Here is a 115343-nt window from a genome sequence, read left to right on the forward strand (position 1 = left end):
AATTTTTTAACTATTTGTTAATGAAAAAATCATATTTTTAAGAAAATAATCCTATAAATTAGATGTATAAAAAAATCGGGAAATGCTGTCACATTCCCCGATGGTAATTAAAATGACTAAAAACGGATGTCTAACCACCTTAACATTTACAAAAATATGAAAAAACTTCAGTAACTTTTTGGGTTTGCCACCCTTTTTTATGGTTTAATTTATTTAGAAAACGCCCTCATCAAATTTCAATTGATAAATTTTGATAGTGATTTTGCTCATGAGTATTTGTAAATATGAGCATTATAGGGAAAAGGCAACAATCGATAACTTTTTATAAAATATCATTACGTTTTTGGCGGATGGTAAAATCAGGTCTAATTTATTAAGTTCTACACAGTTATTTCTTAATATTTCACAGAAAATTTTATTTCTACATCATTTAGCCTATAAACAATAAGGATAAGAATTAAAACGCCTTACTTGCTTAAACGTTAAAATTCCCGCCACCGAGAATAATCAGTATTAAGAAATAACCAAATTAAAAATTATTATGAAAATGAAATTTAAAATCAATTTAAGACAGATGCCAAGGGCTGGAAGTTTTTTCCTGTTGGCATTAGTGTATGCCTCCGGAATGCAAATTATGTATGCCAATAAGATCGAGGTAAAAACAATTTTAGAAGTTAACAATCAAACAACTACAGTCACCGGTGTTGTCAGTGACGACAACGGTACCCCTTTACCTGGTGCCAGTGTGGTCGTTAAGGGAACTACCACGGGAACAGTCACCGATTTTGACGGCAATTATTCCATTGAAGTGGGTACGGGCGGAACATTGGTTTTCAGCTATATAGGTTACAAAACTGTTGAGGTAGCGGTTGACGGAAAGTCCATAGTTAATGCAACCCTCACCATAGATGCAACTCAGCTGGATGATGTGGTAGTAGTGGGTTATGGTACCCAGAAAAAAAGTGAGGTAACTTCATCAATATCCCAAATAAGCGGAAAGGATTTTCAAACATCCACCGCTTCCAATGCTGCCATGGCATTACAGGGAAGGGCCTCAGGTGTTGAATTTGTTAACTCCGGGACACCGGGTAGTACACCTAGCATAAGAATCAGGGGAATTGGAACAATAAACAATTCACAACCACTCATTGTTTTGGATGGGGTACCCGTATCCTCTGATGTTTTTGCCCAACTGGCTTCTTCGGAAATACAATCTGTGGAGATATTAAAAGATGCTGCTTCCGGTGCCATATATGGTACCCGTGCTGCCAACGGTGTTGTTTTAATTACGACGAACAATGCCAGGTTCAACGAGAAGACAACGGTCAGGCTCAATGCTTCCACTGGTTTTAACAGCGTCATAAAAAAGTATCCGGTTACCAATGCCGAACAGCTTTACGAATTAAAACGGGAAAGATACGTAATGGACGGTCTTCCCATTGACCCAAATTCACCTTGGGCCGATGAGTATTACAATCAGACCAGGACCGATTGGCAGGAGGAAATGTTCAGGGACGGTATTTTTCAAGATTATAATATGAACATAAGCGGTGGTTCGGAAAAATCTACCGTTAACGCCAATATCTTTTATAGGGACGAGGAAGGAACCCAGATAAATACCTACTTCAAACGATTGGGGATTTCTTTACGAAGCACTCAGAAAATATCGGATCGTTTTAGAATTGAAGAAAATATTAGGATAACCAATAATCATAGCCTACTAACCCAGGACGATGGAGCTACCGGAACTTCGCAAACTATTTATTCCTCCTATAGATTTATGCCCGCCATCCCTGTAAAATATGAAGATGGCAGCTATGGTTCTGGAAAAGCATCCACCCAATTGGGCGATATGTGGAACCCTGTTTATAAGGCAAAGGAGGAATGGAGGCATCGATATAAATTTAATACGCTTATAAGTATGAAAGCGGATTATGATTTTACGGATGAATTAACGCTTACGGCCAGGGCCTCTTATCAAAAATCCACTTCTAAATATGAGGCCTTTCAAGACATCACCCCGGATCAGTCAAGAACAGAGAACCTACCCATTTTAAGGGTCAACACGGATGAAACCACTGTCACCTTGGGAGAATTGTTTACCAGCTATAAAAAGTCTTGGGGACTGCATAATATAGGAGCGGTCCTTGGGATATCCGGACAAGTGGATAAAGGAAATTTTATTAATATGTCCGGGGAGGGTTTCGCCTCCGTAGACAAAAACCAATTGGTAATGGACAATGCTTCCATCATTAAAGGCGGCGGTAATGATTATTTGGCCACTGGGTTGGCCTCCGCATTTGTACGTGGAACATATGGTTACAATGACAAGTATTATTTGTCCGCTATTTTTAGAGCAGATGGTTCTTCTAGATTTGCAGATGGAAATCGTTGGGGCTATTTTCCTTCAATTTCTGGGGGATGGAGAATTTCCAATGAAAGCTTTTTGAAAGATGACCCCACCATTTCCAATATGAAACTTAATATAGGATGGGGTCAGCTCGGAAATCAAAACGTAAGGGCCTTTCAATATCTAAATGTTTACAGTAAGGATACCGAATATGTTCTGAACGATACCAACTTAACGGGCACAAGATTGGCCTCTTTTGCCAATCCGGATATTACATGGGAAACTACAAGTGCTCTAAACGTCCTATTGGAGTTGGGGCTGTTCAATAATAAATTCAATTTGGACGTCGCCTACTTTGATAGGTTGACCACCGATATGTTGATTCCCTTACCTGGTCTGAATACTGCCGGTTTGGTAGCCATTCCCGATTCCAATATTGGGGAAATGCACAATTCCGGATTTGAAATTGAACCGTCCTATATTGGACAAGTGGGGGATTTGAATTTTGAATTGGGGGTAAACGCCACTATAATAAAAAATGAAGTTACCAAGCTTTATGGATCTAGTAAATTTATTTCTGGAGGAGATCAGACCAGAACCTATGAAGGGGAACCAATTAGCTCGTTCTATGGCTGGAAAACAGATGGCATTTATCAAAACCAAGCTGAAATCGACAATGATGCCAATATCACTAGCGACCCACGAAGAGCCGATATTACCCCAGGTGATGTTCGCTTTGTGGACACCAATGGGGATAATATAGTTGATGAACAGGATAGGGTACATATTGGTGATGCCAATCCAAAACTTCTCCTAGGATTTCATGGGGACCTAAAGTATAAGGGATTCGACTTTTCGGCCGTGTTCAGTGGAGCATTCGGACATGACTTGTACGATGCCATGATGATGCGCGGAATTGACCCTACCCAGAGCGCCAACATGGATGCCGTGGCATACCAAAGATGGACGGGCGAAGGAACTTCCAATACCTATCCAAGAATGTCCACCATAATCGCAAATAACAATTACAGAGTTTCCGAATTGGGCATTAAGAACGGTAACTATCTTAGAATGAAAGATGTTGTTTTTGGCTATACCATTCCGGAAAGCCTAACGGAACAAATAGGGGTAAGCAATATGAAATTTTACATTTCCGGACGTAACTTATTGACCTTTACTAACTTTGATGGAGTTGACCCTGAAGAAAGTGGGACAAATAATCTGACACGTGGGGTAATATTCAATAATTATCCACAGTCCAAAAGTGTTGTTCTCGGAGCCAATATTACATTTTAATTTTAAAGCTACATAATGATGAAAAACTATATAATTATATTAATTGCAATTGTCATGGCAACTTCATGTGATGATATTTTAGAGCAAGATTTAGTTGGAAAACGGACCGATCAAGATTATTGGACCACCGAAGCCGACATGGTGGATGCTTTGGCGGGAGCCTATGGGCAATGGGCCACAAGAGCTTTGGGTATGCACGACCTATTTTTCGACAATCAAGGTGACGACCATTGGAGGGCCGGAGATCACGCCCAGGATGAGGAGATCGAAACTTTTAACACCGATCCTTCCAACTATAAACTGAGGGATACTTATAAATATAAATACGAGGTAATTAGCAGTGCCAATGGTATTTTGATCAATGGCCCAAAAGTTAAGGAATTGGGGGCTATAGGTGATGCTTCATATAATTCCATTATGGGGCAGGCCCATTTTTTGCGGGCTTACGCCTATTATCGCTTATATCTTATACATGGACAGGTACCAATAATTACGGAAGAAAATGTTCTGGCCAACGAATACAATATTCCAAAATGCGAGTCTCCTGAAGTATTGAGCGATTTTATTCTGGCCGATTTGGAAAAGGCCGTTGGTCTTCTTCCTATGGACAACGTTCCCGGAAGCGTTGGCAAGGGCGCTGCATGGGCGGTGATGACGTCCGTATATATGCATAGGGCCACGGAATACAACAATGCCGAATTTTTGAACAAGGCAATTGCCGCTGGCCAAAATGTTGTGGACAATTACCCCTTGGCAGAGGATTATCTTTCCCTTTTCCGTGAAGGCAATCAATATTTAAAGGAGAACCTTTTTATTATGATGAACGATATGGATTGGATCAACCAAAGCATCATGTCAAAGCATAGAGGGCCTAGGCCATGGGGAATGTACGGGTTCCAGGAGCCTTTGGATGATTTGGTAAACGAATATGAAGCTGGGGACGTTCGGAAGAGCGTAACCATCATTTCCGATGGCGAATTTTCACTTCAAGGTTCTTTGGGACTGGTAGAACATACTTCAGATCTAACTAATACAGGGCATAGCTATTTTAAATATATGGACTGGACGGAATCAGGGAATTTTAATCATGGTCTAAATATTCCATTTTTAAGAGCGGCAGATACCTATCTATTGGTAGCAGAGGCGCAAATTAGGTTGAATGGTCCTGGTGCGGCAGACGATTTGATAAACGCAGTGCGGGAAAGAACTGGTTTAGGTCCAGTATTCGGAGCAGATATAGATGCTTTGATCCACGAAACTCGGGTAGAACTGGCCGGAGAAAATTTCCGATACCAGAATTTGCTCAGATGGGACAAGGCAGGGATATATGATTTGGAAGAATTCCTGGCCAGACCTGAAAAAATGATTCCCAGTGATGTGGGAAGGAAAGTTTGGAACGGCCCTAAAAATTATTATCAGCCGCTTTATCAAACGGACATTGATAATTCGGATGGTATACTCGTACAGAATCCGGAGTGGGTAAATTAACAATGTAGGTTTTGGTCAAGGATGAAAGGTACAACCAATTATTCTTGACCAATTACAATATAATTTCTTAAATAATTGGTATTCCGATTATTATGTCATGTAAATTCCATTATAAAAGGGTATTCCCGTTATATTTGGAATTAATTTAAAGTTGGGGTTTCAAGATTAAAACTTACAACTTTAATTAATGATGAATTAATTCCCTAAACAATATTAAAGTCAGCCGTTTAAACGGTTAAGAACTTAAATATCATTTGGGGAATTATTTTATACTATTTTTAAGGGAAAAGCTAAAGGAATCTTATATTCGATTAGGACCCATAAATAAATATCTAAAAATTATTTCAATGAAACCCAAGAACCTAAAAATTATTACAATAGCATGCATTTCTATTTGCGTTATTCTGGTATTTTCATTCAGTAAAGATTCATATCAAAAGGAAAATTCAACGATGGTCAATCAAATTGAATTGAAGGTCGCGGCCTATAATGTGGAGTTTAGTGATAAAGGTAATGCAGAGGAAATAGGAGAAGCGTTAAAGCCCTATAATTTCGATGTAGTGAGTTTTTCCGAAGCCCCTGGTGGAGACTGGACCAAAAAGGTTGGGGCCGTACTGGGCCTAAATCACGTAATTGTCGGTAAATATTCAACAGCCGGCCATAAAGACAAATACAAAACTATCGCCAGCCGAACGCCACTGGCAGATTACGAAGAGGTTCTCATGGCAGATACGTTGCATACGGTAACTAGAGCAACTACCATAGTTAATGGTAAAGAAATTGCCTTGTATTCAGTTCACTTTCCTTTTGGGTGGAGAGATCAGGCACATATAGACGAAACAACGGGCAAAGTAACTGCCTTTGTGGATTACCTAAAAGAAAGACAAACAAAAGAGGTTTCAATCCTCATGGGCGATTTCAACTTTGTCCTATCTACCGAGGACTATAGAAGTCCATATTATGAAATGTTCGTAGACCTGGGAATGGTGGCCACTTGGCGCGATTTAAATATAGATGTTACCTCCTTGGGGTCTATGGTAAAGTTCAAAAGTGGGCAAAGAAGCACGGGAGCTGTCATAGACCACATACTGTATAACACTAAAAAAGCAAAAGCCTTGGATGGACAAATCATTGAAATGGAAAAACCTTTATCTGACCACAAACCGGTCTGGGCACTATTGCAAATAAAGTAACCCAATAATAAATTGATTAAATAAATGTATCTCCCTAAAATTGGTGTTATGTATTTATATTAACAGCTTAAGCTTGAACAATATAAGGTAATCCTTTTAGGTATACCTAATATAAATCCTTTTGGATTTGTCAATTACACTTTCTTTTTTTGTAACACTATTTCAGGACTAGACACCCTCTTGACACAAAAACCCATAACTAATGTTGTGGGTTTTTTGTATAGTAGTAGGAATTGCAAAGGGTTTCATCCTGCACCATTCCTTTACCTATCATTCCTTGGTCAATTCCCTCAGGACAAGCCCATGAGGCAATGTTTGGAAACTACTGATAACATTTCTACTCCCGCCTGAATGCAATGGACTGGCCCGCCCGAACAAAACGGGTGGGCAAGGGTCGGAGTATTCAAATCCCACTTAGTGAGTAAACGTGTCCCAAAGCTGTTAGACTCGAAGCAAAGTGAGCAATCATATGGTATAGCCTCAAAACCATTTGTTATACAACATAAGTGTGAAATTTTCTAATTTTGAAATATTGAACCCTCATTTATAGATTTGACACTTTGGGATAAGTTTAAAAACAGATTTAATTACTAGTTTCAGATTATTAATTTTTGAATGTTATTGGTGTGATATGATTTATGTGGATTGGTCTAACCAATTAAATCATTAGTTTTTTATAGGAATTCCCAAAGAAATCGTAGTTTACTTGTATGAGTTTTAAGATAGATTCCAAAGTTGGTTACAAACGCATATGGGGAGTTGTTTTTCTCCTTAGTTCATTATTTGGGGTAAGTCAGGATATGATTAATTTTGAACATATCACTACGGATAATGGACTTTCCCAAAGTGACATCAATGCCATATACCAGGACAAAAAGGGATTTATGTGGTTTGCCACCCATGATGGACTTAATAAATACGACGGATACGATTTCACCATTTATAAGCCTCAGATAAATCAACCACAGAGTATCAGCAGCAATTTAATCTTCGACATTGTTGGTGACAAAGACGATAATTTATGGATCGGAACTACTGGGAAAGGGCTGAATTATTTTAACAGGTCAACCGAAAAGTTTACCAGATTTCTACACGATGAGGATAATATAGGAAGCCTAAGTAGCGACCACGTCATCAACGTTTTATTGGACAGTAGGAACCAATTATGGGTGGGCACCAGAAAAGGCCTCAATATGTTGGATTTAACGAAAATGAAGGACAGTGCCGTTTTTGAACATTACTATCCGGAAATAAGCTCCAAGGAAATTTTATCCAGAGCCAATTCTATAAATTCATTATTCGAAGATGATAAAGGACAAATTTGGGTCGGCACTTCACAGGAACTATTTAAATTATCAAGAGATAAAAATGGAGATCAATACCTACAATCCGTAAACGACGCTATTGGATTACCAAAGACAAGAGTGGAATGTATTGGCACTGACGGTTTTGGTAGATTATTGATTGGTACTGGAAAAGGGGTTTATGTACATATAGAAGAATCCGTTTCTGCCAAAGTTCAAAAATTCCACGAAGGGGATTTCAATACACTTCTAGTTGACAATAATAATCATATATGGTTTGGGACCAATGAGGGCCTTTTATATTTTAAAAACCCCAACAAGGACGATGTTCCTAAATTGGAGAATCATTTCAAATACGACTCTCGAAATAAATTCACGCTCAGTAAAAATATCGTTAAATCCCTTTTTTTGGATAAGACCGGAATTATTTGGGTTGGAACCAATGGGGGAGGGGTAAATAAATACGACCCTGAAAGAAAGCAATTTCGCCATATACGTAAGACCTTGGATCCCAACAGTCTTAGTTATGACAAGATCAGATCCATGTACGAAGATAGTAATGGGTCGTTGTGGATCGGGACCGAGGGTGGTGGGTTAAATATGCTCAAAAAGGAGTTTGATGACGGGACTTACAATAATTTTCACGTCTTTGCCGATATCCAAAGAACCTTTGCACTGACCGAGGCATTTCATAATAACCGGAAAATTTTATTCGTAGGTGCTGAAAACGAACAGGGATTATACATTTTGGATATAACAAACCCCCATAACATTAAGGAAGAAAATATTATTGAGGCAGAGGATGTGGATACAAGTGTATTTTCCCTGCTGACCGATTCCCAGAACAATATTTGGATAGGTACTTATGGGAGCGGAGTTCAACGTTGGGTACCTACCAAAAATTCAATGCAGTACACCAAGGAAATTTTTGTTAACAGTCCCTCCAATCCCTCATCACTACCCAGTAATATTGTTAGAAATATCTATGAGGACAGTAAGGGTAATATATGGTTCGGAACGGGTGATGGCCTGTGCAAACTATCTTTTGATCAAAAAGGGAAAAATCAACCAAATTTTACGGTATATAAGAACAGCCCAAAAAATAAGGGGTCTATTAGTCACAATTATATCTTGGCCATTAGAGAAAGTTCGGAAGGTGATTTATGGATAGGAACTTTTGGGGGTGGACTCAATAAATTGGTGCAGTCCGACAGCAATGAATTTGATAGTTTTATTTCCTATTCCGAGGAAGACGGACTTCCCAATAATGTAATCAAAGGAATATTAGAGGATAATATGGGCCATCTATGGTTGTCTACCAACCAAGGCTTATCCAAATTTAATCCAAAAGAAGTCACTTTTAAGAATTATGATGTGAATGATGGGCTCCAGAACAATGAATTCCAGGAATTGGCCGCTCTAAAGAGAAAGGATGGAGAAATGCTTTTCGGAGGTATTAATGGTTTTAATTCCTTTTATCCTGAAAAAATTACGAAAAATGGATTTGAAGCTGAAACAGTAATCACCAATTTTTCAATTTCCAATAAGCCAATTAGAATCGATGAAGAAATTAACGGAAGAATCATTTTGAACAAAAGTATTGCGGAAACAAAGGAATTACAACTGAAATACAGAGAGAATAATTTTGCTTTTGAATTCGCATCCATACATTATGCAGCTCCTGAAAAGAATGTATTTGCCTATATGCTGGAAGGTTTTGACAAGGATTGGATACAAACTTCTTCTGAAAAACGATTTGCAACCTATACCAACATTGAGCCTGGATGGTACACTTTAAAGGTCAAGGCTTCCAACAATGACGGAATATGGGATTCCACGCCTTCGGAAGTACGTATAAGGGTAATTCCACCATGGTGGAGGACCAATTCGGCATATGTTCTATATACCCTACTATTTCTAGGGATGTTATGGCTTTTTTGGAGGTATACTTTTATTAGTACCACAAAGAAACATCAATTGGAATTGGAGTATTTGGAGAAAGAAAAGGCTGAAGAGCTACAAAGGATAAAGCTGGAATTTTTTACAAATATTTCCCACGAGTTTAAAACACCATTAACCCTGATCAAAGGTCCTTTGGAATATCTGCAGAAAAACGTGGGAAAGCTTGAGAAGAAAACTGTTTTGGAGCAATATGGGTTAATGTATAAAAATACAAACTACCTAATGCGTTTAATAAACCAATTGTTGGATTTTAGAAAAATAAATCAGGGCAAAATGCATTTAGTGGTAAGGCATGGTAATATATTGGATTTTGTAAAGGTGGTCGCCGAACCCTTTCAGTTTTTGGCACGAAAACAATCCATCGATTTTAAGATAATTGCTGACAAGGACACGATTATGTCCTGGTTTGATCAAGACGCACTCGAAAAAATTTTAAATAATCTATTGTCCAACGCTTTTAAATTTACCCCTGAAAATGGGATTATAAGCATAAAAATTTCAGAGGAAAGCAAATTGGATATCCATGGCATATTAAATGCACAAACACTTAATCTGGGTACCCTAATAATTCAGGTCCAAGATTCCGGAATTGGTATTACACCTGACAGGTTGGACAGTATTTTTAAGAGGTTTTATGTTGAGAAAGATGATAAAAAACTTAATCCGGAAGGCGCTGGAATTGGGCTTTCTTTTACAAAAAGTCTTGTTGAACTACACCAAGGAAAAATAGATATTTTCAGTGAACCCAACGAAGGGACCAATTTCATAGTTCGCCTACCCATTGCAAAAGTAGCTTATGAAGACAATCCGGAAATTACTTGCAAAGAAGTTGATGATAGCGATTACTTAATGCGCTCAACAGAGGCAGAATATTTTGCTATTGGTATAAACGATGAAATGGAAGATTCCAATATATCCAAATCCAGATCAAAATTACCAGTACTATTAATAGTTGATGATAATGCTGATATTAGGGCTTTTATTATACAGACCTTGGGTGATAGCTACACTGTTTTTGAAGCTGAAAACGGAGCAGTGGGCTTACAAATGGCCAATAGATTAATTCCAAATATAATATTAACAGATGTTATTATGCCTGTAATGGATGGAATTGAGTTATGTGGAATTTTAAAATCAAAAAAAGAAACCAGTCATATTCCAATTGTAATGCTTACTGCAAAATCGTCGGAAGAAAGTGAGATTGAAGGACTTATCAAAGGTGCGGACGACTATATTTCCAAACCTTTTTCCATAGATTCCTTGCGTCTCAAATTAACAAATATCATTAAGACCAGGGAAGAGCTGAGAAAACGATTCAATAGGGATATCAATCTTAATCCCACAGACGTTACCGTAACCTCCGCCGATGAGACCTTTCTGCAATTGGCAATAGACACGGTAGAAAAACATATGATGAACACAGATTTCAGTGTCGAAATGTTGGTCAAGGAAATGGGAATTAGCCGAAGTAACCTCTACCTTAAATTCAAAGAGCTCACAGGTTTATCCTCCAGCGAATTTATTCGTAACATTCGTTTAAAAAGAGCGGTGCAATTATTGGAAAAGAGCGATATGTCCGTAAAGGAGATTATGTATATGACCGGCTTTAATACAGCCTCCTACTTTTCCAAATGTTTTAAAAAGCAGTTTGGGGTTATTCCAAGTGAATATTTAAATCAACAAAGTTTACAATCAAAATAAAAAGGATGCATTACAAAAAGTAACACTAAAAACCATAAGTGGTATTTATTAAAACATATGTGGACCAACGAAAGCTTGAAATCCATTAATTTTATAAACAGAACCAAAAATTTGTATTTTGAAAAAACCCAATACTCCAACCGCATTTTTATTTGTATTAGTTGCCATATCCCTTTTCTCCTGTGGAGATAAAACGGCGAATCAGGAAACTACTAGACCCAATATAATATTCATCATGTCCGATGACCATACTACCCAGGGCTTCGGTATTTATGGAAGTAGGCTGGCGGAACTGAATCCGACCCCAAACCTGGACAAAATTGCCATGGAGGGAATAATATTTGACAATTGCTTTGTAAATAATGCAATTTGTACACCCAGTAGAGCGGCTATTATTTCCGGACAGAATTCACAGGCCAACGGAGTGATTGATCTAGAGGGTGCCATTGGCTTGGAAAAACAATATTTGCCAAAAGAGATGAAAAAATTGGGGTATCAAACGGCCATAGTGGGAAAGTGGCACTTGCATGATGAGCCTGCAGCTTTTGATTATTATAAGGTTTTACCGGGCCAGGGAAATTATTTTGATCCGGAATTTCTTGTTAGAGGTGAAAAGTCATGGCCCCAAAATGTAGTTCAGACCAAGGGTCATTCTTCGGACAACATCATGGATATCACCCTGGATTATTTAAAAAACGAAAGAGACCCCAACAAACCGTTCTTCCTAATGCATCACTTTAAGGCTCCGCATGATGATTTTGAATATGCGCCCAGATATGAGGACTATTTGGCCGACACTTTTATTCCTGAGCCGGAAAGTTTATATAACAACGGTAACAACGGTTCAGTTGCTACCAGAGGTAAGAACGATTCCCTTACGAGAATCATTGGGTCCTCGGTTTCACACCGCAATCTAATACGCCATCAGGCGAACAATATATATTGGAATGATACCACGGTATATAAAAAATATAGAAATGCAAGGGACATAGCCCCATCGGAATATGTAAAGTGGGAAATGGCAAGTGATGAAAAAGAGTACACCAGCAAAGTCTACCAAGATTATTTAAAGAAATACCTGCGATGTGTCAAGGGCGTGGATGATAACGTAAAGCGACTATTGGATTATTTGGAGCAGGAAGGGTTATTGGAAAATACCATTATTGTATATACCGGGGACCAAGGATTTATGTTGGGCGAGCACGATTATATAGACAAAAGATGGATGTATGAAGAATCTATGCGTATGCCATTTTTTGTAAGATATCCTAAATCCATTGAAGCTAGAACCCGCACCGATGCAATTATCAACAATACAGATTTTGCGCCAACATTAATTGAAATGGCAGGGGGGAAGACCCCCGATTATATGCAAGGGCATAGTTTTAAAACCATTTTGGAAACCGGTAAGGAACCAGATAATTGGCAAAAATCTACCTACTATCGCTATTGGATGCATATGGCACACCGCCACCAAAATCCGGCCCACTTTGGAATAAGGACAAAAGATTATAAGTTAATATTTTTCTATGGGAAGTATTGGGTGGATACCGATGATCCAACTGCCACATGGAACAAGGATAGCTGGGGCAACGATTTTGCCAATCACACCCCTCCGGCCTGGGAGTTCTATGACCTTAAAAAAGACCCCAAGGAAATGAACAATGCCTATGGGGAAGTTGCGTATAAGGATGTCATTGCCGATTTAAAGCAACAGTTAGCTAAACAAAGGGAAGATTTAAACGAGACCGATGTCAATTATCCGCACATTCAAAAAGTAATCGACGCGCATTGGAATGATTAAAAGTAACAAACCCATCCCTTAATCAAACTAAATAAGATAAATACAACAGCTTAATATTATACGACCTTATTTTTTATGGGTCCCTTTAAGGGTATGGGCCGCACGTCAATAAAATTAGGTCTAAAACTCGCTAATAACAACAAACAAGATGCAACCAAAACCACTTCTTTTTTTTGGCATTATCTATGTCAATGTTTTCAAGCGGGCTTATCGCCCAGAACAATATATTTGTACCCAGACAGGACAATGAATTCGTAAGGATTTACAAACCGGATGGAGACTGCTTTTTTGGACCAGACACTCCCAACCTAAGGGAGGGTAAATGGTATGATGAATGGGTGCCCAATGACCATACTTTCGTAAAGGCCGATGACGGCAAGTGGCATATTTTTGGCATAACCCACCCCCTTGTTGAAACCAAACCACTGAACAAAGGTATTCATGAAGGGGAATATGCTTCCTTTCATGCAGTGTCGGCAGCAACGAGTTTTAAAGAATCAATTAAAGAACACCACTATAATGATTTGCCAAAGATATTGGCACCAAAGGATCGGCCAAGTGAAATACCTGCAAATCATGCACCATACATTATAAGAAAAGACAGTCTATATCAGATGGTCTACGGTCACAGTCCAATTCGCTTGGCGGTTTCATCCAATTTATAGGATTGGGAGCCAAAAGGCGAACTCTTTTCCGACCCTGATGGAGCCCGTGACCCTAATATACTACTCTATAAAGGAACGTATTATTTAACCTACTGTTCCATTAAAAGTGTCCGAATGGTCACATCCAATGACTTGATACATTGGAGCAAACCCAAAACAATTCTTAAAACCAATAAGTTTGACCCAGAATCGCCTTCATTGATTTTTTACAAGAACACCTTTTACCTATTTGTTTGTGCATGGGAAGATGATTGGGATGGTACCGATATTCAAGGAGCATATACCCATAAAGCTTACGTATATAATTCAAATGATTTGTCCGATTTTGGTACTGATAATGAAAAAGAAATTACGGTTCTAAATTCTCATGCCCCGGAAATCTTTCAAGGAGAAGATGGCCAATGGTACATTTCCAGTGTGGAATGGCCTTATAGAGGGGTCAGTATTGATAAATTGACTTGGGAAGTTCAGAGATAATATATAGAGCCAATTGAAAAATATGGCTGCTAATTTCAACCGTAGTCCAGTTTTGCTATTATTGAATCTTAAAGACAAAGGCATGGGAACCTACCTTCTGTTTGGGCAGTTTTATTCTTAAGCCATCTATATCAATTGTATAATCCAAAATCCCTTTATTCCCTAGCAGTTTTATGCTCTTAATAGTTTTTGTGTAAAGCGTATTTCCTTTTTTAAGGGAACTAATGATCAATTCACCGTGCTCTGGCCAATCAAGCGCTATGGCGTACAGGATTTCGCCCTTAGTGGTAAACCTAATATCCTTGGCCGTATTGTCGGGATTCTTTTCCTCACTTAAATGTCCTTCTGTAACTTCGGCTTCTCCTTCCCCATAAATTTTAAACGTTCTGGTGCCATATATGGCCTCACCGTTTATCTTTAGCCATTGGCCCATCTCCAAAAGTCGTTCTTTTACGGGCAGCGGTATTTCTCCATTGGCCTTGGGAGTAATGTTCAGGAGAACGGCCCCATTTTTGCTAACCACATCCACTAAAAAATCAATTAATCTGTTGGTGGTTTTGTAATTCGGATTCTTGATATGGCTCCAGGAATTCCAATCTATGGAATCGTCTGTCAACCATGGATAGTCCCTCATCTCACTCATACGTGAACGTTCTAGGTCAAGTATGGCGGAACCTTTTGCGAAATCGTAGAATTTATAAGTAGAAACTACTTCTTGTTCGTTCTTAGCAGCGTGATTGTAATAGTATTTCAGGAATTCTTTTCGGTATTGCTCCCCAATAACGTCCATTTTATTATCAAACCATACCAAATCTGGATTGTACTTGTCAATGATTTCTTTCAAACGTGCCAACCATTCGGAATTGAAAGCATCATCGGCCATAGGATAATATCGCATAACCCCTTCGTCGATTTCATGTGGATTGGGTGGGTATTGAAAATCACCTTTTTTTAGTTTTGGACCGTAGAGTCCAGCATATTCCGGGTTGGAGGCATCGGTGGTTTTGTCCCAAGTGGGGAACCACCCCAGCAACCAATGGCGGTGGAAAGTAGCAATAAATTTCATATCCCGTTTGCGGATCTCCACCGACAATTCACCCATGATGTCCCTTTTTGGCCCCATTTCCTTCGCATCCCAGTGTGTAAGATCACTGTCCCACATGGCAAAACCATCGGCGTGTTCGGAAACAGGTCCTGCAAATTTTGCCCCGGCCTTTTGAAAAAGATCTGCCCATTCGGCAGCATTGAACTTTTCGGCTGTGAACAAAGGAATAAAATCTTTATAGCCAAACTTATCCAACGGACCATAAGTATTCACATGATGATCATAGTATTCACTTGCCTTTCCGTTTTTAGCCTCTGGATTGTCTTTATTAACATACATCCAATGTGAGTACCATTCATTTTTAAATTCGGGAACCGAGTAGGGTCCCCAATGACAATATATCCCAAATTTAGCGTCCAGAAACCATTCTGGATTTTCATGTTTGGTCAGGGATTCCCAATCCGCTTGGTAAGGGGTATTTTGTCCTTTACCAACAAGGCAAAAAAATAGCAGAAATATAGCCAAGTTACATCTGCCTTTTGTTATCTGTTCAAAAGAATTCTTGCTTTCCATTTTCGGTAATTAAATAAATGATTTAATAGATATATTGCTTTGTCTCTGAATGTTACCCTTACAACCCAAATCCAGGTCTAAGTGTAAATTTGTCCCGCGATTATTCAGAAAACAACTTTATAAAGAACTATAAATTTAATTTAATGGAGGATAGGTAATGGTTAAAAAGACAATACAAATGGTTAAAATTAAGGGCAGACCTCTAATTTTACGTGCGCTGGATGGCCGACAACTCGACTAGCTAATTTGGTCCAGCTTTTTGTGAACAGATCCGCCCGTTTATAGGTACGCAATTTTTGGTTTATAATGAGTCAAAAAAAATGAAAACCATATTTCAACTTTGAATTTTCATTACAACTAATTTTTGTTAATGTGGATTATACCAATTGGAAAACCTGTTCCATGGGCACCCATTTTTCACCATCTTTTGCCCAAGGAAGTGCTTTTTGATATTTCCACATCAGTTCTTCCCATTCTTGTACTTTGGGGTTAGCGACATCCAGTCTTGCCTTTTTAATGGGGTCAAAGGTGTCGTCCACGTCCATGATCATGAACATTCTATTTCCTGTAAGATAAATCTGGAGATCTATAATGCCCCCATCTTTGATGCTTTTGGTTATTTCGGGCCAAGCATTCCCTTTGGCGTGGTACTGCTTATATTCTTCAATTAGTCTAGGATTGTCCTTGAGGTCGCAGGAAAAGCATAGTCTCTGGATTTTCATTGGGCGTTTTTTTGAGGTTTGTAACTATTATAACCGTACCAGGCCACCACCGCCAAGCAGATCATTGGCAGTAAAAAAGAAAATTTAACCTCGGGAATAAAACCCAGCACCTGTACATCGGCAAAACCGTCACCGCCCCAATCCAGGATACTGCCCTGTAGTACGGGCATCAATGCGCCGCCAACAATGGCCATGACCAGGCCTGCAGAACCAATTTTGGCCTCATCGCCCATATCCTTAAGCGCTATACCGTAAATAGTCGGGAACATTATAGACATAAATATGGATATAGCTACAAGAGAAATCAGCCCTACCATTCCGGGCAAAAAGATTGCTCCGGCGGACATAATAACCCCGCCAATGCCGAACAACATCAAGAGTTTTGCCGGATCAATTTTCTTCATAAGCAAGGTGCCGATCCACCTACCTATTAAAAAGATGACCATAGCGGCAACATTGAACCAAGTGGCGGTAAGCTTATCATCCTCGGGAAGATTCTCGTTCATATGATCCACATACTGAAAAATATAGGTCCAGCACATAATTTGGGCACCAACGTAAAATGCCTGGGCCAAAACACCCTGTTTATATCGTTTGTTCTGTAACAAAGTTTTAAAGGAATCCTTCAGATTAATTTTTTCAGATTCTGAGGTCTTCGGAATTTTGGTAAATATGATAATGCCCATAATAACCAAAACCACTATTCCCAAGGCGATATAGGGAACACTTATTATCCCCAGGTCATTTTCCCTGATTACCGCAAGTTCATCGGAAGTCATTGCATTGAACGCCTCGGCCGAATAATCGTCCGATCGAAGTGCCGAAATTACAAAGACCTGCGCGATGATCATCCCTGTTAGGGAACCCATAGGATTAAAGGCTTGTGCAAGGTTCAATCGCTGAGTGGCCGTCTCGCTGGCTCCCAATGAAAGTACCAGTGGGTTGGAGGTGGTCTCCAAAAATGCCAGGCCACAGGTCAATACCCAAAGTGATATCAAAAAAAAGGTATACTCCTCAAAGGCCGCCGCAGGATAGAACAAAAAGGCCCCGGTAGCATATAACAACAAACCAACCACTATACCGGACTTATAACTGTATTTCCTTATGAACAATGCCGCTGGAAGGGCCATAAAGAAATAGCCGAAATAAAAAGCGAACTGTACCAAAGATGCCTGCACATTGGTAAGTTCCGGCATTACCTTTTTAAAGGCAGAGACCATTGGATTGGTAAGATCATTGGCAATCCCCCATAAGGCAAATAGCGAAGTGATGATGATAAAGGGGAACAATAGTTCTTTACTAACAACAGGTATTTTCTTGGTCATTTTAATAGTCGGTTTTTTTATTGGTTTTAATTACTCCGTTAATAGGGAACGGTCCAGGTGAACATAACCTCCATCCACTGTAATAAACTGCCCAGTGGTATGTGAGGATTTGTTGGATATGGCAAAAAGACAGGTGTCCGCAATTTCCTGAGGGGTGGTCATCCTGTTTTCGAACGGAATTTTCTTTACGATCGATTTTAATTTTTCCTCCCCGTTCTCCAAGGTCTTGATCCAATTGTCATAGGCCGGGGTCCAACTCTCAGCAATAATAATGGCGTTTACCCTTATTCCATCCTTAATCAGGTCAACTGCCCATTCCCTGGTAAGCCCCAATACCCCGCCTTTGGAGGCCGCATAGCCGGAAGTACCTCCCTGTCCTGTCAGTCCTACCTTGGAACCAATATTAAGAATATTTCCCTTGGCTTTTCTTATATAGGGCAAACAATATTTGGTCATGGCAAAGAAACTTACGAGATTAAGTTTCAAGGACCACATAAAGTCCTCAATGGAGGAGTCAAGTCCTGCGCCGTCGTTTACACCTACATTATTTATTAGGACGTCTATTCTACCGTATTTGGCCCCAATTTCCGCTACGGCCATTTCAATTTGTAGAGGATCGGAAAGATCGGTTTTGACAAAAATGGAATCTATTCCGCGTTCCCGTAATTCTTGGGCATATCCATATCCACGGTCGTTCCTACAAACAATAACGGGTATTGCCCCTTCATCGGCCAGGGTCTGTACTATGGTTTCCCCTATACTTCCCTTTATCCCAGCTGCCCCCGTGACCACTACAATTTTGTCCTTTAATTCTAAATCCATTCCTATATTTTATAAAATTTGCCCTTCCTAAATTAAAAATAATCCAAGTATATTATTTATAAAGATCTGGTAAGCTCAATATCAAGATTACAGTATTTATAATAAGTATTACAATTATTCCATAATTGTACATTTTAATATGAGTAGGAGAGGACCTAACTAAATATTAAAATTCTACGGTGGCCTTGATCACTCCTGTGGCGGGTTTCAACCAGCTGTCGAAATTCTCCTTCATCTCCGAGAAATGCACGTTGTGGGTAATGAACGAATCGGTAGGGAACTGGTCCAGGATGTCTATGACCCGTTCAAAATCGGCCACCGTGGCATTCCTGCTGCACATCAGGGTGGTCTCCTTGGCGTGTATGGCCGGATGGGCAAAGGTAAGCTCCCCTTTGGAGAGTCCCACCAAGATGTACCTTCCTCCGTGCGACATATAGTTGGGTCCCTGTTCCAGGGCTCCCTTGTGGCCCGAGGCATCGAATACCGCTGTCGCCATATCGCCCTTGGTAATCTCCGAAATCTGTTTTACGGGGTCTTCGGCCACATTTACAATATGGTCCACCCCGATCTTTTCCTTGGCGTACTGCAGTCGGTCCTGGTTCATGTCCAGGGCGATGACCTTGGCCCCTTCTATCTGGGCCAGTTTCATAATGCCGATTCCTATGGGACCACAGCCTACGACCACAATGGTTTCACCAGGGACCAACCGTGCCCTGCGGATGGAATGTGCCGCTATGGCCAAAGGCTCCACTATGGCCATCTGTTCGTTGGTCAGCTGCTTGGCGGGCAACAATATATCCACCGGTACGGTGATCTGTTCCTGCATGCCGCCGTCCGTGTGTATGCCCAAGACCTGGATCTGGGTGCAGCAATTGGTCTTCCCTTTCCTACAGGCAACACAATGGCCACAGCTCAGGTAGGGCATGATCACAACATTGTCCCCGGCTTCAATGCCCTTGTCGTTTTCGCCGATCTCCAGCACGGTGGTGGCCAGCTCATGGCCAAGGATCCTGGGATAGGTGAAAAAGGCCTGGTTGCCGGTATAGGCGTGAAGGTCGGTACCGCAGATGCCCACCTTGTTCACTTTTAACAGGGCTTCCCCTTTTTTCCGTATTGGGGCCTCTTTTTCCTTTAATTGAAAGTCTCCAGGTTCCTCACAAACTATGTATTTCATAATGCTGTTAAAATTTAAAACTAAAGGGACATATTAAAAATATGCCCCCAACATCCAACTAAGCTAACTCAATTTTTTTTATAACGATAATTCAAGCGTATAGGCAAAATCACCAGGTCTGTTCTTAGGCATAGTTACCGTTAATCCGTTTTTATCTTGTCTCCAGACAATTTTTTCCTTGCTTCCCAACATGCGTATTTCCTTAATCTTTTCATCATTGGAATTAATGGATTTAATAACAACATTATCGCCTTCCGGCCAGGCCATCATAATGGCATACACTTTTCCTTCCTTCTGTGTAAAACGAATATCCTGCCCGGTAAAATCCTTATTCTGACCTTCTGAGTGATGTCCTTTTTTGACTTCCGTAGGTCCTTCCCCAAATGTTCTCCAATATTTCGTGTCGTAAATGGCCTCTCCGTTATCCGCGAGCCAGTCCCCTATCTGCAGAAGTATTTCCTTTTGATCATCAGGAATGGTTCCATCTGCCTTTGGGCCAACATTCAATAATAAATTTCCATTTTTTGAAACAATATCAACCAGATCATCAATTAATTGATTGGCTGTCTTTGAATCCCAGTCGGTAACATGGGACCAAGAATTTTTACCAATGGAAGTATCCGTCTGCCATGGAAGTTTACGTATTCCAGGAAGTTTACCGCGTTCCAAATCATAGATAACGGTTCCTTCCGGAAAAGCTTCATGGTCAAAATTTTTATCATTTATAACCACTTCCTTACCCCATTCCAAACCTTTGTTGTAATAGTAAGCAGCAAGTTTTGGTCGTAAATCAGCAAAATCAGGCGTATCCAAATAGAAATCGAACCAAAGTATGTCCGGTTGGTAGTTATCTATAAGATCTAAAGTCCTATCCCACCATTTTTGTTTGAATTCAGCAGAAACGGGCTCTTCCAAATTTTTACCTTTAGTTGAGTATAAGTCTGAAAATTCAGGATCGGTAGTATCAAATTTATCTTTCTTATTATAAAAAGACCAGTTGAAGGCATAATGGGATGAGGCTCCCATAATTAAACCTTGTTGGCGGCCTTCCTTGAACAACTCTCCCAAAACATCCCGTTTTGGTCCCATATCATAAGCATTCCAACGAGTGGTATTGGATTTGTACATGGCAAAACCATCATGATGGTCGGCCACAGGTATAACATACTTAGCACCCGATTTTTTAAACAGGTCGATCCATTCCTTAGCATTAAATTTTTCTGCCTTGAACATGGGAATAAAATCTTTATAACCAAATTCCTTTTGATCGCCCCATTTTTTCTTATGGTGTAAATAGGTGTCATTAGGTCCTTCTTTTCCCAATTTCAATTGCGCAGCGGCCTCTTTCTTATTCTCCGTTTTACATGACATCAATACTAAAATTGAACCTAGTATTACAATTTGTTTCGTTATACCCACCATTCTATATTTTATTGAAAGGACGTTTTAACCGCCCTCCTTATTCTAATGGACAAATATCATTTATATGGTATATTTCCAAGATACCGTATGTCCTAAATTCTGCAACAAATGGTTTTTAAGACTGTTTTAGTGGAATTACTGGATGTTGACAATCAACCCAATGGGTTATTGTGAGTAATTTATTATGGGATCTTGGATAAAAAAAGACTTACAATATTATAGATGATGGAAGGTATCCTTACCATGTTTATTACTTATTTTTTTAGCCTTGGGCAACGTAATTTTTTCTATACTTAGCCGGAGAAACTTTATAAATATCTTTAAATTTTTTAAAAAAGAAGGGTGGCGATTCATACCCACAAGAAAAGCTAATTTGGGAAACTGAATCTTCTGTATCCAATAACATTCTTGCCGCCACATTAATACGATATTCGTTTAAAAAAGTAAAGAAAGAACGGCCCATCATATTTGTGAAAAATCTCGAAAAGGATTGCTCGGTCATATTGACAAGGTCAGCCAATTCCTTTAAATATATTTTTCGATTATACTGTGCACCCACAAAATCATGGATTTTTATCATACGTGTGCCATATTCGGTTGGCAAGTCCTCAACGAAGCTTGATGCCGATAAGGTCTTAAATGTAGTTGTAGATAAGGTTATAAGCACCGTCAACAATTCCAAATACAAGCTCTGACCTTTTAATTGCATCATATTTTTCAATTGGGGAATAATAGGCGCTATTTCCCTTCGGTTAAAAATAATTCCCTTGGAAGCCATTTTCAGCATTTCAAAAACGGGAGAAAGTTCTGGCGCTTTAGCAAAAACACCCCTGTTCCATTGAATAACGAGCGACTTGGAATCTGAAACTTGCTGTTGGTGATTACGCCAGCAATGAGGCACATTGGATCGAATTAACACCAACTCCCCTGGCTCATACGGTCCAACATAATCCCCAATAAACTTAGTGCCTACACTAGCTTCTATGTAGGTCAATTCATGTTGAGGATGAAAATGCCATGGAGTTTCAAAGTCTTTTTTAACATGATGAAACCCTTTTATGGTCTGTTGTTCCCCTAAGGGAATGGGTTCTAAAATTGGCTTCATTATTTAAATAAAATTAAGATAGACAACATATTGCAGGATACGGAATTCAGGGAAATAGGTTAAAACAATAATTTATTTTACCCCAAAATACTGATAATTATCATATAATGAACAGAATAGTTTATTTATTGGTTAAAAACGGTTACTTATCGGAAAAAAATTATATCCAATTTTGTAGAACTATTGGAGAAATACCATTCAATAAAATATCGAATCAAGATTATCATATGAAAAAAAGTGAACTTCCAGATCCGTTCGAAAAAGCCAGATTGGATAAAGGTTATGGCAAAATGAACGATCAAAATGATCCCGTTACGATGCTTTTACGCTTAAAAGATGTCCGTAAAAGTGCGCATGATTACAAAACTTTTCAATCCGCGGCCAAACCCGGTAGGATCGTTGTGCCATCTGAGGTGAATATTCGTGATACCCGACAAATACCTTTCGAAGTGGACCCTCCTCAACATGGGGAGTATAGGGCCATAGTTGAACCTTGGTTCAAGCGTCCATTGCTACCAGAATATCAAGAGAAATTAACAGCCCAAATTTCAACTTTGGTTGATGGGATACTAAACAAAGATAATTTGGAAGTTATTAACGAATTTGCATTACCGCTGCAATCCAGGGCCCTGACCCTTCTACTAAATGCACCTTATTCAGAGGCCGAAACATGGATTTCTTGGGGAACACACGTTTTTCGTAGTGAAGGGGAAGCACTTGATAGTGACAAGGCCAACATACTTTACAATTATATAGATGACCAGATAGACAGAGCTGTAAAAAATCCGGGGGAAGATATGTATTCCTTACTGCTATCTTCGGAATTTCAAGGAAAAAAACTCACCAAAGAAGAAGTAAAAGGGGTAATGGTTTTGACCTTTGCCGGTGGCCGTGATACCGTTATTAACGCCGTAACAAACTCAATATCTTACTTGGCGGAACATCCGGAAGCACTTGAACGTTTTCGTAAAGAACCAGAGATAATTGGAAAAGCTGTAGAAGAATTTATTCGATATTTTTCTCCTTTGACTCAGATGGGCAGAGTGGTCACCGAGGACACTCAGGTATGCGAACATGCTATAAAAGCTGATAGTCGAATTTCCTTGTGTTGGGCTTCCGCCAATAGGGATGCTTCGGTATTTGAGAGCCCTAACGAAATTGTGCTGGACCGTAAAATTAATCCCCATGTTGGGTTTGGTTTCAGTCATCATAACTGTCTTGGCGCCACCCATGCTAGACAAATACTGAAAATTTTACTTAATACCTTGGCAGAAAAGGTTGAATCTATTGAAATAATGGATTGTAAAGAAAATATTGAGCACCTGGATGAGTTTGAGCGTAAAGTGGGCTTTAATAGTATCCATGTGAAATTTAAAAGTTTAACCTAAATATATAATCGACAATGGCAAAAATCACATTTATTACAAGTGACAATGAAACTATTACATTGGAAGGAACTTCTGGATCCGTAATGGCGTTGGCCGTTGATAACGGAATAAAGGGCATAGACGGAGATTGTGGGGGTGTTTGTTCCTGTGCTACTTGTCACGTTCACGTTGCTGCGGAAGACATGGACAAAACGGGATCAGCCAGCGAAATTGAAGCGGATATGTTGGAGCTGGATGATAATGTAGATGAATTTAGTCGTTTATGTTGTCAATTGGAAATTAGCGATTCCATTGACGGAATTGTACTAAAAGTTGCCAAGTAATTAAATCTCTTTACAAATGTCCATCAGTTTGATCAAAAACAAAACTTGCATTGTTATAGGGGCCAGTCATGCGGGGGTAAATTTTGCTTTTTCCCTAAGACGTGAAGGGTGGGAAGGCGATATCATCTTATATGATGCCGATCCTTTTCTGCCATATCATCGTCCACCCTTATCCAAAGCATATCTTACCAGTGAAGATGGCATTGATAAAAACTTACTAAAATCAGAAGAAAGTTATGCTAAAGAAGGTATAACTTTAAATTTAGGTGTTTATGTAAAGAGCATGGACCGAAAGCTTAAGCATATCATTTTGGGGGATGGCAGCATTCAATCCTATGACAAACTTATTATTGCCACTGGTGCCAGGCCAATTATGCCGTCTATTCAGGGCTTGGCCAATTCCAATAATGTATTTCCACTTCGCACAGCTACCGATGTTTCTAACATCCGCTCTGCCGTAAAGAATAGCGCTAATAAAGAAGTTGTAGTTATTGGGGGCGGTTATATAGGACTTGAAACCGCGGCCTCATTAAAAAAACTCGGCGCCAAGGTGACGGTTCTGGAGCGCGAAGAGCGAATTTTGGCCAGGGTAACTGCTCCTGAAATGTCCACATTCTTTCAAAATTTACATTTAGAAAACGGGGTGGACATATTGACCAGTAAAAATGTAATCGCATTAGAGTCAAACAATGAGGCAAAAATAGTACGTTGTGATGATGGTACATCGTATCGTGCGGATTTAATCATTATAGGAGTTGGTATATTTGTGAATAAAGAATTGGCTGCTGCTGCCGGATTGGATATAGAAAACGGTATAAAAGTGGATGAAACAGCCAAGACCAATGATGAAGATATATATGCCATTGGCGACTGCACTTTCCATTATAATCCACATTATGATCGTTACATCCGATTAGAATCGGTGCAGAATGCAGTTGATCAAGCCAAGGTAGCAGCTACCTCCATATGTGGCAAAGAAACACAATATGATACCGTTCCTTGGTTCTGGTCGGACCAATACGATGTAAAGTTGCAAATGGTGGGTTTATCCCAAGGGTATGATCAAGTTATTGTTAGAAGGGAAAATAATGATAATAAGTGTCTGTCTTTTTGGTATTTTAAGGGCGAAATCCTGTTGGCAGTGGATGCAGTCAACAATGCCAAGGCTTATGTTTATGGCACCAAATTGATTAAACGTGGGGAAATAATCAATAAAGAAAACCTGATGGATTGTGAAGAAGATTTGAAAATTGCACACCTTATTAGTCCTATAATTGGCTAGAATGCCCTCTCTTAAAAAGCAAAAAATAAAAAATATGTCCATAACATCCAAGAGTGCCATTGCTACCGGCGATGGCAAATTTATTATTGATCAGGTTACCCTCAGCGATCCATTGGAAAATGAGGTATTGGTGAAAATAAAAGCTGCCGGTCTCTGCCATACCGATTATGATTCCCTTAGTTGGGGAAAACCAGTACTCATTGGCCACGAAGGAGCTGGAATAGTGGAGAAAACAGGTTCGGCTGTGAAAAATTTCAAGCAAGGGGACCAGGTCATCTTAAATTGGGCCACACCCTGTATGAGGTGTTTCCAGTGTCAAGAAGGCAATCAGCATATTTGTGAGATTAATTCGCCTGTTGTAGCGGGTGGAAATGGATATACTCCAAGCCATGCCCATTTGGAAGGTACCCTTTGGAAAGGCAAGCCTATAGAGCGGTCATTCAACTTAGGCACTCTTAGTGAGTACGCCTTGGTCAAGGAATCCGCACTGGTCAAGGTGGACCAGGACAACCTAAATTTCTCGGCGGCAAGTATTATTAGCTGTGGGGTGATGACGGGTTATGGTTCCGTGGTAAATGCCGCAAAATTAAAGGCTGGTAGTTCAGTAGTAGTACTAGGTTGTGGAGGAGTTGGATTAAATGTCATCAACGCTTGCGCAATTTCCGGTGCAGGAAGTATTGTGGCTGTGGATATTAATCCCCAAAAGTTGGAATTGGCAAAACAATTTGGGGCTACGAATGTTATGTTGGCCGACAAGTCGGACAAGGGTCTAAACCAATTGGCCATAAAAGTTAAACAATTATTTGATGGACGTGGTGCCGATTACGCTTTTGAATGTACTGCAATTCCTGCCTTGGGAGCTGCTCCTTTGGCTATGATCAGGAACGCAGGAACAGCGGTTCAGGTGAGTGGGATTGAAGAAGAAATAACTGTTGATATGCGCCTCTTTGAATGGGACAAGATTTACATCAATCCCTTATATGGAAAATGTCGGCCTGAAATAGATTTCCCAAAATTGATGCGATTATACAAAAAGGGCGATTTAAAATTGGATCAGATGATTACCCGGGAATATCAACTTGAAGATTTACAGCAGGCACTGGATGATATGCTTGAGGGTAAAAATGCCAAGGGTGTAATAGTTTTCAATTAAATTTACATCATGAGCAAGTTTAGGACCGTTGAACTTTCGGACGAGGCGTTTGAAAATGCTGGACTAAGGTTTTTAACCATCAAAACCAACAATTTAAAGGGTAGGGGAGACATCTGTCTGTTTATACCCGAGCTGGAAATAGAATTAACCGATCTTCCCATCTATATCCTTTTACATGGCGTTTACGGTAGCTCTTGGGCCTGGGCCATGAAAGGAGGGGCGCATATTACCGCCAAACGATTAATGGATAAGGGCGATATTCGTCCCGCGATTATTGCCATGCCTTCGGACGGACTTTGGGGTGATGGTTCTGGCTACTTATCCCATAAGGAAAAAGACTTTGCCCAATGGATCGTATCCGATGTTGCAGAGGCCATAATTGAAACTATAGCCGGAGCAACCAAAAACTCTCCATTATGTATTGGGGGATTGTCTATGGGCGGATATGGTGCATTGATGCTTGGGGGACAATTCCCCCATAAATTTAAGGCTATTTCGGCCCACAGTGCCATTACCAAGTTTATGCAGATGACCAATTTTGTTGAAGAACCATTAGAGAAATATGCTATTCAAAATACGAATATCAATGTTATTGATGTTCTTCAAAAGAACAAAAAAATCTTACCGGCAATAAGGTTCGATTGCGGAGTTAATGATAATCTCCTGGAAGCCAATAGAATTTTACACCAGGAAATGTCAGCATTGAATATTACCCACGTCTACGAAGAATTTGAAGGTGGTCACGAATGGCCGTATTGGCAAAAGCATTTGGAACAAACCTTAAGGTTCTTTGATAAACAAAGGGATTAATGTAATAATGAAGTTCTGTTTTGTCTTCCATTACCAAGATTATAACAACACCAATGCATTTTTTGTAAGGATTTTGAATGCTAAAGTCAGCACATTAGGTTATGGCATTTTGATTAATCTTATGTTAATATGGCCTAATCTTATTATTTTTTGATAATTTTGCATTAGATGAAAAAAGTCTTCCATAAGGTACTGGCGGTTTCCATGGCATTTGTAGTTATGTTTACTACAATGTCGTTTACCATGGACATGCATTATTGTGGATCGTCTTTGGTAGATCTTTCTTTCTATAGTAGTGCCGATAGCTGTGGCATGGAAATAGAACAGCCCCTACAAGATTGCGAAACCAATATTACCTCAAAATCTTGCTGTACTGAACACCAATTGGTCAAGGAAGCAAATCAAGACCTTAAGATATCATTGGATAAACTTACTTTTGAGCAGCAGACTTTTGTTGCTACTTTCCTTTACTCTTATATTAATCTTTTTGAGAGCTTTGATGAAAACATCCAATCTTTCAAGGATTATTCACCGCCCTTTCTCAAACGGGACGTGCAGGTTTTGTACGAGTTATATTTAATTTGATTTTTGGACAGTTCCCGATAACCATCGGGATATAGCCCAACGGTATTTCCGTTATGGGCAACTTTTGTTGCGTTCAATATTCTGTACGCCCATCAATACACAAATGTATAACTGTCTAATTACCAGAATCCATGCTGAACAAAGGCATAAAATTTCTAATAGAAAACAAACTCGTTGCAGTTCTAATGCTTACTCTTTTTGTAGGCTGGGGCATTGTGAACGCACCTTTTAATTGGGATACAGGCTTTTTACCCACTGATCCGGTAGCCGTAGATGCAATACCTGATATAGGTGAAAATCAACAAATAGTTTTTACCAAATGGGAAGGACGCTCCCCGCAGGATATAGAGGATCAAATTACCTATCCACTTACCTCCTCGCTCCTGGGAATCCCGGGTGTAAAGACTATCCGTAGCTCCTCCATGTTCGGTTTTTCCAGTATCTACATCATTTTTGAAGAAGACATCGAATTCTATTGGTCGCGCAGTCGGATCTTGGAAAAACTAAATTCCTTACCTAGCGGACTTTTGCCGGACAATGTAAATCCAGCTCTAGGTCCGGATGCCACTGGCCTGGGGCAGATTTTTTGGTATACCCTTGAAGGTCGGGACAAAGATGGTAATGTTACCGGGGGGTGGGATCTTCAGGAATTGCGAAGTATTCAGGACTATTTCGTAAAGTATGCACTTTCTTCTGCATCCGGTGTTTCGGAAGTGGCATCCATTGGTGGATATGTCAAGGAATATCAGGTGGACGTAAATCCTGAAATTATGCGACAGTACAATATAAGCCTTAGCGATATTGTAAACGCCGTTAAAAAATCCAATCAGGACATTGGTGCACAAACCTTGGAAATTAATCAGGCCGAATACTTGGTACGGGGTCTCGGCTACGTAGAGTCAATTGAGGATATAGAAAATGCTGTGGTTTCCTCTGAAAACTTCACATCCCTTCGCATTAAAGACTTGGGAAAGGTTCATATGGGGCCGGCCCCTCGTCGTGGCATATTGGACAAGGAGGGGGCCGAGGTCGTTGGTGGGGTAGTAGTAGCAAGGTATGGCTCAAACCCCATGGAAGTCATTAACAATGTTAAAAAGCAAATCGAGGAATTGGCTACTGGATTACCTTCCAAGCAATTGAAAGATGGCAGAATTTCACAAGTGACCATTGTACCCTTCTACGATAGAACGGAATTGATACATGAAACCTTGGGGACACTGAATGAAGCGTTGACCTTGGAAATTCTGATTACTATCCTGGTCATTGTTGTAATGATATTCAACTTAAGGGCTTCCATTCTTATTTCCGGTTTATTGCCAGTAGCCGTTTTAATGGTTTTTGTTAGCATGAAACTTTTTAACGTGGACGCCAACATTGTTGCCCTTTCGGGTATTGCCATAGCGATCGGGACTATGGTTGATGTAGGGGTGATTCTCGCGGAAAATATGATAAGACATTTGGAAGATGAGAAATTGCGATATAGCGAGAATGGAAAAGAATACACGATCAACGAAATTGTTTATAATGCTACATCGGAGGTTTCAGGTGCCATTTTAACCGCTGTACTTACCACTATTATTAGTTTTTTGCCCGTCTTTACAATGATAGGTGCGGAAGGGAAACTTTTCCGTCCCTTGGCTTTCACTAAAACCATGGCGCTTACTGCCTCACTGATTATAGCTCTGTTTTTAATTCCCCCTTTTGCGGCAGTAATCTTTAAGAAAAACAACCTCAAAATAAATTCAAAATATTTTCTTAATGCCGTCATGGTTGCATTAGGTATCACAGCAATTTTTTACGGATATTGGCTGGGACTTATTCTTATAGCTTTTGCTGCAACCGCGTTTTTGAGTATTCAAGGGAAAATTTCAACCAAAAGGGCAAATTTGATTAATATTATTATATCGGTTGTTGCAATTATACTCCTACTTGCGGTCTATTGGAGGCCTCTGGGCTTTGACCGAAGCATCCCAATGAACCTGATTTTCGTTAGTATTATCTGTTTTGGTCTTTTGGGTACTTTTACAATTTTTAGAAATTATTATTCCCGTATTCTACAATGGGCTTTGGCTAATAAATTAATCTTCCTGATCATTCCAACAACGGTTTTGACATTTGGATTTATTATTATGAAAAATACGGGCAAGGAATTTATGCCCGCCTTAAACGAAGGTTCATTTTTATTAATGCCTACCTCCTTGCCTCATGCAGGGGTAGAAGAGAATAAGCGCGTACTGCAGCAGCTGGATATGGCCGTTGCCAGTATCCCGGAAATTGAAACCGTCGTGGGTAAATCCGGACGCACAGATTCTGCCTTGGACCCCGCACCGCTTTCCATGTACGAAAATGTAATTCAGTACAAATCGGAATACATGCGCAATTCAGCTGGTGACCGACAGCGTTACCAAATGAACAAGGATGGCCTGTTTGTACTAAAAAATGGCAATTTTATTATTAATCCCAATAATGAAGTGAAGGATGACATACAATATGCAGCGTCCCAATTGCAAACAACGGCGACAAGAGATGATCTTGTTCCCGACAATAATGGCGAATATTATAGAAACTGGCGACCAAAAATAAATTCGCCAGACGATATCTGGAATGAAATTGTTTTCGTAACAAAACTTCCAGGTGTTACTTCCGCACCAAAACTACAACCTATAGAAACACGTTTGGTGATGTTGCAAACGGGAATGCGGGCACCAATGGGAATCAAAGTGAAGGGTCAAGATTTACAGGCTATTGAAGCCTTTGGACTGGAGTTGGAAAAGATTCTTAAACAGGTGGATGGTGTAAAAGAACAGGCCGTTTTTGCAGACCGTATTGTTGGTAAGCCCTATTTACTAATAGACATTGACCGTAATCAGCTTGCTCGTTATGGCATATCTATAATGGATGTACAGGAAATTTTGCAGGTAGCCGTGGGCGGAATGCCCTTAACCCAGACTGTGGAAGGCAGGGAACGTTACGCTATAAGGGTACGTTATCCAAGGGAATTACGGAACAATCCAACAGACCTTGAAAACATCTATGTCCCAGTTGAAAAGGGAAGTCCAGTTCCCTTGGGCCAATTGGTAAATATTAGATATGAACAAGGGCCACAAGTCATCAAAAGTGAGGATATTTTTTTGGTAGGGTATGTATTGTTCGACAAACTTGATGGCTTTGCTGAGGTAAACGTTGTGGAAAATGCACAGGCCATAATCAAGGGAAAAATAGATAGCGGTGAACTAGTGGTTCCAAAGGGAATTAATTATCAATTTACAGGAACTTACGAAAACCAATTACGGGCAGAAAAAACACTTTCCATTGTAGTTCCTATGGCATTATTGATCATCTTTTTAATCCTCTATTTTCAGTTTAGATCTGTAGCAACCTCCCTAATGGTATTTACAGGAATTGCGGTGGCTTTTGCTGGCGGATTCATCATGATATGGCTCTATGGGCAAGACTGGTTTTTAAACTTTAGTTTTCTAGGAGAAAATCTAAGGGATCTGTTCAACATGAAAACCATCAATTTAAGTGTGGCTGTATGGGTAGGATTTATTGCACTCTTTGGTATAGCCACAGATGATGGGGTAGTCATGGCCACCTACCTAACACAAACTTTTGAACGTGAAAATCCAACGGATAAAAACGGAATTCGAATGGCCGCTATAGGGGCGGCCGAGAAGCGCATTAGACCCTGTTTAATGACAACAGTCACTACAATCCTTGCCCTCTTACCTGTGATGACCTCGACTGGAAAGGGCAGTGACATTATGATCCCTATGGCAATCCCCATTTTCGGTGGGATGGTCATAGATATCACATCCTATTTTATTGTGCCGGTATTGTACAGCTGGAAAAAGGAATTTCAATTAAAACGAGCAAACAAATGAAAAATATAATATTCATCATCTGTCTTTTAATGGTCTTCACAGGGGTCCCAGCACAGGATCTACAATCCTATATTCAGGAGGCAGAGATAAATAATCCACAGATACAGGCCTTTGATCTTAAATACAGTATTGCCCAAGAGAAGGTAAACGAGGTAAATACCCTTCCCAACACCACAGTGAGTGCAGGCTATTTTATAAGTGAACCAGAAACTCGCACAGGCGCACAGCGTGCCAGGTTTTCAATAACACAGATGTTGCCTTGGTTCGGGACCATAACGGCCCGACAAAATTATGCTGTGTCCATGTCCAATGTAGATTATGTAGAAATGGCTATCGCCAAACGTAAATTGGCATTGGCTGTAGCCCAATCTTATTACCAATTGTATGTCATTGAAGCTAGGCAAAAGGTGCTGGACAAGAACATCCAATTACTGAAGACCTATGAGCAATTGGCATTGACCTCGGTGGAAGTTGGCAAGGCCACGGCCGTTGATGTATTGAAATTACAAATACGGCAAAATGAAATGAGACAACAAAGGGCAATTTTGGATCAGGATTATTTTGCCGAAAAAACTATCTTCAATAATCTTTTGAATAGAAAGGATACCATATATATTGATGTTGTTCCTGAAATGACCCTTCCCTTGGAGGACCCTATTTACTTAGGGAATGGATTGGAACTTAACCCTGAAATCTTGAAGTATGATGAATTGCTTGAATCCATAGTCCAATCAGAATTGCTCAATAAAAAGGATGGGGCTCCCAATATTGGTTTTGGACTGGATTACATTCCCATTCAGGAAAGACCGGACATGAGTTTTGACGATAATGGGAAAGATATTGTGATGCCCATGGTAACTTTCTCTATCCCTATTTTCAACAATCGTATTAAATCGGTGTCCAAGCAAAATGAAATGCGCATAAAGGAAACAGAATTGCTAAAAAACGAGCGCATTAATCTGCTCCAATCCGCATTGGCAAAGGCAGAGTCGGGCCGCAATGAGGCGCGTATTAAATTTAATACCCAACGGATTAATTTACAACAGGCCAAGAATGCCGAAGAAATCCTAATGAAAAATTATGGGACGGGTACCATCGATTTTAATGATGTACTGGACATTCAGGAATTACAGCTGAATTTTCAGATAAACGAAATAGAGGCCGTTAAAGCCTATTTTGGGCAAATGGCCGTAATAAATTATCTAACAAATCAATAAAAATACTGTATCAATCAATTGATTATCAATTACTAAATTAATTTTAATACTGAAACTTTTAAAACCAAAAGCAATGAAAAGAAATGTAAATATTACCCTAACAATTGCAGCGATTTTAATAATATCCCTTTCTTCCTGTAAGGACGAAAACAAAAAAGAATCGACCGCGCCAATAAGTAATGAAATAAACCAAGAGGCTGCCACCTCACAAGATATTACAAAAAATATTGCGAAGGATGAAAAAGCAATTGCTGTGGTAAATGGATATTTATCCCTCAAGGAGGCACTTGTAGCCGATGATACGGACTCAGCTGCCAGTACAAGTAAAAAGTTACTTGCCATATTGGACAATTTTGATACCTCCACCTATTCCGATACGGAACAAGTAGAATTACAGGACATCATAGAAGAGGCCATGGAACACGCTGATCAAATTGCAGAAAGCCCCATAGAACTTCAACGAGAGCATTTCAAAGTTTTGAGCAAGGACGTTACAGAAATGGTAGCCATCACAGGAGCAAATACAAAATTGTATGAGCAGTTCTGCCCCATGTACGATAAGGGTACAGCTTGGCTGAGTGCCAGTAAAGAGATAAAGAATCCTTATTATGGCAGTAAAATGTTGTCTTGTGGAAAAGTGCAGAAAGAGCTAAATTAAGATAAGGCCATTAATGAACTGTCTAAAAAATGAAGGAAGTTATACACATAAAAAACATGGTTTGTAACCGTTGTATTGCTTCGGTTTTGACCATTTTAAATGCCGAAAATTACATCGTAGAGTCAGTGGAATTAGGAAAGGTAGTTGCTACTAAAGGGAAAAATAGCAATATTGAAAATCTAAATAGGGCACTGGCCAAGGTAGGTTTTGAAATAATAAAAAATGAAGCGGATACATTGGTGGAATTAATAAAAGTTAAGCTTATTCATAAAATTGAATTAGGAGAAACAGAGGATTTGTTTAAAATTTTAGCTGAAGATATTGGTAAAACGGAAACAGCCTTAAGTAAACTATTTAGTAGACATGAAGGAGTAACATTGGAAAAATATACCATCAGTCTAAAAATGGAAAAAGTGAAGGAACTTATTCAATTAGGCCAACTAAATTTTTCTGAAATAGCGTATAGTCTCAATTATAAAAACAGCAGCCATTTGGCCAAACAGTTTAAAAGTAGCACAGGCATGTCCATGTCTGATTATAAAAGCCTACAAGATTGGGATAGAAAGTCGTTGGACCAAATTGTATAAATAAGAATCAGAATTGTGAAAAAGAAACATACGACCGTTGTTTAATTTTGATTTATAATATTAAATAATTATGAAACACACCTATCACATACATGGAATGACCTGTAACGGATGTAAAAGTCACGTAGAAGAAACACTTTCTAAAATTGCAGGTGTTTCAAAAGTAAAGGTCGATTTAGAAAGGGCGGAAGCTATCATTGAAATGGAGACACATATTACTATTGATACCTTTCAAGCTACTTTAAAAAATGATGGTGGGCGATACAGCATCCATAAACTAGGAGAGCATCACCATCACGAAGAAAAAAAGCAAGAAAAACCAAAAGGAAAGGGCACGGGAACGTTTTACTGTCCAATGCACTGCGAGGGTGATAAGACCTATGACCAACCTGGCGACTGCCCTGTATGTGGCATGGACCTAGTAGAGGAGCGGAAACTAACTACAAGTTCAGCAACTCAATTTACTTGTCCCATGCATCCAGAAATAATTAGTGACCAACCTGGAAGTTGCCCAATTTGTGGAATGGACTTGGTACCTATGGAAGCTGATCTATCCGCAGAGGAAAAATCCTATAAAAAATTACTTAAGAAATTTTGGATCGCAACCGCATTTACGCTTCCCATTTTCATAATTGCCATGGGCGAGATGTGGCACAATAATCCATTATATGATATTCTGGATTTGAAATACTGGAATTGGGTACAGTTCGCGTTATCCCTACCAGTAGTTTTCTATGCCACTTGGATGTTTTTTGAAAGGGCGTATAGAAGCATAAAGACTTGGAATCTAAATATGTTTACCCTTATTGGCATAGGTGCCGGTGTAGCGTGGTTGTTCAGTGTATTCGGAATGCTGGTTCCCGACTTTTTCCCGGAACAATTTAAGACAGGGGCGGGTACGGTACATGTTTATTTTGAAGCTGCTACAGTTATCCTTACCCTTGTGCTAATGGGACAAATGTTGGAAGCACGTGCCCATAGTAAGACCAATTCGGCCGTAAAGGAGCTCCTAAAGCTTGCTCCCAACAAGGCCATTAAAGTTGTTGATGGGAAAGAGCAGGAAGTTTCCATAGATAATATACAAATAGGAGACATCCTTAGGGTAAGACCAGGGGATAAAATTCCTGTGGATGGTGTAATTGACGAAGGTCAAACCTCCATTGATGAATCTATGATTACAGGGGAGCCTATTCCAGTAAATAAAGTTCTAGGGGATAGGATAAGTAGTGGCACCATAAACGGCAATCAATCCTTTCTAATGAAAGCTGAAAAAGTGGGTTCGGATACTTTATTGGCACAGATCATACAAATGGTGAACAATGCCAGTAGAAGCCGTGCACCTATTCAAAAATTGGCCGATACCGTTTCGGGGTATTTTGTTCCTATTGTCGTAATTATAGCCGTTATCACTTTTGGAGTATGGGCCTTATGGGGTCCTGAACCCGCCTATGTTTATGCTTTAGTAAATGCAATTGCAGTATTGATCATTGCCTGTCCCTGTGCTTTGGGCTTGGCCACACCAATGTCCGTAATGGTAGGGGTAGGTAAAGGCGCCCAGAACGGAGTGCTCATAAAGAATGCCGAGGCCCTGGAAAAGATGGACAAGGTTGATGTTCTTATTGTAGACAAAACAGGAACCCTCACAGAAGGAAAGCCTACCGTAGAAAAAGTAGGTGCCTTTGGAGATTCTCATTCCGAGCAGGAAGTGCTTCAATACATCGTTTCCCTTAACAGTCTTAGCGAACACCCACTCGCCGAAGCCACAATAAAGTATGGTAAGGAGCAGAAAACTAAATTTTTGAAAGCGGATAGTTTCATTGCCATAACCGGTAAAGGTGTGGAAGGAAATGTAAACGGCAAAAATACAGCTCTGGGCAATGCCAAAATGATGGAAAAAGCCAATGCCCAACTGTCGACTGAAATGGTGAATGAAATACAGACCTATCAAAAACAGGGCAAAACAGTATCTTATTTATCCATAGAAGGTGCAACAGTGGGGTTCGTAGTAATAAGCGATAGAATTAAAGCAACAACTGCCAAAGCTATAAAGGAATTACAGTATAGGGGCATTAAGGTTATAATGCTTACTGGAGATAACCACGATACCGCCCAAGCGGTAGCCAGAGAACTTAATTTGGCCGATTTTAAGGCTGGGATGCTTCCTGAAAATAAACTGCATGAAGTAGAGAAATTACAGAAACAAGGTAAGGTGGTTGCCATGGCGGGCGATGGTATCAACGATGCACCGGCATTGGCCAAAAGTGATGTGGGTATTGCTATGGGAACAGGAACTGACGTGGCCATTGAAAGTGCGGCCATTACATTGGTAAAAGGCGATCTGCACGGAATTGTAAAGGCCCGTAACCTAAGTGATGGCGTAATGAAGAATATAAAACAAAACTTATTCTTTGCACTTATTTATAACACTTTGGGTATCCCTATTGCCGCAGGAGTGCTATATCCATTCTTTGGAATTCTGCTTTCTCCCATGATTGCGGCATTGGCCATGAGTTTTAGCTCTGTTTCCGTTATCGCGAATGCACTACGGTTAAGAACTAAATCTATTTCTTAAATAATTCTGAATTTTCCAAAAAAAATTGGAACCAAAATGCAAGATGATAAACAGATCGGAAAGCTATAAATAATACCTGAATTAAATATCATGAATAAAAACGTTTTATATATTGGGATAGCCCTGATTGCAGGTGTACTTGTAGGTTATCTCATTTTTGGTGGATCAACGGGAAATTCCCAAACAGCCCCGGAGAACACCAACATTTCGGATGGGCACGACCATACCGAAGAATCCCTTTCACAAACATGGACTTGCTCTATGCACCCACAGATTATGCAACCGGAACCTGGGGACTGTCCAATTTGTGGTATGGAATTGATCCCTGTGGATACAAGTGCTGACGGACTTGCCCTGAACGAAATAAAAATGACCAAGAATGCAATGGCCTTGGCCAATATTCAAACAACATTGGTTGGTGGATCACGTATGGAAGACAATACCCTACTTCTTTCTGGTAAAATAATGCAAAATGAGGAAGAAACCTCCACCTTACCTGCCCACTATAGTGGGAGGATAGAAAATTTATACGTCACTTATCCTGGAGAGCTGGTTAAAAAAGGGCAAGCGGTTGCTAAAGTTTATTCACCAGCCTTGGTGAGCGCTCAACAGGAGTTAATAACGGCTTACAAAATGAGGGGTACTCAACCCAGATTATATGAAGCGGTTAGAAATAAATTTAAAAATTGGAAGATTCACGCTGCTCAATTGGATGAAGTCTTGAAAACGGGTGAAATTATAACAGAATTTACTATTTATTCACACGTATCTGGCGTAGTAACAGACATAAATATTAAAGTAGGCGATCACATTACAGATGGTCATCCCATATTTAAAGCCGCCAATTTAAATACTGTCTGGGCAGTTTTTGATGCCTATGAAAGCCAGATTTCGGACCTTAAGGAAGGACAAGAAGTCAAAATTTCTGTAAATGCCTATCCTAATAAGGAATTTACCGCTAAAATATCCTTTATAGATCCCATCTTAAATATGGCATCACGAACGATAGTGATTCGTGCCGTACTGCCAAATAAAGAGAACCTATTTAAGCCCGGGATGTTTGTTCAAGGAAAGGTAAACGGGATTACCAATGATGGAAATGAAACTATAGTTGTTCCACAAAGTGCCGTCCTTTGGACAGGCGAGCGTTCATTGGTTTACATTAAGACCAATCCCAATGAACCTGTATTTGAAATGAGGGAAATTACTCTTGGCAATAGAAATGGAGATGATTTTATGGTTGTTTCCGGTTTGGAGATTGGCGATGAAATCGTAACCAATGGTACATTTACCGTCGATGCAGCAGCACAGTTACAAGGTAAAAAATCCATGATGAATAAGGACAAGATAACAACTGAAACGGAAGCAACTGTAATGAAAATGGTATTGCCCCAACCATTTCAGGAAAGTTTTAAGGCTGCTATTGATCATTATCTTAATATGAAGGACGCCTTTGTAGAAAGTAATTCAAAGCAGGTTGCTGTTTATGCAAAATCTACTTCCCAAAAACTAAAAACGATAAACTTGAATGGACTGGGCAAAATGGAAAAAACTCATCTAACCAAGAGTATACAAATGCTAGATGCCATAGGCGATAACCCCAACTTGGATAACCAACGCTCACACTTTGTTATACTAAATCAAAATTTCGTCCCTCTGGCCAAAAATACGGAAGGGTTTTCATTAAAATTATATATTCAAAAATGTCCAATGGCAGATAATAATAAGGGGGCATTTTGGCTTAGCAACCAAAAAGAAATTCGCAACCCTTATTATGGTGAGCAAATGATGAGCTGTGGAAGTATTATAGATTCGATTCGGTAAGTGAAAAAATGAGGGAAACCTGTTGATATGGTATCCTTCTACTGACTTAACTCATCCAATTAAAACTCTATTATATATTAATTTATGGTACAGTTCAGGACAGCGATATATAATATTTATTTTAAGGTGTGTTTTGCTAAAAAATATTGGCGCTGTGAAACATGTTATGAAACAATTGAAAAAACTACTTTTATAAGGTGGAATAATTAGATTAATCTTTTACATGTTGACTGACCAGTACAGGTAAATTAATTTGAATTGATTATAGGTTTGGTTTAGATAAGTATCAAAAAAACAGTTGAAATAAAACTTAATCTTATGACGAAATTTGTGACAATTAAAAGTAAAAGGATTTTAATTTTATCCAAAAAATTGATTTTTCACTTATTAACTGTGTTACTGTTCCTGAGTAGTCATAGCTCGTATGCACAGGTATACACAACCACTGAGGGTCAAGCCAATTTCAAGGCTAAAATGCCATTTAATTCCTATATCGGCAAGTCGGACCGGTTAAACGGGATCATTAATTTTGAAACGGGAAAAGTAATATTTAAAGTTCCTGTGAAATCCATTAAGACCGATAAAGATAAGCGTGATGAACACATGTACGAGCTGCTTGAAGCGGAAAAAAATTCCGAAGTTGTTTTTGATGGAAAACTTATCGATGATTTTGATTTTAATAAAAAGACTAATCAGACAGTACGGGTTAAGGGCGATTTTACCTTAGCTGGAACTACTAGACAAATTACCATTCCCATAAATTTAGAACTTGTTTCGGAAGGTACAATTCAATTAACTGCTTCCTGGTCACTGTTAATTACCGACTACGGTTTAGAGCGCCCAAGCATCGTATTTATCCAAGTTGATGACAAACATGACTTGAGTGTGGTTACTGTGCTCAAAGAAAATTAGAATTCAAAATAATGTGGTTCCTATTCATTTTCATCATCCAATTAAAAATAGTGTTTACAAGGGTGAGTTTAGGTGGGCATTATCCTTCCGATGTTATAATTGGGAGTATTCTAGCTTATATAACAGCGCTTTAAAGCATTTCTATCGAAAGAAAATTTAAGCTGTTGACCTGGTTAACAAACGAAAAACATTATTATGTTTCTATATTTTTGTTTTCTATTTGGGCCGTTACTTTAATTAAAAAATTGTTGCTTTAAATTTATCGATATTTCATTTTTCCATAGCCAGCTTGGTCTCAACACTATTTATAATTACCAATATTTATGTTAAAAAGCAATATTAAATTATCGCATTTTGTAATAGCAGCAAGCTTTATCAATTTAATATTGTTTCATTTTCCTTTTTTTAAATTCGGTCTTAACAACTTAGACTATAAAAGTTTAAACGGAATTACACTCATTGTTAGTTTGGTAATTATAATGTTGGTAGTCAATGCTTTTGTATTATACCTGTTATTTTTTCTTTCTCGATTTCTTGGAAAATTTTTATTGGTGTTCTTTTTCATCATCAATTCAATTGCTATTTATTTTATTAATACCTACAATGTTATAATCGACATAACAATGATTGGTAACATTCTAAATACCAACTATGAAGAGTCCAGTAGTTTCTTTTCCTTTCGATTGATCATATATTTAATTTTGTTTGGTATAATTCCTGTCATTTTGGTTATCAAGGCTAAAATAATTAAAGAAACCCCAAAAAGATTTTTGATTAATGGCTCATTGACATTGCTTTTTATTCTGGTCTTGGTTTATGCCAACGGGGGCAATTGGCGATGGATAGATAAAAATTCAACCAAATTAGGTGCATTGGCAATGCCTTGGTCTTATATGGTAAATACCTCAAGATTTTTCATCTATAAAAGTAAAGCAAATCAAAAAGAAATTTTATTGCCCAATGCGACAATAAAAGATACTAAAAAATCTATAGCCGTTTTGGTCATTGGAGAATCGGCAAGAAGCGAAAACTTTTCACTTTATGGTTATGATAAACTCACTAATCCATTATTGTCCAAGACAGAAAATGTTCACAGTTTTAATGCAACTTCTTGTGCTACGTATACAACCGCAGGGGTAAAGTGCATATTAGAACATGAAAATACCAGTAAGTTATATGAAATATTACCAAATTATTTATATAGAAATAATGTGGAAGTTATATGGAGAACTACAAATTGGGGAGAACCTCCTGTCCATATTAAAAACTTTTTAAATAAAGATGATTTAAGAGAGGGATGTGAAGGAGAAGAATGTACTTATGATGAAATTCTATTAAAAGGATTAAAAGAACAAATTTTAGCAAGTAAAAAAAATAAAATTCTAATAATTTTACACACAAGTACAAGCCACGGGCCATCGTACAACACCAAGTATCCACCTAAATTTGAAAAGTTCAAACCAGTTTGCAACAGTGTTGAACTGGGCGAATGTACTTCAGAAGAACTTATCAATGCTTATGACAATACCATTGTTTATACAGATTATATACTTTCTAGTTTAATTGATAATCTAAAGGAATTAAAAGAATACAATAGTACAATGCTATTCGTTTCAGATCATGGTGAATCTTTAGGGGAAAATAATTTATACATGCATGGAATACCAGCAGCTTTTGCCCCTAAAGAACAACTGGAGATACCTTTTATTGTATGGTTATCAGATGGTTCTAAAAAACTCAAGCCTAACGACAAATTATCACAAAATCATGTTTTTCATAGTGTCTTAAATTTTTTAGCAATTGAAAGTCCTATTTATGATGAGAATATGAACATATTTGAATAACCCTTTGGGCATTTTGATTAATAGTGATTTTTATATTGTTGATTTTCCTGTCGATAATAAACTTCTCAAATGCACAACTTCTTTTAAGGAATTAAACCTTTGGCGGAATATTCGTATTTGCAGCAATAATCTTGAAATCTCAATAGGTCCTTTAATGATAATCGTTTCCGATTCCAATGTTTAGTCAAAAAGGTTTATGTTGGAAAAATTGAAGAATATTGAATAACCTATAGAAATCGGATTCATTCCTTTAAAAGGATTTACTGCGTGCATCCCAAAGGGAAATCCCGGGCAAGCATGGAAACCATAACAAGCTAGCGCTTGTTGGTTTTTTGTTTTCATCCTATAAAGGGATTCACTGCGTGCATCCCAATGGGAAATCCCGGGCAAACATGGAAACCATAACAAGCTAGCGCTTGTTGTTTTTTAGTTTCCATCCCAAAAAAGGATTCACTGCGTGCATCCCAATGGGAAATCCCGGGCAAACATGGAAACCATAACAAGCTAGCGCTTGTTGTTTTTTTGTTTCCATCCTAAAAAAGGATTCACTACGTGCATCCCAAAAAGTTATCCCGGGCAAGCATGGAAACCATAACAAGCTAGCGCTTGTTGTTTTTTTGTTTTCTTTCGCCTCTTTGAAGTAAACTTCAGAGGCTACAAAAAACAAAAAACCCACAACTTTCGTTGTGGGTTTCCTTTTGCGGAGAAAGAGGAAATTGAACCTTTTATATCCCAATATGACTTAACCGTAATAGAATAGGGGTTTAAGTCAATATACATGGATAAAATATATCCTAATTATACCTCCAAAACATATTTAAATATATCTTTACTGTCACCAAAACTGTCACCTATAAATAAATTGGTAACGATGAGATATACTTTTAACTTAAAAAACCCCAAAGACAATAAACCTACATTAATTTACTTTTCCACTTACTTTAAAATGGAAAACAAAAAATTTGTGTACTCAACTGGCGAAAGTATCCTGCCAAGTGAATGGGATTTTCAATTGCGTCAACCAAACGATATAACAGGTAGATCCGCCAGGGCCCAAAACCATCGTTCTATAAAAATGCAATTAGACAGGTATTCCAACTATTTTTTAGAGCTTGTAAATCGATTTAAGCACATAGGGGAGGAGTTGGACATTGAAACTACAAGAAACCATTTCAACACCCACTTTAAAAAAACAAAACCATTATCCAATAAATTTTTTGAAGTATATGAAGTTTTTTTGGAATCAAAACGAAACGATTTTTCCGGTAATGCCAATTCGCCTAGTACTATTAAAAGGTATGATTACAATAAGAAGTTGTTGAAAATGTTTCAAGACCACAGTAAAAAATCAATTAATATCAACAAACTCGATTTAGAGTTTTACAATGCCTTTATAAATTATTGTGTTACCAAGAAAAATCATTCAGCCAACACCCTGCGAAGAAATGTTGGTCTATTTAAGACTTTTATGAATTGGGCTTTAGAAAATGAATATACCTACAATACAGACTTTAAAAAGTTTAAATCTCCTTCCCCTCAAGCCACGGAGGAAGTAGCACTGACCTTAGACCAGGTAAAGATGCTTTATGAACATGATTTGTCAAAAACCCGAAAGTTGGAAAGGGTAAGGGATTTATTCGTGTTTGGCTGCGCAACGGGAATGCGAATCAGTAATTATTCAAGTGTTAAAAAAGAAGACATTATTAATGGGCACATTCAGGTAGTAGATGTTAAAAACAAAACCAAAAACCTTAAAATCCCATTGAATGATTTTTCCTTGGCCATCTTGGAAAAGTATAATTATGAACTGCCAAAAATTTCAACCCAAAAATTTAACAAGTATATAAAGGATGTGTTTATTGCAGCAGAATTTAACGACATGGTAAAAAGAACAACGAGGATAGGGAATGTAGTTACAGAGTCTACGGAGGAATTTAACCAAAGGGTTTCCTCACATACAGCTCGTCGAAGCTTTATAACCATAATGAAAAATAAAAAAATACCTGACAAGATAATTATGGAGTTTACAGGTCATCGTAGTTTGGAGGTTTTCAATAAATACTACAAACCCAATGAAGATGACAAGAAAGAGTTTATGACTAACGTTTGGAGCCTAAATCACTAACTGCTATTTATTATGGAAGGAGATAACAATCAACCAAAATTTGACCTCTCAGAGTTATATAAAAATGCATTAAAAGGTGCAATAGCTCAAGATGAAAATAAATCATTAAAAGCAAAAATCCAGCTTCTTGAAGAAACCATCGAGCATCTACAGAAAGATAATGATAGTTTAAGAAAGAAGGGGCTGGAGTCTTATAAGGAGTACCTCGACCTGAAGGGGGAGAAGGAAATGGCAGAGAGAAAGGTCCAAAATCTTACCTCGGAAAACAAAATAATGTCGAAATTTTTAGCGAGGAGGGATTACATATATGTGACCCAGTTTAACGAATTGTACTGGGGCGACAATTATCCGGCACTAAAAGTATTATTTGATTTTTTACAAAAAATGAGCTGTTTGGAAATCGGTTGGAGTTATTTCTGCCATAATATGTGTTTGGGAAACAAAGAACCTATCAACCTTAATACCACTATGTTGAACAAGAAGGAATTAGGCTACCTATTGTCCCAAATTAAGAGGTTTTTCAGCACTGAAATCCAGGGTTCACTTCCAAAATACAAAACATGGTTACAAGAAAAAATATCTATTGACAATTGTTTGATCAATGAAGACTTTATTAAAAACTATTTGCGCGACTACAATAGAGGTAAAAAAATGGTGTCCAAAAATACTCAGGAAATTGATTTAATTATCCTTAAAATATCTGATCGGTACTATTAAAAGATAATAATTAAGACAAAAAAATTCCAAATTGAGTCAAAGTTGAGTGATTTACAGCGAGAACACTTAATAAAACAATTTAACACCCTCAAAAACAGTATGTTACAAATATATGGCATTTAACATATTCCTATTTTTCCCTTTTTTCATTCTTATAAATCTTTGCCGTAGGCTTTCAGGGAGAAGGCCATAACAGTAAAATTTATAAACATGAAAAAACTTATTATTACAAGTGCTGAAGAATTAGCGTACATCGTGGATAAATCCATAGGTGACCGCATGGATGGTTTAACCCAACTCATCCATCAAAAGATTAACCCTCCAAAGAAAAAGGCTACGGTAAAAGAGGTGGCCGTACGTTTAAACGTAACAGAGCTAACCGTTAGAAATTACATTTCCCGTGGTATCATTAAGGCTGACAAAATCGGTAGACGCATTTTAATAGACCTTGAAGCCCTGGAGGAAGCCCTAAAGGAAGTTAAATCATTAAAATACCGAAGATAATGATAACTTTATTAAGCACCCCTGAGTTGGTCACTGACAATGTATTGTATAGGATAAATAAGCTAATTGAGCATATCCAATTTCTAAAAAGTAGGTACCCTGAGGATCGGGAAGCAAACAAACAATTTGATTGGATCATAAATGAGCTGAATATCATTAGAAACTTGGCTTTATATAATCCAAGATTTGGATGGACTACAGTACAACGAGAAATGGACAGGATTTTCAAAGTGGACCCAACTATTACAGGCTATAACTTATTCCTCGATTTTATATTCACTGACAACCCAAAAAGACCAATAATTCACGGATTAATATCAAAAAAATGAAAAATTCAAATTACATAAGAATAGGCACCGAGTATTACAAACAAGGCGAAGTGCCGTTACACAGTGGGGATACCTACAAAACCCTACTAAAATGGCGTAAATCGGAAATCATTACTGATGAAGGCAAGGAATATATGGATACCATAGAAAAGTATGATGGATTCTGTCTTATCCCTTCGCATACGGAATATCAACGGTGCATTAAGAATTTCTATAACAAGTACGAAAAATTGGAGCATAAATTTGAACCCGGTGATTTCCCAATGACCAAGGTGTTCTTAATCCATATTTTTGGTGAGCAGTATGAGTTGGGCATGGACTATTTAACCATTCTATGGAGGCATCCTACCCAAATATTGCCCATTCTATGCCTAGTAAGTGAAGAACGGAAAACCGGCAAAACCACTTTCCTAAATTGGCTAAAGCTTATTTTTCAAGGCAATATGACCATTAATAAAAATGAGGACTTTAGAAGCCGTTTTAATTCCGATTGGGCAGACAAGCTCATTGTGTCGGTAGACGAGGTCCTATTGGATAAAAAAGAGGATAGCGAGCGAATTAAGAACCTTTCTACTGCAGTTACCTACAAAACAGAATCAAAAGGAGTGGATAAAGTGGAATCCTATTTTTTTGGGAAATTTATTCTATGCTCCAATAATGAAGATAATTTTATTCAGATTGACTCAAGTGAAATCCGCTATTGGATAAGAAAGGTACCCGCCCTAAAGGATGAGGGAGAAAACCCTGACCTAATGCAAGATCTAAAAATGGAATTACCGTTTTTCATGCACTATTTAAACCATCGGGAGATATTTTCTAAAAGAAACACACGTATGTGGTTCACCAAGGATCAAATTTATACGGAAGCCCTAGGTAGATTGGTTTCTGGCAACAGAACCTTTGTGAATAGGGAAATAGAAGAAATATTGTTGGATGACTTCATAAAATTTGAAGCCAAGGAATTAAAATATTCTTTAAGTGATCTTGTGGAAAAATTAAGTAAGAATAATATCAGAGTATCCTCTACAAAAGTTTCCGAGGTGCTAAGGAATAATTTTGGGCTGGAAAGTAAAAATGGCTCTTACAGTAAACACTATCTCGCATTGGTACCTCCTAATAATACATATATAGTGGAGGAAACAAAACAAAAGGGTAGGTATTATACCTTTTTAAAGGAAGATTATATGGATAGCCCGATTTAGTTGTTGAATTGTTGAAGTCCTATTAAAAGTGCTTATAAACAGACAGTTATAAGGCTTCATTGATTCAACTTCAAGTCAACTACCCTAAAATTTACCAGTACCTTTTTTAAATATTTAGGTTTAGCAAACTCTACTTGTAGTAAACTTGTTGAATAAATGTACTCTCCTAAAAGATTCATTATTAAGTTATTACGTATATATTCAACCAATCAACAGTAAATAGACAACCTTCCTGTAACTTTAGGTAGTTCAGCCTACTTGCTGCTCACATTAAAATATTATTTGCTTTAACTATAATAGCCAAGCTCCTATGGTAGTTACATATGGTGAAGGCTATGGTTAATAAGTGTTACACCTATGGTGTAACCGTGGTGAGCCTGTGGTTACAACAAAGTGCTAAAATGCTTATTTTCAGTATTTTAAAGTTTTGTTTCGTATGATTGTACATGATTATGGTTTGGTTAGCCTATGGTGAAGCCCGTGGTGAAAGGTATGGTTAGCCTATGGTGCAACTGTGGTGAAGGCTATGGTGAGCCTGTGGTGAATCTGTAGTGAAGCCTATGGTTATCTTGGTTTATACGAAAGTAATAAAGTGCTTATTATCATGGTTTTACGTGTTATTTTGTATGATTTTACATAATTAATGTATGATTAACCTGTGGTGAAGGCAAGGGTTAAGGGGCGGCGACATGGTGGTGCTTACATACTGTCTTTTAATGATCAAAAGCAGTAATTCAACGGATATTATCGAAATTCATCGATTAAGCAAATAGCAAATCCAATATTTGCTATCTTAGAAGATTGATAGCAATACCGTCGGTTGTAGTATTCCCCCCTCTTTACGCCAAGAATATTATATATAAATAAATAGGAATTATAGTATATTTTGTATAGTGACATACTATGATCTCCGTACGTTGGTACTAAGCATGACTGAAAGCGAATACTTCTCGTTGAAAAATAAAGGTTGGACTGAATTTGGCTGTGGCTCAACAGATATAGAATTAATTACCATAGCGTCGGAAATTGGAAATCTTTTAAAGCATCCTAATGGACAAATTGTTTATACCTTAAAACCAAAATTAGAGAGTGAAGCTCTTAAAGGGACTTTTAGCAATATACACGGATATGGTGATTTTCCTTTCCATACAGATACTGCATTTTACAAGAAACCAGCACGATATATCTTGATGCATTCAGTTAGACCTAGTATTTGTGATACCACAGTACTATCTAAAATTGCCCTATGGGACCTATTGACATATTCAGATAAAAAAAATGCAGAAAGAGCTATCTACCTTGTAAATACAAATAGGGAAAAATATTATACCTCATTAATTTTCAGAGACAATAAAATTGAAGGAATTAAATATGACCCTTCATGTATGCTACCATTTAATAAATTTGCCAAAGACTTTGATCTGACCTTTAAAGAAATTCTAACAGAAACAAGCCCCAACTGTATTAAATGGACCGAAAACAAAACATTAATCATTGACAATTGGAAGTGTTTGCACGGTAGAAAATCAGTAGAAAAAGACTGCAATAGAGAATTAAAAAGAATTTACATTAATTAATTATTTATGAGCTGGGAAAGAGAACCATTATTTACTAAAGCTAAATTGTACTTTGAAAAAGCGTATAACGAAGATAAAGAGGAAACTTATTTCGGGCTTTGGTGCGCTATGGGCTTAGAATTATTAGCTCGTTCTGCGGTTTCTCACGTCAGTCCGACTTTATTAGCAGAACCTGATAGGGATCATCAGCACTTACTGCATGCCTTAGGGTTAGGCTCAGTTAAGTCTCCACGAAAATCTCTAGCCACCATTAATATTCTATCATTATGCAAAACTTTAATTACTGATTTTACTGATGCAAATTTTAAAATAGCTTCTGCGATTATTAATAGAAGAAATGAAGAGGTTCATTCAGGGGCAGCGGCATTTGAAGAATATCCAACACAACAATGGATAGCAGGATTTTACAAATGCTGTAAAATACTTTGCGAGTTTCAAGGTGAATCATTAAACTCATTGTTCGGACAAGATATTCAAAAAGAAGCTGAATTAATTCTTGCCGATATTGAAGAAGAAGTTATCGGGAAAACTCAAAATCAAATTGCAGCACATAGAAGGGTTTTTAATGGCAAAAACAAAGAAAAGAAGGAGGAGTTAAAAGACTTAGCTAACAAAAATGGATATATATTGTCTTATAAAGGATATCATAAAGTAATTTGTCCATCTTGCAATTGTACGGCAACAGTTTTTGGCAAACCCTTTGGCAAACAAAATGTAGTAAATAATGAAGATGAAATAATTGTTCGCCAATCAATATTGCCAACTAAATTTAACTGTATCGCTTGTGAGCTTAAATTGGATGGATATAGCTCACTAAATGCGGCAGGAATTGCTAATCATTATACAAGAAAAAACACATATAGTCCAGAAGAATATTATGATATGATTAATCCTGATGATTCGGATACGATAACCGAACGCTATAATGAGTTAAACCCCCCGGATGATTGGGGTTGGAATAATGAGTAATTAACCCTAACAATTGCCAAAATTCGTTGTGCAGGGCTTAAAAAAATAGTAACCTCCACAAGGTCAAGGCGTTTTTACTTTAGGGCAGTTCAAGCGCCAAAAAAAATTTCAAAAGTGATAAATAAACGTGTAAAATATCAAAACCCATAAAACATTTATTAATTCGGACTAATTAGATATCTTTAATTTTTATATAAAATTTAGCATATTCACTTTTTACATGGCAAAAAATACAGTAAAGGCAGATATAGATTTTGAAAAAGAACTTTGGGATGCAGCAAACGAATTAAGAGGGGCCGTATCGGAGAACAACTATAAAAACTACATTCTACCACTAGTCTTCCTAAAACACCTTAGTGAGCGATACGAGATCGTGTATGAAGAGCTAACCCAGGAACTGAAAGATCCAAAGTCCGATTACTACACCACCGACCAAGAGGAAATTAATTACGTACTGGAAGACCAAGACGAGTATCGCTCCCGAAATACCTTTAAAATTCCAAAAACGGCATCTTGGCAGTATTTAAAAGATAATGCGGAGCAAGATGATATAAAGGTCATTGTGGATGCTGCTTTTGATGTAATTCAAGAACTGCTTACTGCTTACAACCCGCAATTGAATAACCTATTGCCACGTATTTTTGTACGAAGCGAGTTATCTCCCAAGCAAACAGGGGGCATCATAAACTTATTGTCACATCCCAAGTTTTCAGAAAAGGAAAATCCAGAAAGCGATATTTTGGGTCGTATATATGAATATTATATAGGGCGTTTTGCCATGGCGGAAGGTTCCGGTGCAGGTCAATTCTTTACACCGGGTAGTATCGTAAGGCTTTTGGTAGAATTATTGGAGCCATATAGGGGTAGAATTTTTGACGCTGCCTGTGGTAGTGGTGGAATGTTTGTACAGAGCTTGAAGTTCATTAAGGAACATGGAGGTGATAAAACGGATATTTCCATATATGGTCAGGAAATGACCGCCCAAACTCTGCGATTGTGCTTAATGAATTTGTTGCTGCGCGATCTATCTTTTGATATTAAATTGGGCAACTCTCTCTTAGATGATAAATTCCCCGATTTAAAAGCTGATTATATCCTTGCCAACCCTCCATTTAACGTGAGCAACTGGCACCCAGAAGATTTGCCCGATGGAGATCCCCGACTATTTGGACCCAAGGAAGAATTCACAACGGATGGTTCTGCCAATTATATGTGGATGCAAACCTTTTGGCATCATTTAAGTATTACGGGTACAGCCGGTATTGTAATGGCAAATGGCGCAATGACCTCTAACAGCAAAGGTGAAAAAAATGTACGCCAACATATGGTTGAGAATGGTATGATAGATTGTATTGTGCGAATGCCAGATAAGTTGTTTTTAACGACTGGTATACCTGCTTGCCTATTTATACTTAGTAAAAACCGTGATGGTAAAGATGGTGAACATAGGGAACGCACTAATGAAATATTGTTTTTAGACGCTGCCAAAATGGGAACCATGGCCAGCCGAAAACTTCGTGTGTTTTCTGATGAAGATGTTACTCTAATTGCCGACACCTACCACAATTGGCGTATTACGGGAAAAACCTATGAAGATATAGACGGATTTTGTAAAGCTGCTACCTTGGAAGAGGTACAAAACCAAGATTATAAACTGACTCCAGGTATTTATGTAGGCACAGAGGCTGAAGAAGATGATGGTATACTGTTTGAAGAAAAAATAGAGGTTTTAAAAGCAGAACTTTTAGAGCAGTTAGAAACCGGGAAAAAATTAAATAAACAGATTCTGGCAAATTTTGATAAACTATAATGAACATACCATACAACTGGAATAATTATAAGCTTAGTGATATAGCCCACGTTCAAACTGGACCTTTCGGAAGTCAATTGCATCAAGAGGATTATATAGATGGTGGTACACCTTTAGTTACTGTTAAGAATCTAGGTGCGAGACGAATTAGTAGAAATAATCTTGATGGAGTATCAGATGACGATAAGAAAAGATTATCCCGCTACATTATGAGAAGAGGTGATATTATTTTTAGTCGAGTAGGAGCTAATATTGACCGAACAAGTTTAGTTACTGAAGATGAAGATGGATGGATCTTTTCAAGTAGTACACTTAGAGCGAGATTGCATGATGAATCCGTTTCAAGTACTTTCTTAATCTATCTTTTTCATACTCCAAATTTTAAGAATTTAATGAGAACTATTGCAGTCGGGGCAACAAGACCTTCATTGAATTCTCAAATACTTAAGGATATTTCTATTACTCTCCCGCCCCTCCCAGAACAAAAAGCCATAGCCCCCATCCTTTCTACTTTAGACGATAAAATAGAGAACAACCTAGCCATGAACAAAACCTTGGAAGATATGGCAATGGCACTCTACAAACATTGGTTTGTGGATTTTGGCCCTTTTAAGGACGGTGAATTTGTAGACTCCGAATTAGGGTTGATACCGAAAGGGTGGGAGGTGAAGAAGCTGGTAAATTTCGTAAATCTAACTATGGGTCAATCACCCAAATCTGAATTTTATAATGATAGCAATGCAGGCTTACCTTTTCATCAAGGTGTTTCCGATTATGGTTTGCGCTTTCCTGAAGATAAAAAATATTCAACTTTTGGAAATAGATTAGCCTTAAAAGGAGATATTTTATTTAGTGTTAGAGCACCGGTAGGGAGAATAAACATTGCAAAAAACAAAATAATTTTAGGTCGTGGGTTAGCTTCAATGCGAATGGATGGAAACAGTAATTTTTTATTTTATGCTTTAAAGAATATGTTTTCTTCAGAAGACATGATTGGTTCTGGAACCGTATTTAATTCTGTAAATAAAACAGAATTACAAAATTTGAAATTCATAATTCCTAGTAAATCAATTCTTGAAAAATTTAGTGACGTAATCCAGCCAATGGATTTCCTTTATTATACTAACAGTAATAATAACCAAACCCTTACCCAACTAAGGGATACCTTATTACCTAAACTTATTAGCGGAGAGGTCCGTTTAAATGAATTTAAAGAAACCTTAGCCAACGTACTATGATCAACTTTACCGAAGCTGCCGTACAAAATGCCGCCCTGAACTGGCTTCAGGAATTAGGCTATACCCACATGCAGGGCAATAGCTTAACTAGAGATCTTAAAAAGGTTGTTTTGGAAGAGGAGCTTCGTGGTTTTTTACAACGTACTTATTCAGATGTTCCTGCAACGGCCATAAATGAGGCCATGGCAAGTTTTACCCAACACCAAGGGATGGATACGGATTACCGTAACCGTGACTTTCATCGGAAATGCACACAAGGTATCTCCGTAAGTTGGAAAGATGCCCAGGGCAAAGAAAACGCCAAGCATATATACCCCATAGATTATGAAAATGCAGAAAACAATAGTTTTATCTGTGCAGATGAAGTAAATATTATAGGTCAAAATGCCCGTCGCACAGATGTAATAATTTTCATTAACGGTTTGCCCTTAGTAGTTTTTGAGTTTAAAAATTTGTTCGACAAAAATGTAGGCGTAGAAAATGCCTATGGACAAATAGGGCATTATCGTAAAGATATTCCCCAATTGTTCGATTACAATGCCATTACTATAGTTTCGGACGGTCTGGAAGCCTTGCACGGCATGTACAACGCCTCGTTCAAATGGTTTGCTCCCTGGAAAAGTTTACTTGGCGATGATACGGAGCAAAATCAAGACTTACAGTTAGAAACACTATTAAAAGGCCTATTCCCCAAAGAAACTATACTGAACTATATTCAGAACTTCATTTTTCATGAGGACCACAATGGTAAGATCATAAAAAAAGGAGCCAAATACCACCAGTATTGGGGCATTACTAAAGCGGTAACATCGGCATTGGAAAATATAAAACCACAGGGAGATGGTAGATTAGGAGTAATCTGGCATACACAGGGGTCTGGAAAAAGTATATCCATGGCCATACTTACCGGAATTTTACGCCAATTGCCACAGTTAAAAAATCCTACCATTATTATTCAAGTAGATCGCAATGATCTGGACCAGCAATTGTACGAGAATTTTGTACTCTGCAAGGATTTGGTAGGAGACGTACAGCACGCCACAACCACGGACGAATTAAGGAGCTTGTTAAGTAGTGATGGTGGAGGGGTTATATTTACCACCATAGAGAAATTTCGCCTTAAAGAGCTGGAAAACGGAAAAGAAGTAAGTCACCCTGTGCTTTCCGAACGCTACAATTTAATAGTAATGGCGGATGAAGCCCATCGTACCCAATATGGTTTTAATGATGGTGGTTTTGCGCAGAATATTAGGAAAGCAGTTCCCAACGCTTCCTTTATTGGGTTTACAGGAACACCGGTAGATGGTAAAGATGCGGATACCGAACAAGTTTTTGGTAAAACAATTCATACCTATGATATTAAACAGGCAGTAGAAGATGGTGCTACGGTGCCTATATATTACGAACCCAAAATGGTGCCCTTAAATATAAAGGCCAAATTTACCCAGGAACTAGAAGAGGTAGTCGAGGGGGAAGAAGAACAGACTAATCCCGTGTGGGCTGCAATTGAAGACGCAGCTGGTTCCAAGGATAGGGTTGAACGGGTTGCTAAGGACATTTTAACGCACTTTAATGCCCGAATTGAAACCTTGGACGGCAAAGCCATGATCGTCTGTATGAGCCGCCGTAATTGCGTAAAAATGTACGATGCTCTTATGGCCTTGAACAATTGTCCTGAAATAGCGGTAATCATGACCGGTAATATCGGCAAAGATCCTGAATCTTGGAATCCGCACGTTCGTACCAAAGATAATATGGATGCTATTAAAAAGCGTTTCCGAACACCCGAAGATCCGTTAAAAATGGTAATCGTACGCGATATGTGGCTTACAGGCTTTGATGCCCCTTGTGCCCATACGATGTACGTGGATAAAATAATGAAAGGCCATAACCTTATGCAGGCAATTGCCAGGGTAAACCGCGTGTTTGAAGATAAACCAAATGGTTTGGTGGTAGATTTTATAGGTATATCTGGATATTTGGCAGAGGCCACTAAAAAATACACCGGCAGTGGAGGAGAAGGTAAACCCACCATTGATTTGGATGCTGCAGTAGTCTTGTGTCTTGAACAATGTGCCACAACCAAGGATTTATTGGGCGGATTTGTGTTGGAAGAAATTGAAGCGCTTTCAGAAATCGAACTAATGCAATGGTCCAACTCCATCTTAAATAATTTATTACGTTCTGATGATATCACGGATACCTTCCTAAAAGAAGAACGAAAACTTACCGAATTAATGGCGATGACCAATTCGGATCCCAAAATTTGGAAAATTCAGGAGGAAGTGGCTGTAATACAAAAATTCCGAGTATTGGTACGTAAAGTAAAAAGTCCACCAGGCCCACAACGCCAAAAGAACGAACGTATAAAGGATTTGATAAGCAAAAGTATTGCTTCCCAAGAAATAGTAGACCTGGCTAAAATGTATGGCTTGGACAAAATTGATATTTCCATAATCGATGATCGTTTTCAGGCAATTGTAAAGGAAAAAGGAGGGGAAAACATAAAAATTGAATTGCTTCGCCGTATTATCAATGATGAACTAAAAGTTCGGATGGTCAAAAACATTCGAAAAATGACAAGCCTAAAGGATGAACTGGAAAAAGTATTGGGCAAGTACCATAAGAACAGTATGGATTCTATAGCTGCTATAAAGCATCTATTGGACATTGCTCAAGAATTTCAGCAAGACGATATCAGAACAAAGCAACTAGGGCTTACAGAGGACGAATTGGCTTTTTATGACCTCCTTTCCGCCAACGAAAAATTATTGAACGTAAAGGGTCCTATTCAAGATCTTGTGCATTCTGTGGTAGCATCGGTTAAGAAAAATCTACAGTTGGATTGGACCAAGAAAGAAGATGCACGTGCTGCCATTAGGTTAGCTGTTAAAAAGGAATTAAGGGGCAAGGTACCATTCTCTGATTTGGATAAACTATTAAAAGAAGTTGTTGAACAGGCAGAGGGGCAGTATAAGGATTGGCCGTTGATGGGGGCTTAAAGCAAAAGAAAATATAATACTTACCTAAATAGTGTTTGAGATATCAGGTATTTATAGACGAGTTACAAAGCTAAAGTTAATATGTTTTTGGATTTAATACATCTGTTTAATAAAAATCAAATTGGAGGAAGAACACCTCTTGAAGATTTTAATACAGAAGCTTTTGCTAACATACTTAAGATGTACCCAGAAATTTGCGATGATTTTTGTAAAAATTTTTTACAGCTACCAGAAGATCGATATTCAATTAAAACCCAATATCATCAGGCTATTAATACAGTTGACCCTAATTGCATTATTGATTTAGTTTTTATAGGTGAAAAAAATGTGTGTTATATGGAAAATAAAGTAGAATCCACAGAAGGACACAAACAACTATTAAGATACGTTTTAGCACTAAATGAACATCATCCAGAAAAACAAAAATATTTAATCTATTGCACAAAACATTCTGACCCAAAAGTAATTGATGAAAAAGGATTTTTTTTCAACCAATTTAGATGGTATCAAATTGCTAAGTTTCTAAAATCTTTTAAAGAAAATCCATTAATTAAATCTTATTTAGAATTTTTAAGCACTTATAAAATGAGCCAAGACAATACCCTAAAAAGCGAAAACTTAATTGCAATGGAAAATATGAGAAAAACCATTGAAATTGCTGAATTCCATATTGAAAACAGCAAATATCATTTTATAAAAAAATTTGGTTATACAAGTCTAAATAAAAATTTTAATTGGGATCAAATAAAATTAAATAATAGGGTATGTTATTATGTTGAGAAGGCCTTGAATTCGGTAACAGGTAAATGGTCTGAAATTCTATATTCTATAGATTTTGATAATTTAAAGATGATAGTACAGATTTATGTAGATAAGCAGCACGAATGCTATAAAAGTTTTAACAACTTAATTTCATCAAAAAATTTAAATAAAGTTGAATTTGAATTTGGATCAGCAATCCAACTGCAAGAGGATTTAGGTAAATTTTTGAATAATGAACATGCAGATATTCTGATACAAGAATGGTTTATAGAAAGTTTTAATCAATTACAGAAGTTTATTGAGGAGAATAACGAACTGGATTGGAATTTAAATACATGAAGATACTAAAAGCATCTGAAACACTCAATTTCTGTACAACCATCATTCACTTTGGATGATAAGTTTAAAATTTAATCACTAATTTGGTTTAATACAATTTAAGCTCGAAAATGATAAGTACTCTGTGATTGGTTGTTGCCTATAATTATGAATGCACTGCTTTCTATAAAGGGAGGGGCAATCGTATGATAGTCTAGTACAAGACCCACAAGAAATTTTTGGATAAAATATATGCTGAATAATAAGTTTCGTTTAATAAAATTGACTCTAAGCAAAAATCCCATATTTTCTGATATTGAGATAGAGTTTGTCGATTATGAGGATTCAGATCCAGTCCCATATATATCTTTGTTAATTGGTCCAAATGGAACAGGGAAAAGTAACCTTCTAAGATTTTTATTTGACATATTTAGGCAAATTTATGATATACAGAATGGTCACGTACAAAGTCGTATTAATGGTGATTTTTTTATTGAATATTCTATAGGTTCAGACATCTATGTTTACTCAAACAGTAAAGGTTACACTGACCATAAGATAGAGCAAAATCGATCACGAAATAAAAATTTTATTATATCGAAAAACTATGAAGACATTGAAATTTCAGAACTTGCTATTCCTGAAGCTATTTTAGCTTCCTCAATAATGGTAACTGATAAATTCTATTTTGATAAGGACAACAAGTATCCTTTTTACAGTTATTTAGGAGTAAGGACATCTGCGAATCAATCAGGTACATTAAGCTACATTAGGAGCTCTATAGACTTAATGATAAATAGTGCATCAAGAAATAGAGAAGAGTTTATAAAAAAATTTAATAAAATATTAAATGTGCTTGAGTTTGATAATAGAATATCAGTACAATATAAAATTTCATATAAAGATAAGTTTCTTAGTGGTGATTTGACAAAGGATAAATTCATACATATATTCAAAAACTGGAAAGAATATTTCCCTAAGAGAAGTACACCACCATTTGGCTACAGCAGATTATTAACTCTTGATAAGGAAGGTTCGAATAAAATTGAGCAGATTGTGTCTTTTCTTAGGAATGTTCGTTCCAAAGGACTAATTACAACCAAAAAAAAATCAAAAGTTGAAGTGCTCTCCTATGAAATAATGGATTTCACAATTTCTGCTACTGATTATGATATGATATCGGAGCTTAATAAGCTAGATATTTTAAGAACTCCAAGTATAACATTTTATAAACAGGGTATTGAACTAGGTTACAAGGAATCAAGTAGTGGTGAACAACATATAATAACCACTCTTATTGGATTGATTTCTAAAGTAAAAGATGGAAGTTTAATACTATTAGATGAACCAGAAATTAGTCTTCATCCAAATTGGCAAATGAGATTTATAAATGAATTTATAATTGAATTATTTAGAGAATATAAATCGTGTCATTTTATAATTGCATCTCATTCCCATTTCTTAGTTTCTGATGTAAGAGGTAATTCATCAAAAATAGTAGGTTTAAGAAAAGTGGATAATAAAATTGAAACTATAGATTTTGAGAATGTAAATACTTTTGGATGGTCTGCTGAAGAGATTTTGTATGAAATATTTAAGGTTAAATCTACTAGGAACACATATGTTGAAAGTGACTTAATACAACTATTGGATATTGTTAACAAAGATTCAAAAAATTGGAAAACTTTAAATGCAATCCTAGATAGATTAAACAGCTTAAGTTTAAGTAAGAACGACCCTACGAATATTATAATTGAAAAGGGTATTAAATACTTGGATAAAAGAAATGCTTAACCTACAAAATAGAATTTCGTTATCTAAAGACTCTAAACTCAAACTGAAAGAGTTTTTAAAGAATAAAGCAGGAGTGCTTGATTCGAAATCTTGGACATTGATTCATTCAAGGGTAAAAAATGACATATCTAGTAAACTGCTATATAACCAAAATTTAAGATGTGCCTATTGTCAGAGATATTTGTACAGTACAGTGCCTCAAATAGATCATTTTGCCCATAAAGCTGCATACCCTCAATTTACATTTATCACTACAAATTTGTTTTATGCCTGTAATTATTGCAATTCAAGTGGTATTAAAGGTCAAAAAAATACTATTGCCGTTCTTGACAATAGATATGATAGAACTAAATTCAATATCCTGCATCCTTATTATGATGACATAGATTCAGAAATTATCTATTCAGATTCAGACAAAATTATTTTTGAACGGGCCAATTGTTCTGCAAAAGGTTTGGCAACAATAAACTTTTTTGATTTTGATGGGTTACCTATGACCTTGTTTAGATCAAACACATTATTACAAGAAAGAAGAAACCCATTATTATTAGAAGATGAAAGGGAATTAATAAATAGATGCATCGCGTACAAGGCTAAATAATAAAACTTGGAAAATGTCTAAACCAATTAAACAACATTATATTCCAATATCGTACCTCAAGAATTTTAGCGAATGTAAAGGTAAAGGTAAATGTTATACAGATGTTTATATATTAAAAGATGAAGTGCTAAGATCCAATATTCCAATTAAGACCATTTGCTATCAAAAGAACTTGTACACACTTAAATCAAAGAATGATGAAAAGAGGTTTGCCCTAGAGCTCTTTTATGCCAATAATATTGATGCCGAATTTCCAAAGATATACAAACTGTTAATTGATAAGAAAACGACCGTTATCTCCAAAGAAGAAAAATTGCATATCTTAAACGTATGCCTATCTCTATATTTTAGAACCCCTAAGAAACTTAACCATAATAATGACTTTACCGATGCGATTTTTGACCGGATAAAACTTTATGCCGATAAGAATGAGATAGTTAAGACCAAAATGTTTGGAGATAAAGAAGAATATCATATTAGTGAGTTAGAAGGAATTAAGGCAGAAACAAAGGAGAAAGCAAAAATTAATTTTCAAATTACGCACTTAAAACAATGGATGGAGTTTGTAAAGTATAAATATGAATGTACAATTAAAGTAGTAGAAATTCAAGATGAAGACGCATCTCTTATTACATCAGATAACCCTGTAATTATAAGAGAAAGTCACACCACTCAATTTAATGGCCTTTTTAACCCAAACAATATTATTACCATGCCATTAGACAGAAAGCATTATTTGGAAATACAACCAAATACTTTGTCAAATAATGAGTATGAAATTCATAGGTATAAACACGATAGAGATTATGTGGTTAGTGCAAATGCTATAACCGAAGGTAATGCCGAAAATTTATTAATAGGGTATAACAAGACTTTGAAATGTCATTTTGAATTACAAAAGGAATACGAGGGTAGCTATGGAAATAAATCTATTGACAAAGCAACATACATAGCACAGAGCTTAGCTTTATTATTAAAGCTGATTAATGAAAAAGGAATGGATTCCAAAGAAACTATGGTACAATTAAAATTAATATACCATCATCCATATTTAAAAGGGAATCAAGAAGTTGAAATATTTGTGAATCACTGTAAAGAAAATGGTTGGTGGTGAAACAAAGAACTGTCACCTTATCTGTCACCTACAAAAACAAAGCCCAGTAAACATTAGTCTACGGGGCTTTTAAGCGGAGAAAGAGGGACTATCCAAAATTCAATTTATTCAGTATTCATAGGGGTTTAGAGTTAGTATGATTTTTAACGCACCGAATTACGCACCTTTTATATTTATTTATTCGCATTAATAGGTTTTGGTGTTTTTTAAGTTAAAATGATATCGCACATTCTAATAAATTTGCTTACAGCCAAATCTATGACCAAAATATAACTGCTTAAATCTCCCCATTAATAAAAACTTTGATATTTAGCCGTTTATGGCCATTGGTTAAATATTTTTTTATTCTGTCAAACTCAACTCATTCCCCAACATGCCGTGGAAAAGTTCCCTTCAGGGAATTCCGCTTCATTAAAGGTCTTGGACACAACTTCAAAGATTCCGATTTCCATTGCGCAATTCCCACAATAAAAGCAGGAAACACTTCATTCCCAATCTCCATCTTTATAATCAAGTCCGCTTTAGTTCCTACCTCAAAAGAATATTCCGTTTTCATAGCCCGGTCAGCACATTGCCACTTCATTGCGTTGCACTCCATTCCGGGCAAAGAGCTTCTCTGCAAAAGTCTTGGACACCATCCCCAATTTCTACTTTCCGTTCCGCTTGCCCTTCCCGCGCTGCCAGGAAGCGCGCTTCTCTCCAATATGAAATCGGAAACGGAGTCCGCCCGAACGGAATTGCATTGTTTGCATTCGGTCCCGCTTCCAAAGTTTTCCTACTTCACATGGACTATTAGCCACCCTTCTCGAACCGCCACTGTCCCTACCTTTTTTTGACGGCAAAACAACAACATTCATTCTAGGACGGCGGCATAAACCACTGCGCTATGCTCCACTTTTTATACGCCTTGCCTAGCCTGAATATTGTAACCCAGTAAGCAACAAAAAAAGGTAACAGCGACGGCTCTATGGGAAGTAAATCTAAAACGAATCTTATGAAATCTTACGAAAACATCAAAAAGGAATCGCGACCGAAGTTAAAAAAACAAAAAAAGGAAAACGCTTCGGATATAATAAGTAAATCATTTGAAAAAAACATAAACGTACACCGTCCGAAGGCCAGCCAGACAATTCATTCTGGCAGGGTTAGGGCAGGTAATTGTTAATCCTGTCTGCCGACAAGGCAGGCTTTAAATCTTGTATTATGAGTACTATCAGAAATCATGTTCAGTTGATCGGGAACCTTGGAGAGGACCCCAAAGTAACCATTTTGGAGAGTGGGAAGAAAGTAGCACGTTTTTCGCTCGCCACCAATGAGTATTACAAAAATGAAAAGGGCGAGAAAACCCAAAACACGGAATGGCATTCCGTCGTTGCCTGGGGAAGGGCTGCCAAAATTATCGAGAAATATGCCCGTAAGGGCAATGAAATCGGTGTTGTCGGGAAATTAAAGACCCGAACCTACACTTCGGACGATGGAAACCAACGGTATCTCACCGAGGTGGAAGCCAAAGAGATCCTTTTGTTGGGAACCAGGAACGGCAATGATGCCGAATAAACTTTAAACAAAAGAGGGCGTTCCCGAAATTAAACGCCCTCTTGATCTTTTCATTATCAACTTCAAAAACGAAATTACAATGAGAGCGCAAATTAATGAAATAATTGAGGGATTGCAAAATTTTCACGGTTCGGAAATGTTGTACCAAATCCCATTGATGGGAACCAGATATACTGAAGGAATTAAATATTTGGCCAATGCTGCGGAATGCTATTGGCTAATTACCGATGCTTCGATCATGGCAAAAAGCCTCATGACGATAAGCAGATTTATAACCTTAGACTTCAAAAGGCTATCCCAAGAAAAGCAGGATCATTCTGGATATGAGGCAGAAATAATTTACAGTGATGGCAACGACAATATTCTTGAATCGCACCGGTACCGCATTACGGATTTTCCACTGGACGAATTGCGGTTGTACTTTGTAGACAATACATTGATGCTCCCGAGCGAATATTAAATCCCATGCTATGGTTTATCCTAATTTCACCGATTTGAGCAAAGAAACCCTGGAACGTTTGTTTGTATCTTTCAAAGAAGCGATACGAAATTTATATTCCTGTCAATACACTTTCAGTATTTAATTCAATTGTTCAATTCAACTATTGAAATGGTACGGCCCTTGAAACTCATGGGCCTTTTATTTTGTTACAGCATTGAGGTATTCGTAAAGGTTTCGCCATTTTATTATGGATATCAGGGTATAAATATTTTTTAAATCTTAAAAAACCATAACTGTTTTCAGTTACCATAAAGAGCCCTTAAATTACTATTGAATGGTTCGAAAGTTTGTCACGCTAAAGCGTGACAAAAAGGAGAAGCAAGAGGGTAACGGGCAAGGCCGCGTTACAAAGTCCTTTTTGATTTCAAATTACTGATAATCAGATATTTAAAAATTATGTGATTTTTTTAATTCCGGCAATTTGCGACAAACACCATGTAAACGACCATTTTTAAGAGAGAATTTGCGACAAAACACAAGATTATGGACCCATTTATAGGTATTCGTTTTAAGAAGGAAACCGCGAAGCGTTTCCAGACATTTTCACGTACCCATTTCAAATCCCATACGGAAGCAATGGCCACTATGCTCGATTTTTTCTTCTACAACGAAATATCCCCTAGGGAAAATTTTGGACCGACCGGAAGGACCATTGAACAGTCCTTGAAGAAACGGATCAATGCATCTATCGCGATTATACGGGATATGGAAAAGACCCAGACCAAGCCAACCGTGGCAATGATACAATCCTTGTTTGAAATGGAGGAACCCAAAAAGAAAACTTTGATTTTGGAGAAGAAAAAAGAAGAGGAGAATCAACCAAAATTTCACAAGCGTAATAAATAAAATCTATAAAAAATAGCACTATGTACATCACTATTACGGCCCAAAAACTGGGAGGTTCCTATTCCCCAGGTTCCGCAGGTTTTGTGGATTATCTGGGGAAGGAAAACCTAGGGGTAGAGCATGAAGATTTGGAACATTTTTTTAATCAGTACGGCGATGAAATTTCAGCAGAGGAGGTAGTAAGGGAAATCGATAACAATACCGCTAAATTGGAAAAGACCGAACCAAGGTTTTACTCTATTACCGTGAACCCCTCCAAATATGAACTTAAGGCATTACAAAATCCAAGTGAAGACCTTAAGACATATACCCGGGAACTGATGAAGGATTATGTGGCATCCTTCAACCGGGAGATAAATGGACGGCCCGTTACTGTCGATGATATAAAGTACTATGCCAAGATCGAACATCAACGGACTTTTAAGGGAACGGATAAGCAGATCAGGGAAAATCAACCCTTTGCTACAAAAATACTTGAGATAAGGAATAACATAGGAAAGGTGGAAAATGGCACCCTTGAGGGCAATGTTAAAAAGATGCAAAGACAGATCAACAGATTGGAACGCCAGGCCCCTCACCAACAAAATGGCGAACGGATTGTACAGGGAATGGCCAAGGCTGGCAGCCAAAGCCATATCCATATAGTCATGAGCAGAAAGGATGCTTCCAACTCCTTCAGCTTGTCCCCAGGGAGCAAGTACAAAGCCTCCGAAACGGAGTTGAACGGAAGGATGGTCAAAAGAGGATTTGATAGGGACCGATTTTTTGAACGGGCGGAAAAGACCTTTGATAAGACCTTTGGATACCAAAGAAACTTTTCGGAAAAATACAGTTCCAGAAAGGAGTTTATCAATGATCCGAAAATGTACTTTAATTCCTTGATGAGACTGCCCACTAACGAAAAGGCCATTGCCTTTAAATTGATAAGGGAAACCGGCCTGCCCATAATGGGTAGCATCCCCATCAATAAGGCCCAGATGGCGTTGAAAGTATTCAATAAGCTAAGGCTAGGGGTAGAGGTAGCCGTTAAATCGAGTTCCATTGGAATCTAATCAAAGGGTATGGAAGTAGTGGATCCTTTTATGATAATCATGATCATAGGCTTGGTCAGTATTCTATTTTATATGCTGTATAAGATCAGTAGATATGCTTTTGGCCTGAATACCCTACTCGTTTTGGGAATGTTGGTCGGGGCTGCCCAATTAATGACGTTGTCGCAGGGAATACTATATTTAGCATGTCCCTTGTTATTGATCAATACGGTGTTGTACGTTTTTCTTCATAAAAGGGATATAGCTGTCCCTATTAATGATAAGTATCAAGTCAGTTTCAAAACTACCAAGGGAAGTTTCAAGATCAATAACATCAAAAGGGGCGTTTCCATTATCGGGTCTGCGGGAAGTGGAAAGACCGAAAGTGTGGTCTATGGTTTTTTAAAACATTTTCAAAGACATAGTTTCTGTGGGGTCATACACGACTATAAGGATTTTGAGATTACCGAGATGGCGTACCCGCTGTTCAAGGATTGCGATATCCCGTTTAAAGTGATATCTTTTGATAGGATCATTCATAGGGTGAATCCCATAGCACCTCGATATTTGGAGAATCCGGAAAGTGTAAACGAGGTTTCCAGGGTATTGATTGAAAACCTATTGGAACAGAAAGATTCCGTTTCGATTGGGGCTACCAAATTCTTCCACGATGCCGCGGAAGGCTTGATTGGTGGATTGATCTGGAGACTCAGGTCTTCCTATCCCGAATATTGCACTTTGCCACACGTCATCGCAATATACCATTACCTGGATACTGAGAGCCTTATTACATTTTTGGAGTCCAATATAATCTCCAAAGGAATGGCCGACGCCTTTATTAGCGGGATGGATTCGGACAGGCAGACTGCAGGGGTGAAAGGTACCTTAAGCAATGCATTAAAAAGGATAAGCACCCCACGAATATTTATGGCCCTATCCGCGGATGAAGTGCCGCTCAATATTAACCACAAGGATAATCCTGCCGTTATTTCAGTGGTGAACAACCCTAGGTTTGAAACCTCGTATTCCCCCATAATTGCCACTATTATACATACCATAACCAAACAGATGAGCGTTCGACATTCAAAACCTTCTTTTTTGTTGATGGAGGAAGCCCCAACGATCAAACTCTTGAACATGCACCGTATTCCTGCAACGCTAAGGAGTTATGACATAACAACAATCTATGTAATGCAGGACAAGATTCAAAATGATATGATGTACGGTGATAAAGCGAGCAGGGCTATTTTGAGCAATCTTTCCTATCAGTTTTTTGGCAAGGTCAATGACCCGGACACTGCAAAATATTATGAACGTTTTTTTGAGATTATCAAAGACCCGACCAAGAGTGTTAGTCGAGGACATAGTCTCGATTTTGATACCCGAGTAACCACTGGAGAAAAGGAAATTCCGAAAATTAGAGCAGATGTATTTTTTCGATTGGAACAAGGCGAGTTTATTACTTATGCAGATGGAAAGGACAACAAGGTCCAATTTAAATTACAGGACATTCAACGGGAGCTTCCTAAACCTTCTAAACAATTTTCCAAATCTGATCTGGAAGCTAATTTTGAGCGGATTTATTCCGAGGCCAGATCGATATTTGAGTAAGAACGCCTGATAATACTATATGAGACGTATAAATTTAGAGGTTAATTTGAAGTTTTTGAGGATCAATTCAGATGAGAAAAATTTTTCTGAGTTCTTTTTGTATATAACGGTGAATATATCAAAAGTAGGAAAGGTTATAAGTGCTAAATTTCGCATTGGCACCAAGCCAAATATAAATATTTGGGGTTCATTTTTTCCAACGTAAATGTCAAATTTTATTTTTGTGACTTTGAAAATAAACCGAGGGCTTTAGAATCAACAACTAACCTCCCCATCTTTTGTATATGGCGTTAGCGACTGGTAATTTCACCTCGAGTTTCAGAAAGGTTCATTCTCATTGATATAGCTTCTGCTTCTACCCAACTATCATATTCTTTTGCCGCATTTAGTCTCTGGGAATCATCTATATAACCTTCTTCCGATATTTGTTTTAACCCTGATACTTTACTCCAAATACCTACTTTAGACTTGAAATCCTCCCTATCCCTAGTGTAGTATTCATCAGAATTTAATGTTTCTATGTTTTTGAGTCCAATATCCTGAAATAAAGAAGGTAAATAATCAGCTATTTCATTATTCATGCCTGCATTTTCTCTCCATTTAAGAAATGCTTCATAAAAGTCAATCATGCTTTGTGGTGGATTTGGATTCCATTGAATTTTCTTGTGATTATAATCCAATATTGATATAACACCATTGGAATTAAGTAATGATTTCATTTTTAACAAAGCCTCTTTCGGATTGGATAACCATTGAAGCATTCTAGCAGATATTATTAGATCAAATTTCTGTTCAGGATTAAAATCAAATAGGTCTGTTGAGATTAGCTCCAAGTTCTGTATATGCCCATAATTGGCTATTCCATTTTCTATAAAATTAGCGTCTTTATCGATACCTATTATTTTTCCGCCATTTCCAATTATAGCAGCAACGTCTTTGGAAATAGCTCCAGTCCCACAGCCCACATCAAGAACTCTGATATCCTTTCTCAATAAGGGTTTTAAAGTCCGATAATCAACTTCCAATGATCTATTATTATATACTTCTGACCCTTCTTTGGAATCTCTCTTTACGATTTTGTTTTGTTTCATTTTTGTTAACTCGAATTTCAGTTACGTCTGGGCCTAACATTCTAGGATATATGGACAGCTACGTATATTTCCATTTTGTCGGTAGCAAATTAGGCGAATTTTAACAAAGTCGCCTCCAATGTGGCGACATTGGACTTACACCAGGCATAATGAATAATTATTTGACATAAAAATATTTCCGCAATATTCAGGCTGGATATGCTTATGTAACTATTTATTTTTAGTCACCCATAAATCGGCCCATAAAAAGTGCGAATGATTAAAGTTGGTGTAGTACCCTAAAATGGTTCATTTTACAGAACTAGGCAAAGGAATTATGAACTACCCTTACTATTAAGCTATTAAAAATCGTGACACTAGTGTCTTAACTTTTACCAGGGTTATCTATCAAAGCATGTTTGCTTTGTTCTTTTAATGAACATTTCGTCCCAATTTTTAACGAGGGTATTTGTTGGCCAACAAAAAAAAACAGGCAGGTGCCAACTATTTATGGTTTGGTTGTTTCTAAATTCAGAATGCTAATTCAAATAAAATCAACTTTACATGTTTTACTTATATTTCTATAGGTGGTTGACCTGCCTGTGAACTATAATTTTTACATTTTGATAGCCTAATATGACTTCTACCAATTAATACCTATTCATTACCAGTGCCGTTAAGTTCAAAATTTATCTCAGATAAAACTACGCTATATCCAAGCCAGAAAAGAACTTTCTGGAATTGGGTTTAGCAATGCTAAAAACGGGATAAGTTCAATTGCAGTTTAGCTTAAACAGTTAAGCCATTAAATTAAACAAAAAGAAATTCTTTATCTTGTACAGATGCGACATAATCAACTTAGCCATAGCGGAATGGCATAGTTGGAAGAATTCTGATTTAATCCATTGCTTTTTTGAAGCTCTGGGGCCAATTGAGGGCAAGGTTGGTTATTGCAAATAAGGAGAAGGGATTCACTTACTTAATTGTGAGCAAAAAAAGGCACATTAAATAGGACTTCAAATTAGTGAAATGGGAAGGAAAAAGCGGGATCTTTCGATCCCGCTTCTTTATGATTCCTGCACTCAAAATTACATTTAATTCCCTTGTTCAGTTGCAGCGGCATTAATTTCAAAATCCTGTACGGTCTTATTCCCCGCAACAATTTCAAGATCTTCGACGGTTTGGGCAACGTACCCATCAAGCTCCACGGTGACATCATAGTTTCCTGACAAAAGGCCCATTACCATATAAGCGCCTGTCTCGTCCGTAAAGGTGGTCGTATTCAGGGTGTCAGCCGCAAAGATCGATACCTGTGCCCCTTCCATTCCAACGGCAACCTCTTCCTGTAAAGTCGTCACCATTCCTGCCAAACTACCGGCCGTAGACAGATTACTGGCCTTGATTACAGGTTTAAAATTAAATCCAGTGATTCCGGCGAGATCGTTACTGTTTCCTTTTGGGACGAAGGATCTGCTCACGTCAAAATCCAATAGTAGGTCGGCACTAAGACTGCCAGCAACGTTGATCCCTGGTTTGATAAAGACTTTTATACCAGTTTGCTCTCCACTTGGGACATCCAGGTTATAGGTGGTGCCGTCGTTAAGAACCACATTGATGCCTTTTACATAGACCCTTACCAAATCATAAGTTCCAACGGGAACCTCTGTGTTTACCAAGGTTTCGGTTATGCCATTTGTTAGGTCCAAAAGATTTACCTCCATTTCCTGCTCCATTAAAACAACAAATGATTCCTCGGTTTCCACGTCCATATTGCGGGCATCAATTTTAAAAATGGTAACATTGGCCTCGGCAACCAGGTCATGTGGAAAAGGGGCATCTGTCAATTGAATCGACATCTTTCCCATTTTAGCACTCCCTTCGTTATCATCTGTACAACCAATGAACGCGGCAAAACTGGCCAATAGAATAAATGATAAAAATTTAATTCTCATAATTTTAGATTTTTTGTTGAACATTATTACGTAGGTTTTAGCCCAATAATCAGGGGCGTTAATGATTATAACAACACAAAGCTTACAAAACCCTACCACCAAAATCAATTATATTCGTTTTTTTCGATGAAATGCAGGCTTTATAGGTTTGGCATACTAGAAGGATATACGGGTTCAACCACTATAAAAGCCCATTTCGCAACATAAAATTTTCAAAATGGCCCGAAATATCGAACTTGCACGAAGTAAGTGTCCGCAACGACTTTTGCTAAGTTTATTCAATACTACTATAAAATAATTAGTTTAATATATTCATTGCGTGGTATGGACAGTCCCGTAAAAAAATATTGGAAGACCATTATAAAGTTCGTCTTTTGTACTTTACTAGGTATTCTGTCAATTCCTGTTTTTGCGCAATCCGGGGTCGGAGCAAATTTTGGTATCGAAGCTGATACGCGATCAGGGGATATTATATCGGGCGTACTTACGGACGATTGGTTTTATAACGGAATTTCAGGTGCAGGGGTTGTTGATGAGGCCACAGCATCGAGCAACGGCTATGCTGCCCAATTATCGGCAGGAAACAATATCGCGTTTGATCTGAGGCAGAGCATTCCAAATTACGCTTCAAATTCGGGGTATATTTGGTACAGTACAAGATATGGCAGGGATTATACCAACTTAAGTTCAAATGACCTGACCACATTTACAGGAGGGAAGAACGGGGATGACCCCACTATGGCATGGGGAACAGGTGCTGGATCCGTTCCCTCAAAAACGGACATCGTGGATTCAGGTGTACACATGCGCAGGAATGGTGTCAACGTGACAGACGATCTTTGGGTCGATATGATGATTTCGACCTTGTCCTCGTCGGGGAACCATTTTGTTGATTTTGAACTCTTTGTATCCGAGATTGCCGTTACCGGATCGGGCTTTACCAATTCCGGTAGTCAGGAGGGGCACACGGCCTGGACATTTGACGGTAGCGGCAACGTTACCAATATAGGTGACATGGTCATAGGATTTTCATATGGTGGCGGAGGGGTATCGGGCTTGGAGGTACGGTTATGGGTAGATCGATCAATATTCAACCCTGGAAGTTCACCTGGCGGTACGTCAACTTTTATTTGGGGTTCCAATATCGACGGGGGAAGCACCTATGGCTATGCCCAAATAGTGGTTCCTTCCGGAGCTCTATTTAATAATGTAAATCTTTTTTCAACGACCGCCCCGCCATGGGGCACGACCAATACATCAGGCTATACCGCCAATTACAATGGAGGTTACTTTGCGGAAGTAGGTATCAATTTTACACAATTGGGCTTCGACCCGCGTGCCCTATTTGGTAGTGGAGCGGCCTGCGATTCACCCTTTAGCGCGATAATGACAAAATCTAGGACATCTGCATCCTTTACATCGGCACTTAAGGACTTCGCCGGCCCGTATGATTTTTTGGGAAGTGCTTCCGATACACAGGTGAATACTACTTTTACGGATCCAGGAAATTTTGATTCCTGTGCTTCCGGGGAAACTTTTACACTACAGGCCGAATTTACCTCGACAAGTGCCGAATATGTTTGGTATTCGCTTACACCCGGGGTAGTTTTTCCGGCCAATGGGCTTTCTGAAATATCAGGACTGGGCATGGATAATGTCCTTATTGATACTCCCGGGGATTACCAATTGGGCATAGCCCCATTATTAGGTTGTACACCAACCACCGATCCAACGGATATAATCAGCATCAATGCAAGGCCCTGTGCAATATCGGATTCGTACATTACGGTCAAGAACGGGACATTGAACGTTCCTGCTTCCGGTGTCTTATTGAACGATACGGATATCGAAACCGGAGATTTATTAACTGTCAATACTACCCCGGTGGTCAATGTAACGAACGGAACCTTGACATTGTCAGGGGATGGAAGTTTCACCTATGTGCCAAATCCCGGTTTTACAGGAACTGATTCGTTTACCTATCAGGTATGCGATGACAGCAGTTCGAATCTATGTGATACCGCTGTAGTGACAATTACTGTCAACAATGATTACGATGGTGACGGCGTAGGCGATATTGATGATCTGGACGATGACAATGATGGCATATTGGACACTGTCGAATCCAACGGCATCGACCCAAGCGCGGATGCCGATAATGATGGAATTCCCAATTACCGGGATCCCGACTTTTGTACGCTGAACGTATTTTCCATATGTGCCGAATTGGATGTTGATGACGACGGCATTCCCAATCATTTTGATCTGGATAGTGACGGGGATGGTTGTAATGACGTGGTCGAGGCTGGGTTTACCGATGATAATTCGGATGGCATTCTTGCCGATCTGCCTACTACCGTAGATGTTTCTGGACAAGTTGTAGGCACTAGCAGGGTTGATGGTTATTCGGTCCCTGCAGATGGCGATGCCAGCGGTATGGAGGATTATCTGGAAGCGGGGGCCGCACCGACTATTACCTCCCAACCTTCCAATACGGTGGGCTTTGCCGGTTCAATGACTGCTTTCAGTGTTTCTACAAACGATGCGGATACCTATCAATGGCAGATTAGCACCAATGGGGGTGCCACTTTTGTTGACCTAATGGAAGGAGCTCCATATACTGGGACTGCATCAACGACCCTGGGGATCTCTGCGACAGAACTGTACATGAACAATTATCAATATAGGGCTATCATCTCCAATTCTGCCTATACCTGCGCTTTACCCTTAACGTCTGATGAAGCCCTTCTATCGGTAAGGGTTCGAACGGTGATTACAAACAGACGGATTACATATCGGGTCGATAAGAATTGAAAAATGTATAATATTTAAATGAGGCATTTAGGTCCGTAATTGATAATGCCTATTTTCAAATCAATATTCTATTGGATGAGCAATGTAATACAAATTTCAGATTCCATAATTTATGTGAACAAGTTCAACTTGGAAGTAATATGACAGCCATTCAATTTGTAAAACCTGATTTTACAAATATTCTCGGCAATATTGCAATAAGACCGTTGAACTACCCTCAACCTATGTTTTCACAACAATTTTAACACAGTTCACAACATTTTAATTTACCGATAAGTCGAAACTCCTAATTTTAAATTAGAATTATGGCTTCTCTCAATTTAAATAGAGTGCTTGATTGAACCTGTATTCAGCTATGTCCCAAACTTAGTTATACAATGAACTTACATTTGCTCGATTTTAAATTGTCGATGGCGCTATACGTGTTATTGGTAGGTTTCTTTTTCACCTCCAGCGCTCAGGAAGCCGTGCCCTTTACGCCCAGGCTTGATGGGGGCAATATCGATTTGAGGGGAGATATCATACTGGTCGGGAACAACATCCTGAACAGGGCCTCCCAGGCGGACCCATCACTGGCCAACACTTCTTATAACGGTACAGAGAACAACAACAGCCTTTGGATGGAGTATATCGATATCGATGGGGACCCTTCTACTTTTAGTTCCAGTAGTGCGGATCTAAATATTCCCGATCCATCTTGTTCCCAGGTACGATACGCGGGGCTATACTGGGCCGCAACATATCCTAATGAAAGAAGTACCAATGGATCTGCACAATTTACCGGCACCCAAAGAGTGGAGGATTGGTTCAATATTAAATTCAAAGCTCCTGGAGGTAACTATATAGACCTAACTGCGGACACTGCCCCTGACCAAATTGGAGAAGAGGATGATATTATTTTCGATGGGTACGATTACAACAACATCAATAATTCCTTCAAGGACTCCCCATACATTTGCTATAAAAACATAACAGATCTGGTACGGGCCAATCCAGATCCAAGTGGGGAATATACGATTGCCAATGTGCGTGCCACAAAGGGGGTTCGGGATGGCTCCAGTTCTGCGGGCTGGGTGATGGTCGTCATCTATGAAAACCCTACCCAAACGGGGAAATTCATTTCCTTGTTCGATGGCTATGCGGGATTGTCCGGAAGTATTGGATCGGTAGATGTAAACGTAAACGGATTTAAGACCTTACCTTCTGGTTTTCCAGTAAACGCAAGACTGGCCGTAGGAGCTTTGGAAGGAGATAGGAGTATAACCAATGATAGGTTCGCTTTGAAAGCGAATATGGCTGCAACATTCACCGACCTGTCCACTGCCAATCTGAACCCGGCCAACAACTTTTTCAACTCTACCATATCTGACAATGACACGCAAGTTACAACACGGACACCTTTTGGAACCAATACCCTGGGATTGGACCTGGATATATTTGATCTGAACAATCCCAGCAATTCCATCCTACCCAACGATGAAACAGGAGCCACCATGCGTTTTACATCTTCTGGAGATGGTTATGGTGCATTCCTTGCCGCTTTTTTGGTAGAGCAGATCGAGCCCGAAATTGTTCTTGAAAAAAGGGTGGAGGATATCGGAGGAAATGATATCACGGGCTTGGGGGTAAATCTGGGCCAGACACTGGATTATGTGCTGACATTTCAGAATATTGGAAACGATGATACGGTGAATTATACGATACGTGATGTATTGCCTATTAATGTTACATTGGATGAGGCCAATTTGGTTCTTCCAACTGGGGTTACCTATACCTTTGATGAATCGACAAGGACAATTGTGTTTACCATACCGGATGCACTTGTTCAGGAAAATGACCCGGAATACAGTATACGCATGCGGGTAAAGGTGGCCGAGAACTGTTATGACTTTGTCGATGCCTGCTCCGATCAGATATTAAATTTGGCATTTTCAACCTATTCTGGTGCGGTCAACACCAATATAATTACCGATGACCCTAGTGTCCATGATTTTAACACTTGTGGATTTGTAGTGCCAGGGGCAACAAACTTCCTATTGGATGACCTAAAAGATTGTACCTTTTCCAGTACTGTTCAACTTTGTGGTGAACAATTGATCTTGGATGTCGGTGATGGGTTCGACAACTATATTTGGTATAGGGATGAAAATAACAACGATCAAATCGATTCGGCGGATTCCGTATTGAACGATGGTGACCCGGACAACGATGCCAGCACTTTGATCGTAAACAGGATAGGAACATATTTGGTGGATAAAATAGTCGCAGATCCCTGTAAAGGGTTTGTTGAAACTGTAGTGGTGGAACGATATGGAAGTACCCAGACGAACCCGATCGTTGATTATTTTAACTACTTAAATGGCGATGCCGATCCCACCAACGATATTTCAGGTGAAATAGTAAGTTGTTCTATTGATGGTAGTCCGTTGCCCAAGATTTTCTTATGTGGGACAAACGATACACAGTTGCTCCAACTGGCCATTACCGATGCTGCTGGAATTTCTTGGGAACAATTGGTAGAAGGCAGCTGCTCCGATGCCGGCGATAATTGCGCCAACAAGAATGCCACATGTACGTGGAATGCAATAGCCTCTGGTTCAAGTTATACGGCGAATGCGCCAGGAAAGTTCCGTCTGGTGGTCAACTATCAAAATGGTTGTTTCAGTCGTTTCTATTTCAATGTGTTCCAAAACGATCTTGACATACAATACACCAAAAAGGATATTATCTGTGCAAGCCCCGGTAACATAACTATCACCAATTTGGGAAATAATTATGGCTATCAACTCGTCAATGCGGTCAATGGTGATGTCATAATACCTTTTAGTGCGAACAACGGTCCCAGTTTTAATTTCAATCCGGGCCAAAATGGTGGTTACCGTGTAGAGGTTGTACAATTGGACAATGCAGGGATACCTATCCCTGAGGCCTGTATCTTTAGTACCCCGGACATAGGTATTCTGGACAGGAACGTAACCTATGCCGTCAGTACGACCCCAGCAAGCTGTACCGGTTTTGGATCGATCAACATGCAAATAAACAACGCCCGCCCCAATTATGAGTTTGAGATCAGATTGGATGATGGCTCCAATGGAGGGCAGGGAACACTTGTAGATAATGAAATGTCGCAACCGGACAATAATTTTACTTTTGAAAATCTTAACCCGGGAAATTATATAGCGATAGCCAGAACAGTTGATGGCTGTACATATAGGGAAGAAGTAATAATAGTGAACAATAGTTCCCTATTTTTAGAAGCACGGGTTTCACAGCACATTACCTGCAAGGAGGGTAATATCCTTATGAGCTCTGGCGGAGGAAAAACACCCCACACTTATGCTATTTGGTCCTATGTCGATGAAGATGGGGATACCATGATCTCCTATCCTTCGGTCGACGCTATTCCTGCCTCGGCATACCAAACAAGCCAGATCTTTGATATCTATGATCCCGGGGATTATACATTTGTCGTCGTCGACAGGTTCAATTGCCCGGCCATTTCCAATACGGTTGCCATTGAGTTTAGGCCGGCCGCCGAATATAATGCCACTTCGGTAATCGATGTGCTCTGCTACGGGGACTCCAGCGGAACAATAAGATTCAATCTTGTCAACAGTAATGGGTACCAACTAACTTATTACCTTTTTGACGCGGCCATATTTGATGAAGAAAATTATGAATATAATAATGCCCTGGCTACCAATACCTCGGGTAATTTTCCAGGGTTGCCGGCGGGGGACTATGCCATTGTCATAAACCAACGTAAAGGAAGTGCGTCCTGTGATTATTTTGAGTATCATACCATTTCGCAGCCGTCCAATTCCCTTGGCGGTAATGCCGTATTAATTCAGGATTATACCTGTTTGCAGGACGGAATCATAGAGGTACAAAACGTAACGGGCGGAACCGCACCTTATGAATACAGCATTGATGGTGTAAACTTTTTATCCGGTCCGGGTGCCGAAAGATTTACAGGACTCACTGAGGGTACTTATGCTATAACGATCAGGGATGCGGTTGGTTGTATCATGATGACCGGTCCAATAATACTGGACCCTTTAAATCAACCAAGGGATCTCATGTTCTCTTCGACTCAAGCTGTATGTCCTACATTGGTATCGGATGTTACTGTTACCGTTGTAAATGGCAATGCCCCTTTTACCTATGAAATCATTGCACCCGCTTCAGAAATGTTGAATAATGGTAGCAATGCAACATTTACAGGTCTATCCCCAAAGACATATACCTTTCAGGTTACGGATGATAAGGGTTGCACAATTCAAGAAAGCTATACCATTGCTCCCATAGTGCCAATTAGCGTGAACGGCCAATTGATAGATAATGTCAGCTGTTTTGGCCTATCTGATGGGGCCATTACTTTTAATGTGGGCAATTTTAGCTCTTCTTACGACTATGTTGTAACCGGACCTCTTACATTTTCGGATTCGGGGTCAACTACCAATACCATTCCACTGACCGGTCTGGCCGAAGGGACATATAACGTTACCATAACCGACACCGATACGAATTGCTCGGCAACCACCGACGTTACAGTGAATTCCCCACCTTCCTCGCTTCTTGTTTCAAGTCTGGCAGTGACGGAGATTTCATGTTCTTCCGCTGGAGCAGTCACTATTAATGCCAGTGGTGGATGGGGCGGTTATGAATTCGAATTGATGGACCCATCCGGAACTAGTACTGGACCACAGGGAAGCAAGACGTTTTCTGGGCTGAACGATACCTCAGGAAACTATACGGTTACAGTGAGGGATGCCGGAGGATGCGAAGTGGTCCAAACTTTTGCCTTGACGCCTTCCCCTCCCCCGGTTTTGGAATTGATGGCCAATAATCTATGTTATGACAGTAGTGTGGGACTGAGTTTAACGGCAAATGTCCTATCTGGCGGTACGGCACCTTTTCAATATCGATTGAACGGTGGAGCTTACCAATCGGGAAACAATTTTACGGGATTGGGACCAGGTAGTTATACCGTTGAAGTCATAGATAGTAAAGGTTGTACGGATACGGCCAGCTTGGAAATATTTCCGACATTGACAGCAACTTCAAACCTGGTGAAAGGTTTGGACTGTAGTGTTTCGCCAGAAGCGGAAATCGAAATCTTTATAGCAGAAGGATCTCCGAATTACACATATGAAGTTTATTTGGACGGAAACTTGGAACAGGCAAGTACAACGGTACCAGGTATTCCCTTTTCGTATGTTGCCCCAACCTCAGGTACTTATACGTTTAACATTACCGATGCCAGCGGGTGTACGGTAATCACCACATCAATAGTCGACCCGATTGCAATGCCAAGTATTTCACTTGTTCAGACTACCGAAATTCTATGCAACGGCGATAATGGCGGAACCATTCAAGTTAATATCGATGGTACAACGGGGATTCCACCGTATACCATTTCCGTAGTAAACATAACTACAGCTACCTCTTTTGGTGCCCAGACTTCAGGTCTGCCAGCGGGAACATATGAAGTAACCGTTACGGATTCAAATTTATGTTCGGATACGGAATCAATAATCATTGATGAGCCGGATCCAATTGCATATGATATAATGGTAACACCGATTACCTGTGACTTGAGCAATGGTACTGACCCTGGCTCCATTAGTGTTACCAATATCAGTGGAGGAACCAATGAATACACCTATTATCTCACAGGAAACAATGGTCATTCGGATAGTTATACTACAACCGCGGGCGGGGAGGACCATACCTTTACAATTCTGGAATTCGGTATCTATCAGATAGACGTTGTAGATGCGAACGGTTGTTCTGTAAGGACAACCAACATAATTGCCTCCCCTCCGGACGATTTGGATATTAATGTAAATACCACGACCGTAGATTGTAATTTGGGCGGTACGGCCATCATTACCGTAAATTCAATCTTAGGGAGCGGCAATTATGAATTTGCCGTTCTTGAAACTTATACGGCCCCTTATGTGGATGACCCGATAAACGATTATCAGACTGCAGATGCGCCGGGAGGGGACACGGCAACGTTTACGGGATTGCTCCCTGGGATAACCTATAGTTTCGTGGTACATGACTTGACCAGCAACTGTTATTATTTTGAAACTGCCGATCTACCTATTGATACTCCTTCCAATCTAACAACTAACTTGGATTCCGTTAACAATGTTACCTGTACCGGAAATGCTGATGGAAATGTAAGCTTTACCATTGACGATTATGCACCTGATGCCACAAGTGTCAATTATCAAATTTTTAATTTTCAATCGAACACTACAACTGGCATTATGGGATCAATAAACGTAAATCCTCCAAGTGTCGGTAGTGGGATAAGCGTTACGGATGTAGGTCCATTGGCTCCGGGCACCTATTACATCTTATTTAATGAGGTAGGAGGCAGTTATGACGGTTGCTCGGTGGGTTCTGAAATTTTTACCATTTCAGAATCTACCAATCCATTACAGGTTACGGCCTCTCTGATAAAAAATGACAACTGTAATCCAAATGCCGGTCAAGTTGCGGCCATTGGGCAGTTTGGCACCGCGCCTTATGAATACCAGATTACCTTATCTACGGACACACCTCCGACTTTGGCGACCTGGACAGGTACTTCTACTAATGTTTTTAATGTAGAAGGAGGCAATTATATCGTTTATATTAAAGATGCCAATAACTGTATTCAACAGGATACTGTCGTAGTTCCAACAGATCCTTCCCCGGAAATAAGCCTTGCCGTAAACAATCAATGTTTGGGATCGGAAGGAAATTATGCTATAGACATAACACTTACAACCGCCGGTATTGCACCATATGCTGTCCGAGTGGATGGTGGTGCCCTCAGGGCTATTTCGGGCTTGAACACTGCTGGTAGCATGATTACTATTCCCGGTTTAAATTCTGGGAGCCATACTATTGAAATCTTGGACAGTAATGGCTGTGGTGAAATTCAGAGTATTGTGATTGCCCCGGAATTGGAGGCAAGTGCCATGGTCATGACACAACCAAGTTGTAATACCAATGATGGTGTTATAGCATTTATCATTACAGGGGGGTCAGGCTCTTATACTGTTGAGCTATTGGCCGCCGACCTATCGCCAACAGGAATTAATCCAACCGGAAATGAATTTATAGGGGTTCCTTTTGGAGATTATGTGGTACGGGCGACCGACAACACGCTGGGAACGCCAAATTGTTATGTGGAGCTCCCTATTTCATTGGAGGAACCAACACCTATAACCTTGTTGACCACTGAGTGGACCGATGTTGGTTGTTTTGGTGGTTCGGACGGAAGTATCAATGTAAATCTGGAGCCCTCAAGTACTGGAGTAAATGATAATCCGCCATACGTTTATGAAATTACCGATGGTACATCTACCTTCACCCAAAACGCAGGTCTTTTCACGGGACTGACCGAAGGAATTTGGGACATTAGGGTAACTTCGAATAGAAACTGTATTGCCATGGACCAAGTGACCATTGGGGAACCAGCGGCCCTTACGGCAACCATTACGAATGTGATACCTTTTGCTTGTGACATGAACAGTGCAACGCAAGCGGCTGTAATAGAAGTAACCATTACTTCAGGTACTGGAACCCCGGATTATTTTTATAGCGTGAATGGCGGTAGTTTCCTGCCTACACCTGGGACCATTTTTACCTATGAAGCCCTAAATGCTGGCAATTATGATATCGTAATAAGGGATGCCAATGGTTGTCTTTTTGCATTGCCAACACAGACTATAGCGCCATTAAATACTTTTACCGCTAACATTTCCCAAATCAGTGCCATCTCGTGTACCGGTCCCGAAGAAATTCTAATTACGGTGACCGATGACGGTAATCCGGCCAATTCCTATTCCTTTGAGCTGCTGCCGCTTGGAAATTCCAATGGGATAATGACAGGTTCAGCGACCAACACATCTGTCAATTATAACCTGAATGCTGTAGGCAATTATACTTTTCGGATAACGGATTTAACCACTGGATGTTATATTGACACTGTCCCGTACGATATTGCCCCTTATGATCTAATGGATGTATTGGCTACGGCAACATCGCCCGTTACATGTTTAGGGGATGGTAACGGCACCATGGATATCCAGATTACGGGATATTCCGGAGCATTTGATTACGAAGTTTTTACACAGGCCGGGGTAAGTATACAAACAGTTATGGGCATTACGGCTTCAATTCCTCTAACCATTAATGGATTATCCGGCGGAAATTATTACATAAGGGTAACCCAGACTGAATTCCCATACTGTTCAGATGATTCCAATATAATTACTATCAGCTCGCCCAATATGCCATTGACTGCTATCGTTGTTCCGGTGGCGGAAGCTGAATGTACGGATAACATGGGTGAGATCTTAATTGACCCTAGTGGGGGTTATGCACCTTATGATATCATATTGACCAATACTACGACAGGGCAAGTATACAATGCCAACAATGTAGAGGCAATGCTGTTCACTGGTCTTTCTGCAGGGAATTTTAGCGTTCAGGTTACCGATAATTTTGGTTGTGTCTATATGGATGCCGAAGTGTTGTCTCCAGCAATCCCGATTGTCGCCAATGCAATTCCATTAACAACCATGTTAAGTTGTTATAACGATAATAATGCTACGGTTACGGCCATAGTTACAAGTGGGGGAAGCGGTAATTACGAATATCGATTGAATTACTATGATGATGCCGGTGCTTTATTGGAATTTACTACTGGGGAGCAGACTTCCGATACCTTTACAGGATTGGGTGCCGGCATTTATAGTATAGCGGTAACAGATGGCTGGAACTGTGATGTTGAAACCAACCAAGTGACCATCACCCAGCCTCCAAGGGTTTTTGCCTCACTGGTGAGGACTGATCCCTTGACCTGTGCCACGGGTGCCGAATTTGAACTTACGGCCATAGGCGGAAGCGGAACCTATGAGTTTAGTTCAGATAATATAACCTTCTTGCCAATGACCAGCAATCCAATGGGAATACCCGATTTTGGAGTTTTAGGGGCAGGAACTTATCAATATTATGTTCGGGATGCCATAAATGGCTGTGAGGCGATCGTTTCAAATGCGGTTACCGAAAACCCTATCGTACCCTTGGTCCTGACCGTAGATAAAACGGCGGCATACATCAATTGTACAGGTGAAAACACTGCTGTTATCCGTGCAGTGGCATCTGGAGGTCTGGGCAACTACCAATATGAACTTTACTTGAATAGTATTGCACCTGCCAATAGATTGTCCGGGCCTCAGAGTGTGGGTGAATTTAAGGATCTTGTGGCCGGCACATATTGGGTCAATGTAATAAGTGAAGATTGTACGACCACTCCGGAACAGGTCATTATTGAAGAGCCAATACCTTTAACATATACCGACCAAGTGATAGATGTAAGCTGCTTCGGTGAAGAAAATGGAGCCATTATGGTAAACCTTGCAGGAGGTGCAGGGGGATATATCTATTCCATATCGCCCAATCTCGATAAATTCGATTCGATAAATACATTTACCGACTTGGCCCCTGGTGATTATGCAGTAATAGCACAAGATCAAAATGGATGCTTTGAGTATCTCGAATATACTATTTCCGAACCCGCCATAATAGAGGTAAGCGCAACAACCACCCCGGAAATCTGTGTCGGAAGCGCAGATGGGTCGATCAGTCTGTCCATCAGTGGGGGCACTGCTCCCTATAGTACTGCCATAAACTCCAATGCCGATACGGATTATATTTTGGGCAGAACGGACTTTTCCGATCTTTCGGTTGGGGATTATTTGATTTTTGTAAAGGATGCACAAGATTGTGAAACCTATATAGTTGCTACCATTGATCCTGGTGTTAACCTTAGGGCAACTGTAGAGCCGGTCTATGAATGTATTGGGAACACTCCAAATAATTATGTCAATATCATATTAGAGGACCGATCGGTATTGGCAGAGGTTATGTACGGCCTTGATACTACCGATCCGGAGGAAATGCAACTTGATCCAAATTTCAGCAACATTGCACCTGGGGACCATTACGTTGCCATTGCACACACAAATGGCTGTATAGAGACCGTTGGATTCTTTATTGAAAACTATGAACCCTTGACCCTAACCTTGGAACAAAGAAACGTGAATGAAATAACTGCGGTTGCCCAGGGAGGAAGGTTGGAATATACCTTTTATTTAGATGGGATTGACAGGGGAAGTGATAACACCTTCCGCATTCGTAGAACGGGCACTTATGAAGTAAGGGTGGTGGATGAAAATGGCTGTGAGGCAATCGCCAGTATATTTATGGAATTCATGGATATTAAAATGCCCAATTTCTATACTCCGAACGGCGATGGCAAGAACGATTTTTGGAAGCTTGGTAATGGGGAGTATTTCCCCAATTTAACGGTAAAGATTTACGATAGGTACGGTAGGGTAGTGGCCAGGTTATCCAATATTGAAGGTTGGGACGGCACCTATGAAGGAAAGGAACTGCCTACCGGGGATTATTGGTACGTTGTACAATTTAATGAGGAGGATTACAAAAGGGAATTTTTTGGACATTTTACCCTTTACCGATAAAACTTGACCTAAAAATCATGCCTAAAATAGCCTTGACCTTTTTGCTAATTCTAGCCGCACTTTCAGCAAAGGGCCAAGAGCTCAATTCGCCACAACTATCACAATATTTGGCTGATAATCCTTTTGTACTCTCGCCAACTTACGCCGGTATTGGCGATCATGTGAAAATTAGGTTGAACGGCCTTGCACAATGGGTTGGAATAAAGGACGCTCCTAGAACCCAATCCTTGGCCGCGGATATGAGGTTAGGGGAGAAATCAGGGATAGGAGTCTTTCTATATAACGACTCCAACGGTTATACCAAACAACAGGGATCCCGGATTTCCTTCGCACACCATTTAACATTAGATCGTTATGAGGACGAGTTTTTGTCCTTTGGTATCTCTTATAATTTTAACCAATTTAGATTGGATGTAAGTGAATTTATTGACGCAGGGTTTGATCCGGGCGTTACCGATGACAGGTCCACATCCAACCACAATTTTGATGTAGGTCTTTTGTACAGAAAAAATGCCTTTTACTTCAGTGCAAATGCCTCCAACGTTATCAACAAGGATGTGTACATATTCGATCCCATCTATGAGCCCAGCAAACTTAGAAACTTCTATGTATATTCTGGATACAGATACAAAAAGTCCAGAAACAGTGATATGGAAATAGAACCCTCCATTTTATACAAAATATTTGAAAGTGATGGCAGATCGGAGGCCGATCTAAACCTGAAATTCAGGTGGTACGATTTTGAGGATTACTATTATGCAGGTATAACCTACCGTTTCTTAAATGACCAAATTGGAAGACCCTTATATATAGCTCCCTTGGCCGGACTTAAAAAAAGCAATTTCTATTTCGGATATTCCTATCAGATCATTCTGAACGAAATTTTGGGATATAGTACTGGTACCCACGTGGTGACTATCGGGGTAGACCTATTCCAAGGTATTAGTAATTGTAGATGTACTTATTAATTGAAATTAAACTGGTTTTCCCAAAATAGCGCAAGAAGTCTGTTGAACCTTTAAAAACCTTGACCAAATTCACAATGAAGATGTTCAACTCCTGCCATTGGATGTTGAAATGTCCGGAATGATGTTTTCTAATTTTTGAAAAAATTAGGACGGCAAATTCCGGTTATCATGAATTGCACAAAGACTTAGTTCGCGTTGAAGGCTTTCGAATAGCATTTGGATGGTTTTTTTATGAAATCATCTGCTAAAGTTGATTTCGAATAGTCCATTGCCAGGGGCACTTCCGTTTATACAACTTCAAATACTGCTACAACCCATTATCGTACAGTAAACCTGAGCCTATATGCCCCCAACTGCACAACATCGTTCCGGGCAGTTTCGTGGACGGTTCGGGAAAAAGGAAAGTGGCCAAGAACAAAGGTGGGTAACTGTTCAACGTAAAATCGATGGACAAGGTGTTCCAGGCCAAATAAGTTGACCTCCTACGCAAAAATAAAGCGACCGTACCGCAAGAAACCTGTGATAGGCTCTTTTCCAAAAATTGGGTGGTACATGTAGTACAGCAGTTTAGAAGACGGGAATATGTTTTTGAGTACCTAGGCCGGCAAGGTAGAGGTAAAGGAAATCAGTTGTGTAACAGTATTCCAACATTTAAAACTATAATTAAATCATACCTTATGATCACAATATTTTTTAAAGAGTGTTCTTAATTTGATAATCCTATGAAATTTCTATCCAATATTTTATGACCCTGTATTTTTAGATTAATACTATAAAAGTGTAGATACAATTAGCCAGTTTAAATTAATGGTCGCCACAGGTTTCGGGCTTTTCACAACAAAAACAGGCATATCTATTGAATTTCACCACTTGTATTAAACTTTTTTGCGTTTATATGACTACTTTAGTCTTTGTAGGAAAATACATCAATAAATAATATTCAAGTTGAAATAACAACTATTTGGACATTTACTAAAACTATAGGTCAAATGGTAAGATTTTTTTATTTTTTCATTCTGTTATTTGTGCTGCCATCAACCATTTTGGCGGAGGTTTCCCCAACAGAAAAAAAAGCACTCCTAGATTTTTACAATAGTACCAACGGCGGGGCGTGGACCATAACTTGGAATCTCTCCAGTCCTGTTTACTCCTGGTACGGGGTAGGTATAAAAGACAATAAAATTGTTTCCCTGGAATTATTCGACAATCATCTAACGGGAACCCTTCCCAGTTCGTTAGGTGATTTAAAACATCTAAAAAGTTTGAACCTAGCCTTTAATGAAATAAAGGGAGGTATTCCTGAAGGCATAGTTCTGTTAAGGCGATTGACCGTACTAAGATTGGGAAGAAATAAATTATCAGGAGAAATTCCTAAAAACATTGGGAATTTGGAGAATATTGAAATATTGGATTTTTTTGGCAATTCCCTTAGTGGGAATATTCCCCCTAGTATTGGAAATATGGGCCATATGAAAACCTTAATCCTTTCCCATAATAGTTTAACCGGAATTATTCCAGAGGAAATTGGGGATATGAATATATTGGTTCGCTTGGAAATGGGAGGAAATGAGCTGGAAGGTGAAATTCCAAAAAAGCTGGGAAAAATCTATACATTAAAGGCCTTGGACCTTTCAGGAAACAGCTTGACCGGTGAAGTTCCTTATAGAATAACAACACTTCCCAATCTGGATCTCTTACAAATTCAGGACAATAATTTGGATGAACTCCAAATTTTGGCACTTCGAAACAAAAATGTAAATATGGCCGTATTCGATTATGATGGTAAACCTGTTAAAACAATTCATACGGATATTAAAAGTTTTTTTATAAAAACTGATACAAGAATGGTGGGTACGGGATTTGAGGATGTAATTGATTAAAAACTAGGACCATGAAAATTCCGGTTCAGAATCATTTTAAATTTATTAAGGTTTTTTCCATAGTTTCTTTTTTAGGTCTTAACCTAAGCGCGCAAGAGAAAGTTTCCGAAGCTGAACGATGGATTCTTGTGGATTTATATGAAAAAACCAATGGTTCTGATTGGGTACATAAGTGGGACATGGAAATACCGGTCTCAGATTGGTATGGTATTAAAGTAGTCGAAAGTAATGTAGTTGAAATTAACTTGTTTAGAAATAATCTGGTTGGTCAGATTCCCGAAAGTCTAGGTCAACTAGAATACCTATCGGTGCTCAATCTAGCCTTTAATAAACTGAGTGGGCCAATACCACTTGGGATTACTAATTTGGCAAATTTGAAAACCTTAAAGATAGAAATGAATGGGCTCAGTGGTCGTATCCCACGACAAATTGGAAAAATAGAGAATCTAGTTGAATTTTCCGCATTTAATAACTTCCTTTCAGGAAGTATCCCAATTGGCTTTGGTCTCATTAAGAACCTTAAGATATTGAATTTGTCAAGTAATAAACTTTGGGAAGAAATACCGAATGAATTGGGCCAACTATCAAAATTGGAAGTCCTTGGACTGTTTGAGAATTCTTTGTTTGGATCGGTACCAAGGGAATTAGGTAATCTAAACTTATTAAAAGAACTTGTATTGTCCAATAACAACCTAAGTGGAGAAATCCCTGTTGAGTTTGGCCAACTAGCCAATCTTAAGGTTTTACAAATACAGAACAATAAGTTTGATTCATTCGAAGGTATCAATGCTATGGACAGGCAACAGTTTCTTGTGTTCGATTATGACCGTCCAGACCAAAAGTCCAAGGTGCCAAATGTTCATGAGGAAAAATCAAGACTGGCAGATACCAAATTTGAGGATATGGATGAAGAATAGCGTATGCATTCCAGGTTTTTTCTAATCCGATAAATTAAATTAGTTGAGATAAAGTATCATTATTGGAAATACAATTAAGGTCTTATAAGTGCTCAGTAAATGGGGATATTTAATTAATAAAAATCAGTCGAAATGAAATACGATAAATTAGCCTACGATACCGTTTACATAGTTGACGATAATAAAACTATTAATCTCTTGCATTTTCAAGTTATAAAAAATACAGGTATCGCGAGGGATATAAAAGTGTATAATAATCCTTTAGATGCACTTGATGATTTGAAAAAAGAAGTAATATCCACTAGTAACGCTATAATGGTATTATTGGATATTAACATGGAAGAAATAAATGGCTTTGATTTTTTGGATTCGCTTTTATCGGTGTGTTTCACGGGATTTTTGAACATTGTAATGGTAACATCCTCCAATGACCCCCAATTTCGTCAAAAAAGTTTGGAACATCCCTTGGTCAGTGGCTATATCAATAAGCCACTGACCAAGGAACAAATATTCGATATTGTGCAAATTGTTAAGTAAATTACTCAGGGAAAAGACCATGGAGCATTAATAAGAATCATGATGTAACATATTTGAAAAAACTTATTTATTAATTACCAATGGTATTTTAAATTTAGAGGAATCAGCGATAACTGAAATTATACAGATTAAATACAATTTATTGTTTAGTATCTGGCCTTGCCCTCAAGCTCGCACAGAATACGCAAGCAACTATTCCCCCGATTTACTTCTAAGCAGCGTGTAATACACCTTGTAATGCACTATGCAAACTCGCCTGAGCTGGGTGGAAACATTTCGTAGTTCTTCTCCACGAAACGGGAAAAAGGCAATCATGAGGTTTTAGATCACCCAAATGGACAAAATCCTTAATAGTAAATGGTTTAAAAAAAGCCTATATTGGTAACCACAGATTATAATTCAGGAATAGTTCGTAAAATTTTAGTAATGTAGATTTATTCCAACAATAGATTTTATAATTCAACTTTTGATTATATTATTCTAATAATTTATTAATTTTTATAAGGTGATGTTGGACATAATATACGGCTATCAAAACTACCTTGACAAAGTTAACTTCTATTTAAAGGCTTCTAAAAAGCCAAAATTATTTTAGCCGGGATGTTTCAATTTGATATATATAGCTTGGGATTTTTGCAAACACGGAAGTATTTTTCAAGAAACAAAAATTCTCACTTAATTTATGTAAAATCAATATTTTGTGTATTTGCATTATTTACAATAGGCACTACCAAAATTTCATCTCAAAATAATATCATAGAAAGCGATGTTTTCTTTAATGAATATAAAGCGATCAGTGATACCATGGCCATTTCGTTTCCTGAAAACGATATCCGTACTTTTAGACGTTCCTCCTTTAGTGGAACACAATTACAGAGATATTTATCCATGCATTTTAAGCGTATGGATCTATTGTCTAAAATCAAGGGCCACTACACCGTTATAATGGACAGTTACCTGCATTCAGGCAATTGGTTTATGCAAATAGGGTTTCCAAAAGAATCTATTAAGTCATATCTGGAATTCTTCGAATATTATAAACTGCATGAAAATGAATTATTAGCATCGGAGCGGGAAACTTATATAGAGATGAGAAACTATGCACATAGTATTCTTGCTGAAAATTATGCTCAACTTGGCCTTTTGGACAGTGCTGCCATACAGCATAAAATCAATATGAATTTTACAAAGGAACTTGGTTATATCTACCATCCTTCAGCAATCAATAACTATGGTTTATTGTTGTATTGGCATAAACGAGAATTGGATTCTGCCTTGTCCCAATTTAGGAGGGCCTATCAGATCATGGAGTACGAATTTCCGAACCATACCTTAATTGGAAGTATTCGTGATAATATGGCCGACATATACGTAGAACAAAATCATTACGAAAAGGCACAGCGGTTATATGCTTCCAATTTTGAGTTTTACAAGCATGCCATTAATGAAAAATCCCTAAGCAAAGATATTCCTAGATTAATAAGTAGTGGAGCACAATTGGTTGTTGCCAATATTCATTTGAATAAATTGGAAGAGGCACGAAAAGCTTTTGGTGGACTGGACAGCATTGTTGCTTCCTATCCTTCCAAAAACACTATAAACGCTGAATCGCGATTGGAATTTCTACAAGCCAAAGAGGCATTGCTACAAAAGGAAAATAATATTAATGCTGCTTATACCACTGCTAAATTCATTAAAAAGTACGCGGACAGTATTCAAAAAGTTACTTCCAATGCGGACAGAAAATGGCAAGAGGAACTCAATAATATCACGATTGACAGGATAGCTCTTAATTTCAAAATCGATCGATTACAAAAAGAAAACAAAATCAAAAACCAAAGGACGAAGTTATGGATTATAGGGCTTGTATCGTCTGTGTTTATTATCCTATTATTATTCTTTGTTTTTAGTCGGCGACAGCATCTAATCCATCTTAAGAACCAACAATTGTTGACAGAAAAGCAGCTTGAAAATTCAGCTTTAAAAGTGGTACAGCTTAATTTTGAAATAAAATCCAAGGAAAGGGACCTTACGGATTTCGCCATTAACCTAACCCAAAACCAAGAATGGGCGAAACATATTGCGAATCGCTTAAAGAAAATCAAATATGCAAATCCTAAAGATAGCAATGTACTGATTGAAGCTTTGGACCAAGATATTGCCAACAAAATCAGTTTTGACAGTAATACACAAGAATTCTTTGAACGTCTGGATAAGTTGAGTAATGCGTTTTATAGCAAACTCACCAATAGGTATCCTAATTTAAGCAAAAATGAAATCAGGTTATGCTCTTTAATTCGTTTAAAAATTAAAAGTCACAGTATTGCAACACTTCAAAATATAACTATAGCTTCCTTAAATACTAGTCGTTATCGCCTGAGAAAAAAACTCGACCTACCTGAAAATATCAATTTGGATTTTTTTATACAAAATTTGTAAGTGCCGAGATATTAGGCTTTTCCTAGCTTCACTTTTTCCCATTGTCTATTTATTGTCTATCAGCTGTTCATTAATTGTCTATGTCTATCTTAAGGTTTATAGCCCCATATTCTATACTTTAGTATGACCTCAATATCAGAACCTTGATTCAAATCTTTTACTGTATTAATGGTTTTAAATAATTAATTATAATTTTTAAATCCGTATCTAACATGAAAAAATATATTCTTGGTCTGTTCATTTTTGGTTTTACCAGTTTTATTTATTCCCAAAACACTTTGGAGTTAGCTGCCAACAATACCAGTACACTAACTTCTAAAAAAACTACAAGTTTAAACAGACAGTATTTAGAAAATATGGCAGTTAAATCTGTTGCAGCAAGCGTAACGAAATTACAGAAGTTGGCGGCAAAATATGACATCAAGGCCCAACCTATATACAGTAGTAATAAGTCCATTACCTATACCGTAGTTTTTCAAGACAATGAAAATGTTATTAAGGCAGTTTATAATTATAAGGGCACTATTATTCGGTGTGAAGAATTTTATACCGGTATAAAATTGCCTTATAGTATTAGTGGTAAACTGGCGAAGGATTATCCAGGGTGGGCCTTCAACAATATATCGTATTCCATTGAATACTCCCAAAACAAACCTAATATTTCAGTATACCAAGTGGAGTTGAAAAAGGATAAAAAAATTAAATCGGTTAGGATAGTACCAACTAAGGCATAGACGATAATTTGGTACTCGATGCCATTAATCAATGCTTAGATTTTATCATTGATGAGAATACCCTAACTAGGTTTATTGCCTTAAATATATTACTAAGCTAAAACTTTACTACAATTTACGTAGCTGAATGAAATCCAGGATGACTTACCAATCGAAAACATAACAGTTAAATCTAGGATTATTAAGTTTAACACATAAGTTGCATTAAGCTTATAAACTTACTTCCAGGGCTTCGAAAATTACATGCAGATCCAGCAGCTTAAAAATTAAAACCCTATTAAAAAATGGTTGACAAAACCATTGTTTTATAAATTTTAGGCTTGCGCAACAGTTACCAATGTTATTGTACACAGCATTTTAAGATTTTAGTTTTTATCTAAGACCAAACAAGAGATTAAATATTATTTGATGGACAATCCAAATGATTAACATTAATAGGTAGGGGCGAAAATCTTTGTGGTGTTTTTTGTCAAGCCCTATTAGCCCTAATAGTATCAGATATATTATGGTGTATTGAACGTTTTGGGTGACCCTTTCCGATAATCCCAGTAACAAGGCGCCGATCCGTCCGAATGTTGGCCCTAAAAAAACAATGGCGGTTCCGATCATATAGCGCATGTGATATGACATTTTTCTCCTGTGGTATATTGCCAACGAATACAGAAGGGTCAATATGATACAATCGCTTATAGGAACAAAAATATTAACTGCAGGGGCAGCGGATGTTTTTATTGCTATCATTGGAAGAAAGGAAAGTATAAGCAACGGAAAAACAACATAGGACAACCTTCCAACCATTTTATGAATAGTAAACTTTCTATTACTAATCAATAAGGGTTGAAGTATAAGCATCATTATCCAGACCGAAGCTATTGCCGCATGTAAATGGTGAGCCCAAGTGATCTTCGAGTTAAAGTCGGGTAATTGGCTGAAATACGTTTTGTAAAACCCTAAAAGCACCATCGGGACTAATAGAAGCATAAAATAGCCAGTATGCCTATAAGCTCTTTCCATAGTGTGTTATTTATTTTTAAAATCGGCTAGTTTGCTTTCAACTTTTATTATTAGCACTTTTCTCAATCTTTTTGTGAACAACGGTCGGATCGTATGAGTAGTTAGGTGGTTTAGCACTTAACTTTGCAATTATACATCAATCTGAAAATCCGTCCTGCCACGCTTTTGGGCGTGGCAGGATTTTCAGAAGTAGTAGGGAACGGGCAACCCGCCAGGACAATGTTGTCGGGCTGGTTAATTTTATGGTTTAGCTGCTGGCTTTTAATTTTTAATTATGATGATTCTCTTTATGTTGTCTCAATAAATCCTTACCGTAATCATTACCGTTTGGTGTCCTAACAACTGTATGAATATGATTTTTTGATGGTTTTCCGTCGTCTGCCCTTGGAACTCCAACTACTCTCTGATGGTCAAATTCAATTAGTACAACCGGACTGTGAATTCGATAATAAAAAACAGCATCTTCAGAAGTGCCTCCAACCCAAGAAAACCAAGTGTTATCTATATGGGCCATTATTTCCTCCATTTTAATTTTATCGTGTCCCTCTCGAATATTGCTTATGTACAAATAAATCAAGTCCAATAGTTTTTGCCTTTGTTCGTTAGAAAATTTCGAGATCCGAATCCCTTCATAATTGAGAGTTAAATTATCCTTATTGGCCTCGGCCACATTGTTATTAACGGTTTTTACGTTCGTAACTGTAGCTTCTTTTTGTTGTTCTTGATTTAGGGACTGCATTAAGGCTAAACCAAAATTCTGTTCATCTTGAAAAAGGGTATTGCCTTTATATTTTCCTGAAGTTGTAATTATTGGTTCTCCTCCCATAAATACAGGCGACATTACAATTTGGTCGCCTAAAATAAAGTAGTTTATTACCAAGTGATGCCCATCCAATTGCCAACCCCAAGGTTCAATGATTGAAGGAGTGCCCATTACAGTAAAAAAATACAATTCTTCATCATAATCCAATGAACCATTATTTAGCTCTTTTAGTGTTTGATCAGTCTTCATTATGTCCTTACTGAGTTCAAGTCCTTTCACACTTAGTGACTCCTGAATTAGCCTAAAAGCATCTTTCTTTTGAATTCGGGTCAATTCTTTTATGCTAACACCTTGTCTGTCATATATTCCATTGTCTACGTTACACCATTTCCTCCATTCCTCATTACCTATGTCAAATGTAGTTCGTTGTAATTGTGAAGATGACAAGCTTTTTAAAAATCTTTCAGCAGCTTTTAGAATCGGTAGAGTTGAGACTCCAGTAGAACGAACTTGAAATAAATCAGTCGAATCGCTATCTTTTGAAAAAATTCCAACATAAGGCTCTTTCAGGGCATCTGCCTCCATTTTAGCAAAACGTTCTTTTACGGGATTAATTTTCTCAACATTTTCCGAAGTATTGTTATTTTCCTTTTGAGCTGATTGCTGTTTGCAACTAAAAGCAATGAATAGTATAAATATTATGAGTATATATTGAATCATTAATGGTGTTTTAAGCTGCAGCTAGGGTAAAGGTATGAATCTGTTGTATGAATCTGTAGCTTTGGTTTGCATATTTGCCTTGTAAGGCTATGATTTCATACATAATGTTATCAGCCTTTTTGTAATTTCATACTAAAGGTTTTTTAAAGCACTTTGATATTTGGGGTGCTGTAACATTGGATTCTTAGGACTAAATTCTGGCTTTCATTGAGTTTTCATAGGTGTTTTCAATGCCATAAGTTTACTTTTATCGTAAATATTATCTCCTTTCAAGACCAAATCTATACTTCCGATATTTTCAATATTCTCAAGAGGATTCTCGGTGAGCATAATTATATGAGCCACCTTCCCCTCTTCAATAGCACCATAATATTCGTCAAGCCCAAAGAACTTTGGACCGCTTATGACTGACGTTGATAAAGCCTCCTGAGGAGTGAGTCCCGTCTCAACGAGTAATGCCAATTCGCTATGTAAAGAGGCCCCTGGATAAACATACGAATTGGATGGACCACAATCTGATCCGGCCAGAATAGTTATCCCAGCTTGAAACATCGGTAGCACCAAGCTCCGTTCCCGAATGTCCATATCAAGCATCAATTGCTTTCCTTCATAATCCCGGTTTTGCGATTGCTTTAACCTTCTTTCATAAGTTTTTTGAATGCCAGGTCCTATCAGGGGCAAAAGGGTATCCACAGCGAGATCAAGATCATCCAATTGCATTATCACCTGTGATACATATAAAGTCGGGGTGACGTAGAAATCCTCTGATGCCAATTTGGCAATAGATTCTCTTGCGTGATCTTCATCATAGGTTTCAAGAATTTGTGGAAACATGCCAAAACCTAGGTTTAGTTGCCTTAAGCTATCCCCGATTGGAGAAGCCAGGCTTAGAAATGAAAAAAGATGCTCAACACCATCAAGGCCGAATTCAACAGCGGCAAAATGATCAGCGGACAATGGTATATGTCCCGTTACTTTAAGTCCACGCTTTTCGCACTCTTTTATAATACGGTAATACAGTTCCGGAGATAGTGAGCTAGCATAGATTTTGACAAAGTCGACTTTCAGATCTTCCAGCGAATCCAAGGCAGGTGGTATATCTTCTAACTTGTCAATCGGAATTGACCCAGGCCAAAATGCTCCTGTACCATCTAACTTTGGCCCTGAGGTGAAAATATTGGGTCCCTCAAGTTTTCCAACTCTTATTGCATTTCTCCATTCAAGTACGCTCTGTGCAATATCACCACCGGCATCCCTGACGGTAGTTACACCATGGGCAATAAATAGAGGCAACAAGTCTTTATTTTCGTTGATCAGGGAATCACCTCCCCTAAAATGGACATGATTGTCCCACAAGCCCGGCATGACAAACTTTTCTTTGGCATCGATAATTTGGTCAGACTCATACCTATCTGCAGATGCCATATTGGCTAACTCTTGAATAGTGTCTTTGTTGATACCTATCAACTTCCCAGGTGAAACCTTGCCACTAGCTATATCAATAACCGAAGCGTTGATAATTAGTAAATCAAATTTTTCTTTGGTTTTAGGTTGACAGGCAACCATAAGAATCAAAGTAAAGCAATAGACAGGTAGTTTATGCATCAATGTTCATAATTAGTTTTTTTATTGCTGATAACGGTCTTTTATATGATAAGTAGCGGATTTTACGCCTAACTTTTCTGGTTATAATGACCTATTTGTTATTATTTGTTCTTTCGCTTAAGCACTTAAACCGCTATTTTTTTTATACGTTGTGCCTGTTGCACAAGTTAGCAAAAAAGTTGGTCATGATTATTGTGGAGTGGCGGATCGATCGTAACTTTAGTTATGCAAGGAAAAAAAGTATTATCAGTAAAACTCTTCAGCTGTTTCCAGCTCAGTGAACGGGTTGCGGAGATCAATTTTTACAGACGGCTGAAGGAAATCCTCGATCTGGATTTCCTCTATCCCATGACCAGATCTTATTAAGGATCGAGCGGCCAGAAGAGCATCGACCCCGTAGTCTTTTTTAAGCTTTGCCTGGTCGGCTATCTGGAGAACGTGACCAGCGACCGAAAGTTGGTGGATCATTGTAGTTTACGCTTGGACATCCTTTTTTTTCTGGACTATGACATAGACGAGGAACTGCCCTGGCACAGTACGATCAGCCGAACGCGCCAGTTGTTCCCGGAAGACGTGTTCGAATCGGTATTCGTCAAAGTTTTCGGCATGTGCGTCGAAAAGGGGATGGTCAGCGGACATACCCAGGGGATCGACAGTGCCCCGGTAAAGGCCAATGCCAGTATGGACAGTCTGGAACTAAAGGTCCCGGAAGCGGAACTGGGGGAGCACCTGAAAAGAATACGGCATATAAGTTCGATGGACAAGAAAGTCCCTTTTAGGAAATCCAAGGGAAGCAGGGCGGACAAGGAACAACAAAGCATTACCGTCTCCAAAAAGGAGCTGGACTCGATTGCCTCCCGCAACAGGAAATGGGCCATGGACCAGGACCAGCGTCCGGGGGCGGGGAACAAGGGGAGCAAATACACCTCGAACAAGACGCACTATAGCCCAACAGATCCCGATGTGCGTATCAGCGTAAAACCGAGCAAGGCCAGGAAGCTCAATTATTTATCCCAGCTTGCGGTGGATACGGCAAGCCATGTGATCACCGATATCAAGGCGTACCACGCCGATGGGAAGGACAACCAACAGCTGCCCGATATCGTGAAAAGGGTACAAAGACGTTTATGGAAAGAGGGCCTTTTATGGGAAAATTGTGTGGCGGATACGGGCTATAGCAGTGGGGAGAACTATGCATTATTGGAACAGAAGGGACTTAAAAGTTTTATTCCTCCGAACGGCACGTATAGGGGAGGTCCGGAGAACTTCGTTTACGACCAAAATGAGGACCATTATGTTTGCCCACAGGGCAAGGTCATTCCGTTTACCAAGGAATTTTTGGACGGCCGTACCCAGACCAGGAAGAAGGAATATAGGGCAAGGAAGCACATATGTACGGGCTGTCCGATCAGGGAGCAATGCCTGGGCAGGTCGGCACAGGAAAAGAAGTTCAGCGTCACCTATTACCGGGAGGAATACCAAAGGAACATTGAAAGGGTGAACGGTCCGCAGGGAAGGTATATGAAGGGCAAACGCCAGAGTACGGTGGAGCCCGTCTTCGGGACCCTTACCCAATTTATGGAGCTAAGGAAGATCAACACATTGGGATTGGCACAGGCCAACAAGGCAATACAGCAATCGGCCATTGCCTACAACATCAAAAAATACCTGAAATTCTCAGGAAAACGCACAAAAAGTGGGGCAGGGATGCTTGCTTTGTCGATTTTTATAAAAAAAGGGGCATTTAAGCTTAAAAGCTTGCTTCTAGGGCTTCCAAAATTACATGCAAATCCAGTAACTTAAAAAACAAAACCCAATTAAAAAGCGGTTACCAAAGCAATTGTTTTATAAATTATGGGCTTGTGCAACGGTTACTTTTGTTGTGGGCTAGCTTTCATCATAATTTCTTTTTTTTGTTCAGTCGCATCTGTGTCAGTCTTTTGGCCTATGATGTTATTTTTTCTGATCGGTATTCTGAGTAACTGGTACTGGCAGGTCAGAGCTAAATATGTCATGAGTCAACAACCATTTGTCATCAGGGAACTTTTTCCAGACACTAATAAATTTTCCTTTGTCTAAAAGTGTGTCCGCTGGATTGGTAACGGTAAAGGCGCCTCGAACATAAGCATAGTCAGCGGAACCCATAATTTCTATAACATTATAGCGAAGCTTGATTTCGGGAAATGAATTAGCAAAAGTCCGAATGGCTTCTTTACCAACAACTGTTTCCATATTAGGTGGCATGAAAACAGCGTCCGTGGAGAATCGGTTAACATAAGGTTCCCTGTCTCCTCGATTCCACCCGTCTTGAGCAGCTGTAGTTAAATCTTTGATGTATTGCTTGTCCGAATCGTTTAGAACCGCAGGAGAGGGTGGTTTACAAGAAGTAAAAAAAAACATACTCATCAACAAGAAATTGACTCGCGTGTTAATTCTATTCTGCTTCATAATTAAAGGATTTTATGGTTTTTTGAAAATTTAAGTCTTTATAACATTCAACTGTCGAGAAGGCTTGCCCACAACGGTTAGGCTAAAATGCGTTTTAATGCATTTTAGGTAATGTGTGTGCCCAGCATGAGCATCCTTACCATATCTAAGATATGGTATTAATCTATAGGGTGCAAGTCCCTTATAATCAGGGGCAACCCTTCGACTTCGCTCAGGACAGGCTCTTTGAACCATTAGTAAGCCGCAAGGTTGCTGGCTGCGAAGCTAGGACTGAAGGAAACGGGACTACAAAATCCGGTACGGACGAACAGGAACCGGATACGAGGCATGTATGCACGGGTAAGCAAGCACATCATTGTAACGCCCAAAAGAATACCAAAAGTGCATTTATGTAGATACGACAGGGACCGGGGAAACCTGCCCGTCAGGTACAGGCGGGGAAGATGCCATTACCTAGGGAGGTCTCCGTAATTACGTGTTGATATAAAGGAGAAGTCAGCACCTGCCCGAATGCATCGTTCAGGCGGGGAGGTCATAGTACCTACGGGAAACGAGTTGCATACAACTGCACAGATCTCACAAGTGGAGAAGGACCGAACGCAATCCTTCTGGAAATTATAAAGGGAGCATTGGTTTTCGCTAATTGGGTGACCGATTCCCAAGAAAACCTGTAGCCTTTTGAAAAAGTACAGAATAGTTTCGATTGGTGTAAAGAGCGAATGAAAAGATGGATTGCGAACCTCCCTACATTTCTCCTGTCGTTATTTTGGTAATACAGGAACCAAACCATGTGTGGTCATAACCCTTTTTAGTTTTTCAATATCCGGAGGTCCGCCTGCGTTTACAATTTCAGCGCACTCTTTAAAGAAGTTTGGACCAAGAAGTGCCGGAGTAATTATGGCCAAAGCCCTGGAATTATCTTGTGTTAGATTATTAAATCCGTGTACAGTACTGCGAGGAATAAAGCAAGATTCACCACGGGCAATGTCGATAGGTTTGCCCTCAACAGTAAAAGTGATAATCCCTTCCAATCCGTAAATAGTTTCATCATAATGTTCATGATAATGAGGAAGGGGAACTTTGGCTCCTGCCGGAACGCCAAATTCAAACATGGATACGGAACCGTTTGTATCTGAGGCTTCCAGCAAAAAGTCAATGGTTACTTGTCCTACTGTGATTGTGTCATTTTTCATGATATTTTTCCTTAGTTGTTTAGAGTGAAAGATACCGGCACTAAGCATTTAACGGTAAAAGTGATGACGCCTTCTAATGCGCAAATAGTTTCTTTATAGTATTTACGATAATGAGTAAGATGTAAATGAATTTCGGGATCACTGGCACCAAACCATACCGGGTCATTACCATTTTGAGCTGTTTGATATCCGGAGGTCCGCCAGCGTTTACGATTTTTGCACACTCTTTGAAGAAATTGGGTCCTATAAGAGCGGGTGAAATTACGGCCAAAGCCTTAGCATTTTCTTGAGTACGATTTTTAAACCCATGCACTGCACCCCGAGGAATAAAGCAAGATTCTCCTGGGGCGATGTCGATGGGTTTGCCCTCAACAGTAAATGTGATTACTCCTTCTAACCCGTAAATCGTTTCATCATAGTGTTCATGATAATGAGGAGGAGGCACTCTGGCTCCAGTAGGTACGCCAAATTCAAACATGGCTACTGATCCATTTGTGTCAGATGCTTCCAACAAGAAATCAATTGTGGTTTGTCCAATTCTAATTGTATTGTTTTTCATGATTGCTGGTTTCTTTAGTTGTTTAGGTTGCAAGATACCGGCAAGAAATGGTTAGACCCTTGATTTGAATCAAGAAATTACTTTGAACCTATTTTTTTTCGAATGCGGCTCAATGTTTCTGGTGTCATCCCGAGGTATGCTGCAATTTGAAACAAAGGTAAACGCTGGAGTAGGTGTGATTCTTCGTTAAGAAAGCGCGTATATTTTTCTTCAGGAGTTTCAACTGTAGCTTCTCCTAATCGCTTTTTTAGCATGTAATTCGTTTGCTGTTGTGCCTTTATAAAATACATGGCAAAAGGGGGAATATGAGTCACCGCATATATCCAGTTCTTTTGATTTATTGCTAACAGTTGACAGTCCTCAAGGGCTTGGATGTTTAACTCTGTTGGCGAATTATTTAAAAAGCTGACCAACTCACTACACCAGCCACATTCTACTTTGAAATAGATATTCCTCTCTTCGCCATTACTGTTAATAAGGTATTGTCTCAAACATCCTTCCTCTATGAAATATACTTTCCTCGAGATGTCTCCTGCTTTTAACAGGTGTTCTCCCTTCTTTACTTGAATCCTCTCAAGCAAAGGAGTTGCCTTCAAAAAATCTTTGTCAGGGAATATAACTATGCGTCTTAATTCGTTTAAGAGTAAATAGTAGGTCATGTTTTAAATTAGCTATTGATTACAACGGTTACCATTGTTACCTGCTAGCTTTCGTTGTTTTATTTTTTGATATCATTCTTTTATTTTTCAAGATAAATATTAAACCTAAAATTCCTGCTATAACTAAACCATAATCTTCAATCATTCCTAAATTAAATGCAGCAGAAAAACCTATTATCGACCATAAAAAGGGTATAATTAATAGATAGATTGATTTTTTTTGGTAACATAATAATAAAACAGCGAAAGTAAATATAACAGTAGGACAAGGTGCTAATCCAAAAATCGGGGAATATGGATATGAATGTCCAAATAGTTGATTTAATATTGGATAGCCAATCATTGCGTAAATAATAAAGACAATAGCAATTATTTGACTTACACCAATCTTTGATAATTCCAATTCATACTTTAGTTTGTCAGCTATAACTCCAACTATTAAAAATAAGATTCCCTGAATAATAAATGCGATTCCAAAAACAATTGCAACTTTATTTATTGTTGAAAAATAGATAATATGGTAAACAATACCCATCCAAAGCCAAAACAAGCTTAAAATACCACTAATTATTTTTCCAGAATTCCTTGATGGCCTAAAAAGATTTACAACTACAATAACACCTAATAAGTAGGTGAAATATTGAGCTGGAAAAACGCTTTCATTGTAGTTTTTAAAGGTGTTTAAGAATTCCTCTATCGTGAATGGTATCTCCATAGTAATCCTTTTTTATTTGACTTTAACTAAAGTACAAACTATAGATGATTTACTTTTTTTACTTATTAGGACAATTCATTACTCCAGCGTTAACGGTTCTGCAATAGCAAATAGGGCGGGTAGGGAAACTTTTAGTTTCCGGCCGCTCACGTAGCCAGAGCTTTTGCATTTTGTTCTTAATTTTTTATTACAAGAGCCAAATCAAAAGATTTGGCGGACTTTCCAAACACGCCCAAGCCTTTAAATACAGCACTTAACGCCCTATTTGTTATAGCAATTGTTACCTACAGTTCTATTTTTCAGGTAAACATTTAATATTATTTATTTTTATAATAGTGTCAATCGGGAGGTATCCTGTATGTTTAAGAATCTTATACTTTTTGTCCGTACAGAATAAAATAATCCACTCGTCTGAATTTATCTCGGTGTAATTTCGGTCATCTTCAACCGTCCATCCAGCAAACCTATAGACATCCATCCCATTGTACCTTTCCCAATCTCGGTGCATTATAAGGTCGGATCCGTATTCTTTTTCATAATCTCTTTCAACTTTTCTAATAATTTCGTCAGGAGAATCATTTTCACAGGAAATCAATCCGCTTAAGAGAAGAAATTAATAGAATATGTTGAATCTCCTTTTTTTCAATTCTGACTATTGGTTAAATTTAATTTAATTTTCCTACATAAATTTAACTCGTAAGTTCAAAAAATTAATAGAGTTTCTTTATGTGCGAATTGTAGGTAACGGTCCAGGCTATGATTTCGGCTTGGCAAATCCGTCAGGATTTTTCAAGTTCGGAATCCAGCCGTTTTTTAAAGATATGGTTTTTGATTTGTCCAACGGAAAGCTGAATTATAGCCAATGTTGGCATTCCGTTTTATTCTTCAATATATATTTTTAATCCGTTGATAGCGGATTGATTTATAGCAAGTCGTTGATTTTGAGTTGAAAGAATATTTTTTTGGGATAAGAATTCTTTTGCCTTGTCCAAATTTTGAACCACCAATGTTATCCAATCTACGCCGATATTTTCATCTGAAAGAGTATATGAAATTATTGGTCCGTTCTCAAGAACCCACTTGTTGGCAGCATCATCTCCAAATAATTTCCGCCAATCGTTTATTGCCGATTGATTAATTAATAAATGAACTTCTTTAAGTCCGACAATTCCTAGTGGGTTGGATTTCATTGCGGCTTTGAGTTTTGCATCAAGTTTTTGCTTTGTTTGTCCTTTAATGGTCCTATGAGCAAAATTGTAACCAGGATCTAGGTATTGCCAAAAAGCAATGTTGACATTGGACCGTTTGCTCATTGAATCAAGATTGATTTGTTTTCCTATTGTAACTTGTGAGTCTTTAGAAATAATCTTAAAATCGAAAGGAGATCCATGATTTATGCCCGCATTGGAAATGGCAATGGAAGTTGAATCTATATTTTCTGAATGAAACAATATTCTGTTGTATTTGGCCTCTTTATTAATGCCAACCATAGGGGGGCTAACTGATAAAAGTTCCAAAGTTGTATTTCCTAAATGAAAGGCAGCATCATATACCACATCGTTACCGAATATGTCAAAGGGCTCCCATTCAACAGGCAGTTTCAGAGTGTCACGTAGAAAACTACTAAAGTGGTTTACTTTAACTGAATCTTCAAGATATATTTCGAAGATAGAGATGCTATTTGTTATTGGTTTTGCAGGACTTTTATTAAGAGCCTGATTACATGAAAAAAAAAGCACAATAATTACTAAAGAAATAAAGGTCCGAGTCATGGTTCTTTTTTATAATGAATGCCAACAATTGGATAGCATCATTGATTAAATCCCACTTATAGAACTAAGATAATAAATCTTTACTAGGGTCGCCCCCTTGAAGGTTAGCGATGATTGGAAATCCTATAATTAACCTATCAAATACTCCTGCTAAGTCTTAGTACCATAAAACAGCCTTTTTTTAAAACTGATTTGCAGAATCAGAAGGCTAATATTTAGAGTGTCCCAAACGCGGTCTCTTTTAATAGTTTCGTTAATTGACCTTTTATGGAACTACATTCGTACATTTAAACGACCGTTTTATTAAACTTTATAGGCTTACAATATTTATTGATTTTAAATAGTTTAAAGTAGCGTACTAAATAATTAGTTTGTATTTTGAGGTTTATTTAAACTTTTAGCTATGATTTTTGGTTATGCCAGGGTAAGTACCAATGAACAGAATCTGGATCTGCAATTGGACGCCTTCTTAAAAGAAGGTCTTGATAAAAAGAACATTTATACGGATAAGGTTTCCAGTTCTCAAGAAGAACGTAAAAGCTTAAGCAAACTTCTGGATTATGCCCGTGAAGGGGACACGATTGTTGTTTGGAAATTGGACCGCCTGGCCAGAAGCTTGATTCATTTTACAAACTTCATCAACCAACTCAATGAAAAAGGGGTCAAGTTCCGGAGCATTACCGAACCTTTTTTGGATACCACGGACAAGTCTTCGCATTCCCAGTTCATTGTAAACATGTTCGCTGCCCTAGCACAGTTAGAACGGGATATTATCATTGAGCGAACCAAGGCCGGTTTGGCCTCTGCGAGAGCTAGGGGTAAAATATTAGGTGCACCTACGGGAATCAGCAATAAAAATCAACAAAAAGCCATAATTTGCGAACAGTACTTTAAAGAGGGTAAATTAACCGTTTCTGAAATTTGCGAGAGAGTGAATATTTCTAGGGCAACGTATTACAAGTATTTAAGGCATAGAGGGCTTACAGGAAAGTTAAGGCCATATAAAATCTTGTAGTTAAAAATTCAATTGAAATTGGAACTAAACAATATATTTAATAGGAGGTTACATTTGGGAGCTTGGTTGCTTACCTTCAGTTTTTTGTTATTTCTAAATTGCAAAGAACCACCCAAGAATGGTGCCTTTATTTTGAAAGGAACTGTAACGGATTCTGTTAAACTGTTAACTCTATTTTATAAAGATCAAGAAGTTGCAATCCCAATAGAAAATGGCCATTTTTTCTTCAAGGATACTATAAATGGCGCTATTATAGTTTCACTATATTCTGACTCCTCATTAACCAGTGACCCCAATTATGTCAGCTTTTTTTTAGAACCTGGTGAAATAAAAATCGACCTTATAATGGGTAAGTTTAAAGAGGCGAAAATTACCGGCTCCAACGCCCAGAGGGAAAAGGAAAAAATGGATAAATTGCTAAAACCGCTAACAAGTCGTTTTGACTCCTATATGATTAGACGTGAAATTATATTAAAGGAGTTGGACAAGGGATCTCCCGAGGCTACTGGGAAGTGGAAAATACTGGAGGAAGAATGGGAGGATACACAAAGTGAAATCCGTAAAGAGAATCTCGTGTATGCCAGTGAAAACCGTTCATCGCATTTAAGCTCTTTGTATTTGTTTAGTTACATAAAATTTATTCCCAAAGATTCTGCTCAGACAATATATGAAAATTTTGATTCCGAAATCAAGAATGGGCATTATGGTCAAGAGGTAATAAAAAATTTAGTTACAAGGGAGCCTTCAATGGTTGGTGATGTTGCCCCTGCATTCAGCACAAAGGATGTCCATGGAAACTCAATAGCTCTTCAAGACTATGAAGGCAAATTCTTGTTATTGCAATTTTGGGCATCTTGGTGTGAACCTTGTAGAAAGTCCAATCCGTTCTTGGTAGAATTATACCAACAGCTCCGCACAAAAGATTTTGAAATTATTGGATTGTCAGTAGATAGAGACAAGGATAAATGGCAACAGGCCATTAAAAAAGATGAAATAGACTTGTGGCCACATGTTGACGCAATTCAGACAGCGATTGATGTAAAATACAATGTCTTAAGCATTCCTGTTTATATATTAATAGACCCAAAGGGAAAAATTATATATAGAGGGGGAATTGAGGGAGTTAAAGAAAAATTAGATCTTTCAGTATTTTGAATAAACCAAAACAATTGCTGAACAAAGTTCAAAAAGACGATATAAAAATTGAAGAAGTTATTCTTAGATGATGTAAGAACCATTGAAATGGTATATGATAAAACAATGGAATCTGAGTTCGATATTGTTCGCACTTATGATGAATTTGTTGGATACATAGAAAAAAATGGACTTCCAAATTATATAAGTTTCGACAATGATCTTGGTCTGGGAGAAGATGGCAAAGTTGCCCCAGATGGATTAGCCGCGGCGAAATGGCTTGTCTATAAATCTGGACTAGACTTAAGAAATCTAGATTTTATGGTTCATTCTGCAAATCCGGTTGCCGCTGAACAAATAAAGGGGCTTTTGAATAACTATATAAAACATTTAAGGACCGAGGATTAATACCAAAGTTAAATAAAGGTAATTTTTAAATTTTGGTGATTTCGTTCAGAATTAGTAAATTTACGTATATAATAATGTAAAATTACCACAATGGTCCTTGCTGAAAAAAATATATTTAAAAGTATTCCTATAGAACTTGATCCTTCTTGGGTCGTGAATTATTTGGAAAAGAACAAGTTTAATTCAGGCCACGTCAGAGTTTTAAGGGCTAAGGCCAATACGAGTGATAAGATTCTTTCATCCTTGTTGAACCTAGCTCCAAAAACATTCGTCAGCTATACAAAGGATATTTCCAAAACCAAAGTAGACACCAAAGAACATATTCTTATGCTTATTTCACTTCTCAGGCATGGTTCCGAAGTATTCGGTTCGGAAGAGGGGTTCAGTCATTGGCTAGATAGCAAAAATGTATTCCTGGACAATAGGAAACCTATTGAATTCTTGAATACCATTAGTGGAATAAGGATGATAGACGACCGCCTTGTTGCCATTGAATACGGAGATAACATATAAATGAAGTTATTTAGGATAACAAGGGAGAAATACGCCGAAAAACTTGAGGCCTCAGGTAGGACCAATCGGTGGAATATGGAAAAGCAATATGTTATCTATGCTTCATCAAGTCGGTCATTGGCCACACTTGAACTAGTCGCACATAGAAATGCGATTATGGAGGGAATTAAATACAAAATGGTAATTATAAACATCCCTGACAAAAACAACTTTATACATACTGTGGATACAAAGAAGCTAGCGATTGACTGGCATTTGTTAGAGAATAGATATGCCACACAAAAATATGGGAGTGATTGGTATTCGAAAAGGAGCAGTACAGTGTTAAAAGTACCTTCCGCAATCATTAAACAGGAATTTAATTTTGTCATTAATACACAACACCCTGATTTTTCAGAAATAACCATAGAAGGTATAGAGGATTTCAACTGGGACAAAAGATTACTTTGAAGATTGGTCCATAATGAGGAGACAGTCCATATCGGCAAAAAAGTACAAAGTGAAAATTCAAGTAAATATGGAAAGTAGATATCATAAATGGTAAGAATTAACAAATAAAGGCAAAGACGAGTTCGGAGACAAAATTTGTTATTGAGGACATACCGACACTTGCTCTTGTGCAAATCCTACATTCACAATATTTAATGAAGCATTAAGTAGGGGTGTGCTTGACGATAGAGATGATAAAAACGGTTGGGAAGATCTTAAAATTTAATAAATATGGCACTCAGTAATTTTTTCAAAATCAATTTGCCTTACGGCATTAAAAGAAACGATAAAGGTCATTGGACAGCTTTTAACAGGGAATATAAGCCTTTAGGAGAAAATGATTTGTTCAAGCATATTCCTGAAGAAGATTTTATTTATACTAATTATGGTACGCTTTCGGATAAATTATTAATGGAACTAGCAGATGGACCTACCTCTGTTCATATGGATGATAATAATGTAATAACAAAGGTATTTTTCTATGACGATGCCACGAATCCATCAAATCATTTAGAATATGAAGCTACACTTTGGGATAAATATTTTGAAAAGCTTAGAATTTTGTCAAATCAAAAGTCTAAATAGGAATGAGTAAGGACACATTGTCGGCGAACATATAGAAAATCGAAAGTTCAAATAAAGGATTTATAAATCCGCAAATTAGAAGTATTCACAAAACAGAAATATAGTAACTTGTTACTATATCTGTATATTGCCAGCAAACTTGGAACTGAACTATGAAAAAAACAATTTCGCGAATGTTATTGGGGTTAGCATCTATATTTGTAATTATATTCTTAGTACTTACACTTTTTCAATTTGATCTTATAGGAATATATGAGCCCCAAAATTTAAGGTGGATTCCGATATTAATAACCATTATTGCCTTTTACGTTGCTGGTACAATTTGTAGAAAAGTTAACTTAAAATACATCTCTATTTTATTTATTGGACTTTTTTTTATTTATGTCCCTTTCGATAGTTTTTATTTTCCTTTTGCTATTTATTTATTTCTGTTTTCAAGTGCCGCGTTAGCTATTGCTCATAAAGAAATTTCTAGAAAAATTAGAATTATTTTAGCCAGTGTAATGTCAATGGTTTTTGTTTTTTTTCTTTTAAATCAACCACTAATCATTAAACAAAATGGTTTTGGTCTCTCAACCGATGGAAGGACATTATTTAATGCAAAAGTACTTTGGAATTTTAACGCTTTTGAACAAAAAAAACTGCCTAGTGAAACCTTTTTGACAATAGAAAATGAAATATTTGATTTAAAGACATTAGAAGGAAAGACAATATATCTTTCATTTTGGGCAACTTGGTGTGGTCCTTGTTTAGCTCAAAAACCTGAGTTGGATAGGCTCAAAGAAGAATTCAAAGATAACTCTAAAGTAGTTTTTATTGATATTTCTTTAGACAACGACTCCGAAAAGTGGAAGGAATATCTTAAAATAAAAATGCCAAAAGGAATACAGCTAATCTCTAAAAACGAAGTTATAACACGTAAAAATTACCAAATAACCGGAATTCCTAGACATATAATTATAAATAAATTGGGAAATTATGGAAACTTGGATTATTTACCAATTGTAAAAGAATATTTAACTAATGAAAAGAAATTGACTGAATTTGTAAATGCAGAATTGAAAGTTTATGAAAAAAGATAATATAAACTTGATAAAAGTCAGCTGGCTATAAAGAACTTAGTTAACTAAAAGTTCAAATAAAAGATATAAAATATGTCAGATAAAATAGCATTGCTTAGGGGTATACTTAAAAATACTGAGGACGGTAAAACTAAATTACAGTTAGTACAGTTGCAAGGTGTTTTCAAAGCACTTCTAGTTGAAAAAAATTTCAACAATGGCAGTGTGGATAAAATAAAGGTCAAATGTTTAATAAATGATAACCCCAATTATGAAGAAAATCAATTATTGACTGTTAACTTGAATGATGGAGGATTAATAGAAATTCAAATTCTAGATTAAGGAAAACCGTTTAAAAACTAAAGTTCAATTAAAGGATAATACAGATATGAAGGATTGGGTTGAGATCTTAATGGCCTACCGCGAAGGTAAATTTGCGAGATATTTTCATGGACTAACTCCAAGACTTTTAATTGGAGCCAGTCAGATTCCGCTAGGAGAAGTATTCGAAAATGAAAAAATAGCATACAATATTACAAGGCAGATATTTGAAGAAATGAAGAATTATAATGAGAATGGTTTGGTTGTTACCTCAAATCACTGTGATATAAATCATGGCCCAGTAATGCAATTTACAGAATCGGAATGGAGCGAAGATTCAATCGGAACGAGTTTTGAAATTATATGGAAAAGCTATGGACATGAAATTGTTTTGGGTGACTTTGGAATAAGTCCATATGATAGGGATGTTTTAAACACATTAGTTGATTAATCAACCTTAAAAAGGGCAACACAGAACCTAATTAATTAAAGTTCAAATAAACATGAGACTTTGAAATAAAAAAATTAAAATGAGATTGGAAGACCTATATAGAGATCTGCGTGACCTTGATAATAATTTTAATAAAAATCAAGATTGGCATTATGCAAGAAAAGTGTACGAAGTTATTTCAAATTTTGAAGATGAATACAAACAGAATCATTATGAATATGCAGGTTATTCAGAAAATCTTATTCGGATTAGAGGAAGCATTTTAATGGTTGACAGAGCGAAAGGAACTTCTCAATATAAACATGGCATCTCTTCAATTATGGATATAATCGAGAGAGAACTTAAAGATGTTAAATCGAAAGGTTAATAACTCATCACTTTACAATGGTGGTTTAATCCCGGAACCTAAAGTTCAAAAAAAGATGACATACTCCCAAGAAAAATTAATGTTAGCCCTTTACGAATGTTTTGCTATTGGTGAGGGTGATGCTCGTGATAGACTTTCAAAAGCTTTCCAGTATTTTTTATTCAACCTGAGGGAAGAGCATTTCAGTATTGAGCATTGGAGTAGATTTAATAAAGTAAAAGGCAGACTAACAAAGAATGGACCGTTAACTGCGATTAATGGCGAAGTTATAGTCGGGTCTTTTGAGAATGGTAAAAATGGAATGAAGAATAAAACAGCTAGCAAATTAATTATGGAGTTAGTAATGATATATAGGGAACTGAACGCTTAAAAGTTCAAATTAAGGATCAATGAAAAACACCTTTCTCATACTATTTCTTTTGTATTTCTTAACGGGATGTAACGAACAGAAATTAAACAAAGTAGTATCCAATGATGAGCAAAAATGATAATAGAATTAAGCTATAAATTCCATAAATAAAAAATCTATTTGCCCAAATTAGTATTGAACCTTTAGTGTTATTTAAAGCCTTATTATTGTTGATACTATAAATTAAGTCTGAAATATACTCTTCCTTAAAATTTTCGCTTTTTTCGAAATTCTTTTTCAGGGTTTCTACTGAACAATCAGAATACTTAAATTTATATATTTTAAATATACCACCTGCTTTAAATATGGACAGTCCTAAAAAAATTATTGTTAGAACAAACATTAACCCTAAAACAATCTTAAATCCCAAATCTAGACAATTAAGTTTATCGTAAAACAACGGAATAATGAATGAAATAATAGAAATTATTAATCCTGATTGACTTATTAATTGTGATACTTTACTCTCAATAATATTCAATCGACTATCCTCGTTTTGAAATAGTCTCAGTAGATAATTGATATAATCATCTAGCAAATCCTTGTTATACATTAACTCTTTTTTATCTTCTTTTTCAACCATATTATTTAGTTAAAAGCTTAATTATCTCGTCAGAGATTTTCAGTCCTGTATCGTTTTCGATCCAAACCCATTGACCATTTGGGTTAATCTCCAAAAAAACATAGCCTGAATCTGTTTTTATCAAATCTATAGCGCCAAATTTCAGGTTTAATGTTCTTACAATTTCTTTGCATTTTTCGGTAATACTCTCTGGTAAATTATATTTGGTGAACTGTGTTCTATCTTTTCTCCAATCAAGTTGTGTACTAACATTTGATTGAGAATCTACTTTAGCAGAAAACACCTTGTCGTCTACAACAGTAACTCTGAGCTCATATTTTTTAATTATTTCTTGTTGAAAAATCATTGGAAAAGAAATGAAATCTTTCCCATTCAATATATGCTCTTTTTTTACCTTATTTGTGAAAATGAGTTTTGCTTTTCCATTTTCAAAAAATCGACCACCAAATAAAGGTTTTATGATAACTTGTTCATTATTTTCCTTGAAGAATAATTCGATTTTTTCCTTATCCGTAGAAACGATAGTTTGAGGGATGTCAAAACCAATACTCTTAGCTATCTTTAATTGATATAGCTTATTTTCTGCCTTATCAATATTATTAGGGTGACTAATCCAGTTTTTTACATCAAGGGAGGACCATAGGTTATTTAGAAATGCTTTGAAGTCCTTAACGAAAAAAGCCCTTTCATTCTCATTTGAAAATGAAAAATCTGGTGACTTGGTTCTTCTGAACCAAATGGATTTAAAATTTTCATAGCCATCTATCGATATTCTAATATTTGAACCAGATTGATAGTTTATATCGTGTTTTATACCAATATCATCTGTATTTAACCTATGATAAGGAATTTCTCTCTTGTTTAAAATATTGATTAGGTAGTCGGAAGTGTAATCCTCTTTATGTGATATTATTAATATCATTTTTAATCAGAATCTGTGCTCTCCATTTCCACCCTTGTAGTCGTCATTGTTATTAAAGAAGATGAAAGTAAAACAGAATCCTCATCAGAATCAGATTGCTCAGTATCAACTAATGTAAAAGTTTGAGTTCCGAAATTCAGAGGGAAGTTATTATCACTATCTCCGGACTCATTATGAACCTTAGTACCTGTCTCAGTAACACAATTATCCAAAACACTTATGGCAGGCGTATTGTTCGATTCCAAAACATTTAAATTTTTTTCATAATCATATTTTACAGGAGGGATGTCCGCCATATAAGTTGGTGACTCTCCATATTCAAATAGTAAATATCTCATATAACTGTTTATTTATTAGCTTTTTGGTTTCAACAATCAATCCATTACAGTAAGATACTACAAATACACCAAACGTTTTAATTGATAAAAAGAAAATTGAATTTTTAATAAACTAAGATAAATGGTTAAGTAAATTTTACTTTAAAAACAAAAACCTGAGTGGCACTAATTATTTGTTTCCACATTAATCAAGAAGCAACCGAATCAAGTACCTCCGAATAGCAATCAGCGTCATTGTTTAACCTTATAAGAATCAAATGTCCAACATTAAAACTGATTATTAACCTCAAGTATATCTGATTTTATTAAATATTATCTAAACTCTTTAAAGATCGCACCTTTTGTAAAGAGTTTAATGTGTGACGGAATTTTTAGTATCTTCCTTCAAAGTTCAAAAAAAAAGTAATGTAGCAATATAAAATAACATACAATTCTGTTGATGGGGCAACAGTACAAGAAGGTTACTGAACATTTACATAAATAAGGGATATTTTGGGGGGAGATTTTTTTGATAAACACTGCTAGTACGTTTTCCATTAAGGAAAGTGTGAGACATGGAGGTTATGAAGTCACTAAAGTTTATACAACTGATATGTCAAACGTTTATCTTTTTTCATTAGACTTAGCAGAACCAAACTGGTATATAGCCCAAAAATGTATTCACGTAATTATATTAAAACAACATTTAATTTTTAGCAACAACTATGGACTTTCGTTTAATTCCACCCGTCAGCGGTGTAGATAAGTTTGACGGTCAAATCGTATTCAAAATCCCCGTTCTTTTGAAAAAAGTTTTTTCGGAAAAGGCAAAGGGGCAAACAGTCCCTGTATTATTTGAAAGATTGGACTTCAAATCCGGAAATATGATTACTACTGCCGGAATAACGTTTAAGAAATCATTGTCATTATTTGAAGATTTAGGCAAAATATTGCCTTTTGAGACAAGCGCAATGGTTTATAATGCAAGCGGACGAATCGCTTTTAAGATTATAGGGGTATATAATCAAGGGATTTGGGAAGAACTGCATGATGTTGAAAATATAATGAACAATGATGAAAACAGTATTCAAGAAATATTTCATCATCATTATAAAGCATTAAATGATTGGGTTGGAAATATTGATAATGCTTTCTATGACAAGCCTCTTTAAATATACCTCCTCTTCGTGTAAAGTTAAAATAAAACGGATATTCGGAGAAAAGCAAAGTTCAAATAAACGAAGAATCCACAAAGCAAATAGCTAAATATGAGTGATTATAATTTTAAGAAATTTAGAGACTTACTTTTTTCTTTGAAAGAACAGGGTAAAATAAGTGGATCTGAATCGGATGATTTATTATCGGAGTTTAACTTTAATGGTGAAGTGTTAGAATCTTTAAAGAAACTAGATCCATCTAAAGCGAAGTTGGTAATTGATGCAATGCAAAAGTTCAAATAAAGGATTAAATATGTCATTTCAAATTGGAGATAAAGTAAAGTACAAACCTGAGATTCACCCTGAACTTTCCTCTAACATATATGTTGTGATTGAGCAAGTTTTTGTGAATATTGCGAAACAGAAAACAATAGGTGTGAAAAATGTTGAGACGGGTCAAGAACTCTTTAAGAACCCTGAAGATTTAGAACACTTATAAAAGTTCAAATAAAGGATTATTTAAAGTCTGTAAATGCATTCTTTTCTACTAATTCTTAACTTAGTCATATTAGCAGGATATTATCAATGATGATATCCCAGTATTGTGTTTAATTATAAAAATTTGAGAGAGCAGGAGTCATTTAGGGACAAAAGAGAGCAAAGAAAGATCGGACTACAAACTTTCTTCATGAATATTGATAATAATCATTACGATTTCGTTTCTAATAAACTTATAAAAGACCTTGAAAAGAAAGTGATCGAACTAAAGTCTCAAATTGAATCAGACGAAAAAGGAGTCGGATATATGAAACACATGGAGGTTTACTTTCTGGACAAGGAACTTTATGCCGTTTCAGAAATGAAAATACTTTACGGGTACAAGCATTTTGAAACTCATTTAAAGTGGTTATTGAAAGCCTCATACTCTTCCGAAATCAACGAAAGACAATTATTTCGTTGGGAAAATGTTGAAGATTTTTTGACTTCCAAAAAGATAAACCCAAAGGAATTATCAAACTATGTAGAAATACGGGACTTAAGAAATCTAAACAATGCCATTAAACACTCACTCAATATTCTGGACAATAACACGAAGAATATAAAAGAGTTTCAAAATAAAAAGGACTTGAATTATATGGACTTGTTGAATTTCTATTCAAGAGTTGAAAATAGTAGTCTGAACTTTGTACAATCATTATCTGAGCGAATTGAAAAGGATTTGTATTTGTAGCCTCCTCCTTTTTTCGTACAACCTAAAATTCGAAATCATTACCTTTAAGTCTAGATGGCCAAAAGATGAGATGAGACACTTTCTCGGCGAACCAGATTATAATTAAAAGTTCAAATAAAGGATATGTTAGAAGATGGATTTAGGTCACATAGATATAGCGATATATTGGACAACTTAGGCGAGAATGGTTTTCTGACCGCTGAGGATATTGGTAAGCTGCTAAAAGAATTTACCAGCACCAAAAAAATTACTTTTGATTGCATAAGTAATGAAAAGGCCCAAATCGTGTCGGAAGCATTAATTGATAATTATAATCGGTCAAAGTCTAATTAAACGATGGGCTTACACTAAGACGTAATTTGAAAAATTGAATTAAAAGTTAGAAATCAAAACCCTAAAGCCATCGCCTTTTTGGATACAGTCCAATAGGAATTTCACTAAAGGGTTTTTGTAAATTTATAAAAGTTTTATTTTAATAAAGGATGAAAATTTTTGTGCGAATTGTAATTATAAATCTTTGGGTAGGTTCCTGGATGCCATTTTTGTATATAGCAATTAAGTTAAGTAAATATGATTATGATAAATTAGAGTGGTATGTAGCCTTACTTTTTTTCTTAGTCGCAATTTTGGTTTGGGTTGTTGCGATTGGATCGTCAATATTTCTATACAAGATAGAAGACCATGATTGGATTAAACAGCTTGACTAATTAAATAGTAAAAAGGGCAAATAAAGGATGACATACAAGCAAATTCAGAGCTTAGCCAAAAAAGAATTAGGAAGAACTATAAAACCTTGCTGGATAGCTGATGTCAAAAGAGAATTGGGTTTAACAACTAGAGTTGCTTTCAATAGAATTTCTTCTTTAGAGATTAAGGATCCTTGTCCTGAAGGAGAAGTAAGGGAATGGTTATTAAATATTTTAAAGTCTAAATAAAGGATTAAAAATTGAGTAGAGTTTTTAAATTTAGAATTGAGTTAGAAGGTAGTAATCCCAAAATATGGCGGGAATTTTTGGTGCCATCCGATATCACGTTTTACAGGCTTCACCATATCGTTCAAATTGTTATGGGGTGGGAGAACTATCACCTATACGAATTCACCGCGGACAGCTATCGGATCGGCCAACAATTTGAGGACGATGGTTTTAATGGTCCCCATGAGGTCATCGATTCGCAAAGGATAAAAATCGGTGATGTGCTAAAAACCAAAGGCCAGAAATTGCACTATCTATATGATTTCGGGGATTACTGGCAGCATTCCTTGACTTTGGAAATGATCATAGAGGATCTGACAATTCCATTTTCGATTTGTTGCGCAGGTAAGTTGAACTGTCCTCCGGAAGATGTCGGTAGCCTACCGGGTTTTTATGATTTTTTAAAGATTATGGCGAAGCCCAAGCACTTAGAATATAAAGAGCTTAAAGAATGGGTAAAAAGTAAGCTTGTCGCTATTGATGGCAAATATGATCCTGAAAAATTCTATATTAAAAAGGTAAATTGGGTACTGCTCAATTTAGATGTTTATATCAAGGATTGGGAGAATGAATGTAACCAGTAAGAGTTCAAATAAAGGATATTATTCCAAATTGGTTATTTAGCGGAGTGTTTTACATATCTAGAAAAAAAGCAATTTACAAAGGCTCAACTCATGAAATAAAATTGACATGGCCAGAAAAGTATATTACAGCAGACCTCTTAAGCATTTTTGGGATAACCTTTATAGGAAGCAAAAGCGGTTTACTCCAGATTTTACAGATGATCAAATATTTGAGGTGCTCAGAAATAACATTTTAAACAGCCCAGTAACGGCCTACGAAACGTATGCCTCTAAACAATTAATAGTATCAGGTTGGGAAATGTGGAGAGTCGATTCAAAAGGAGACTTACTACATGTTTTCTTCGTTGACAAACACTTGCGAGACTTCCTTGAAGGTACAACTTTGTCAGATTTGGAAGGTATCAAGCACTTTCTTTACGAAAACGGTCAAAACCGAAGTGTATTTCATTTATATTCCAACAAAAAGATTAATCATGTGGTATATCAATTTGCTTTGCACATCCCATATGAATCTGAGGGATATGCCTTTTCTCTTAGTGTGGAAGAAGATGGTTGCCTTGAGCTATACTATTCACTTGGAGAACATGGGGGAAGAATGTCAGATAAATTCTATGTTGATGTCAATAAGAAAAATGACAATATCTCATTAACTCACACCAAAATGTTCAGACTTGTCATTAATACAATAGCCTACATGAGTTGCTTCCCTGAATGTGTTGATGATGGGGTTCCAAAGAATTTGTTGGAAAGAAATGAAGATTTGTCAGCAAGAAACTTTTCATTAAAGTTATCTGACAAGATTAAAGAAAATGAAGGTTCAAAGCTCTCAAAAAGGCCACATTTCAGAAAGGGTCATTTTAGGCACCTCAGATCAGAGAAATTTGTTAACAAGAAAGGACAGGTAGTATTTATCTCTGAGACCATGGTTAAAGGAAAGGCAAAAACCGTTTCGACTTCTCCTGAAATGGGTAAATTAAAATAAATATATGAACATTATGCCTTTCCAAAATTATAATCTAACCATAGTCAAGTTCAATTAAACGATAGCATCAATGATTCTATCCCGATGTTAGCAGTAATATCCAAAAATGAGCAAACCAATAAATATATTATTAGAAATAGGTGAATTAGCGGAATCCAAAAATATCCGAGATTCAAAAAAGATTTTAGATATATTGATGAACAGTATATATAGTTTATCAATAAAACATCATACTGACCCTATTGATTTCGCTGAACAGAAATATGCGAAGATTATTGCTCAAATGATTTTTACAAAATTATTTAACATCAGGGAAAATTTAAATGGGATTAATTTTTCAAATGACGAATTTCATTTCAAAAATGATATTATTGATACAAATTTAGTTGCTAACAATATTAGAAACTTGTTTGAGACAGTTTGCCTATTTAATAATTTTTTTATCCATTCAACAAATAAGGATGAATTAATTTTAAAATTAAATATATGGGAATATTCAAGCTTAAAATATAGACTAAAACTTGAAAATCAAGCGACAAATGACGAGCAAAAATCACTTTTACAAAAAGACAAACACAGATTAATTGCTTTAAAAACAAATATTGAAAACTCTAAAATTTACAATGAACTAAACGATGATAATAAAAGGAAAATTCGAATTATATTAAAAAATAAAGATTACAAATTTTCTATTATAAATGGAGAAGTTAAAATTTATGATTGGCAGAAGTTAGCTGACAATTTTCCCGATACACAAAAATCCATACCACTATTATATACAATTCTATCATTTTATAGTCATCCAACTTGGAAATCAGTATTTGATTATGGAAACAATTTCAAAGAAGAAAAAATTTGGATTCAAAATGCACAAGATTTATTGAGATACTCTTACATACTATCTTCAATATTTATAATTGACTTTATAAAATATTTCCCAAATAGTGAAAATTCATTTAATAAATTGAAACCTTTAGATATTTACTTAATTGAGTTCTATAATTATTTAGTCCGAGGACAAGAGTATTTATTAGATAAGGACAGATTTAAAGAATAAATACTACAGCTAAGAACTGAGTTAACCAAAAGTTCAAATAAACGATTTTCAAATATTAAGGTGTTTGCTATGATTAGCTGAGTGATAAGCGTGAAAATAGCTTAAATTTAAATAATGAACTCCATAACCGACATTCCGCCCATTGAGGTCTTAGAAAATCTTGATCTATTACGATCAGATCTGGAATCAAAGATCCCACCAAAAAAACTTGACCAAAATTTATTGATTGCCTCATGGAACATTCGGGCCTTCGGTAATTTGACCCGAAAATGGGATTCGGATGAAAATGATTCTCCCAAGCGTGATCTTCATTCCATTCTCTGCATTGCCGAGATTATCAAAAGGTTCGATGTGATCGCGGTCCAAGAGGTCAAGGACAATATCAGGGCCTTACG

94 protein-coding genes and 1 pseudogene (1 of these 95 running past the window's edge) are annotated in these 115343 nt (G+C 37.7%); 72 read left to right on the forward strand and 23 right to left on the reverse strand.

What is annotated here, in order from left to right:
* Window positions 1-547: 547 nt before the first annotated feature.
* From CWD91_RS18010 to CWD91_RS18040, 7 genes are all read left to right on the forward strand, one after another.
* Entirely contained in the window at window positions 548-3646 is a 3099-nt protein-coding gene (locus tag CWD91_RS18010; RefSeq protein ID WP_157943829.1) for a SusC/RagA family TonB-linked outer membrane protein, read from the forward strand.
* 54 nt (window positions 3647-3700) lie between these two features.
* Window positions 3701-5134: a RagB/SusD family nutrient uptake outer membrane protein gene (locus CWD91_RS18015; protein ID WP_192877694.1), complete on the forward strand. Its 1434-nt coding sequence runs from the start codon at window positions 3701-3703 to the stop codon at window positions 5132-5134.
* Window positions 5135-5481: 347 nt separating this feature from the next.
* Window positions 5482-6327, forward strand: coding sequence for an endonuclease/exonuclease/phosphatase family protein (locus tag CWD91_RS18020; protein ID WP_157943830.1), 846 nt, complete (start codon window positions 5482-5484; stop codon window positions 6325-6327).
* A 710-nt stretch (window positions 6328-7037) separates the two neighbouring features.
* On the forward strand, window positions 7038-11294 hold the full coding sequence (locus CWD91_RS18025) for a hybrid sensor histidine kinase/response regulator transcription factor (RefSeq protein ID WP_103442377.1): 4257 nt from the start codon (window positions 7038-7040) through the stop codon (window positions 11292-11294).
* A gap of 235 nt (window positions 11295-11529) precedes the next feature.
* Window positions 11530-13098 (forward strand): sulfatase family protein, encoded by a 1569-nt coding sequence (locus CWD91_RS18030; RefSeq protein ID WP_239985861.1) that lies wholly within the window; start codon window positions 11530-11532, stop codon window positions 13096-13098.
* Between the two features lie 173 nt (window positions 13099-13271).
* The gene (locus CWD91_RS18035; RefSeq protein ID WP_157943831.1) at window positions 13272-13763 is read left to right on the forward strand and encodes a hypothetical protein; all 492 of its coding nucleotides are present in this window, start codon (window positions 13272-13274) and stop codon (window positions 13761-13763) included.
* A gap of 57 nt (window positions 13764-13820) precedes the next feature.
* Entirely contained in the window at window positions 13821-14240 is a 420-nt protein-coding gene (locus CWD91_RS18040) for a family 43 glycosylhydrolase (RefSeq protein WP_103442380.1), read from the forward strand.
* Between the two features lie 58 nt (window positions 14241-14298).
* Here the strand turns inward: CWD91_RS18040 and CWD91_RS18045 are convergent, their stop codons facing one another.
* The 7 genes from CWD91_RS18045 to CWD91_RS18075 form a co-directional block, all read right to left on the reverse strand.
* The gene (locus CWD91_RS18045; protein ID WP_103442381.1) at window positions 14299-15858 is read right to left on the reverse strand and encodes an alpha-L-fucosidase; all 1560 of its coding nucleotides are present in this window, start codon (window positions 15856-15858) and stop codon (window positions 14299-14301) included.
* 377 nt (window positions 15859-16235) lie between these two features.
* Complete coding sequence (locus CWD91_RS18050; RefSeq protein WP_103442382.1) at window positions 16236-16580, reverse strand: L-rhamnose mutarotase; 345 nt, start codon at window positions 16578-16580, stop codon at window positions 16236-16238.
* Window positions 16577-17905 carry an L-fucose:H+ symporter permease gene (gene fucP / locus CWD91_RS18055; protein ID WP_103442383.1) on the reverse strand — a complete coding sequence of 443 codons (1329 nt, stop codon included), beginning with the start codon at window positions 17903-17905 and terminating at the stop codon, window positions 16577-16579. Before fucP ends, CWD91_RS18050 begins: the two co-directional genes overlap by 4 nt.
* A 30-nt stretch (window positions 17906-17935) precedes the next feature.
* Complete coding sequence (locus tag CWD91_RS18060) at window positions 17936-18727, reverse strand: SDR family oxidoreductase (protein ID WP_103442384.1); 792 nt, start codon at window positions 18725-18727, stop codon at window positions 17936-17938.
* A gap of 166 nt (window positions 18728-18893) precedes the next feature.
* Window positions 18894-19901, reverse strand: coding sequence for a zinc-binding alcohol dehydrogenase family protein (locus CWD91_RS18065; protein ID WP_103442385.1), 1008 nt, complete (start codon window positions 19899-19901; stop codon window positions 18894-18896).
* A gap of 78 nt (window positions 19902-19979) precedes the next feature.
* Window positions 19980-21272 (reverse strand): alpha-L-fucosidase, encoded by a 1293-nt coding sequence (locus CWD91_RS18070; RefSeq protein WP_239985853.1) that lies wholly within the window; start codon window positions 21270-21272, stop codon window positions 19980-19982.
* Between the two features lie 313 nt (window positions 21273-21585).
* Window positions 21586-22428: an AraC family transcriptional regulator gene (locus CWD91_RS18075; protein WP_103442387.1), complete on the reverse strand. Its 843-nt coding sequence runs from the start codon at window positions 22426-22428 to the stop codon at window positions 21586-21588.
* Between the two features lie 227 nt (window positions 22429-22655).
* Between CWD91_RS18075 and CWD91_RS18080 the strand changes: the two genes are divergently transcribed.
* The 29 genes from CWD91_RS18080 (at window position 22656) to CWD91_RS18235 (ending at window position 59529) form a co-directional block, all read left to right on the forward strand.
* Window positions 22656-23816, forward strand: coding sequence for a cytochrome P450 (locus tag CWD91_RS18080; RefSeq protein ID WP_103442531.1), 1161 nt, complete (start codon window positions 22656-22658; stop codon window positions 23814-23816).
* Window positions 23817-23830: 14 nt separating this feature from the next.
* Window positions 23831-24139: a 2Fe-2S iron-sulfur cluster-binding protein gene (locus CWD91_RS18085; RefSeq protein ID WP_103442388.1), complete on the forward strand. Its 309-nt coding sequence runs from the start codon at window positions 23831-23833 to the stop codon at window positions 24137-24139.
* A gap of 16 nt (window positions 24140-24155) precedes the next feature.
* Entirely contained in the window at window positions 24156-25421 is a 1266-nt protein-coding gene (locus CWD91_RS18090) for an NAD(P)/FAD-dependent oxidoreductase (RefSeq protein WP_103442389.1), read from the forward strand.
* Between the two features lie 34 nt (window positions 25422-25455).
* A complete protein-coding gene (locus tag CWD91_RS18095; RefSeq protein ID WP_103442532.1) occupies window positions 25456-26574 on the forward strand; it encodes an alcohol dehydrogenase catalytic domain-containing protein in 1119 nt (372 codons plus the stop codon).
* Between the two features lie 9 nt (window positions 26575-26583).
* Window positions 26584-27384 (forward strand): alpha/beta hydrolase, encoded by an 801-nt coding sequence (locus CWD91_RS18100; RefSeq protein ID WP_103442390.1) that lies wholly within the window; start codon window positions 26584-26586, stop codon window positions 27382-27384.
* Between the two features lie 168 nt (window positions 27385-27552).
* Window positions 27553-27969 carry an HYC_CC_PP family protein gene (locus tag CWD91_RS18105; protein WP_103442391.1) on the forward strand — a complete coding sequence of 139 codons (417 nt, stop codon included), beginning with the start codon at window positions 27553-27555 and terminating at the stop codon, window positions 27967-27969.
* 131 nt (window positions 27970-28100) lie between these two features.
* On the forward strand, window positions 28101-31853 hold the full coding sequence (locus CWD91_RS18110; RefSeq protein ID WP_103442392.1) for an efflux RND transporter permease subunit: 3753 nt from the start codon (window positions 28101-28103) through the stop codon (window positions 31851-31853).
* Window positions 31850-33070, forward strand: a complete 1221-nt coding sequence (locus tag CWD91_RS18115; protein ID WP_103442393.1) for a TolC family protein — start codon at window positions 31850-31852, stop codon at window positions 33068-33070. Before CWD91_RS18110 ends, CWD91_RS18115 begins: the two co-directional genes overlap by 4 nt.
* A 73-nt stretch (window positions 33071-33143) precedes the next feature.
* Window positions 33144-33728, forward strand: coding sequence for a DUF3347 domain-containing protein (locus tag CWD91_RS18120; RefSeq protein WP_103442394.1), 585 nt, complete (start codon window positions 33144-33146; stop codon window positions 33726-33728).
* A gap of 29 nt (window positions 33729-33757) precedes the next feature.
* Window positions 33758-34315: a helix-turn-helix domain-containing protein gene (locus CWD91_RS18125; RefSeq protein WP_103442395.1), complete on the forward strand. Its 558-nt coding sequence runs from the start codon at window positions 33758-33760 to the stop codon at window positions 34313-34315.
* Window positions 34316-34385: 70 nt separating this feature from the next.
* Complete coding sequence (locus tag CWD91_RS18130) at window positions 34386-36887, forward strand: heavy metal translocating P-type ATPase (RefSeq protein WP_103442396.1); 2502 nt, start codon at window positions 34386-34388, stop codon at window positions 36885-36887.
* Window positions 36888-36977: 90 nt separating this feature from the next.
* Window positions 36978-38711, forward strand: coding sequence for an efflux RND transporter periplasmic adaptor subunit (locus tag CWD91_RS18135; protein WP_103442397.1), 1734 nt, complete (start codon window positions 36978-36980; stop codon window positions 38709-38711).
* Window positions 38712-39029: 318 nt separating this feature from the next.
* The gene (locus CWD91_RS18140) at window positions 39030-39623 is read left to right on the forward strand and encodes a YceI family protein (protein ID WP_103442398.1); all 594 of its coding nucleotides are present in this window, start codon (window positions 39030-39032) and stop codon (window positions 39621-39623) included.
* An 11-nt stretch (window positions 39624-39634) separates the two neighbouring features.
* Window positions 39635-39757, forward strand: coding sequence for a phosphatase PAP2 family protein (locus CWD91_RS23185; RefSeq protein ID WP_103442399.1), 123 nt, complete (start codon window positions 39635-39637; stop codon window positions 39755-39757).
* 189 nt (window positions 39758-39946) lie between these two features.
* The gene (eptA, locus tag CWD91_RS18150; protein WP_103442400.1) at window positions 39947-41467 is read left to right on the forward strand and encodes a phosphoethanolamine--lipid A transferase EptA; all 1521 of its coding nucleotides are present in this window, start codon (window positions 39947-39949) and stop codon (window positions 41465-41467) included.
* Window positions 41468-42413: 946 nt separating this feature from the next.
* The gene (locus CWD91_RS18170; RefSeq protein WP_239985854.1) at window positions 42414-43592 is read left to right on the forward strand and encodes a tyrosine-type recombinase/integrase; all 1179 of its coding nucleotides are present in this window, start codon (window positions 42414-42416) and stop codon (window positions 43590-43592) included.
* A gap of 12 nt (window positions 43593-43604) precedes the next feature.
* Window positions 43605-44309, forward strand: a complete 705-nt coding sequence (locus CWD91_RS18175) for a hypothetical protein (RefSeq protein WP_103442405.1) — start codon at window positions 43605-43607, stop codon at window positions 44307-44309.
* A 210-nt stretch (window positions 44310-44519) separates the two neighbouring features.
* A complete protein-coding gene (locus CWD91_RS18180) occupies window positions 44520-44813 on the forward strand; it encodes a helix-turn-helix domain-containing protein (RefSeq protein ID WP_103442406.1) in 294 nt (97 codons plus the stop codon).
* Window positions 44813-45142, forward strand: a complete 330-nt coding sequence (locus tag CWD91_RS18185; RefSeq protein ID WP_103442407.1) for a hypothetical protein — start codon at window positions 44813-44815, stop codon at window positions 45140-45142. Before CWD91_RS18180 ends, CWD91_RS18185 begins: the two co-directional genes overlap by 1 nt.
* Window positions 45139-46344: a primase-helicase family protein gene (locus CWD91_RS18190; protein ID WP_103442408.1), complete on the forward strand. Its 1206-nt coding sequence runs from the start codon at window positions 45139-45141 to the stop codon at window positions 46342-46344. Before CWD91_RS18185 ends, CWD91_RS18190 begins: the two co-directional genes overlap by 4 nt.
* A 929-nt stretch (window positions 46345-47273) precedes the next feature.
* Window positions 47274-47921 carry a Fe(II)-2OG oxygenase family protein gene (locus tag CWD91_RS18195; RefSeq protein ID WP_103442409.1) on the forward strand — a complete coding sequence of 216 codons (648 nt, stop codon included), beginning with the start codon at window positions 47274-47276 and terminating at the stop codon, window positions 47919-47921.
* 6 nt (window positions 47922-47927) lie between these two features.
* Entirely contained in the window at window positions 47928-48890 is a 963-nt protein-coding gene (locus CWD91_RS18200) for a hypothetical protein (protein WP_103442410.1), read from the forward strand.
* Between the two features lie 220 nt (window positions 48891-49110).
* Window positions 49111-50700, forward strand: coding sequence for a type I restriction-modification system subunit M (locus CWD91_RS18205; protein WP_103442411.1), 1590 nt, complete (start codon window positions 49111-49113; stop codon window positions 50698-50700).
* Window positions 50700-51938, forward strand: a complete 1239-nt coding sequence (locus CWD91_RS18210; RefSeq protein ID WP_103442412.1) for a restriction endonuclease subunit S — start codon at window positions 50700-50702, stop codon at window positions 51936-51938. The genes CWD91_RS18205 and CWD91_RS18210 overlap by 1 nt, the downstream gene beginning before the upstream one ends.
* A complete protein-coding gene (locus tag CWD91_RS18215; RefSeq protein WP_103442413.1) occupies window positions 51935-54940 on the forward strand; it encodes a type I restriction endonuclease subunit R in 3006 nt (1001 codons plus the stop codon). Before CWD91_RS18210 ends, CWD91_RS18215 begins: the two co-directional genes overlap by 4 nt.
* An 87-nt stretch (window positions 54941-55027) precedes the next feature.
* Window positions 55028-56041 (forward strand): PD-(D/E)XK nuclease family protein, encoded by a 1014-nt coding sequence (locus CWD91_RS18220; protein WP_192877695.1) that lies wholly within the window; start codon window positions 55028-55030, stop codon window positions 56039-56041.
* 231 nt (window positions 56042-56272) lie between these two features.
* A complete protein-coding gene (locus CWD91_RS18225; protein WP_103442415.1) occupies window positions 56273-57814 on the forward strand; it encodes an AAA family ATPase in 1542 nt (513 codons plus the stop codon).
* Window positions 57774-58415 (forward strand): retron system putative HNH endonuclease, encoded by a 642-nt coding sequence (locus tag CWD91_RS18230; RefSeq protein ID WP_157943832.1) that lies wholly within the window; start codon window positions 57774-57776, stop codon window positions 58413-58415. The genes CWD91_RS18225 and CWD91_RS18230 overlap by 41 nt, the downstream gene beginning before the upstream one ends.
* 13 nt (window positions 58416-58428) lie before the next feature.
* On the forward strand, window positions 58429-59529 hold the full coding sequence (locus CWD91_RS18235; RefSeq protein WP_103442417.1) for a DUF4238 domain-containing protein: 1101 nt from the start codon (window positions 58429-58431) through the stop codon (window positions 59527-59529).
* Window positions 59530-59890: 361 nt separating this feature from the next.
* On the opposite strand, the gene CWD91_RS22710 is transcribed toward CWD91_RS18235, so the two are convergent.
* The gene (locus CWD91_RS22710) at window positions 59891-60232 is read right to left on the reverse strand and encodes a hypothetical protein (RefSeq protein ID WP_157943833.1); all 342 of its coding nucleotides are present in this window, start codon (window positions 60230-60232) and stop codon (window positions 59891-59893) included.
* Window positions 60233-60732: 500 nt separating this feature from the next.
* Between CWD91_RS22710 and CWD91_RS18255 the strand changes: the two genes are divergently transcribed.
* The 5 genes from CWD91_RS18255 (at window position 60733) to CWD91_RS18275 (ending at window position 65076) form a co-directional block, all read left to right on the forward strand.
* A complete protein-coding gene (locus CWD91_RS18255) occupies window positions 60733-61086 on the forward strand; it encodes a single-stranded DNA-binding protein (RefSeq protein ID WP_103442421.1) in 354 nt (117 codons plus the stop codon).
* Window positions 61087-61165: 79 nt separating this feature from the next.
* Complete coding sequence (locus CWD91_RS18260; protein WP_103442422.1) at window positions 61166-61546, forward strand: DUF6876 family protein; 381 nt, start codon at window positions 61166-61168, stop codon at window positions 61544-61546.
* A gap of 525 nt (window positions 61547-62071) precedes the next feature.
* Window positions 62072-62434: a BfmA/BtgA family mobilization protein gene (locus CWD91_RS18265; protein ID WP_103442423.1), complete on the forward strand. Its 363-nt coding sequence runs from the start codon at window positions 62072-62074 to the stop codon at window positions 62432-62434.
* Window positions 62435-62454: 20 nt separating this feature from the next.
* The gene (gene mobB / locus CWD91_RS18270) at window positions 62455-63486 is read left to right on the forward strand and encodes a MobB family relaxase (protein WP_103442424.1); all 1032 of its coding nucleotides are present in this window, start codon (window positions 62455-62457) and stop codon (window positions 63484-63486) included.
* A gap of 9 nt (window positions 63487-63495) precedes the next feature.
* Complete coding sequence (locus CWD91_RS18275; RefSeq protein WP_103442425.1) at window positions 63496-65076, forward strand: type IV secretory system conjugative DNA transfer family protein; 1581 nt, start codon at window positions 63496-63498, stop codon at window positions 65074-65076.
* 290 nt (window positions 65077-65366) lie between these two features.
* Here CWD91_RS18275 and CWD91_RS18285 read toward each other — a convergent pair whose 3' ends face one another.
* Together CWD91_RS18285 and CWD91_RS18290 are read right to left on the reverse strand one after the other, a co-directional pair.
* Window positions 65367-66167 (reverse strand): methyltransferase domain-containing protein, encoded by an 801-nt coding sequence (locus tag CWD91_RS18285; protein ID WP_103442427.1) that lies wholly within the window; start codon window positions 66165-66167, stop codon window positions 65367-65369.
* Window positions 66168-67240: 1073 nt separating this feature from the next.
* A complete protein-coding gene (locus CWD91_RS18290) occupies window positions 67241-68098 on the reverse strand; it encodes a DUF4382 domain-containing protein (protein WP_103442533.1) in 858 nt (285 codons plus the stop codon).
* Window positions 68099-68422: 324 nt separating this feature from the next.
* Here CWD91_RS18290 and CWD91_RS18295 point away from each other — a divergent pair, with 324 nt between their 5' ends.
* The 8 genes from CWD91_RS18295 to CWD91_RS18330 all read left to right on the forward strand — a co-directional run bounded on the left by CWD91_RS18295 (window position 68423) and on the right by CWD91_RS18330 (window position 88940).
* Complete coding sequence (locus tag CWD91_RS18295) at window positions 68423-70912, forward strand: cadherin-like domain-containing protein (RefSeq protein WP_103442428.1); 2490 nt, start codon at window positions 68423-68425, stop codon at window positions 70910-70912.
* Window positions 70913-71289: 377 nt separating this feature from the next.
* Entirely contained in the window at window positions 71290-81465 is a 10176-nt protein-coding gene (locus CWD91_RS18300) for a T9SS type B sorting domain-containing protein (protein WP_103442429.1), read from the forward strand.
* A gap of 17 nt (window positions 81466-81482) precedes the next feature.
* Entirely contained in the window at window positions 81483-82433 is a 951-nt protein-coding gene (locus CWD91_RS18305; RefSeq protein ID WP_103442430.1) for a PorP/SprF family type IX secretion system membrane protein, read from the forward strand.
* A gap of 989 nt (window positions 82434-83422) precedes the next feature.
* Window positions 83423-84313 (forward strand): leucine-rich repeat domain-containing protein, encoded by an 891-nt coding sequence (locus tag CWD91_RS18310; protein WP_103442431.1) that lies wholly within the window; start codon window positions 83423-83425, stop codon window positions 84311-84313.
* Window positions 84314-84324: 11 nt separating this feature from the next.
* Complete coding sequence (locus CWD91_RS18315; protein WP_103442432.1) at window positions 84325-85230, forward strand: leucine-rich repeat domain-containing protein; 906 nt, start codon at window positions 84325-84327, stop codon at window positions 85228-85230.
* Window positions 85231-85362: 132 nt separating this feature from the next.
* Complete coding sequence (locus tag CWD91_RS18320) at window positions 85363-85767, forward strand: response regulator (RefSeq protein WP_103442433.1); 405 nt, start codon at window positions 85363-85365, stop codon at window positions 85765-85767.
* Between the two features lie 804 nt (window positions 85768-86571).
* Window positions 86572-88206 (forward strand): tetratricopeptide repeat protein, encoded by a 1635-nt coding sequence (locus CWD91_RS18325; protein WP_157943834.1) that lies wholly within the window; start codon window positions 86572-86574, stop codon window positions 88204-88206.
* Window positions 88207-88418: 212 nt separating this feature from the next.
* Entirely contained in the window at window positions 88419-88940 is a 522-nt protein-coding gene (locus CWD91_RS18330) for a hypothetical protein (RefSeq protein WP_103442435.1), read from the forward strand.
* Between the two features lie 372 nt (window positions 88941-89312).
* Here the strand turns inward: CWD91_RS18330 and CWD91_RS22835 are convergent, their stop codons facing one another.
* The 3 genes from CWD91_RS22835 to CWD91_RS18345 all read right to left on the reverse strand — a co-directional run bounded on the left by CWD91_RS22835 (window position 89313) and on the right by CWD91_RS18345 (window position 93042).
* Entirely contained in the window at window positions 89313-89954 is a 642-nt protein-coding gene (locus CWD91_RS22835) for a hypothetical protein (protein ID WP_103442436.1), read from the reverse strand.
* Between the two features lie 268 nt (window positions 89955-90222).
* Complete coding sequence (locus CWD91_RS18340; RefSeq protein WP_103442437.1) at window positions 90223-91437, reverse strand: DUF3500 domain-containing protein; 1215 nt, start codon at window positions 91435-91437, stop codon at window positions 90223-90225.
* A gap of 204 nt (window positions 91438-91641) precedes the next feature.
* Complete coding sequence (locus tag CWD91_RS18345) at window positions 91642-93042, reverse strand: amidohydrolase family protein (protein WP_103442438.1); 1401 nt, start codon at window positions 93040-93042, stop codon at window positions 91642-91644.
* A gap of 225 nt (window positions 93043-93267) precedes the next feature.
* Between CWD91_RS18345 and CWD91_RS18350 the strand changes: the two are divergent.
* Window positions 93268-94845: pseudogene (locus CWD91_RS18350) on the forward strand (IS1182 family transposase).
* Window positions 94846-94995: 150 nt separating this feature from the next.
* Here the strand turns inward: CWD91_RS18350 and CWD91_RS18355 are convergent.
* On the reverse strand, window positions 94996-95490 hold the full coding sequence (locus tag CWD91_RS18355; protein ID WP_103442439.1) for a YybH family protein: 495 nt from the start codon (window positions 95488-95490) through the stop codon (window positions 94996-94998).
* Between the two features lie 152 nt (window positions 95491-95642).
* On the opposite strand from CWD91_RS18355, the gene CWD91_RS18360 reads away from it, so the two are divergent.
* The gene (locus CWD91_RS18360) at window positions 95643-95885 is read left to right on the forward strand and encodes a hypothetical protein (RefSeq protein WP_103442440.1); all 243 of its coding nucleotides are present in this window, start codon (window positions 95643-95645) and stop codon (window positions 95883-95885) included.
* A 366-nt stretch (window positions 95886-96251) separates the two neighbouring features.
* Here the strand turns inward: CWD91_RS18360 and CWD91_RS18365 are convergent, their stop codons facing one another.
* The 6 genes from CWD91_RS18365 to CWD91_RS18390 all read right to left on the reverse strand — a co-directional run bounded on the left by CWD91_RS18365 (window position 96252) and on the right by CWD91_RS18390 (window position 100355).
* Window positions 96252-96683 (reverse strand): cupin domain-containing protein, encoded by a 432-nt coding sequence (locus CWD91_RS18365; protein ID WP_103442534.1) that lies wholly within the window; start codon window positions 96681-96683, stop codon window positions 96252-96254.
* A gap of 73 nt (window positions 96684-96756) precedes the next feature.
* Window positions 96757-97242, reverse strand: coding sequence for a cupin domain-containing protein (locus CWD91_RS18370; RefSeq protein WP_103442535.1), 486 nt, complete (start codon window positions 97240-97242; stop codon window positions 96757-96759).
* 77 nt (window positions 97243-97319) lie between these two features.
* Entirely contained in the window at window positions 97320-97901 is a 582-nt protein-coding gene (locus CWD91_RS18375) for a Crp/Fnr family transcriptional regulator (protein ID WP_103442441.1), read from the reverse strand.
* A 37-nt stretch (window positions 97902-97938) separates the two neighbouring features.
* Window positions 97939-98616, reverse strand: a complete 678-nt coding sequence (locus tag CWD91_RS18380) for a DUF6064 family protein (protein ID WP_192877696.1) — start codon at window positions 98614-98616, stop codon at window positions 97939-97941.
* Window positions 98617-98908: 292 nt separating this feature from the next.
* Entirely contained in the window at window positions 98909-99211 is a 303-nt protein-coding gene (locus CWD91_RS18385; RefSeq protein WP_103442442.1) for a hypothetical protein, read from the reverse strand.
* A 283-nt stretch (window positions 99212-99494) separates the two neighbouring features.
* Complete coding sequence (locus CWD91_RS18390) at window positions 99495-100355, reverse strand: hypothetical protein (RefSeq protein ID WP_157943835.1); 861 nt, start codon at window positions 100353-100355, stop codon at window positions 99495-99497.
* Between the two features lie 436 nt (window positions 100356-100791).
* Between CWD91_RS18390 and CWD91_RS18395 the strand changes: the two genes are divergently transcribed.
* The 11 genes from CWD91_RS18395 (at window position 100792) to CWD91_RS18445 (ending at window position 107102) form a co-directional block, all read left to right on the forward strand.
* The gene (locus CWD91_RS18395; RefSeq protein ID WP_103442444.1) at window positions 100792-101403 is read left to right on the forward strand and encodes a recombinase family protein; all 612 of its coding nucleotides are present in this window, start codon (window positions 100792-100794) and stop codon (window positions 101401-101403) included.
* Window positions 101404-101421: 18 nt separating this feature from the next.
* Entirely contained in the window at window positions 101422-102558 is a 1137-nt protein-coding gene (locus CWD91_RS18400; RefSeq protein WP_192877697.1) for a TlpA disulfide reductase family protein, read from the forward strand.
* Between the two features lie 48 nt (window positions 102559-102606).
* Window positions 102607-102945 carry a cyclic-phosphate processing receiver domain-containing protein gene (locus CWD91_RS18405; RefSeq protein ID WP_103442446.1) on the forward strand — a complete coding sequence of 113 codons (339 nt, stop codon included), beginning with the start codon at window positions 102607-102609 and terminating at the stop codon, window positions 102943-102945.
* Between the two features lie 90 nt (window positions 102946-103035).
* Window positions 103036-103458 carry an antitoxin Xre/MbcA/ParS toxin-binding domain-containing protein gene (locus CWD91_RS18410; protein ID WP_103442447.1) on the forward strand — a complete coding sequence of 141 codons (423 nt, stop codon included), beginning with the start codon at window positions 103036-103038 and terminating at the stop codon, window positions 103456-103458.
* The gene (locus CWD91_RS18415) at window positions 103459-103908 is read left to right on the forward strand and encodes an RES family NAD+ phosphorylase (protein ID WP_103442448.1); all 450 of its coding nucleotides are present in this window, start codon (window positions 103459-103461) and stop codon (window positions 103906-103908) included. It begins immediately after the preceding gene.
* 270 nt (window positions 103909-104178) lie between these two features.
* Window positions 104179-104532 (forward strand): hypothetical protein, encoded by a 354-nt coding sequence (locus tag CWD91_RS18420; RefSeq protein ID WP_103442449.1) that lies wholly within the window; start codon window positions 104179-104181, stop codon window positions 104530-104532.
* A 152-nt stretch (window positions 104533-104684) separates the two neighbouring features.
* Window positions 104685-105614 (forward strand): TlpA family protein disulfide reductase, encoded by a 930-nt coding sequence (locus CWD91_RS18425; protein ID WP_103442450.1) that lies wholly within the window; start codon window positions 104685-104687, stop codon window positions 105612-105614.
* A 72-nt stretch (window positions 105615-105686) separates the two neighbouring features.
* Window positions 105687-105935, forward strand: a complete 249-nt coding sequence (locus CWD91_RS18430; protein WP_103442451.1) for a hypothetical protein — start codon at window positions 105687-105689, stop codon at window positions 105933-105935.
* A 46-nt stretch (window positions 105936-105981) separates the two neighbouring features.
* Complete coding sequence (locus tag CWD91_RS18435) at window positions 105982-106365, forward strand: hypothetical protein (RefSeq protein ID WP_103442452.1); 384 nt, start codon at window positions 105982-105984, stop codon at window positions 106363-106365.
* A gap of 79 nt (window positions 106366-106444) precedes the next feature.
* Window positions 106445-106732, forward strand: a complete 288-nt coding sequence (locus tag CWD91_RS18440; RefSeq protein ID WP_103442453.1) for a hypothetical protein — start codon at window positions 106445-106447, stop codon at window positions 106730-106732.
* Entirely contained in the window at window positions 106713-107102 is a 390-nt protein-coding gene (locus tag CWD91_RS18445; RefSeq protein WP_103442454.1) for a hypothetical protein, read from the forward strand. Before CWD91_RS18440 ends, CWD91_RS18445 begins: the two co-directional genes overlap by 20 nt.
* 82 nt (window positions 107103-107184) lie before the next feature.
* On the opposite strand, the gene CWD91_RS18450 is transcribed toward CWD91_RS18445, so the two are convergent.
* Genes CWD91_RS18450 through CWD91_RS18460 form a run of 3 tightly spaced genes read right to left on the reverse strand, consistent with a single transcriptional unit; the run spans window position 107185 to window position 108984 of the window.
* Complete coding sequence (locus tag CWD91_RS18450) at window positions 107185-107724, reverse strand: hypothetical protein (RefSeq protein WP_103442455.1); 540 nt, start codon at window positions 107722-107724, stop codon at window positions 107185-107187.
* Window position 107725: 1 nt separating this feature from the next.
* On the reverse strand, window positions 107726-108646 hold the full coding sequence (locus CWD91_RS18455) for an MvdC/MvdD family ATP grasp protein (RefSeq protein ID WP_103442456.1): 921 nt from the start codon (window positions 108644-108646) through the stop codon (window positions 107726-107728).
* Window positions 108647-108648: 2 nt separating this feature from the next.
* A complete protein-coding gene (locus tag CWD91_RS18460) occupies window positions 108649-108984 on the reverse strand; it encodes a hypothetical protein (protein ID WP_157943836.1) in 336 nt (111 codons plus the stop codon).
* A gap of 704 nt (window positions 108985-109688) precedes the next feature.
* Here CWD91_RS18460 and CWD91_RS18465 point away from each other — a divergent pair.
* The 10 genes from CWD91_RS18465 to CWD91_RS18515 form a co-directional block, all read left to right on the forward strand.
* Window positions 109689-110135 (forward strand): hypothetical protein, encoded by a 447-nt coding sequence (locus CWD91_RS18465; protein ID WP_103442458.1) that lies wholly within the window; start codon window positions 109689-109691, stop codon window positions 110133-110135.
* 96 nt (window positions 110136-110231) lie between these two features.
* Window positions 110232-110423 carry a hypothetical protein gene (locus CWD91_RS18470; protein ID WP_031445851.1) on the forward strand — a complete coding sequence of 64 codons (192 nt, stop codon included), beginning with the start codon at window positions 110232-110234 and terminating at the stop codon, window positions 110421-110423.
* Window positions 110424-110433: 10 nt separating this feature from the next.
* Complete coding sequence (locus CWD91_RS18475; RefSeq protein ID WP_103442459.1) at window positions 110434-110619, forward strand: hypothetical protein; 186 nt, start codon at window positions 110434-110436, stop codon at window positions 110617-110619.
* A 123-nt stretch (window positions 110620-110742) separates the two neighbouring features.
* The gene (locus CWD91_RS18480) at window positions 110743-111351 is read left to right on the forward strand and encodes a hypothetical protein (RefSeq protein ID WP_157943837.1); all 609 of its coding nucleotides are present in this window, start codon (window positions 110743-110745) and stop codon (window positions 111349-111351) included.
* 123 nt (window positions 111352-111474) lie between these two features.
* Window positions 111475-111684 (forward strand): hypothetical protein, encoded by a 210-nt coding sequence (locus CWD91_RS18485; protein WP_103442461.1) that lies wholly within the window; start codon window positions 111475-111477, stop codon window positions 111682-111684.
* A gap of 401 nt (window positions 111685-112085) precedes the next feature.
* A complete protein-coding gene (locus CWD91_RS18495) occupies window positions 112086-112286 on the forward strand; it encodes a hypothetical protein (RefSeq protein WP_103442463.1) in 201 nt (66 codons plus the stop codon).
* Window positions 112287-112297: 11 nt separating this feature from the next.
* Window positions 112298-112909, forward strand: a complete 612-nt coding sequence (locus CWD91_RS18500) for a plasmid pRiA4b ORF-3 family protein (RefSeq protein WP_103442464.1) — start codon at window positions 112298-112300, stop codon at window positions 112907-112909.
* A gap of 106 nt (window positions 112910-113015) precedes the next feature.
* A complete protein-coding gene (locus tag CWD91_RS18505; RefSeq protein WP_103442465.1) occupies window positions 113016-113891 on the forward strand; it encodes a hypothetical protein in 876 nt (291 codons plus the stop codon).
* A 106-nt stretch (window positions 113892-113997) separates the two neighbouring features.
* Complete coding sequence (locus CWD91_RS18510) at window positions 113998-114948, forward strand: hypothetical protein (protein ID WP_103442466.1); 951 nt, start codon at window positions 113998-114000, stop codon at window positions 114946-114948.
* Between the two features lie 114 nt (window positions 114949-115062).
* Window positions 115063-115343, forward strand: partial view of an endonuclease/exonuclease/phosphatase family protein gene (locus CWD91_RS18515; protein ID WP_103442467.1) — the 5' end (the start) only. It continues 682 nt past the right edge of the window; the window shows 281 of its 963 coding nt (coding positions 1-281); its start codon is at window positions 115063-115065; its stop codon lies beyond the right edge, outside the window.

Source organism: Arenibacter hampyeongensis, from assembly GCF_002909255.1.
GTDB lineage: Bacteria > Bacteroidota > Bacteroidia > Flavobacteriales > Flavobacteriaceae > Arenibacter > Arenibacter hampyeongensis.

Coding starts and splice junctions, on each gene's coding strand:
- CWD91_RS18010 (WP_157943829.1), top strand. CDS start 548: ATGAAATTTAAAATCAATTTAAGACAGATGCCAAGGGCTGGAAGTTTT.
- CWD91_RS18015 (WP_192877694.1), top strand. CDS start 3,701: ATGGCAACTTCATGTGATGATATTTTAGAGCAAGATTTAGTTGGAAAA.
- CWD91_RS18020 (WP_157943830.1), top strand. CDS start 5,482: ATGAAACCCAAGAACCTAAAAATTATTACAATAGCATGCATTTCTATT.
- CWD91_RS18025 (WP_103442377.1), top strand. CDS start 7,038: ATGAGTTTTAAGATAGATTCCAAAGTTGGTTACAAACGCATATGGGGA.
- CWD91_RS18030 (WP_239985861.1), top strand. CDS start 11,530: ATGTCCGATGACCATACTACCCAGGGCTTCGGTATTTATGGAAGTAGG.
- CWD91_RS18045 (WP_103442381.1), bottom strand. CDS start 15,858: ATGGAAAGCAAGAATTCTTTTGAACAGATAACAAAAGGCAGATGTAAC.
- CWD91_RS18050 (WP_103442382.1), bottom strand. CDS start 16,580: ATGAAAATCCAGAGACTATGCTTTTCCTGCGACCTCAAGGACAATCCT.
- fucP (WP_103442383.1), bottom strand. CDS start 17,905: ATGACCAAGAAAATACCTGTTGTTAGTAAAGAACTATTGTTCCCCTTT.
- CWD91_RS18060 (WP_103442384.1), bottom strand. CDS start 18,727: ATGGATTTAGAATTAAAGGACAAAATTGTAGTGGTCACGGGGGCAGCT.
- CWD91_RS18065 (WP_103442385.1), bottom strand. CDS start 19,901: ATGAAATACATAGTTTGTGAGGAACCTGGAGACTTTCAATTAAAGGAA.
- CWD91_RS18070 (WP_239985853.1), bottom strand. CDS start 21,272: ATGTCATGTAAAACGGAGAATAAGAAAGAGGCCGCTGCGCAATTGAAA.
- CWD91_RS18075 (WP_103442387.1), bottom strand. CDS start 22,428: ATGAAGCCAATTTTAGAACCCATTCCCTTAGGGGAACAACAGACCATA.
- CWD91_RS18080 (WP_103442531.1), top strand. CDS start 22,656: ATGAAAAAAAGTGAACTTCCAGATCCGTTCGAAAAAGCCAGATTGGAT.
- CWD91_RS18085 (WP_103442388.1), top strand. CDS start 23,831: ATGGCAAAAATCACATTTATTACAAGTGACAATGAAACTATTACATTG.
- CWD91_RS18090 (WP_103442389.1), top strand. CDS start 24,156: ATGTCCATCAGTTTGATCAAAAACAAAACTTGCATTGTTATAGGGGCC.
- CWD91_RS18095 (WP_103442532.1), top strand. CDS start 25,456: ATGTCCATAACATCCAAGAGTGCCATTGCTACCGGCGATGGCAAATTT.
- CWD91_RS18100 (WP_103442390.1), top strand. CDS start 26,584: ATGAGCAAGTTTAGGACCGTTGAACTTTCGGACGAGGCGTTTGAAAAT.
- CWD91_RS18105 (WP_103442391.1), top strand. CDS start 27,553: ATGAAAAAAGTCTTCCATAAGGTACTGGCGGTTTCCATGGCATTTGTA.
- CWD91_RS18110 (WP_103442392.1), top strand. CDS start 28,101: ATGCTGAACAAAGGCATAAAATTTCTAATAGAAAACAAACTCGTTGCA.
- CWD91_RS18115 (WP_103442393.1), top strand. CDS start 31,850: ATGAAAAATATAATATTCATCATCTGTCTTTTAATGGTCTTCACAGGG.
- CWD91_RS18120 (WP_103442394.1), top strand. CDS start 33,144: ATGAAAAGAAATGTAAATATTACCCTAACAATTGCAGCGATTTTAATA.
- CWD91_RS18125 (WP_103442395.1), top strand. CDS start 33,758: ATGAAGGAAGTTATACACATAAAAAACATGGTTTGTAACCGTTGTATT.
- CWD91_RS18130 (WP_103442396.1), top strand. CDS start 34,386: ATGAAACACACCTATCACATACATGGAATGACCTGTAACGGATGTAAA.
- CWD91_RS18135 (WP_103442397.1), top strand. CDS start 36,978: ATGAATAAAAACGTTTTATATATTGGGATAGCCCTGATTGCAGGTGTA.
- CWD91_RS18140 (WP_103442398.1), top strand. CDS start 39,030: ATGACGAAATTTGTGACAATTAAAAGTAAAAGGATTTTAATTTTATCC.
- CWD91_RS23185 (WP_103442399.1), top strand. CDS start 39,635: ATGTGGTTCCTATTCATTTTCATCATCCAATTAAAAATAGTGTTTACA.
- eptA (WP_103442400.1), top strand. CDS start 39,947: ATGTTAAAAAGCAATATTAAATTATCGCATTTTGTAATAGCAGCAAGC.
- CWD91_RS18170 (WP_239985854.1), top strand. CDS start 42,414: ATGGAAAACAAAAAATTTGTGTACTCAACTGGCGAAAGTATCCTGCCA.
- CWD91_RS18175 (WP_103442405.1), top strand. CDS start 43,605: ATGGAAGGAGATAACAATCAACCAAAATTTGACCTCTCAGAGTTATAT.
- CWD91_RS18180 (WP_103442406.1), top strand. CDS start 44,520: ATGAAAAAACTTATTATTACAAGTGCTGAAGAATTAGCGTACATCGTG.
- CWD91_RS18185 (WP_103442407.1), top strand. CDS start 44,813: ATGATAACTTTATTAAGCACCCCTGAGTTGGTCACTGACAATGTATTG.
- CWD91_RS18190 (WP_103442408.1), top strand. CDS start 45,139: ATGAAAAATTCAAATTACATAAGAATAGGCACCGAGTATTACAAACAA.
- CWD91_RS18195 (WP_103442409.1), top strand. CDS start 47,274: ATGACTGAAAGCGAATACTTCTCGTTGAAAAATAAAGGTTGGACTGAA.
- CWD91_RS18200 (WP_103442410.1), top strand. CDS start 47,928: ATGAGCTGGGAAAGAGAACCATTATTTACTAAAGCTAAATTGTACTTT.
- CWD91_RS18205 (WP_103442411.1), top strand. CDS start 49,111: ATGGCAAAAAATACAGTAAAGGCAGATATAGATTTTGAAAAAGAACTT.
- CWD91_RS18210 (WP_103442412.1), top strand. CDS start 50,700: ATGAACATACCATACAACTGGAATAATTATAAGCTTAGTGATATAGCC.
- CWD91_RS18215 (WP_103442413.1), top strand. CDS start 51,935: ATGATCAACTTTACCGAAGCTGCCGTACAAAATGCCGCCCTGAACTGG.
- CWD91_RS18225 (WP_103442415.1), top strand. CDS start 56,273: ATGCTGAATAATAAGTTTCGTTTAATAAAATTGACTCTAAGCAAAAAT.
- CWD91_RS18235 (WP_103442417.1), top strand. CDS start 58,429: ATGTCTAAACCAATTAAACAACATTATATTCCAATATCGTACCTCAAG.
- CWD91_RS18255 (WP_103442421.1), top strand. CDS start 60,733: ATGAGTACTATCAGAAATCATGTTCAGTTGATCGGGAACCTTGGAGAG.
- CWD91_RS18260 (WP_103442422.1), top strand. CDS start 61,166: ATGAGAGCGCAAATTAATGAAATAATTGAGGGATTGCAAAATTTTCAC.
- CWD91_RS18265 (WP_103442423.1), top strand. CDS start 62,072: ATGGACCCATTTATAGGTATTCGTTTTAAGAAGGAAACCGCGAAGCGT.
- mobB (WP_103442424.1), top strand. CDS start 62,455: ATGTACATCACTATTACGGCCCAAAAACTGGGAGGTTCCTATTCCCCA.
- CWD91_RS18275 (WP_103442425.1), top strand. CDS start 63,496: ATGGAAGTAGTGGATCCTTTTATGATAATCATGATCATAGGCTTGGTC.
- CWD91_RS18285 (WP_103442427.1), bottom strand. CDS start 66,167: ATGAAACAAAACAAAATCGTAAAGAGAGATTCCAAAGAAGGGTCAGAA.
- CWD91_RS18290 (WP_103442533.1), bottom strand. CDS start 68,098: ATGAGAATTAAATTTTTATCATTTATTCTATTGGCCAGTTTTGCCGCG.
- CWD91_RS18295 (WP_103442428.1), top strand. CDS start 68,423: ATGGACAGTCCCGTAAAAAAATATTGGAAGACCATTATAAAGTTCGTC.
- CWD91_RS18300 (WP_103442429.1), top strand. CDS start 71,290: ATGAACTTACATTTGCTCGATTTTAAATTGTCGATGGCGCTATACGTG.
- CWD91_RS18305 (WP_103442430.1), top strand. CDS start 81,483: ATGCCTAAAATAGCCTTGACCTTTTTGCTAATTCTAGCCGCACTTTCA.
- CWD91_RS18310 (WP_103442431.1), top strand. CDS start 83,423: ATGGTAAGATTTTTTTATTTTTTCATTCTGTTATTTGTGCTGCCATCA.
- CWD91_RS18315 (WP_103442432.1), top strand. CDS start 84,325: ATGAAAATTCCGGTTCAGAATCATTTTAAATTTATTAAGGTTTTTTCC.
- CWD91_RS18320 (WP_103442433.1), top strand. CDS start 85,363: ATGAAATACGATAAATTAGCCTACGATACCGTTTACATAGTTGACGAT.
- CWD91_RS18325 (WP_157943834.1), top strand. CDS start 86,572: ATGGCCATTTCGTTTCCTGAAAACGATATCCGTACTTTTAGACGTTCC.
- CWD91_RS18330 (WP_103442435.1), top strand. CDS start 88,419: ATGAAAAAATATATTCTTGGTCTGTTCATTTTTGGTTTTACCAGTTTT.
- CWD91_RS22835 (WP_103442436.1), bottom strand. CDS start 89,954: ATGGAAAGAGCTTATAGGCATACTGGCTATTTTATGCTTCTATTAGTC.
- CWD91_RS18340 (WP_103442437.1), bottom strand. CDS start 91,437: ATGATTCAATATATACTCATAATATTTATACTATTCATTGCTTTTAGT.
- CWD91_RS18345 (WP_103442438.1), bottom strand. CDS start 93,042: ATGCATAAACTACCTGTCTATTGCTTTACTTTGATTCTTATGGTTGCC.
- CWD91_RS18355 (WP_103442439.1), bottom strand. CDS start 95,490: ATGAAGCAGAATAGAATTAACACGCGAGTCAATTTCTTGTTGATGAGT.
- CWD91_RS18360 (WP_103442440.1), top strand. CDS start 95,643: ATGGTATTAATCTATAGGGTGCAAGTCCCTTATAATCAGGGGCAACCC.
- CWD91_RS18365 (WP_103442534.1), bottom strand. CDS start 96,683: ATGAAAAATGACACAATCACAGTAGGACAAGTAACCATTGACTTTTTG.
- CWD91_RS18370 (WP_103442535.1), bottom strand. CDS start 97,242: ATGAAAAACAATACAATTAGAATTGGACAAACCACAATTGATTTCTTG.
- CWD91_RS18375 (WP_103442441.1), bottom strand. CDS start 97,901: ATGACCTACTATTTACTCTTAAACGAATTAAGACGCATAGTTATATTC.
- CWD91_RS18380 (WP_192877696.1), bottom strand. CDS start 98,616: ATGGAGATACCATTCACGATAGAGGAATTCTTAAACACCTTTAAAAAC.
- CWD91_RS18395 (WP_103442444.1), top strand. CDS start 100,792: ATGATTTTTGGTTATGCCAGGGTAAGTACCAATGAACAGAATCTGGAT.
- CWD91_RS18410 (WP_103442447.1), top strand. CDS start 103,036: ATGGTCCTTGCTGAAAAAAATATATTTAAAAGTATTCCTATAGAACTT.
- CWD91_RS18415 (WP_103442448.1), top strand. CDS start 103,459: ATGAAGTTATTTAGGATAACAAGGGAGAAATACGCCGAAAAACTTGAG.
- CWD91_RS18420 (WP_103442449.1), top strand. CDS start 104,179: ATGGCACTCAGTAATTTTTTCAAAATCAATTTGCCTTACGGCATTAAA.
- CWD91_RS18425 (WP_103442450.1), top strand. CDS start 104,685: ATGAAAAAAACAATTTCGCGAATGTTATTGGGGTTAGCATCTATATTT.
- CWD91_RS18430 (WP_103442451.1), top strand. CDS start 105,687: ATGTCAGATAAAATAGCATTGCTTAGGGGTATACTTAAAAATACTGAG.
- CWD91_RS18435 (WP_103442452.1), top strand. CDS start 105,982: ATGAAGGATTGGGTTGAGATCTTAATGGCCTACCGCGAAGGTAAATTT.
- CWD91_RS18440 (WP_103442453.1), top strand. CDS start 106,445: ATGAGATTGGAAGACCTATATAGAGATCTGCGTGACCTTGATAATAAT.
- CWD91_RS18445 (WP_103442454.1), top strand. CDS start 106,713: ATGTTAAATCGAAAGGTTAATAACTCATCACTTTACAATGGTGGTTTA.
- CWD91_RS18450 (WP_103442455.1), bottom strand. CDS start 107,724: ATGGTTGAAAAAGAAGATAAAAAAGAGTTAATGTATAACAAGGATTTG.
- CWD91_RS18455 (WP_103442456.1), bottom strand. CDS start 108,646: ATGATATTAATAATATCACATAAAGAGGATTACACTTCCGACTACCTA.
- CWD91_RS18460 (WP_157943836.1), bottom strand. CDS start 108,984: ATGAGATATTTACTATTTGAATATGGAGAGTCACCAACTTATATGGCG.
- CWD91_RS18465 (WP_103442458.1), top strand. CDS start 109,689: ATGGACTTTCGTTTAATTCCACCCGTCAGCGGTGTAGATAAGTTTGAC.
- CWD91_RS18470 (WP_031445851.1), top strand. CDS start 110,232: ATGAGTGATTATAATTTTAAGAAATTTAGAGACTTACTTTTTTCTTTG.
- CWD91_RS18475 (WP_103442459.1), top strand. CDS start 110,434: ATGTCATTTCAAATTGGAGATAAAGTAAAGTACAAACCTGAGATTCAC.
- CWD91_RS18485 (WP_103442461.1), top strand. CDS start 111,475: ATGTTAGAAGATGGATTTAGGTCACATAGATATAGCGATATATTGGAC.
- CWD91_RS18495 (WP_103442463.1), top strand. CDS start 112,086: ATGACATACAAGCAAATTCAGAGCTTAGCCAAAAAAGAATTAGGAAGA.
- CWD91_RS18505 (WP_103442465.1), top strand. CDS start 113,016: ATGGCCAGAAAAGTATATTACAGCAGACCTCTTAAGCATTTTTGGGAT.
- CWD91_RS18510 (WP_103442466.1), top strand. CDS start 113,998: ATGAGCAAACCAATAAATATATTATTAGAAATAGGTGAATTAGCGGAA.